Here is a 115,343-nt window from a genome sequence, read left to right as displayed (position 1 = left end):
AGGCGGCGGCGCAACAGGCCGTTCCGGCGGAGCCGCAGCCCGATCCGGATAACACCGTAGCCCGCCATAAACAACGCCTGTCTGAAACCGTGCGCCCGGCCAAGCTCATGATCGTGAGCATCTGCCCGTCGCCGGAAGACAATATCGCAGGGCGGCTTTTCAGCGGCAAAGTGGGCGAACTTTTGGACAATATGCTGGCCGCCATCGGCATGAACATGCAGCAAAGCCACCCGACCAGCTGGCTTGACGCTACCGAATTCAATCCCAATCCCGATGCTGCCAAGCTCGCCCGCGCATTGCCGCGCATCCGTGCAGAACTCGAGCTTGCCGAGCCGCACGCCGTGCTGTTTCTCGGCCAGTTTTTCGCTGCGCCCGAGCAGGCGGAAATTATGGACGAACTATGCGGCAACCTGCCTGTATTTACCGTTCCCCATCCCGCCCGCCTGCTGCGCCATCCGCAGCAAAAGGCCGAAGCGTGGGCGGAATTGAAGCGGCTGCGGGAAGCGTTGAAATAGGCGTAATTGACAATGCCTGTCTGAAAACATTTTCAGACAGGCATTTTGGTTTTTATGACGAATTCTGTTCGCTATAGCAAATAAACCTACAAAATAATACGTTCGTCATGTTCGGGCTTGACCCAAGCATCTTCTAAGGTTACAGGAATTCAAGACGCTTGGGACAAGCCCGAACATGACGAAAACATAATAAAAATAAGTTTATTCGCTATACAAGCATCCGTTCTGAATATCTTGGGTTTCAGTAACCTTTGTTACAACGGCTTGTCCGCTGGCGCCGCCGAACGGAGCGGGATTTTCGGGGGAGTAAGGCCGCTCCCGGAGCGTAGCGACTAGCGGCCGCCCCGAAAAGCACGCGTAGTGAGGGCAGTTTGCGTAGCAAACCGGCAACCGCGGTCGCTTTTCTTTGCTTACTTTCTTTGGCGAAGCAAAGAAAGTAAGTGGCCGCGCGGCCATGAAGCGCAATCTGCAATAATGGGGAACTGAAAGAGTAACCGGATTATTTAGTCATAATCGGCGCAAAGTTAGATATTCGAGTCAAATCCGAGTATGACAGGCGTTCGATTTTTAGGTTGATTCACTTTAGGTTAAATTAACAATGCCTGTCTGAAAACATTTTTCAGACAGGCATTTTGATTGTTAAGCTAACTTTTCCAGCCAATTCCTCGGCTTCAAAAATTCATTCAGCCGTGCTTCCGGCGAGTTTGCTTCCGGCTCGTAACAGTATTCAAAGCGCACCAGCGGCGGCATCGACATCAAAATGCTTTCCGTGCGCCCGCCGCTTTGCAGGCCGAAGAGAGTGCCGCGATCCCACACCAGATTAAATTCCACATAGCGGCCGCGGCGGTAGAGTTGAAACTGCCGCTCGCGTTCGCCATAGGGCGTGTTTTTGCGCTTGGCTACAATCGGCGCGTAGGCTTCGATATAACCTTCGCCCACCGCGCGGATAAAATTCAGACAAGCATCGAAATCCCAACGGTTTAAATCGTCGAAAAACAAGCCGCCCACGCCGCGGGTTTCGCCGCGGTGTTTCAGATAGAAATAATCGTCGCACCATTTTTTATATTCTTCGTACACACCTTCACCGAATGGCAGGCACACGTTGCGTGCCACCGTATGCCAATGCACGATGTCTTCTTCAAACGGATAAAACGGCGTTAAATCGAAGCCGCCGCCAAACCACCAAACCGGCGCTTTGCCTTCGGGATAGGCGATGAAAAAGCGCACGTTGGCATGGCTGGTGGGCACATACGGGTTTTTCGGGTGAATCACCAGCGAAACGCCCATTGCTTCAAAGGGCGCGCCGGCCAGCTCGGGGCGGTGCGCGGTGGCCGAAGCGGGCATGGCAGCGCCTTTTACGTGGGAGAAGTTTACGCCTGCCTGCTCGAACACGGCGCCGTTTTTCAATACGCGGCTTTCGCCTGTGCCCAGCTTGCTCTGCCAGAGGTCGGCAACAAAACGCGCCGCGCCGTCTTCCGCTTCCAGCGCCGCGCAGATACGGTTTTGCAATTGCTGCAAAGCGTTTAAAACAACTTGTGTCTGCATGATTGTCCTTTGGTGTTCGCTTCGCGGAAACCCGCGCTGCTTGTTTTCAGACAGGCATTATATCGCGGAGCGGTTAAAAATGCCTGTCTGAAATCCGATTCAGACAGGCATCAGATTGCCGCATCAGCCGAGCACCGATGCACCCGACAAGCCGATAAACAAACCCGCAATCACGGCGCTCATCAGATTGGACAGAGAGCCGGCAACCACTGCTTTAATGCCCAGCCTCGCCACATCTTTGCGGCGTTTGGGCGCCATAATGCTCAGGCCGCCGACCAATACCGCAATCGAACCCAAATTGGCAAAGCCGCACAAGGCAAAAGAAATAATCGCTTTGGTGGTGTCGCTCAGTTGCACGGCGGCTTCCGGTTTCAAATATTTCACAAATTCGGAATAAGCCACAAATTCGTTAATCACCACTTTCTGCCCGATGAGAGAGCCGGCAATTCCCGCCTCGCTCCACGGCACACCGATTACCCAAGCCAGCGGCGAGAACAGCCAGCCCAAAATCGCCTGCAACGTCAAACCGCCGTGGCCGAACCAGCCTCCAACGCCGCCTATAATACCGTTGATCATCGCAATTAATGCCACGAAAGCCAGCAGCGAAGCGCCTACCGCAATGGCAATCTGAGCGCCGGTAACCGCGCCGCTGGCTGCTGCGTCGATTACATTGGCGGGTTTTTCCTCTTCGTCTGCCACCAATATCTCCGCGTCATTTTGCGTTTGTTCTGTTTCCGGCACCAAAAGCTTGGCAAACAGCAAGCCGCCCGGTGCAGCCATAAACGAAGCGGCAATCAGGTAAGGCAGCGGTACGCCCATCTGCACATAGCCGGCCAGCACCGAACCCGCCACCGAAGCCAAACCGCCGCTCATCACGGCAAATAGCTCCGACTCGGTCATTCTGCGGATATACGGGCGCACCACCAGCGGCGCTTCGGTCTGACCCACAAAAATATTGGCCGCCGCCGACATCGATTCTGCTTTGGACGTGCCCAGCACTTTTTGCAGAAAGCCGCCGATTACCTTAATGAGCAGCTGCATCACACCGATGTAGTACAACACGGCCATCAATGATGAGAAAAACACAATCATCGGCAACACGCGCAAGGCAAACACAAAACCGCCGCCGCCGAACACCTCAAACATTTTTTCAGACACCAAGCCGCCAAACAGAAAATCCACGCCATTGTTGCCATAAGCGATTACATTGCTAATGGTTTTGGAAGCTTCGCCCAACATATCTCGCCCTTGCGGCACATAAAGCACCAGCGCGCCCAATGCCACCTGAATCAGAAACGCGCCCGCCACCGTGCGGATATTGATGGCTCTGCGGTTGGCGGATAATAAAACGGCGATGGCAATCAATACCGCCATGCCCAGCAAACTGTGTAATACAACCATTGTGCCGTCCTTATGCGAGTCAGATTAAGTGCATTATACAAGCCTGTCTGAAAGTTGGGTTTTTCATTTGCAACTTCACGCTTGTGATATATTTAGCGGGTATTCTTAAAAAATCACCACATCCAAGGATGAAACATGAAATACGAATTTACCTTGCCTTCCAGTTCCGGCAATGACTTTGTGTCGGCCGAGCATCTGCCGCTGATTGTGTATTTCTACCCGAAAGATAGCACGCCCGGCTGCACCACCGAAGGGCTGGATTTCAACGCCCGCCTCGATCAATTCAAAGCGCTCGGCTATACCGTGGTGGGCATTTCGCGCGACGGCGTGAAGTCGCACCAGAATTTCTGCGCCAAACAAGGTTTTCAGTTTGAGTTACTGAGCGACAAAGACGAAACCGTGTGCAAACTGTTTGACGTGATCAAATTGAAAAAGCTTTATGGCAAAGAATCGCTGGGCATAGAGCGCAGCACGTTTGTGTTGAACAAGCAAGGCGAAATCGCGCACGAATGGCGCAAAGTGAAAGTGGCAGGGCACGCGCAGGAAGTGTTGGAAGCGGTAAGCAAATAAACAAAAATGCCTGTCTGAAAAATGGTTTCAGACAGGCATCCGCATTAAGAAATAAACAATAAATGAACACACCCGAACCTATCACACTCAGCTTTAACCACATCCGCTTGGAGCCATTGGGCATGCAACACGCGCAAGGCTTGTGTCAAGCGACGGAAGATGGCGAATTGTGGCGGTTGGTGTTTGCCTCGGCGCCGGAGCCCGGGAAAGTTGCCGACTATATTCAAACCGCTTTGAATATGCCCAACCGTTTAGCCTTCGCAGTGATTGAGGAAACCAACCATCAAGTTATCGGCAGCACCAGCTACCACGACATCAATATTCCCGCAAGCCGGCTCGACATCGGCCATACATGGTATGCCCAAAGCTATTGGCGAAGCCGTGCCAACACCACCTGCAAATATCTGCTGCTGCGCCATGCTTTTGAAACATTGGGCTGCCGCACCGTAGGCTGGCGCACCGATATTCTCAATACCCGTTCGCAACAGGCTATCGAGCGGCTGGGCGCGAAAAAAGACGGCGTATTGCGCGGTTTTCAAACCCGTCGCGACGGCAGCGTTCGCGATACCGTAATGTACAGCATGACTCGCGAAGAGTGGCCTGAAGCCAAGGTGCGTTTGGAAGAACGGCTGGATAGCTGAAACAAAATATCTTGATTCAATTATAAAAATGCCTGTCTGAAAAGTTTCAGACAGGCATTTTGAATGTCGGTATCTAAACCGGGCGCTCAAAGCAATCATGCATTAAGCGCGTTTGCGGAATTCACCGGTGCGGGTGTCGATTTCCACTTTGTCGCCGTTTTCAACGTAAGACATCACTTGGATTTCAGTGCCGCCAACCAAACGCGCGGTTTTCATCACTTTGCCGGAGGTGTCGCCTTTAACAGCAGGCTCGGTGTATTCCACTTCGCGTACGATGATGGTAGGCAATTCTACGGAAATCGGGCTGCCTTCGTAGAAGGTTACTTCACACACGTCTTCCATGCCGTCAACGATGAATTTCAGGTTGTCGCCGATGTTTTCGGCTTCAACTTCGTATTGGTTGAATTCTTCGTCCATGAATACATACATAGGGTCGGCAAAGTAGCTGTATGTGCAGTTTTTGCGTGCCAAAACCACTACGTCGAATTTGTCGTCGGCTTTATAAATGGTTTCGGTAGCGGCGCCGGTAAGCAGGTTTTTCAGTTTCATGCTCACTTTGGCAGAGGAGCGGCCGCCTTTGATGTATTCGGTTTTTTGCACAACCATCGGGTCGTTGCCTACCATAAATACGTTGCCGGCGCGCAGTTCTTGAGCGGTTTTCATCGGATGATTCTCACTTAACAATTGAAATAAAATAACGTGCTATTTTAGCCTATTTTTTTAGGATTTGGCAATTTTATAGCCGGCCAATTTTATTGCCGGTGCGGTGTTGTTGTACCTTGCCGTAACATTTGTGCCGCCGGTGCTTTTGCGTGTATTTGAAATATGATTTGCCGGTTATGTGTTGTGTAAATTAATGAAAATATTCAACTTTTCTGTTGCGCTGTGTTGCGTGAACAGATAATCGCGCCACTTTTCTGCTTGCTTCTGCCAAGTCGGTAGGTTGCTTATGAGGGTTTGCCATGCTGCCTGCCGTACTTCTGCGCTGAGCACGTTTGCGCCGTTGAGTTCGTCGGAAAGGCTTTGGTGGGCCTGCTTTAAGGGCTCCGGCCAGTCTGCTGCGGCTTTGTGCCAAAAGGCGTGCAGTTTTTCGATATGGGCGTTTTCTTCTTGCGGGTAAATGAACCAGAAAAAAGGTTTGGCGGCGAATTGGGCGCGGATAAAACTGTCTTCACCGCGCACAATTGCGCCGTCGCACAGATGCAGTAATTTGTCGAAGTCGCTTTGCGGTATGAAGGGGATGCGCACGAGCTTAACCGTGCCTGTCTGAAAAATATCGCCATTGCGTTGTAGGGCTTCGGCGGGTAAGGCGCCCGAACGTTGCAAACTTTGAATCACTTGTTTGCCTGCCAGCAGCAGTGTTATAGGATATTTGCTTTGCTGCCAAGTGTGTAACCACTGCGACCAAACCGGGCTTTCGTAACCGAACAGCAGCCATTCAGGTGCTGTTTTTTCAGACAGGCATAAGGATTTGCGGAAATCTTCTGCTTGATATTGAACCAGCTCTGCATAGTTTTTTTCGCGCAATAATCCGCCGCTGCGTTCGGTAAAGCCCATCAGCCAAAAATACTTTTGTTGTCCGTCGGTCTGAGGCGAGGGTTTGCCATGCATTGCCTCGGCCCAGGATTCCGCGCTCAGGTATTCCCAGTTTAACCAAAGTGCTTGCCGTGTTCGTATGGCATTTAATACGTTTTCCGGCAAATCGCAGGCGAATGTTTCGATGACCAAATCAGGCGGAGGCGCCTTATCCAAATGCTCTGCATTTTTGCCGGGTTGCCACGGATATAGAGAGATCCCCTGATAATTGCATGGCAATGCATCGGGAAGGTTGGGGCACAGTGTGCGCAGGGCATGGATATCGTCCAGCCAAAGGTGCACGCTGATGCCGGATTCTCTACTTAAAATCTGCGCTAAACGCCAGCTTACGCCGATGTCGCCAAGGTTGTCGATGACTGTGCAAAACAGCCAGCATACAGGGGATTTTTTTTCAATTTGCATGATGATAATGGGTTAACCTTTGAGTGATAAGGTTTTACGCTGCTTTGGGTGTTTGTCAAGCGTTAAATGCAAAAAAAATTTTGCTTATCCACATTGACAAAATAGTTTTACCAAACGCTAAGAAAAAATTTAATTTAGAGTATTGACAAGCTGAAAATCATTTTAAGTTTTTGAAAAATATATATTTTATCAAATTGACTAATTTTTAATCAGGCTTGGTGCGATACCTGATTTATCGGGGAAAATGTAAAAATCCCACAAGTAGTCCACAAAATTATCCACAGCTTTTGTGGGTAAGCTTTGAAACCCCCGATATATCGATTTTTATCGTTTCGGAATAAAAAATCTGCCTGTTGGAAAGCCTGCCTGAAAGCATGAAGGCGAAGAAGATTTTATTCTCGGTTTATGCTAAAATTCGAATAATTTTTCTCGATTAATTGTCAGACTTACCATGACCGACGCAACCACACGCAACGACCATCATTTTGCCAAAGAAACCATCCCCGTCAGCCTAGAAGAAGAAATGCGCCGCAGTTACCTCGATTACGCCATGAGCGTGATTGTGGGGCGTGCGCTGCCAGATGTGCGCGACGGCCTGAAGCCTGTCCACCGCCGTGTGCTGTATGCCATGCACGAGCTGAAAAATAATTGGAACAGTGCATATAAAAAGTCTGCCCGTATCGTCGGCGACGTAATCGGTAAATATCACCCGCACGGCGACAGCGCTGTGTACGATACCATCGTGCGTATGGCGCAAGATTTTTCGATGCGTTATGTACTGGTCGATGGTCAGGGCAACTTCGGTTCGGTGGATGGAGACGGTGCAGCCGCGATGCGTTATACCGAAATCCGCATGGCGAAAATCTCGCATGAAATACTGGCCGATATTGAGGAAGAAACCGTTAACTTCGGTCCGAACTACGACGGCAGCGAGAGCGAACCTTTGGTTTTGCCTACCCGCCTGCCTGTTTTGCTGGTAAACGGTTCTTCCGGTATTGCCGTAGGGATGGCAACGAATATCCCGCCGCACAACCTGACCGACACCGTTGATGCCTGTCTGAAATTGTTGGCTGATTCCGAAACCGATATTGATGAATTAATCAGCATTATCAAAGCGCCCGATTTTCCAACGGGCGCCACAATTTACGGCCTAAGCGGCGTGCGCGAAGGTTACAAAACCGGCCGTGGCCGCGTGGTAATGCGCGGTAAAACCCATATTGAACCGATCGGTAAACACGGCGAGCGGGAAGCCATTATCATCGACGAAATTCCCTATCAGGTAAACAAAGCCAAGCTGGTGGAAAAAATCGGCGAACTGGTGCGCGATAAAGTGTTGGAAGGCATTTCCGACTTGCGCGACGAATCCGATAAATCGGGTATGCGCGTTGTGATCGAACTGAAACGCAACGAAAACGCCGAAGTGGTGTTGAACCAGCTCTACAAACTCACCCAGCTGCAAGACAGCTTCGGCATCAATATGGTGGCCTTAGTCGACGGCCAGCCGCGTCTGCTCAATTTGAAACAAATCTTAAGCGAGTTTCTGCGCCACCGCCGGGAAGTCGTTACCCGCAGAACCCTGTTCCGCTTGAAAAAAGCGCGCCATGAAGGCCATATTGCCGAAGGTAAAGCCGTAGCCTTATCGAATATTGATGAAATGATCCAACTCATCAAAGAATCGGCAGATGCGCCCGAGGCGAAAGAAAAACTGCTGTCACGTCCGTGGCAATCAGGTTTGGTGGGTGAAATGCTGTCGCGTACCGATTTGGATATGCAGATGGCCCGCCCGGAAGGTTTGCCTGCCGGATTGGGCTTGCAGAATGGCGGCTATTTCCTGAGCGACATACAAGCTGATGCCATTTTGCGTATGAGTCTGCGTAATCTGACCGGCCTTGATCAAGACACCATCGTCAATGATTACAAAACCATTATGGCGCAGATTATTGATTACTTAGATATTTTAGCGAAGCCTGAGCGCATTACCCAAATCATTCATGAAGAGTTGGAAGAAATCAAAACCAACTTCGGCGACGAACGCCGCAGCGAAATCAATCCGTTTGGCGGCGACATTGCCGATGAAGACCTGATTCCGCCGCGTGAAATGGTGGTAACACTTACTCACGGCGGCTACATCAAAACCCAGCCGACCACCGATTACCAAGCGCAGCGACGCGGCGGGCGCGGCAAACAGGCAGCGGCAACCAAAGACGAAGACTTTATCGAAACCTTATTCGTGGCCAATACGCACGATTATCTGATGTGTTTTACCAACTTTGGTAAATGCCACTGGATTAAAGTGTATAAATTACCAGAAGGCGGGCGCAACAGCCGCGGACGTCCGATTAACAATGTGATTCAATTGGACGAAGGTGAAAAAGTCAGCGCGATTTTGGCTGTGCGCGAATTCCCTGAGGACGAATATGTTTTTTTTGCCACTGCGCAAGGCATGGTGAAAAAAGTGCAATTATCCGCATTTAAAAACGTGCGGGCGCAAGGCATTAAAGCCATTGCTTTAAAAGAAGGCGATTCACTGGTGGGCGTGGCCAGAACTTCGGGCACCAGCGACATCATGTTGTTCTCGAACTTGGGCAAAGCGATCCGCTTCAATGAATATTATGAACGTAACGGTGATGCCGACGAGGTGGAAAATGAAGATTCAGACGGCATGATGGAACATGAGGGCGAAGAAAACAGTGATACTTCCGCGCTAAAAGGCAACGGTGTCCGTCCGTCCGGACGCGGCAGCGGCGGTTTGCGAGGCATGCGCTTGCCTTCAGAAGGCCGCATCGTCAGCCTGATTACATTTTCTCCCGAGTGTGAGCAGGATGAAACGCTCCAAGTGTTGACGGCAACTGAAAACGGCTACGGCAAACGCACGCCGATTGCGGACTACAGCCGCAAAGGCAAAGGCGGGCAAGGCAATATTGCCATCAATACCGGCGAACGCAACGGGGAATTGGTGGCTGCAACATTGGTTGCCCAAACAGATGATTTGATGCTGATTACCAGCGGCGGCGTGCTTATCCGCACCAAAGTCGACCAAATTCGCGAAACCGGCCGGGCAGCAGCGGGCGTAAGGCTGATTAACCTGGATGAAGGCGAAACACTGGTGAGCTTGGAGCGCGTGGCAGAAGAGCCGGAAGAAGAGGGTTTGGAGGACGAAGCGGCTGAATTGGAAGCACAAGCTGTGGAAAACGAAGCATCTCAAAGCAATGATGGTGATGGTGAAGCTGAGTAATGTTGATGCCTGTCTGAAAGGTTTGTTGGTAGCCAAGCCGTCAATATTCGTTTGCGGTTTGGCTATCTAACTTAACTGCTGCAATTACACGAGCAGATTGAAAGTTTAAATATCCTTGATTTTGGGCCTGAACCAATTTCACAACTATATCCAAACCCAAACACGGTCAAAAAACACAATGCCTGTCTGAAACCATATTTCAGACAGGCATTTACTTATCCAATGTGCTTAATGATTTATTTTTCCTGAAGCAAACGCTGGCGGATGTTGAAATCTTCCAAGCTTTCCAAATTTCTCAGGAATCGGGAAAGTTCGCTTAATGCGCCTTGGTAAACATCTCTTTTGAAATCAATTACTTCTTCTATCGGTGCCCAGTATTCGTGCCACCGCCAGCCGTCAAATTCAGGATGGCTGGTTGCGCGTAAATGCACATCGCTTTCGCGGCCGATCAGTTTCAACAAATACCAGATTTGCTTCTGCCCGCGGTAAGAGCCGCGCCATTCGCGGCGCACCCAATGGGTAGGCACATCATAGCGCAGCCAGTCGCGCGTGCGGCCCAGGATTCTGACATGGTGCGGCAAAAGGCCGACTTCTTCCAGCAGCTCGCGGTACATGGCGGTTTCCGGGCTTTCTCCGGGCTTGATGCCGCCTTGGGGGAATTGCCAGGAATGTTCTCGAACCCGTTTTCCCCAGAATACTTCGTTGCGGTCGTTGATTAAGATGATGCCGACATTGGGGCGATATCCTTCTCGGTCCAACATAGTGTCGCCCTTATCATAAATAAAAATTAACCCTGCGATTTTCCCATATATATGCCTGTCTGAAAAGGCTTGGGCTGAATCGGATTGCTTTGGGATCTCTAATGATGGTTGAATAAAATGTTTTCCTGCTTTTTATGCGACAAGCGTTAAAAAATGTTGATATTTGTGCTGTTCTTGCTTGCATTGATAAAGGTTTTGCCGTTTAATTGCCTCCAACCGCCGTGTAGTCGAATTCATGCTTGCGTATTGATCAAACTGACGGCCGGCCACTCTTGTTGTATGCGCCCTTAAACGCGAAGGCGATATAAGGCGATGCACTTTTGGGAATGTTTTTTTGTTTATTTCTATGTAAGGACAAACTAATGAAAAAAACTCTGTTGGTTTCTGCTCTTGCAGGCTTGTTTTTGGCGGCATGCGGTGGCTCCGGCAACACGCAAGACGGTCAAAAAGCAAGTGGCTCAGAAAACCGTGCAGCAAGTACCGAACAACAAGCGGCGGCACCTTCCGCTACGGGCAAGCTGAATATTTACAACTGGTCGGATTATGTTGATCCGGAAACTGTAACAGGATTTGAAAAAGCCAATGGCGTAAAAGTGCGCTATGACGTTTACGACAGCAATGAAACGCTGGAAGCCAAAGTGCTTACCGGTAAATCAGGTTATGATTTGGTGGCGCCTTCGATTGCCAATGTAGGCCGTCAAATTAAAGCCGGCGCTTATCAGCCGATTGATAAGAGCTTGATTTCCAATTACAACAATATCGATCCCGAATTGTTGACCATGATGGCGAAAGTTGACCCCGGCAATAAATATGCCGTACCTTATTTTTGGGGTATCAATACGCTGGCAATCAATAAAGATAAAGTTGCCAAAGTTTTGGGAACGGATAAGTTGCCTGAAAACGAGTGGGATTTGGTGTTTAATCCTGAATATACCTCTAAGCTGAAATCTTGCGGCATCAACTTTCTTGACAGCCCGACCGAGCAATATCCGCTCGCCTTGAATTACTTGGGTAAAGATCCGAATAGTGAGAAGGAAGAAGATTTGCAAGCTGCTACCGAGATGATGAAGAAAGTGCGCGGCGACATCAAACGCTTCAGTTCGTCCGGCTATATCAATGATATGGCGGGCGGCGATTTATGTGTGGCAATCGGTTATGGCGGCGATTTGAACATTGCTAAAAACCGTGCTAAAGAAGCGGGTAATGGCGTGAACCTGGAGGTGCTGACGCCTCAAACAGGTGTGGGTATCTGGATCGATTCGTTTATGATTCCGAAAGGTGCTGAAAACGTAGCCAATGCTCATAAATACATCAACTACACGCTTGATCCGAAAGTGGCGGCGAAAAACGGTAATTTTGTCACTTATGCTCCGGCCAGCAAACCTGCGCGTGAGTTGATGGAAAAAGAATTCTCCGGAGATAATTCGATTTTCCCAAGTGAGCAGGTTAAAGCTAAGAGCTTTGTGGTGTTGCCGAAATCTCCGCAAGGTGTGAAACTGCAAACCCGTTTGTGGCAGCAGTTTAAAGCGAATAAATAAATCGTATGCCTGCCTGAAAAAAGCCCCGCATTCTCAACACGGGGCTTTTTTCAGGCAGGCATTTTTTGATTGGTATAGTCAATCCACTTACATAATAACGATAACGTCATACTCGGGCTTGACCAGAGTATCTCCTAAAGTTACTGGGGCTCGGGATACTCGGGTCAAGCCCGAGTATGACGAGCGTACTATTGTTAAGTTGATTAACTCTAGTTTTCAGACAGGCATACGTTACACCGGCTTAGAAGCGCACCACGATACGCTTAATCAGCCGTTAATAGATTCAGGGCTTCCTGATATTTTTCCACGGTTTTCCGAATCACGTCTGCGGGCACTTTCGGTGCCGGGGCTTGTTTGTTCCAGCCGCTTTGTTCCAGCCAGTCGCGCACAAATTGTTTATCGAAAGAGGGCGGATTGGTACCGACTTGGTATTGCTCTGCCGGCCAGAAACGGCTGGAGTCAGGCGTGAGCACTTCGTCCATTAAGGTCAGAGTGCCGTTTTCATCAAGGCCGAATTCAAACTTGGTGTCGCAAATGATGATGCCGCGAGTTTTGGCATATTCGGCTGCTTCCGTGTATAGGCGGATGGCTTTGTCACGCACTTCTTGCGCCAGCTCTTTACCGATGATTTTTTCACATTCTTCAAAGCTGATGTTTTCATCATGATCGCCCACCGCCGCTTTGGTTGAGGGTGTGAAGATTACTTCGGGCAGCTGCTGGGCTTCCTGCATGCCTTCGGGCAGCTTGATGCCGCATACCGAGCCGGTTTTTTGATAATCTTTCCAGCCGCTGCCTGCCAAATAGCCGCGCACAATAGCTTCTACTTTAACCGGAGTCAGTTTTTTGGCAACCACGGCCCGCTTTTCCAGCTTGCGCGCTTCGGCTTCTGGCAGAACGTTGTAAACCGTGTCGCCTGTAAAGTGGTTGGACATAATGTGGGCAAGTTTGCCAAACCAGAAATTGGAGATTTGGGTGAGGATTTCGCCTTTGCCCGGGATAGGGTCGTCAAGAATCACATCAAATGCGGACAAACGGTCGGATGCGACCATGAGCATACGCTTATCGTCAATCTCGTAAAGATCGCGGACTTTTCCGGAATAAATCTTTTTTAAGCTTATATCGCTCATGATGCTGTGATCCTGTGTTGATTAATGAAACCGTTATTTTAGCAGGATTCTAAACCTATAACGAAAAACACCCGCAGTTTTGCTGCGGGTGTTTGGAGTGCATATGAAAAATTATAAGCCGGAGCCTGCAGTTTGGGCTTGCTGTTGGATATCGTCAAGCTGGCTGTTGGTCGATACGGTGGCGTACAGGGCTTGGGTGGCTTCTTGAATTTGCTCGTAGCTCCATGCATCGCCGCTGTTGAATAGGAATTCTTCAATTTGATAATCGGCATTATCAAACCATTGGCTGATGGTGAGCGTATCGTCTGAATCTTTCAAACCAATTACCAAATCACCACCTGAGCGTGAGAACTCCAAGTCTGATGCAGAAATGCCGCTGCCGAATGAGATACGGTCGTTGCTGTTTTCAGCTTGGTCATAATCAACAATAGTGTCGTTGCCGTAGCCGCGTCCGAATAGGTAGGTATCGAAACCGTTGCCGCCATTGAGCAAATCATTACCTGTGCCGCCATCCAGAATGTCGTTGCCGTCGTGAGCAAAAATCTGATCACAACCGTCACCGCCCAGCAGGATATTGTTGCCGTCGTTGCCGTGCAGCAGATTGTTCAACTCGTTGCCGGTCAGATTCAGATCATCGTCGCCCAACAAAGTGAGGTTTTCTACATGATCGCCGGCTGTGTAGCTGATGGAAGTTAATACGGTATCAATACCTTCATCTGCACACTCAACTACGGTATCGCCGGCTTGGTCGACATAATAAATGTCGTTGCCTTCGCCGCCTACCATAAAGTCGGCACCGGATTCGCCATCAAGAATGTCATCGCCTGCGTGACCGTACAGATTATCGTTGCCTGCGCCGCCGCTGAGGTCATTTTTACCGTCATTGCCATGCAGCACGTTGTCTAGCTCGTTGCCGACGGCGTTCAAATCGTCATCGGTCATCAAGTGTACATTCTCTACGTTTTCAGGCAGGGTGTAGCTGATGCTGCTGAATACGTGGTCGTTGCCTTGATTCACAAATTCGATGACTTTATCACCTTCCGAATCAACATAATAAACGTCGTCGCCATGGCAGCCGTACATAGAATCATTGCCTGCTTCTCCGTCCAATACGTCGTCGCCCGGGCCGGAATAAAGTTTATCGTCACCTGCACGGCCCGAAATATCTTCGTCGCGCGCTGTGCCGTGGATGATGTCGTTTTGGTCGGTGCCGGTGATGATAATTTTTTCGCCGGTACCGTTGTTATCTACCCATTTTTTATCGCAGGGGTGGTCGCCGCAGCTATTTTTGTCTGCTTCATCTTCCGCACCAACCGGATCTGTTTGATCGTCGGCCGGAGCTGAAATGTTGACGGTTGTGGTGTTATCCGGGCCGGTGTCTTTTTGCGGTTCCGGGTTGCTTGGTGGGTTTGCTGTTTGATCACCGGCCGGTAAATCGTTAGCAGGATCGTTGGTAACCGGTGTATCGATTTGATCTTGCGGATCTACTGGTTTGGGATTGGTTGCCTGATCTTCTGAGTCATTGTTTACCGGTTTGTCGCTTACGGGATCTTGGGCGCCGTTAGTGTCGATAGGATTTGGCGCTCCAGTAAGATTTTCAGTTTCCGTCTGAGCTTGTGGGGTATTGTCTTGAGTAGCGGCAGGAGCTTGCGCATCGGTAGAGGTCTGCTCGTTTGCAGGGTTTTCTACTTCTACTGTGTCGGTTTGGTTGCCAGTTGGTGTACCTTGCGTTGAGTTGTTGTTTGCAATAAGATTTTCTGGAACAACGGTGTTGTTTTCTATATTCAACTGATCTTCTGGAAGCATGTTTAAAACATTGTTATCCATGTATATACCTCACTTTTTTGGGGAGAATGGCAGAACTATGCCGAGTTAAATGTGTCTGAACTTCTTTTCAGATGCATATTCTATTTAATTATACAATTGTAATAAATAGTCAGTTGATATTCAATATGCTTGGTATTTTTTAGTGTGAATATTTGTAATGTGTATGATTTTGGTATATTGTTGTGAGATTCACATAGTTGCCCAAAGCGTGGAAATATGCCATTGCAAAGATGAATGCCTGTCTGAAAAAAGCTTGCGGGTGATATTTGTAGTGAAATCGGATATTGTTCCGGTGTGCGGGTGATAACGATGAAATATATCTATGCGGTGGGTTGTATGCTGTTTGTTGGGAGTTTCTCCATGCCGGCTGCTGCAAGGGAAGTGCCTGTTTTGCCAACGAATACCCGTGTTATCTATGAGGGCGGCCAAGTCGTAGGAAAAGGGTCGGTCAGGGAATATTACGAGCGATCCGGATCATATGGCAGTTTCCATTTAAACCCAGGTAATGGCAAAACTTATAATACCCGCATTGAAATAGGCACGATTTACCCGGATTCTTATTATTACGACTATGGTTACCGCTATCCTAGACGGCCGGATGCGGATGACTATTTCCGCTGGAAAAACCGTATGCGTTTGGAGGCGCGCCGCAGAGAGGCGCAACGCTTGTCGCCAAAAACCAATAACCGGCTTTATAACGAAGTGGTAACGCAGCAAAGGTTGAAAGAACGCCAAAGGAACCCGGACAATCAGTTTGGGCATCCGCCTTATGATTATTTGCAGGGCGATGGAATAAGGATAGAGTGGCGTAGATAAATTAACGGGCGTGATGAATAAACCAAATGCCTGTCTGAAACGTTTTCAGACAGGCATTTCGATTTTGGAAAGTAAATACAATCAAAACGCTTGTACGTTAAACACCACATCAATTTTCCGCCATTGCTCCGTTTCGTAAGTTAATGAATCGGCAATCAGCAGATTTTCATCCAGCCAGTTTTGATTGATACGCAGAGTGAAGTGGCGTTTGTCAGCGTCGAAGCGCAATTGCGTGTAGGGTGGCAGTGTGAACGAGAGGCGCGAGCGATGGAACAATACGGCCAAACGCAAAGCCGCAATAGCAAACCACATCATGCGGTTACCGTCTACCAAATCGACCATTTTGCGCAGGTCGCCGCGTTGGCCGAGTACGAGCATGGAAAGAATGTGCTGCTCTTTGCGCGAGAATCCTGGCATGTCGGCGTGTTCGAGAATGTAAGCGCTGTGTTTGTGGTAAGCGGTATGGGCGATTTCGATGCCGATTTCATGCACCTGCGCGGCCCAATTTACATATTGTTGCCAGTAAGTCAATTCTTGCACCGAAGCGGTTTGTGCAAGGCTTTCCATAAATATTCTAGCCGTGGCGGCCACACGGGCGGCTTGGCTTGGGGAAACGTGATAACGCTGCTGGAATTGGGTTATGGTTTGATCGCGCATATCGGCGTTGAGCTGGCGGCCGATTAAGTCGTAAAACACGCCGTCGCGAAGAGCGGCTTCGGTAACCATCATTTTTTGGATGCCCAACTCCTCAAATGCCGCCATCATTACTGCCAAGCCTCCGGCAAATACTTCAACCCGCTCCGGTTTCAGGCCTTCAAAACGCGCTTTTTTTACGCTGCCGGCTTGGCAGATGCGCTCGGCCAGCTTCTGCATGCCGGCATAGGTGATGTCGTCGCCCATTTCCAAATCGGTGGCTATCACGTCGCGGATGGATTTGGCAGAACCTGAAGTGCCTACGCTGAAATCCCAACCCGTGCGTTTGTAGGATTTACTGATGCGTTGGATTTCGGCGCGGGCGGCATTGATGGCAGTTTTGAAATCTTTTTCGGTGATTTTGTTTTGGAAAAAGCGCAGGCTGTATGTGACGCAGCCGAGCGGCAGGCTTTCGGTGTTGGTGGGTTCGAGTGAGGAACCAATCACAAATTCGGTGGAACCGCCGCCAATGTCAACCACCAACATGCGCTCGCCGTTGGGCGGCAGGGTGTGGACTACGCCGGTGTAAATCAGACGGGCTTCTTCTCGGCCTGCGATGATTTCGATAGGAAAGCCCAATGCGGCTTCGGCGCGCGGCAGGAAGTCGCTGATGTTTTTGGCAACGCGAAATGTGTTGGTTGCCACGGCACGCACTTGCTCCGGTGAGAAGCTGCGCAGGCGTTCGCCGAATTTGGTCAGGCAGTTGAGCGCCCGTTCTTGTGAGGCTTGATCAAGGTTTTTATGTTCGTCCAAGCCGCCGGCAAAGCGCACCATTTCTTTGATGGAATCAATGACTTTCAATTGGCCGTTGTGGTTTTCGCAGATTTGCAGGCGGAAGCTGTTGGAGCCCAGATCGACTGAGGCAAGCATTTGAGGTGTTGTCATGATACTTCGGGGGGAGTAGGTTTTTCGGTTGTTTTCAGACAGGCATCTGAACCCTATCGATGCCTGTCTGAAAGCTGTATTTCAATTTTGGATTATGATTCAACTCTTTATTAAATAAACGTTTTAACGGCTTGCTGCGGGGTGTTACTCTGGTGGTGCCAACTGAATTGGATAGCTCGTGAATGCAGTTTGCTTTATGGCAGGCAGCCGGTTTTTAAGCACCCGGTATGTTACTGTTTGCCGAATGGTTTGTCATCATTTTATTGACGTTTCCCGGTAAAAAAGTGGTATAAAAAATACCTGTCTGAAATAGTTTCAGACAGGTATTTTTTAGGCTGATTTGGTTGAGCTTAAAAACAGCTTATAGGCGGCATTGCCGGTTTCGTCATGGCAGTTATAGCCTACGTTTTCGAGGAAGTCGCTAAAAGAGGCTGTTTCGTGCTCCGGTACGTCGATGCCGACCAGAACGCGCCCGTAATCGGCGCCGTGGTTGCGGTAGTGGAACAGGGTAATGTTCCAGTTGGTCTGCATATGGTTGAGGAAGCGTGCGAGCGCGCCGGGGCGTTCGGGAAATTCGAATGTAATCAGGCGCTCGTTGCTGATTTTATCGGTGCGCCCGCCTACCATATAGCGGATGTGGATTTTGGATATTTCGTCGCCGGAGAGATCGATATTCGGTAAACCGGCTGCGGCCAGCTCTTTACTGATCCGGCTGATGTCGCGCGGGCTTGAAGTTTGGATGCCGACAAAAATATGCGCAATGTTGTCGTCGCCGTAACGGTAGTTAAATTCGGTAATGTTGCGGCTGCCCAAGGCATTGATAAATTTTCGGAAGCTGCCGGGCGTTTCAGGAATGGACACGGCAAAAATGCCTTCGTGACCTTCGCCCAGTTCGCTGCGCTCGGAAACATGGCGCAGGCGGTGGAAGTTCATGTTTGCGCCACTGTTGATGGCGATTAAAGTCTGGTTGTGGCAGTCTTCCCGTTCAATATAGGCTTTGAGGCCGGCTAATGCTAGAGCGCCTGAAGGTTCGGTGATGCTGCGGGTGTCGTCGTAGATATCTTTCACGGCACCGCAAATGTCGTCGGTATCCACCAGAATAATTTCGTCAAGCAGGTCGCGGCAGAGCGTGAAAGTTTCTTCACCCACCAATTTAACCGCCGTGCCGTCGGCAAATAAACCTACATCTTTCAACTCTACCCGTTCGCCTTGTTCGATAGATTGCTTCATTGCGCAGGCATCATAGGTTTCTACGCCGATCACTTTAATTTCCGGCCGCACGTTTTTGATGAATGCGGCCACACCTGCGGCCAAACCGCCGCCGCCTATGGGTACGAAAATGGCGTGGATGGGCTTGGGATGTTGGCGGATGATTTCAAGGCCGATGGTACCTTGCCCGGCAATCACATAAGGGTCGTCGAAGGGTGGGATGTAAGTCAGCCCGCTTTCTGTTACCAATTTCATGGCGTGGTCGTAAGCGTCGTTGTAAGACACGCCTTTGAGCACCACATTGCCGCCGCGTGCTTTAACTGCATCCACTTTGATTTGCGGCGTGGTTTCGGGCATGACGATTGTGGCTGCGCAATTTAAGTGCTGGGCCGATAAGGCCACGCCTTGTGCATGGTTGCCTGCGCTGGCGGTGATGACGCCTTTGGCCAGAGCTTCCGGCGAGAGTGAGGCCATTTTGTTATAGGCGCCGCGGATTTTGAATGAAAAAACCGGCTGCAAGTCTTCACGTTTGAGCAGGATTTGGTTTTCCATTCTGCGAGAAAGGCTGCGGGCCGGGTCTAAAGGGGTTTCTGTGGCAACATCGTATACCGAAGCGGTGAGGATTTTGGTAAGGTATTGGGAATGCAATTTCGGGTTCATGATAGGGATGGCGTTGATTACAGAGAGTGTCTTTTTTAAGATTTAGATAAAGCCAAAACCATACTCTGAGCGGCACGATAGTGCAAGTGGAAACTGAATTCATGTATAATCCGCTGAAATTTCAACTAAAGCTGCACTTTTGTTTGCGCAGTTTCCTGCTTGATTTCCCTTTAATTGAGTGTAATTTTAATATTGATGTTATGAAAAAAACCATTTCCTGCCTGCTTCTGGCGGCGGCTTGCTCCGCTTTCGCTGCGGATGCTGCGAAAAAGAGTGCCGTGCCGGCGTCGCAAACCGCATCTGCTCCGGCTGCTCCTGCCGCAAAAGTAGCTTCTTCCGTTGAAACAAAGGCTGCAACGCAACAAAAGGAACAAACTGCCGGAATGCCCAAACTGCCGGAATTGGCGGCTACGGCTTATGCGGTGATGGATGTGCAAAGCAAGCAGGTGTTGGGGGCGCATAATTATGATGCGCAGGTTGAGCCGGCCGCGCTGACCAAGCTGATGACGGCCTATCTGGTGTTTAAGGCTTTGGATGACGGCGTGCTGAAACCCGACCAAATGTTAACGGTATCCGAGCGTGCTTGGAAAACCAGCGGTTCACGCATGTTTTTGAGTCCGAACAAAACCGTGAGTGTGAGCGACTTGCTCAAGGGGATGCTGGTGCAGTCGGGAAATGATGCGACCGTTACGCTGGCCGAGGTGTTGGGCAACGGTTCCGAGGCCGAGTTTGTGAAAAAAATGAACGAACAGGCCACGCATTTAGGTATGCTGGATACGAGTTTTAAAAATGCCACCGGAGAATCGGCAGACGGCCATGTTTCTACCGTAAAAGATTTGATGAAGCTGGCGGTTGCCGTTGCGCAGGATTTCCGCCGTTATTATCCGATTTTTTCCATGAAATCGTTTACTTATAACGGCATTGAGCAGCCAAACCGAAATTTGCTGCTGTACCGTGATGCCAGCATCGACGGCATGATTACCGGCCACTCGCCTACTGCGGGTTACAATCTGATTTCTTCCAGCAACCGCAACGACAGGCAGGTGATTGCCGTGTTGGTGGGTGCGGAAAGCCCTGAATTGCGTGCGGCTGAGAGTGGCAAGCTGTTGAACTGGGCTTTGCATTCGTTTGACACGCCCAAGCTTTACAATGCCGGCCAAGTGATTTCTCAGGTGAAGGTTTATAAAGGGGAGAACAAGGCTGTGGATGCGGGCTTTATTGAGGCGATTTATCTTACTATTCCGCATGCGGAAGGGAAAAATATCAAACCTGTGTTGGAAACCGTGCAGCCTGTTGTGGCGCCTGTGCGCACCGGTCAAGTGTTGGGTAAGTTGAAGATTATGTATGAAGGGAAGCTGTTGGCCGAGCGCGATGTTGTGGCGCTGAACCAAGTGGAGGAAGCGGGCTGGTTTGTCCGTATTGTGGATAATATCAAGCTTTGGTTTAAGAATATTTTCGGCTGATTTCCTTATATGGGCAACCATGAGCAATGCCTGTCTGAAAAAGCTTTCAGACAGGCATTGTTCGTTTTATCAACCTGCTTTGCCGTCCACCCTCGGGCGCAGCAGCCACGGGGTATAGCGCCATGTATAAAGCAGTAGCGACACGGCAAATAAGGCGGCGGAAAGTCTGATGCTGTGGTCGTAGGCGGTGGTGTTAACCGTTGCCATAAATGCAGCCACGGTGCGGACGGCGGTAGCGGCAAGCATCAGCACAAAAGCGGTTCCCATCAGTTTGGGGGCGGGGTAGAGCGGCCGGCCGGTATGGCCCAGCGCAGTGCGCACCATCATGCCCACGGTTAGCATGCCGATGCCGCCCACCGCCACCAGATGTACGCCGGTGCTCATCATTTCAGGCTTCCAGAAAGCCGTGCCCATAACTATCAACCCCAGGGATGTAGCGGCATAGCCTGCGAACAGAATCCATAATAAAGGCTCTGTCAAGGCTTTGGGCTCGAACCAACGGCCTGTCTGAACCAAACCGATAATGCCTGCGGCCAGCGCAAACAAAGAGGCGGGAAGCAATGCGGTGTTCAAACTCATCAACAACGCGGTGGCCATCGGCAGCAGCAATGCGTTCAAGGCCAGCCACATCGGGCTTGCCACTTGCTCTGTGCCCAATCTGCGCGAAGTGAAGAATGAAATAATCCGTGTGCCCACCAGGCCGATAAAACCGGCCACCATTACCAAACCGGCCAGCAGCCCGTTGTGCAGCGCGGCGGCATTGAAAGAGGATAGCTGTATATGAAACAGCAATAAGGTTGTGCCGAATAAAAATAGAGCGGCCACGGCGATGTAATTGCGCGAATTGCGGCTGCGTACCACGGAAACGCCCATAAACCATGCAGCCAACCAGAAAAATGCCACACCGAATAAGCCGGAGGCGGCTGCAAGCGGTGTGAAGGCAAACAGACGCGAGAGCAGCCACAAGGCAACCAAGGTAATCAATGCGCCGCCGCGGGTAGGCGGTTGTCCTGTCCAAGTGGCGGAGGCGGTCAACAAGAATGCCACCACAATCGCACCTGAATAGCCCCATATCATTTCGTGGGCATGCCAGAAATAGGCGGGCAGAGCGGCAGTGCCTTGATAGCCGAAAGCCCAGAGCATCACAGACAAAGCGCCGTAAACAGCGGCAAGCGGGTAAAGCGGGCGGAAAGCCATGGCCCAAACAGGATGGCGGATGAAAGACATGGTGGTTCCTTAAGTAAAAAGTGATTAAACGCTATTTTTCAGACAGGCAATGCTCGGTAATCTGTTCAAACAGCACCCGTTCTTCAAAACGGGCGTGATCACGCAGGGTTTGGGCGAATTGCCTGTTCCATTGCGCATCATCAAAACGCGGCTGATCCAACATTTTGCGCAATAGTGTGTGGTCTTGGTCAAAACGCTCTTTCAAACTGCTGTCGGGCAATTGATGCCAATAGGTGGCGAATTGGGTTTCCTCTTTTGCAAAATGTTCAAGCAAATCGGCTTTGTGCCGTTCGATATCTTCTGCGTGATTGAGTTCGGGGTTGCGCAGGATACGGACGCACAAAGCCAACGCGTGATGGTGTTCTTGCGAAAGGCTGAGAAGTGCGGGGTGGCGTTTCATGCGGGTTCCTTTTTCAGACAGGCATTGTTATCAGCAATAGCATCAGTTTATTTGTTTTATGTATAATATGCACATATTATGAAACTTTAAATAACAAACCGCAACTATGTATCTGACACAACATACCGATTTCGGGCTGCGGGTGCTGATTTATGCCGCAGTAAACGATGACGACTTGGTCAATATCAGTGAGATTGCCGACACTTATCAGATTTCCAAAAGCCACCTGATGAAAGTGGTTACCGCTTTGGTAAAAGGCGGCTTTCTTACCGGCATACGCGGAAAGGGCGGCGGCTTGAAGTTGGCGCGGCCTGCGGAAGAAATCAATATCGGCCACGTTATCCGCTGTTTGGAGCCTATGGTGCTGGTGGAATGTATGGGCGACAAAAATAATTGCCTGCTCACGCCCAACTGCCGCTTGGCCGGCATGCTCAGCGGTGCGACTCAGGCTTTTTTGAATCATCTTGAAGGGTTTTCGCTGGCAGACTTATTAAACAAGCCGACTTTCCAATTGCTTTACCGCGCTGAATCCGGCAGCCGGGCTGCCTGGCCATAAGCCTCATCTCCAAAACACGAATGCCTGTCTGAAAAATGTTTCAGACAGGCATTCGGGCTAAACGAAGCCAATTCTGTTACACTTCTGCCTGTTTTCAGTTATCACGTTTTCTTATTTCCAAACACCATGAACATTCCGAAAAAACTCGTTATCGCCAGCCGCGAAAGCCGTTTGGCCATGTGGCAGGCAGAGCATATTCAAGCGCGTTTGCAGGCGCTTTATCCCGAATGTGAAGTCAGCATTTTGGGCATGACCACGCGCGGCGACCAGATTCTTGATAAAACTTTGTCTAAAATCGGCGGCAAGGGCCTGTTTATTAAAGAGCTTGAACAAGCTTTGTTGGACGGCCGTGCCGATTTGGCCGTGCATTCCCTGAAAGATGTGCCGATGGAATTGCCGCAAGGCTTTGCACTGGCGGCCATTACAGAGCGTGCCAGCCCGTTTGACGCTTTCGTGTCCAACCAATACGAGCGTTTGGAAGATTTGCCCAAAGGAGCAGTAGTCGGCACTGCCAGCCTGCGCCGCGAAGCACAATTGCGCGCGCGCTTTCCTCATTATTTGAACGTGCGCCCCTTGCGCGGCAACCTGCAAACCCGTTTGGAAAAGCTGGATAAAGGCGAATACGACGCCATTATTTTGGCGGAAGCCGGATTGCAGCGTTTGGGGTTGTCCGATCGCATACGCACCGTTTTATCTCCTGCCGACAGCCTGCCCGCAGCAGGACAAGGTGTGCTGGGCATCGAAATCGCAGCCAACCGCTACGATTTGTTTGAAATATTAAACCCCCTCAATCATCCGCTCAGCAACGCCTGCGTTACCGCCGAGCGCGCATTATCCCGCGCTTTGGGCGGCAGCTGCCAGATTCCATTGGCTGCTTATTGCACCGAAGAAAACGGCCTGCTTACTTTACGCGGCATGGTCGGCCATCCCGACGGATCGGTTATGCTGGAAGCAGACGCCCAAGCCCCGTTGGCTTACGCCGATGCCTTAGGCCGCGCCGTTGCTAAAAAACTGGCCGACGACGGCGCGGAAGATCTGATTGCCGCCGTGTTGGGCGAGCAAAACGCAAACAGTTGAAATACTTTTTCAGACAGGCATTTGAAAGCGAATGCCTGTCTGAAAACTTGGATTCAGATAAAACATTATGCCGACCATTCTGCTTGTCCGCCCCGCCGAACGCGCCGCCGCCGATGCACTGATCTGCGAAGCGGCGGGTTGGCGGGGCGTGCCGTTTAGCGTGCTTGAAATTGTGCCGGACGAAACGCAGTTGGCAGCATTGCCGGCGCGATACGAAGCTGCCGATGCGGTGTTTTGGGTCAGTCCCACCGCGGTTCAGGCAGGCATTGGTGTTATCGACTTTGCATGCCTGTCTGAAAAACCGAATATTGCCGTCGGGCGGGCTACTGCGGATGTTTTGAGGCAGGCAGGCTGCATGACAGTTTATTCTCCGGAAAAAGGCAACGACAGCGAAGCAGTTATCCGTTTGCCCGTTTGGCAAAGTCTGCCGTGTAATGCGCGGGTGTTGATTGTGCGCGGCAAAGGCGGGCGCACTTATTTGGCCCAAGCCTTGAGCGGGCGGGGTATGCAGGTTGAGTTTGCCGAAGTCTACCGGCGCGAGCCGCAAACGCCCGATTGGCAGGTTTTTGCTAAGGCAAAACCGGATGCCGTTTGGATTGCTTCGGCCAAAACGGTGAGGCAGTTTTTTTCTTCAATGCCGGATGAATTGGTGCAAGCAGCCAAATCCTTGTTATACTTTACACATCATCCGCGCATTGCAGAAGCTTTACAGCAACATGGAGCAGCGCGGATTGAGCTGATTCAACAATTCGACGTGTCGAATTTAAACCGCTATACGGAGCAAGCCGATGAGCGATGAAAACGAGAAGAAAGATCTGGTGCCGACACAATCCGCACCCGCACAACCAGAACCGCAACATGAAAATACAGGAAACACTATGAGCGAACCGAAACAAGAACATTTCCAGCGTAATACACAACAACCCGCTCCGGTGGTGATTAAACAATCGAGCGGCAGAGGTTTGGCTGCGGGTGCGCTCATTTTGGCGCTTTTAGGTTTGGGCGCAAGCGGCTTTTTGTTTGTGCAAGGTCAAAACGTGTTGAAAAATCAAGAGCTGAACATTGAGCAAAAACTTGATAAAGCCGCATTGGGCGAAAGCCAGAATGCAGGCATGCTGCAAGATACTTTGCGCAAACAAGACAGCATTGCCGCAGCATTGGCAAAGCTGGATAGTGAAAGCCGTCAAAATGCCGAAGGCGTAGCCAACGCCCAGCGGGCCTATCAGGAGCTGCTCAAAGGCCGGATCAACTGGTTGGTGGATGAAACTGAAGTTACCTTAAATGTGGCTGCGCAACAGCTTTTACTCACAGGCAATGTTCCCGTAGCAATAGAAGTGTTGGAAAGTGTGGAAAACCGGTTGAGCCGTTTCGACCAACCGGAATTATTGCCGATTAAGCAGGCGGTAAGCAGCGATTTGGCTGCTTTGAAAAACCGCACTTATTTAGATGTGTCCAGTGCATCATTGCGTCTTGACCGTTTGGAAAGCGCAGTTGCCGGGTTGCCGCTGGTGTTGGAAGGCACGCTCCGACCGGGAGAGGCTGCACCTGAAGCGGCAACCGATACAGCTTTGACTTGGTGGGAAAACGCTTGGAACAAAACATTGGATAACCTGAAAGGTTTGGTGGAGGTGCGCAAGCTCAACAGCAACGATGCCATGCTGATTTCTCCAGAGCAGAATTTCTTTATTAAAGAAAACTTGCGCCTGCGCCTGATGGATGCACGTTTTGCCTTGATTCAGCGCAACGGTGAAATTTACCAAACCGATTTGAATACAGCAGAGGCCGCAGTAAAACAATATTTCGACAGCCAATCCCCAGTAACACAAACCTGGCTGAAAGAGCTTGCGGAGTTAAAAGCGCTGGATGTGCGCTCCATTTCGGATGATTCGCTCAAAGCCAGCTTACAGGCCGTGCGGAATTATCAGGATAGTATACGCACGCATCAAGGCGCAGTTACTATGCCGGCTAATCCGAAAACGCAAGAGCAGCCTGCCGCTTCGGCATCTTCCGAAGCATCGGCAGCTGTAGCGCCGCAGTCCGCCGCTTCTGATGCGTCCGCCGCATCCGAACCGAAAGTCCCAACCGTTCCGGCCGCGACTGAAACCAAAGCTGCCCCGGAAAAGAAAACAGATAAGCCTGCCCAACCTTCTGCCGGCGGCGAAAAAGCTGCTAAAGGAGCATAAGCATGAAAAGCTTAATCTGGATCATCATCTTATTTGCCGTAGCAGTAGGCTTGGCGGTAGCGTCAGGCATTTACACGGGCAATGTGTATATTGTGGTGGAGCAAACGCTGATGCGGGTTAACCTGCATGCCTTTATTCTCGGTTTGTTGTTGGCCGTGGTGTTGCTTTATATTTTGGTGCGCATTGTTGCGGCATTTCTGAATATTCCCGGCAGTATGCAGCGTTTCGGAAACCGCCGCAAAGAGCTGAAAGCAGGTAGCGACCTGCAAGCGGCGGGTTTGGCTTATTTTGAAGGTAAATTTCAAAAAGCGGAGCAGGAGGCGGCCAAAGTGTTGGCCAATAAAGAAGCTGGCAGTAACCGATCATTGGCTTTGATGTTGGCGGCGCATGCGGCCGATTCCATGGACGATGTGGAGCTGCGCGACCGCTATCTGGCCGATATTGCCAAATTGCCTCATAAAGACCAGCTTTCCCGCTATTTGCTGTTGGCAGAAAGCGCGCTCAACCGCCGTGATTATCCGAAAGCGCTGGAAAATATTCAGGCTGCGGCGCAAATCAATCCCACTTTAACCCGTTTGGTTAAACTCAAATTGCGCTATGCATTTGATCACGGGGATGCGGCAGAAGTGTTGGATACTTCGGCCAAGCTGCAAAAAGCAGGTGCCATTAATGACCATGAAGCAACCCAATATCAAGATTGGTCATACCGCCGCCTGCTGGCAATGGCAACCGATTCGGGTAGCTTGAAAGCCTGTCTGAAACGTATTCCGGATTCATTGAAAGCTACTGATTTGTGTGTGCTGATTGCAGAGAAATATGAATCTCTGGGTTTATATAACCAGGCTGTGGCATGGGTAAGCAAATATTACCCGCAAACACGCAAAGCGGATTTGTTGCCGCCTTTCATCCAAAGTGTTCAATATTTAAGCGAACGCGAGCAGCGTAAAGCGATTGATATGACTACCCAGTGGCTGGAGCAGTATCCGGAAGATTCCCGTTTGTTGATGCATGTCGGCCAGTTGGCATATTCCCAACAATTATGGGGAAAAGCACAAGGCTACTTGGAAGCGAGTTTGACATTGTCGCCAAGTATCCAAGCCCGTTTGGCTTTGGCTAAGGTGTTTGATGCAACCGGAGAAACCCGTAAAGCTGAGGAACAGCGTATGCTGGCTTTGGCCGGTGTAGAGCACGACGAGCGTGAAATGCTGCTGCCGAAAGAGGTAGAAAAAGCGTAAACGGATTGCCGTTTGATACAATGCCTGTCTGAAAATTGTTTTCAGACAGGCATTTTGTTTTATACATCTGATGAAACTGGTGTTTACACTCCGCGTGCACGGTTTTCATGGAACTGGGCCTGCCAGTCTGCAAACTTGCCCTGCTCGATGGCTTCACGCATTTCCGCCATAATCACTTGGTAAAAATGCAGATTATGAATGGTGTTTAACTGCGCGCCAAGAATTTCGCCTGTTTTGTGCAGATGGTGCAAATAGGCGCGGCTGAAGTTTTGGCAGGCATAGCAGGAGCAGCTTTCATCTATCGGACGGGGGTCGTGTTTATGCACTGCGTTTTTGATTTTCAAATCGCCAAAACGGGTAAAAAGCCAGCCGTTTCGGGCATTTCGAGTCGGCATAACACAATCGAACATATCCACACCGTGGGCCACGCCGTAGACCAAATCTTCCGGTGTGCCCACCCCCATTAAATAATGCGGCTTGTGTGCCGGCAATATCGGGCCGACGGCGCGCAGCATGCGGTACATTTCCGGTTTGGGTTCGCCGACGGAAAGGCCGCCGATTGCCAAGCCCGGGAAATCAAAGGCTTCCAAACCTTTTAAGGATTCTTCGCGCAAATCTTCATACATCGCACCTTGCACGATACCGAACAGCGCATTCGGGTTGCGCAAATCTTCAAATGCTTTTTTCGAGCGCTCCGCCCAGCGTAAACTCATTTGCAGCGATTTTCTTGCTTGCTCGTGAGTGGCTTCGCCCGGAGTACATTCGTCCAGCTGCATCACGATATCGGAATTCAGTACGGTTTGGATTTTCATTGAAATTTCGGGCGACAAAAACAACTTGTCACCATTAATCGGGCTTTTGAATGTGCAGCCTTCTTCAGTCAGTTTACGCATATCGGATAGCGAAAATACCTGAAAACCACCCGAATCGGTAAGAATAGGTTTGTTCCAACCGATAAATTGATGCAGGCCGCCGAATTGTTCGATCACTTCTAAACCCGGGCGCAACCATAAATGATAAGTATTGCCCAGAATAATTTGCGCCTTGATATCATGCAGGTTTTGTGGCGTCATGGCTTTAACCGAGCCATAAGTACCTACAGGCATAAATACGGGCGTTTCGATTGTTCCGTGGTTGAGTTCCAGTGTGCCGCGCCGGGCGTGGCCGTCGGTTTTGTGTAGGGTAAATTTCAACATATTTATCGTCATATAATTAATTTGCCGCAGATTATAGCCGAAAACCTGAAATGCCTGTCTGAAAGCGCGTAAACATCTTGCCAGAAAAGCAAAAATAATCATATGTCCGCTTGCCAATCGATATGGCTATCGGCTAAAATTTCACGCTTGTTTGCACAGGCACATAGCTCAGTTGGTTAGAGCATCACCTTGACATGGTGGGGGTCGTTGGTTCGAATCCAATTGTGCCTACCAAATCAGTTAATTATTTTATAAACGGCCATATTTCGTTTGGCCGTTGTTTTGTAGGTTTTCGGAGTATTTTTTAATGTTGAACATCACTTTGCCCGACGGCTCAGTCCGCCAATACGAAGCCCCTGTAACAGTGGCGCAGATTGCTGCGTCTATCGGCTCGGGTTTGGCTAAAGCCACGGTTGCGGGCAAGGTAAACGGTGTGTTGGTGGATGCGTGCGACCCGATTAACGAAGATGCAAGCGTGCAAATTATCACACCGAAAGATCAGGAAGGTGTAGAAATCATCCGCCACTCCTGTGCCCATTTGGTAGGCCATGCGGTCAAGCAGCTTTATCCTGATGCAAAAATGGTTATCGGCCCGGTAATTGAAGAAGGTTTTTACTACGATATTGCCACTGAAAAACCGTTTACTCCGGAGGATGTCGCAGCGATCGAAGCGCGTATGAAGGAGCTGATTGCGCAAGATTATGACGTAATCAAAATTATGACTCCGCGCGCAGAAACCGTAAAAACCTTCGAAGAGCGTGGAGAAGAATACAAATTGCGTTTGATTGAAGATATGCCTGAAGTGGAAGCAATGGGCTTGTATCATCATCAAGAATATGTCGATATGTGCCGCGGCCCGCATGTGCCTAATACACGATTTTTAAAGCACTTTAAGCTAACCAAGCTCGCAGGTGCTTATTGGCGGGGTGACAGTAATAATGAAATGCTGCAACGTATTTACGGTACTGCCTGGGCCAGTAAAGATGACCTAAAAGCCTATATCACGCGCATGGAAGAGGCGGAAAAGCGCGACCACCGCAAATTGGGTAAGCAGCTTGATTTATTCCATTTGCAAGACGAAGCGCCGGGAATGGTATTCTGGCACCCGCGTGGCTGGACTTTATGGCAGGTTATTGAGCAGCATATGCGCAAAGAGCTTGATGCCGCAGGTTATCAAGAAATCAAAACCCCGTTGATGATGGACAAAACCTTCTGGGAAAAATCCGGCCACTGGGAAAATTATCAGGAAAATATGTTCGTTACCGAATCGGAGAAACGCACTTATGCCGTTAAACCGATGAACTGTCCGGGTCACGTTCAGATTTTCAACCATACTCTTCGCTCTTATCGCGATCTGCCCATGCGCTTGGCAGAGTTTGGCTCTTGCCATCGCAATGAGCCTTCCGGCGCCTTACATGGTTTGATGCGTGTGAGAGGTTTTGTGCAGGATGATGCGCACATTTTCTGTACCGAAGAGCAGATTACACAAGAAGCCAAGGCATTTAATGAATTGGTTATGAAAGTGTACAAGCAGTTCGGCTTTGATAATGTAAGCGTAAAACTGTCTCTGCGTCCTGAAAAACGTGCCGGTTCGGATGAAACTTGGGATAAAGCCGAACAAGGTTTGCGTGAAGCGTTGACTGCGTGCAATATCGAATGGGAAGAATTGCCCGGCGAGGGGGCTTTCTACGGTCCTAAAGTTGAATATCATATCAAAGATGCCATTGGCCGCTCATGGCAATGCGGTACGATCCAGCTGGATTTCGTTTTGCCGGAGCGTTTGGGTGCAGAATATGTGACCGAAGATAATGGTCGGGCTCGTCCTGTAATGCTGCATCGTGCGATTCTCGGTTCTATGGAACGTTTTATCGGGATTCTGATTGAAAACCACGCAGGTTCTTTCCCGTTATGGCTTGCGCCTGTGCAAATGGTGGTGATGAACATTACCGAGAAACAAGCAGAATATTGCCGCGAAGTAGTGGAAAAATTGCGCGCCGCGGGTTTCCGTGCAGAACTGGATTTACGCAATGAAAAAATTGGCTACAAAATCCGAGATAACAGTCAATACCGCTATCCTTACCAAATTGTTGTCGGCGATAAAGAAAAAGAAAACGGCCAAGTTGCCGTGCGCCGTAAAGCAGAAGATTTAGGCAGCCTTTCTGTAGACGAGTTTATTGCTTGTTTGCAAGAGGAATTGAAAGCAGAGTTTTAATATCGATTTAAATTTGTTGTATGCAAAATGCCTGTCTGAAAATCTGAGAACCGGTGTTTCGAAAATATTTTTCAGACAGGCATTGAAAATAGAGGCGGATATTCTATCGGCGGGTTGAAGGCAAGTCGATGATGGAAGCCAAAACAAAGTTTGGGGTTGTATCGAATAAAGCCCAAATAACCCATTAATTTTTATAAGGAGTATAGTCATCGCACAAGAACGCGAAGCACGAATCAACGGTGAAATCACCGCAAAAGAAGTGCGTTTAATCAGTGGTTCAGGCGAACAGCTTGGTATCGTTTCATTACGCGACGCTCTGGCCATGTCGGAAGAGCAGGATGTGGACTTGGTTGAAATTTCTCCAACCGCAAAGCCGCCTGTTTGCAAACTTATGGATTTTGGCAAATATAAATACGAGCAATCGAAAAAACGTGACGAAGCCAAGAAAAAGCAAAAACAGGTACAAATAAAAGAAATCAAATTCCGTCCGGGCACCGATGAGGGCGATTACCAAATCAAAATGCGCAATATCAACCGCTTTTTAGAGGATGGCGATAAAGTAAAAGTTACTTTGCGTTTCCGCGGTCGGGAGATGGCGCATCAGGAATTCGGTGCGCAATTGCTTGAACGGGTTAAAGAAGATTTGGCGGAAGTGGCGACTATCGAGCAGTTTCCGAAAATGGAAGGTCGCCAAATGGTCATGATGATTGCGCCGAAAAAGAAATAAGGCTATAATTTACAGCTTGCTTCAATTTGCCGCGTTAAAGCAAGTTCACTTAGCGGCGAAAACCGTGATATAGGGGTTTCAAGTATTTTGAACGAGATTCAAAATCCCCTTATATCTTATCTAATAAATGATATGGAGTATTCCCATGCCTAAAATGAAAACCAAGTCGAGCGCTAAAAAACGCTTTAAAGTACTGGGTAACGGTGGTGTGAAACGCGCCCATGCGTTTAAGCGCCACATTCTGACCAAGAAAACCACTAAGAACAAACGCCAATTGCGCGGTACCGCTATGGTAAATGACCGTGATTTGGCTTCTGTTGCTAAAATGTTACCCTACGCTTAAGGAGTTTAAAATATGCCACGCGTAAAACGCGGTGTAACCGCACGTGCCCGTCATAAAAAAGTATTAGCGTTAGCCAAAGGTTATCGCGGTCGTCGCAAAAACGTCTATCGCGTTGCCAAGCAAGCGGTAATGAAAGCCGGTCAATATGCTTACCGCGACCGCCGTCAACGCAAACGTCAGTTCCGTCAATTGTGGATTGTCCGTATCAATGCAGGTGCCCGTCAAAGCGGCTTGTCTTACAGCAAATTCATGAACGGTCTGAAACGCGCCGCTATCGAAATTGACCGTAAGGTATTGGCTGATTTGGCTGTATTCGATAAAGCAGCATTTGCGCAACTGGTAGAAAAAGCTAAAGCTGCTTTGGCTTAATATTGCATCCGGTTTAAATTAAAAAAAGGAAACTTAGGTTTCCTTTTTTTAATTTCGGATGAGTGCTAAAAAACAGCATCATGCTACTGTTTTTTAAAATATATTTGCGTTACAATACTTGATTTTTCGGATAGGCATTTATGCCTTTCCGTTATCAATTATCGATGGTGTGATTCCAACACTGTTAAAACAATATAGTTTAACTACCCATTTGAAAGCATTATGCAAAACGTAGACCAAATTGCAGCTGCCGGCATTGCTGCGGTGGAATCTGCTCAAGATTTCAATTCCTTAGAGCTTGTTAAAGCGCAATATATGGGGAAAGCCGGTGAACTAAACCTTTTGTTAAAACAGCTTGGTCGGATGTCGCCGGAAGAGCGCAAAACTGCCGGCGCTCATATCAATGAATGTAAAAACCGCTTTCAAGAAGCTTATAACACCAAACGTGATGCGTTAAATGCGGCCAAGCTGGAAGCCCAGCTGGCGGCAGAGGCCTTGGATGTTACTTTGCCGGGGCGTAGTCAAAGCGATGGTGGGCTGCATCCGGTGACTTTAATACTTCAGCGGGTAGTTGAGCTGTTTCACGGAATGGGCTTCGAGGTTGCCGACGGGCCTGAAATCGAAGACGACTTTCATAATTTCCAAGCCCTGAACATTCCTCAGAACCATCCCGCACGCGCGATGCAGGATACGTTTTATGTTGAAAACGGTGACGTTTTGCGCACACACACTTCGCCGATCCAGATTCGTTATATGCTGGATAAAAAAGAGCCGCCAATCCGAATTATCGCGCCCGGGCGCGTATACCGAGTAGATTCCGATGCTACACATTCGCCTATGTTTCATCAGGCTGAAGGCTTGTGGGTAGAAGAAGGCGTGACGATGGCGGATTTGAAAGCGGTATTCACTGATTTTATTCGTAGATTCTTTGAACGTGATGATTTGCAAGTGCGTTTTCGTCCTTCATTTTTCCCGTTTACCGAGCCGTCTGCCGAAATCGACATTATGGGTGATAACGGCAAGTGGTTGGAGGTGGGAGGCTGCGGCATGGTGCACCCGAATGTGTTGAGTAATGTGAACATTGATCCTGAAAAATATACCGGTTTTGCTTTTGGTATCGGTTTGGATCGCTTTGCTATGCTGCGCTACGGTATCAACGATTTACGTTTGTTTTTTGACAACGATCTGAATTTCTTGCAGCAGTTTAGATAACGTGCGGTTAGTGTGTTAGAGCCGTTTTCAGACAGGCTTTCTTTAAGTAAAAAATAAATGCCTGTCTGAAGCTGTGGTTTACCAATACTTTTGAATACCGTTAAATCAATCAATATCTGAAATAAACCGAGATTAAACATGCAGTTTTCCTACTCATGGCTGAAAACACAAGCCGATCCTAATCTTTCCGCTGATGAATTTGCACACTTGTTGACAATGTCCGGCCTTGAGGTGGAAGAAGCCGATACAGCGGCGCCCGCTTTTACCGGTGTGGTTGTGGCAGAAGTTAAATCGGTAGAAAAGCATCCCGATGCAGACCGTTTGAATATTACCCAAGTAGACGCGGGCACAGGCGAGCTGATTCAAATCGTTTGCGGTGCTCCGAATGTTCAGGCAGGCATTAAAGTGCCTTGTGCATTGCCAGGTGCTGTATTGCCGGGCAACTTTAAAATCAAACCCACAAAAATGCGCGGCCAAACTTCCAACGGCATGTTGTGTTCGGCAAAAGAATTAGGCCTGTCTGAAGAGGCAAGTGGCTTGTTGGTGTTGCCTGTTGAAGCACCGGTAGGAAAAAATATCCGTGATTATCTGGATTTGGACGATACGGTATTCACGCTGAAAATCACGCCTAACCGCGCGGATTGCCTGAGCATCAAGGGTTTGGCGCGGGAAGTTGCCGCTTTAACGCAATGCGAAAACCATGTGCCGAATATTGTGTCTGCCAAAATTACCAGTAAAAAAATTCAGCCCGTGCGCATTGAGGCGCCTGCGGATTGCGGCCGCTTCATCAGCCGAGTAATTGAAAATGTAAATGCTAAGGCAGCAACACCTGAATGGATGAAGCAGCGCTTGGCACGTAGCGGTATTCGCTCGATTTCCGCTTTGGTCGATATAGGCAACTATGTCATGTTGGAGTTGGGTCAGCCTATGCATATTTTTGATGCGGACAAATTAAGCGGCAGCATTATTGTCCGCAGAGCCAGAGAAGGCGAAGAGTTGGTTTGTTTGAATGAGAAAACTGTATGCCTGTCTGAAAATACTTTGGTTATTGCTGATGAGAAAAATGCATTGAGCATGGCCGGTTTGATGGGAGGGGAATCCAGCGCTGTTTCTGATAGTACGCAAAATATTGTATTGGAATCGGCTTGGTTTAAGCCAGAAATTATTGCCGGAAAATCCCGCCAATACGGCTTTGGTTCAGATTCTTCTTTCCGCTTCGAGAGAGGCGTAGATTGGACTTTACAAGCCGACGCCATAGAGCGGGCTACGGAATTGGTGGTACAAATCTGTGGCGGGCAGGTTGGCGACATGCAGGAAGCAGTGGGCGAACTGCCTGTACAAAATACTGTAGGCCTGCGTTTGGCGCGGGTGGAAAAAATATTGGGCGTGCATATACCTGCTGAAAAAATTGAAACTATTTTGAAGAATTTGGGGCTGAATCCGGTTGCCACATCTGATGGTTTTCGGGTTACCGCACCAAGTTTCCGCTTTGATATTGAAATTGAAGCAGATCTGATTGAAGAAATCGGCCGCGTATATGGTTATGAAAATATTCCTGATGACTACACGTCCGGCCGCTTGAAAATGTTGCGTTTACCCGAAACTCAAAAATCACGTTTCGGTATTTACAGTCACATGGCTGCACGCGGTTATCAGGAAGTGGTGAGTTATGCATTTGTGAACGAACAATGGGAAGCAGACTTTGCTGCCAATGAAACACCCGTACGTCTGCAAAACCCACTGGCTGCGCAATTTAGCGTGATGCGTTCCACTCTGATCGGCGGGTTGGTAGAGATTCTGCAAAATAACCTTAACCGTAAGCAAAACCGTGTGCGTATATTTGAAGTAGCACGGGTTTTCAGCAAAACCGCTAATGGCGTATTCATGCAAAATGAGAGAATCGGTGCGTTGGTATATGGCTCGGCCAAGCCGGAGCAATGGGCTGAAAAAACCAAACCGGTTGATTTTTATGATTTAAAAGCCGACGTGGAAAGTTTATTGGCAGGTAAAAACGTACGCTTTATTAAAGCAGAGCACCCCGCGTTGCATCCGGGACGGACGGCGGAGATTCAGGTTAACGGTAATACCGTCGGGTTTATGGGCGAGCTGCATCCGAAGTGGCTGCAAAAATATGATTTGCCGCAAGCCGCTTTGGTGTTTGAATTGGACATGGCTGCCGTAAGCAATACGGAAAAAGCAGTTTATCACCCGGTTTCTAAATTCCAGCCGGTGCGTCGAGATTTGGCCTTTGTGATGCCGGAAAGTGTTTGCCATGATGATTTAGTTGACGCTTTGAAAACTGTAACCAACCAGCTGATTCAAGAAATCAGCGTGTTTGACGTATATCGTGGTACAGGCCTGTCTGAAGGCATGAAGAGTATTGCGGTAAAAGTGACTCTGCAAGGCTTTGATGCCACGTTGACTGATGCGGAAGTGGAGCCTGTTGTGGCGGAATTAATTAAAGCGGCGGAAACAACAGGTGCTGTTTTGAGGGCTTAAATATTTAGTATTTTCTTGAATTTTAAGTGAAAATTAGTGATAATTCTCTATTGTTTTAAAAGAAGGTAATCAAATGACTTTAACGAAGGCCGAACTAGCCGATATCTTGGTAGAAAAAGTAAGCAACGTATCCAAAAACGATGCAAAAGAGATTGTTGAGCTTTTCTTTGAAGAAATCCGCACCACTTTGGAGCGCGGCGAAGAAATCAAAATCTCAGGTTTCGGCAATTTCCAATTACGCGACAAACCTCAGCGCCCGGGCCGCAATCCGAAAACCGGCGAAGAAGTGCCGATTTCCGCCCGTCGTGTGGTAACATTCCATGCAAGCCAAAAATTAAAAGGCATGGTAGAACATTATTATGACAAACAAAACTAACGCGCTGCCCCCATTGCCCGCCAAACGCTATTTCACTTTGCTGGAAGTGTGTGAATTGGTACAAATCAGCCCGGCTCAATTTGCCGAATGGCAGAATGCCAACGGCGTTGTAATCGGCTACGGCGGTGAATTTTATACCCGTCAAGATGTGGTTAAGTTGCGCCAGCTTCAAGGCACTTTTGCCCCATTTATTGATGAATTTAATCATAATGCGCTGGATGCTGAAGGTAAACCTGCTGCGGATGCGCAAGAAGTGCGTGAAGCGCTGGAGCTGATGTTGGGCAATGTTGAAAAAGCCCTTGCCAAGCAATAGCGTTTTCCATATAATCTCAGACTTTCTCGAGTCGGAGTGTGGCGCAGTCTGGTAGCGCACTTGCATGGGGTGCAAGGGGTCGAAGGTTCGAATCCTTTCACTCCGACCAATATAAAATTTAAAACCTAGCTTTGTTCAAAGCTAGGTTTTTTCATGTGCGGGGCTATAGCGGTGGAAATAAACTTTTTATACAAGGAGGCGAACTGCAGGTAGTTATAGTTAAACAAAATCGTTCCTTCTTAGGCAAAGGAAGCCAACGCCGCATGAGAATTTCATTTTCACTGCTGCATAAAGATAATAAAGTTGGAAACTTTTCTGTAAAGCCCCCAAAAGCGTTCTTGCAGTTATAATTTCATTTTTCAAATTCAAACCGCTTTTCATTTCTCATGCAACCCTCTGTCGCCGCTTTTGATCCGTTTACCATTCCCATTCAAGGTACAAACCTTATTGAAGCTTCTGCCGGTACAGGTAAAACATTCGGCATAGCTGCTTTGTTTACCCGTTTGGTTTTGCTGGAGAAAATGCCGGTTGAGAGCATTCTGGTGGTCACGTTTACCAAGGCGGCTACGGCGGAATTGAAAACCCGCTTACGTTCGCGTTTGGATGAGGCGCTTCGTTGGCTGGAAAAACCAGATGATCAGAAACCTTCAATTGATGATTTTCTTCAAAATCTATTGGATAAAGCATTAAACCAAGAGACGGAAGCCTTGCTGATTTTGCGCTTGAAAGCCGCTATTTCGCAGTTTGATAATGCGGCGATATATACCATACACGGGTTTTGCCAGCGCCTGCTGCGCGATTACGCATTTTTTTGTCAAGTGCCGTTTGATATGGAGCTGGAAACCGATGGCAATGAGCGTTTATTGATAGCGGCACAGGATTTCTGGCGCGAGAGGGTGGCGCACGATGCTGTGGCGGCGCGTTTGGTGTTTGGGCACAATCTCACGCCAGAGTCGGAGCTTGCCAAAATGCGCACTTACATCGGCAGGCCTTTGCTGCAGTATGCGAAAAACGAGGTGGATTTGGCCGAAAGAGAGGTCGAATTATCAAAAGCATGGGCGAAAGTGTATGCCGGATTAACCGAACTGGAGGTGATATTTGAGCAAGTTCATTCTGTAATCAATAAAAGAACATTTGCTCCAAAAAGCATGCAAGATCTGTTTGCCGCATTGAAGCAGGATGCGGCAAACCAATGCCTGTCTGAAAAAAACGAACTGTATCGAAAACATTTGCCAAAGTTTGATTTGGAAACTTTGAAAGGCAATGTCAACAAAGGCAAAACATTGGTGGCAAATGCCGATAAGTTAAACCTTTTGGCCAATTTGGGGCGGGTCATCGTAGCCAAGCAAGCTGCCGAACAAGCTGCCGTTGCCGCATTGCAACTGGATTTTCTGGATTACATCAAAGCTGCTGTGGCCCAGCTCAAGGAAACGCAGCGTGAACGCGGCTATGACGATTTGCTGCTGGATGTTTATGCTGCACTTAATGAAAACAGCCTGTATAGCAAGGCTTTGGCCGAGATGGTTGCCAATACTTGGCAAGTGGCGCTGATTGATGAATTTCAAGATACCGATCCGTTGCAATACGGCATTTTCCAAAAAACATTTATCCGACACGGTAATCCCTTATTTCTAGTAGGCGATCCGAAGCAGGCGATTTACAGTTTCAGAGGCGCGGATATCCATGCTTATCTGCAAGCTGCGGATGATGCCGACCATCATTACACACTGACGCAAAACTACCGCAGCCACAATCAACTGATTAAAAGCATCAGCTTGTTTTTCCAGCAGAAAAAGCAACCTTTTGTATTGAAAGGCATAGGCTATACCGATGTATCGGCAGCACGCGCCGATGCCTGTCTGAAACCTTTGGATCATGCCTTGCGTGTACGCTGGTTGAATGGAGATGATGAAGCTGCACTGAATAAAGAAGTGTTGCGCAGCCGCGCAGCCGAATATTGCGCAGATGAAATTGCCGCTATGTTAAACCGCGCGGCGGAGGGCGGGTTGAACTTAAAAGCGCGCCCTTTGCAAACCGGCGACATTGCCGTGTTGGTACGCACGCGCAACGAAGGCAGCATGGTGGGTGCAGCCTTGAAAGCTCGCGGCATACAGAGCGTGCTGCTGCAACGTCATTCCGTGTTTGCCGAGAAAGAGGCGCGTGCTGTGGCGGCTTTGCTGGCTTTTTGGCTGCGACCGCAGGAAACCGAGGCTTTGCGCTTTGTGTTGGGCAGCGTTTTGTTCGGCCAAACAGCCGAGCAATTATATGCTCTGAACCAAAACGAACATCAATTGCTCGATTATATAGATGCCGCGCAAACCGCTCTGGCTACTTGGCAAAAACACGGTATTTATGCGGCGATGCAGCAGTTTGCCGCCCGTTATGATTTGGAAGGCGGGCTGTTATCGGCGCGCAATGAGCGCAGCCTGACCAACTATCATCAGATTATCGAATTGCTGGCGGAAGAAGACGAACGAAGCCGCTCGCCCGAATCGCTGCACCAATGGTTGAAAGTGCAGATCAGCGAAGCGCAAAACGGCAAAGAAGCGGGTGAAAATAAAATCTTGCGGCTGGAAAGCGATGAAGCTTTGGTAAAAATCGTAACCATGCATGCCTCGAAAGGCTTGCAATATCCGGTAGTGTTTTGCCCGTTTGTGTGGGATGCGGCAGATTATAAAACCGAAGATTGGCAGGTTATCAATCGTGAAACAGGCAGTGAATTGGTGTCGGCACTTGAGCTGACAGACGAAGACAAAAACGCTTTGGCCGATGAAGAATTGGGCGAGCGGCTGCGCCTGCTTTATGTGGCGATGACGCGCGCTGAGGAGCAGCTTACCATTTATGCCGCTTACTTTAACGGCAGCGCCAGAAACACATTTGCTTATCTTTTGGAAGGCAGCGAAGAAGCAACGAGGGCAGAAATAGAAGCCGGGTATGCCGCAGAGAAAAAGGCCAACAAAGCGGAAGGTGAAAAAAACATGCTGCTGAAAAATTGGCTGCGTTTGATAGAAAATGCGCCCGAGAATACCGATATCGTTTGGCTGCAAGGCGCACCCGAAACCGCCGCCAGCCAAAGCCAAACGTATTCTGAAAACGGGTTTCAAGCTTGGGCACCGACGGTGAGGGCGTTTGAACACATCCGCCATACCAGCTTTACCGGCTTGCTGCGCGATTTGTCCGCCGCTGCCGCGCCGGAGCGCGAAGAGCTGCAACCTGCGGTAGATGCAGCAGAAGCAGGTTTGGCGCAGAGCGGTTTAGCAGAAAGCCTGTCTGAAAATATGGCGGTAAGCGATGATGTTTACGATATCTACCATTTCCCGCGCGGAACACATGCAGGTGTATGTTTGCACGAGCTTTTGGAGCACTTCGAATTCAGCCGCCCTGCATCAGAGCAGCAGGCGCAAATTGCAGAAACACTGGCGCGCTACGGTTTTGGGGAAGAATGGCTGAGCGCCGTGTGTATCATGCTGGATAACGCAGCGCGCGCCGAATTGTTTAATCATTTGGCATTAGCAGACTTGCCTGAGCAAAACCGTTTGCCCGAAATGGATTTTATGCTCAAAGTGGAAGATTTCAGCCCGGCCAGGCTGCAAGCATGGTTTGCGCGCCCGAATCTTGCTTTGCCGCCAAGCTGCCTTGCCGCCGCACGGCATTTGGATTTCGACACGGTAAAAGGTTTTCTCAGCGGTTTTATCGATATGACTTGTATCGACGGAGAAGGCAACGTTTGTGTGATTGACTATAAATCCAATTATCTCGGTGCGGAGCAGCAAGCCTATACGCAAGAAGCGATGGATGAAGCGATGGCGGCGCATCATTATTATCTGCAAGCCATGATTTATGCTGTGGCGGTTGCCCGCTATTTGCAGCAGCAAAATGCCGGGTTCAACAGCATTTGCGTACGCTATTTGTTTTTGCGGGGCTTAGACGGCGAGGATGGCGGCGTGTGGCGTTGGCAGTTGGAGAGAGCGGATTTGCAGGAATGGTTATAACGCAGAATGCCTGTCTGAAAAAGAGTGCGGCAGGTTTACAGTTGAGTTAATCGGCACAGCATTCCGCTTTTCAGACAGGCATATCCAAACCCTGCGATTTCAGGTATATTTCAAAGAAACAAACCGCAAAACAAATAACCGACAAAGGATTTCCCAAATGTTCAAACGTCCGGAAGAGCTCATTATGGCCGTGCTTGCCGCCCTTTGGGTGGTGCTTACCTTTTTTCTTGCTTCCTATTTTGGCGCACCCACGCAAACCGCTTTGCTGATTTCTGCCTTAACCTTGATTTGGGCCGGCGTGTTTTTTATGCTGTGGCAGCGTAATTTAACAAACTGGATTTGGCCGGTGTTTTTAGGCTTGTTGGCGGCTTGCTGGTGGCCTTATCTGGATTGGTATGCCGTGCGAGATTTGATTGCAGCCGGTGTGGCGGGAGAAACCATTGTGGTGGGCAAACCGTGGTATGCCACTTGGACATTCAAAGTGATTTTGGCCGTTATTCCGGTGGTGTTGGGCTATGGCCTGAAATGGAAATTTGCCCATAAGGAAATCAATACCATACCTTGATATTATCGGATTGAAAAAATGCCTGTCTGAAAACTTTTTCAGACAGGCATTTTTTTATCAAAACGTTTATCTCACATGCGGTAACACGGCCAAAACGGCCGATAAGCTTGCTTCACCCAAGCGTAAGGAGCGTTGGCCGTTCCAGCCGAAATCGTCGTCGGGCATATTGTTGTTGTCTTTAAACGGCATTTCCAAAGTGTAGGAGAGGCAGTTGAACGTGTTGCCGACATAATTGGCGGCGAGCGTTAAATTGGCTTGGCCGGGTTCGTCTTTCGGGTAGCCGAATTCATCTTGAAAATCGGGGCTGGCGGCTTTGAGCGCGGTTTTGAAGCGGGTTTCCAAATCGGCGATGCGCCCGTTATAGTTGGGCACGCCTTCGGTGCCTGCGGCGAAAATATAGGGAATGGCTTCATCGCCGTGAATATCAAGGAACAAATCCACACCGGTTTCGTGCATTTTCCGGCGCACATAAAACACTTCCGGGCTTTTTTCCGGGGTGGGCTCCAGCCATTCGCGGTTGAGGTTGGCGCCGGCGGCGTTGGTGCGCAGATTGCCCAAGGCCGAGCCGTCGGGGTTCATATTCGGCACGATGTAGAACGTGGCTTGGTCGAGCAGGGCGCGGGCGGTCGGGTCTTGCGGGTCGAGCAGGCGGGCGAGCAAGCCTTCGATAAACCATTCGGCCATGGTTTCGCCCGGATGCTGGCGCGCGATAATCCATACTTTTAAATCGCTTTCAACCTGGTTGCCGACGGTAAGCAGGTTGATGTCGCGGCCTTCGACGGTGCTGCCCAAATCTTCGATTTGGCAGAGCCCGCTGCCTTGTGCATCGCCGAGCAGATTGAGGTGTTGTTCGCTGGAATAGGGCTCGAAGTAGGCGTAATAAATGCTGTTGGCCAGCGGTGTGTGTTCGATGGTGAGCACGCCGTTTTCATAACGGGTGGGTACGCGGAACCAGTTTTGCCGGTCGTAGGAGGCGCAGGTTTGGTAATCGATCCAGCCGTCGGGGTAAGCGCATTGTGCTGCATTTTCAAAATGCATGGTGCAGGGCGTGTAAGCTGCGCCTTGCAGCCGGAAATAAAACCATTGGGCGAAGTCGGATGCGTTGTCGGGGCGGATTTCGAGGCGGATGTTTGAAGCGTCGGCCAAATCTTTCACAACCACGGCGCCTGCATCAAAACGGGTGCTGATTTTCAACATGCTGCTTTCCTGTATCGGCATTAATAAATTTGGATATTATAAAGCCGCGTGGGTGGATTGTGAAAGGATATAGCTGTGAAACTGAATCGTCCGCATGTCATTTTCACAGTCGGAGGCGCAATCAGGTAGAATAAGCGGAATTTTCAGACAGGCATTTTATCTATGAGCGACATCCAATCTTTTTCCAACCGTTTGGGTAAAAATATCAAGCATTATTTGAAATGGGCGCGGCGTAACGATATTGAAGCATGGCGTATGTACGACCGCGACATTCCGCAATTCCCGTTTGCGGTTGATGTGTATGGCGAACGAATCCATCTGCAGGAATACGATACCGGTTGGAAAATGCGGCCTGAAGAATATGAGGCCTGGCTGGCCGAAGTGGTGGAGGCGGTGGCTTTTGTGACCGGATTTCCCGAAACGCATATCCACTTGAAGCGGCGCGAGCGGCAGAAAGGCGCGCAGCAATACGAGAAAACCGGTAAGGCGGGCGAGGATTTTATCGTGCATGAAAACGGGCGCACATTCTGGGTGAATCTGGAAAAATATCTGGATACCGGTCTGTTTCTCGACCACCGCAACACGCGCAAAAAAGTGGGCGACATTGCGCAGGGCAAGCGTTTTTTAAATTTGTTTTCTTATACCGGGAGTTTCACCGTTTATGCGGCGACGGGCGGCGCGGTGAGCAGTGAAACCGTTGATTTGTCGAACACTTATCTGGATTGGGCGCGCCGCAATTTCGAGCTGAACGGCATAGACGAAACACAACACAAAATCGTGCGCGCCGATGTATTCCAATATCTTCAGACAGGCATTCGCGAAGGCAAACGTTTCGATCTGATTGTGATGGATCCGCCGAGCTTTTCCAACAGCAAAAAAATGCTGGATATCCTCGACATCCAGCGCGACCATGTGCGGTTGGTTGATGATGTGATGAAGCTGCTGGCGCCTGAGGGCATTTTGTATTTTTCCAATAATCTGCGCAGCTTTAAGCTGGATGACGCGTTGACTGAGCGTTATCAGGTAAAAGATATCTCCGCCCAGTCGGTGCCGGAAGATTTCCGCAACAAAAAAATTCATCAGTGCTGGGAAATCAGGCACCGTCAAATGCCTGTCTGAAAAGGATGAAAACGATGAATATCAAAATCTTACTTACCGGCTGCCTGCTATTGGGCGGCTGCTATTATTCGGAAACGCCTTACGGCCGCCGCGCCGTGCTGGATTTGCCCGTACAGAGTGAAACCACAGTCAACAAAACCGTTACCGTCAACGCGCCGCCGGGCACCACGGTGATTTATCACGACACGCAGCCGGTGATTATCGAGCGACCGCGCCGCCGCCCGCATTACTATTAATCTGTTTCAGACAGGCATTGAAAGAGAAATATGCAATGAAGATTCTCATCGCGCCGGATTCGTTTAAAGAAAGCCTGACCGCGCAGGAAGTGGCGGACGCGGTGGAATGCGGTTTGAGAAAAGCGTTGCCGGATGCCGAATATGTGAAAGTGCCGATGGCCGACGGCGGCGAAGGTACGGTTCAGTCGCTGCTGGATGCCACGGGCGGGCGGCGGAAAACGGTGGAAGTGCGCGCTCCGTCGGGGGATAAAGTGAAGGCTTCGTTCGGTTTGTCGGGCGACGGAAAAACGGCGTTTGTTGAAATGGCCGCCGCTTCCGGCCTGCATTTGGTGCCACAAACCAAGCGCAACCCGTTAATCACCACGAGCTACGGCACGGGCGAGTTGATTCGCGCTGCGCTTGAAGCCGGTGTAGGCAAAATCATTTTGGGCATAGGCGGCAGCGCCACTAATGACGGCGGCGCGGGCATGTTGCAGGCTTTGGGTGCGCGCCTGTTGGATGCTGAAGGCACAGAATTGCCACCGGGCGGCGCGGCTTTAGCAAATTTGGCGCATATTGATCTGAGCGGGTTGGATGCCTGTCTGAAAAATGTTGTGATTGAAGTGGCATGTGATGTGGACAACCCTTTATGCGGCGAGCTAGGTGCATCGGCCGTGTTCGGCCCGCAGAAAGGCGCAACGCCGCAAATGGTAGTAGAGTTGGATGCAGCGCTGAACCGGTTTGCGTGTATTATCGAGCGGGATTTGGGCATTTCGATTGCGCATTATCCGGGCGCAGGTGCGGCGGGCGGTATGGGCGGCGGCTTGCTTTTGCTGCCCGATGCCTGTCTGAAAAGCGGTGTCGAGATTGTGATGGAAGCTGTGGGATTGGCGGAAAAAATTCGGGATGCCGATTGGGTAATTACCGGAGAAGGGCGGATGGACGGCCAAAGTGTGCGCGGTAAAACGCCTGCCGGTGTGGCGAAGCTGGCCAAGCGCTTCGGCAAACCGGTGATTGCCATTGTCGGCAGCTTGGGTAAGGATTATGAAGCAGTTTATGATGCAGGCATTGATGCGGTGTTCCCCATTATCCGGAGTGTCGGCAGCTTGGAGGAAACTTTGCAGAAAGGGCGTGCCAATCTGGTTGCGGCGGCAGAGAATATCGGCAGGTTTTATCTGGCGGTGTCGAGAAGATGAAATGGTGGAATGTGATGCCTGTCTGAAAACTGTTTTTCAGACAGGCATTGATTATGCCAAGCTTTTGTTACGCCGAGAAACAGAGTATCCTTACGCGCTTTGTTTAACCAATACGGATATTTGAGATGGAAATGCTCAACCGCATAGGCCGCTTTGTCGGCCAAACGTTTGCTTTGTGGGCGGCTTTATTTGCAGCCATCGGCTTTTTCGCGCCCGATACGTTTAAATGGGTGCTGCCTATTGTGCCGTGGCTTTTGGGTATTGTGATGTTCGGCATGGGGCTGACGCTGGCGCCTGCCGATTTCAAGATTTTGTGTCAGCATCCGAAAGCCGTGTTGGCCGGTGTGGCGGCTCAGTTTGTGATTATGCCGCTGGTGGCTTATGCGCTGGCGGTAACTTTAAATTTGCCGCCGGAAATCGCCGTGGGCGTGATTTTGGTGGGCTCCTGCCCGGGCGGTACGGCATCGAATGTGATTACTTATCTGGCCAAAGGCAATGTGGCGCTTTCGGTGGCGGTAACGTCGGTTTCCACGCTGCTGGCGCCGCTGCTCACACCGGCTGTGTTTTACCTTTTGGCGCATAAATGGCTGGATATTTCCGCCGCTTCGATGTTTGTGTCGATTCTGAAAATAGTGTTGCTGCCCGTGGTGTTGGGCATTGCGGCGCATGTGCTGTTTAAAAAGCAAACCGAAGCTGCGGCGGGTATTTTGCCTGTGGTATCGGTGGTGGCGATTGTGTTGATTATCGGCGCGGTGATTGGTGCGAGTAAGCCGAAAATGGCAGAAAGCGGCTTGCTGATTCTGGGTGTGGTGATGCTGCACAACGGCATCGGCTACCTGCTGGGATTTCTGGCCGCCAAATTGTGCAGGCTGCCTTATGATGCGCAAAAAACGCTGGCGATTGAAGTGGGCATGCAGAATTCAGGCTTGGGCGCAGCACTGGCGGCTGCTTATTTCACTCCGCTCGCCGCTGTGCCCAGCGCCATCTTCAGCGTGTGGCACAATATTTCCGGCTCGCTATTGGCTTCTTACTGGGCGGCTAAGGCTGAGAAGGAAGAGAAAGATTTGTAGTGCTTAACGCGTTATGAACAATGCCTGTCTGAAACAGTTTTTAGACAGGCATTGTTTTATGTGATTCAAACAGGCTTTGATGATGTTTTATCAGCCGTTTCCGCGGGATTGCAGCATCAGCATCATCAAGCCCAATACGACCAGTGTTTCCTGCTCGGGCGTGGCATCGCCTGTTTTCTGCAAACTGAATTTGCGCTCCATAAACGAAGCGGTTTTTTGCAAAACAAACACTTTTTTACCTTGTGTGTCGGTTACGTTATAGGTAGGGTTCAGCAGCAGGCCGCTGAGCATGCCGATGATGGGGATTTCGCTGAGCACACCGTCGGCCACGGCTATCCACGGGTTTTCTTCTTTTACGGTAAACACGGTGTTTCCGTCAGCATCTAAAAACAGATAGCTTGTGCGCCAGAGCGAGCGCACACCTTCGCGTTTGAGCTTGCCCACCAATGTACCGGTTTGCTCGTCGCGCAGGGAGTAAACCGCGTTGAAGTCGATGATGCGGTCGGCTTTCAGGGTGTAGCGCACTTTTTCGCGGCGGCTGTTTTCATAAACTTCAACGGCTTCTTTAATGCGGAAAATTTTCTGCCGTGTGTAGGCCACCTCCTGCCCGTTGTTGTCGGTAACGGTAAAGTCGTTGGAAGGTGTGAAGATTTTGAACAGGAAATTCAAAGGGTAGTTTAAGTTTTGCATATTGATTCCGATGGTTTTGGCTTTTCAGAAACTCATGTTGCCCGTTTTCAGACAGGCATTGATGCGCCGGCACGCTCGTCGGCTGCGTCGTAGGCTTCGACGATTTTTTGTACGAGCGGATGGCGCACCACGTCTTCACTGGTGAAGGTGTGGAAATATAAGCCTTCAATGTCGCGCAGTTTTTCTTTGGCATCTTTCAAGCCGGATTTGATGTTTTTAGGCAGGTCTATTTGGCTTAAATCACCGGTAATCACGGCTTTGGCGCCGAAGCCTATGCGGGTGAGGAACATTTTCATCTGCTCGGGCGTGGTGTTTTGCGCTTCGTCGAGAATCACATAAGCGCCGTTGAGCGTGCGGCCGCGCATGTAGGCAAGCGGGGCGATTTCGATTAAGCCTTTTTCCAAAAGTTTGGTTACGCGGTCGAACCCCATCAAATCATAGAGTGCGTCGTAAAGCGGGCGCAGGTAGGGATCGACTTTTTGTGCCAAATCACCGGGCAGGAAGCCCAGTTTTTCGCCGGCTTCCACTGCAGGGCGCACCAAAACGATGCGTTCGATTTGGCGCTTTTCCATTGCATCAACGGCGGCGGCAACGGCAAGATAGGTTTTACCTGTGCCGGCAGGGCCTAGGCCGAATACGATGTCATGATTAAGCAGGGCGCGGATGTAGCCGTTTTGACGCGGCGTGCGCCCGCCTATACTGCCGCGTTTGGTTTGCAGATAGTATTGTTTGTCTTGCCGCTGCTCGATGTGTTCGGCATCGGCGGTTTTGGCTTCAATTGCGGCCAGCTGGATATCGTTGTCTTCCAAATCGCGGCTTTCGGCGGTTTCGACCAGCGCCAGAAGCGCACGGCGGCCGGCGTGCGCGAGTTCTCCTATAAAGGTGAAATCGCTGAAGCGGCGGCTGATTTCAATGTCGAGCGCTTTGGCCAGGGTGTTGAGGTTGGCATCGAGCGCGCCGGTGAGGCGCTGGAGCACGATATTGTCTATATCGTCGAATTTCAGATGTACGGTATGACTCATACTGTATTTTGGAATCTTTCTTTAAATAGTGAATGGATAAAACGGTTTATAGGGCTTGCAGGTATAAAAATCAAGAAGGGCTGTGAAATTATCAGGAAGCTTAGGCTGCTGATGTGCCGTTTTGCCGTGTGGTTTGTGTTACATTACGGTGTTTTCAATAATGCCGCCGCTTTTGTGTACAAACGGACGGTTAATCGGAAGGAATATAACAAATGATGTACAGATGGTTGCTGGCGTTTAAAAAGCCGAGTAACAAATTGTGGATTAATCCGACATTGGGCGCGGTGGCGGCTGTGTTTTTTGCGTTTATGGCGCGCTTGTTCAATATTTATCTGCCGGAAGACATTCTGCCGAAAATCGAATTGAGCACGTTGGAAGGGCTGCTTGATGTGATTGCGTCAAGTATGCTGGCTGTGAGTACGTTCTCGCTTTCGATTATGGTGTCGGCATTTTCTTCTGCGGCCAGCGGGGCTACTCCGCGTGCGACCGAGCTGGTAATGGGCGACAACAACACACGCTTGGCGATTGCCAGCTTTATCTCGGCCTTTATTTACGCGATTGTGGCGAGAACGGCTCTCGGTATGGGCTTTTACGGGCAAAACGGTCGTTTTATCCTGTTTGTCAGCACGATTTTGGTGTTGGTTTATTTGATTGTCACGCTGATACGCTGGGTGCATACTTTGTCGCAGCTGGGGCGTATGGGTAATACTTTAAACAAAATCCATGCGGCTGCCGAAAATTCTTTGTTGAACTACCGGACACAGCCGAATATGGGCGCAACATGGCATGGCAATATCGGGCAGAAGAGTGTGATGGTTGAAGCCCAATCCAGCGGCTATCTCACGCACATCGACATGGCAACCTTGCAGAATAAAGCCGAAGCGCAAGATTGGCATATCTATATCGCCGTGCGCCCGGGCGAACTGATTATGCCCGGCACGGTGCTGGCAATGGTGGATAAAGGCGGTGAAGAGGCGGCGGATTTGCACAACTGTTTCTTGCTTGAAGTAGAACGCAACTATGCACAAGATCCGAGCTGGGGATTTATCGTGATGAGCGAGGCCGCACAGCGGGCACTTTCGCCTGCTGTGAACGATCCGGGCACGGCGATTAATGTGATGACACGCATGATGCGTCTGCTGGTGGATACCAAGCCGGATACTGAAAAAGATAAGAAAAATTATGACCGGCTGGCCATCAAACCTTTGGATTGCGGCGACTGGGTACGTGACGGCTTTGCACCGCTCGCACGCGACGGCGCAGGCATTTTGGAAGTGGGGTTGGTGATGCAGAAAGTTTTGGCCGCGATTTGGAAATCGGTTCCCGAAGCAGAAGTGTCGCAGGCTGCGGAAGGAATGTCGGTTTTGGCGTTCAAACGTGCGCAACAAGAATTGGGTTTTGAACCGGACGTGACGGTTTTGCGCGGTAAGCGTGAGGCTTTGTTCGGAGCGGCAGCGGAATCGTAAAAAGCGGGAGCCGAGCCCACGCTTTATAGCAAATCAGGCTCCTGTATGAAGGATATACGGTTTTTTTAGTAGGTTTGTTATTTATATTGATGAATGCCTGTCTGAAAACTTTTTCAGACAGGCATTGTTTATTCGGTTTCGGTTTTACTGCCTTTATTTTCCTGCAAGCAGGAACAGGCGCTTAGTGTGGGAACGAGCATTTGCTCTGTGAGCACCCAAAAAAGCTGCTGCTCCGGCGGCGCTTCGTCTGCCGAACCGAACACCAAATCCACTTCGGTGTATTCGCGCTGGCCGGTGCTCATTTTGGAACCGTTATAGGCGGCATAGGCTGCTTTTTTGGCTTTTTCGGCAGATTCTTCTTTGTCGGCGTTTAGCCATGCTTCGGCGGCGGCGAGGCTGGTTTTAGGAAAGAATGGCAGCGGTTGGATTTGGCCGAGTGTGTAGTAATCCAGCCAAAGTGTAAGTAGTGTTTGGGCTTGTTGCTGCGGGATTTCGGGCAGGGTGGTCGAGTTGCCGGGTAAAAGCCAGTGGCTCTGGAAGCTTTCAGGACCGTCGGGGCGCACGGCGTTGAAAATCAAGTGTTCCAGTATCAGCTCGATTTTGCGCGGGGCGTTGGGTTTTTCGCTTTGGAAATCAATCAGCCCGTGGCGGTAAAGTTTGCCGAGGCTGCCTTCCAATGTGTGTTTGCCGAGCGTGAGCGTGTAGGGCGCGGCGGGCAGTTTGGAGCTTTGAACCAGTTCGGTGTCAAGCGATTTGGCTTTGGTTTCAAATTCGTTGCGCCAAAGTTGGCCCAGTTCGCCAGCGGGCAGCATGCTTTCGGCGGCCAGCCGCTCGGCGGTGCGGTTGAAATCCTGATTGTGGCGGCGGGCGGCGGTGTATTCGGCGGTGATACGGCCTGCGTGTTCGGGGGTGAAAGGTTCGGCGGAATCCCAAGCTTCGTCAATGTAAGGCTCGCGCCAGTTGAGGCTTTGTTGCAGCCACGCGCGCACGGGATTGCGCCAAAACTGTATCAGTCGGCCTTGGCTGACGGTGCCGGCGGTTTCAGGTTCGGTCAAAGGTCGGCTGAAAAACGGCTGCACGGGCTTTTGCGGGCGGTTGAGCGCGTCGGCATAATCGCTGCGGCTGCTGGTGTAATGCCTGTCTGAAACAAAGTATTGCGGTGAAAAGGCTTGCAGCGGGTGGTTTTCAATCATTTGTGCCGCCAATTTATCGGGCGGCAGGCCGGTCATGGCGGAGAGTGTGTCGATAAGTTCGGGTAACAGGGCGGAAGGGGCGAGCAGGTCGTTATTTTGTATGCTGCGGCCTTGATAGGAAAGATAGAGGATTTCGCGCGCGCTCATCAGGGCTTCGAGGAAGAGATAGCGGTCGTCGTCGCGGCGGGCGCGGTCGCCTTTGCGGGGATGGCGGGCAATCAGGTCGAAGCCGGAAGCGCGGGTGTTGCGTGGGAAATCGGTGTCGTTCAAGCCGATGAGGCAGAGCATTTTAAAGGGTAGGCTGCGCATCGGCACCATGCTGCAAAAGGTAATGCCGCTGCGCAGGAAGCCGGCTTCGCTGCGGCTTTCGAGAAAGCGGGTGATGTGGCGGATGGCGGTATGCTGGGGCAATGCCTGTCTGAAACCGGCCAATGCGGCTTCTTCCTGCCATAGGGCGAGGGCTTGTTCGATTTGTTGCACGGCATGTTGGTCGCCGCTTTCGGGTTGGAACAAATGCTCCATCAGGTGGCGCACGCGTTGTGCCCACTCCGGCACATCGGCCTTTTGCTGCCAATTGCGCCGGATAGTCGCCAGAGTTCGGATAAAGGCGGCGAAGCGGCTTAAGGGTTCGAGCAGGTTTAAGTTGCCGGGCAGGGCGCTGATGTTTTGCCACAGTGTGCCGGTGTTGTCGGGCATCATCCAGCCGAGCACCAATCTATCCAGCCCTTGCTGCCAAGTGAAAAGTGTGTCTTTGCCGCCGCGCATATCGTCGCTCATACCCCAATGGATGTTGAGTTGTGCCACGGTTTCGTGCAGCAGCGGCAGGTCTTGTCGGCTGAGGCCGAAACGGCACAGCACGGTTTCGTTTTCCAGAAGCGGCAGCACTTTATTCGTTTCAAAGCGGCTTTCCAGCAATTCCAGCGTTTGTTCCAGCGCATGTAAAAGCGGCTGGCGGCGGCTGAGTTTGACGTCGGAGATGGAATAGGGTAAGGCTTGGCCGCTGCCGGTTTGGCGGCCAAACACGGCTTCGATGTAGGGGCTGTACGGCTCGATATTGGGCGTGAGTACGGCGATGTCGTGCGGCTGCCAGCTTGGGTGTTCCTGCAAAACGCGCAGGATGTGGTCTTTGAGAATCTGCAATTCGCGCAAGGGGCTGTGGGCGGATACGATGCGTATGCTGCCGTCGGGCTCGGACGGTGTTTCGGCGGAGGCGGGCAGGTTGAGGGTTTGGATGTCGTGTTGCAGGCGGTGCAGCAGACTGTCGGACGCGGTGGTATCGGAATAAACGGCTAACTCGGTTTGCGCACCGGCTTCTATCAGTGCATCAAAAAAATCGCGCCCCTGTTTGCCGAGCGAGGCCAGTAGCGGATGGCCGCTTTGGCTTAAATCGACGTCGGCACCGCTTTTGAGGATTTGCGCGGGTTCGATGATGTTGCCCCAATATTCGCTGCTCGGATTGAGAGCGAAAACGTGTATGTCGCAATGTTGGGAGAGGGCTCGCAGCAGCTCCAGATAAAGCGGCGCGAGCGTGGCGATGCCGAACACGAAAAAGCGTTCGGGCAGCTTGGCTTTATCCAGTGCGCCGAGAAACTGTTGCCACAAAGCGGCGCGGTGCGGCGCGGTTTGCGAGCCGTCGTCGAGAAAGCGCCAAAGCTCTGCCTGCCAGGCTTCGTCGTCGCCCAACCCGAGTGTTTTGCCTGCCTGCCAGGTATCCAGCCAGTCGGCGCGGTAAACCAGGTATTGGTCGAAAATGTCGGCCATCTGGCCGGCCAGTTGGTAAGCGGCATTGCCGCCGCGTTGCAGGTAGGCGCCGAGTGCGGCGCGGCTGAGTGCAAACTCGGGCGCACTATGGAAATGCCTGTCTGAAAACAAACCGAGCAACCGCCAGCGCATCACTTCGGGAGAAAACGGGTTGAGCGCGGGAATATCGGGCAGGGTGTCGCGCATCAGCCGCCAGGCCAAGCCGGCGGGCAGGCTGAATTTGAGGTTGGCGGCAATGCCGGTTTCGCGTGCCAGATGTCTGCTGAGAAAACGCCGCATGCCCTGGCTCTGCACGATGATTTCTTCCGAGGCAAGCAGGTGGCGCAAAGGCCGGCGCGTTTTGACTGCCTGCAAAAGTTCGGCGAGGTCTTCAAGGCGGTTGGACTGGTAAAGATAAAGCATGGGCGTATCGGGCTTGGGTTGTAGGGTGTTTTCAGACAGGCATTATAGCGGATAAGCGGGGGGGTTCTGTGGCTTAATGGTTGTTTGGTTATATCGTAAATATACTTAAAAAATCAGCACGCCTCATCATACTCGGGCTTGAGCCGAGTATCTTGAGTTGCGGTAAGTTTAGGAGATACTCGGGTCAAGCCCGAGTATGACGAACATGCTATTTTTAAGCTATTTGCTATAGCCATGCCTGTCTGAAAGTTTTTCAGACAGGCATGGTTTACTCAAGTGTGATTTTGGTTTCGACTTTGTTGAAGTTCATCACAAACTGGCTGGTAAAGCTACGCACGTTGTTTTCCGAATTGAGTGCTCGGCGGGTGAATTGGTGGTATTCCTCCATGTTTTTGGCATGAACGAGCAGCATGTAATCATAGGCGCCGGACACCTCGTAGCAGCCGGCCACGTCGGGCTCTTCGTTAATGCGGCGTACAAAAGCATCTTGCTGCGCCGTGTTTTGGCTTTCCATTTCCACCGACACAAACACGCTGAGGCTGCGGCCGACGGCGGCGGGGTTCACCAAAACAACTTGTTTCAGGATGATGCCCTGCTGCTTCATATTGAGAATGCGCCGTTGGCAGGTGGCAACGGAGGCGTTGACTTGTGCGGAAAGTTCGTTGAGCGAGAGCGTGGCGTCGCTTTGCAAGATGTTGAGAATCTGGCGGTCTAGCTTGTCTGGGTTATACATTTTGAATATTTGATAAAATTTTTCATGGTGGATTAAATTTAGATAAATTATTTCATAAAATAAATAAAACGGAAAAATTTTTTCTGACTTTCGGCATTAAAATGACGATTCCAAACATTATCTTAATTTCAGAATAAGAATATTAAAATGAACATAATAAAAAAAGGCCTGATTGCAGGCATTGTGTCGAATATTTTGTTTGCCGTGCTTTATCTTTACGGCGGTTGGATGCAGCCGATGAACGGCACAAATGTGTTTGCGTGGCGCATGGTGGCTATGCTGGGCGTGTTGTGCCTGGTTTTGTGGTTGGGCAACGGCAGGCACGAGGTGTTTCGTTTTGCGCGTGAAACGGGTAAAAACTGGCGCAGATGGCTGCTGCTGATTCTGCCCACGCCGGTTTTGGCCAGCCAGCTTTGGCTGTTTATGTGGGGGCCGCTGAATGGCTACGGCATGGATGTGGCAGTGGGCTATTTTCTTTTTCCGTTGATGATGGTGTTGTGCGGGCGGGTGTTTCTGAATGAAGAAGTCAGCCGTTTGCAGTGGCTGGCGGTAGCGGCTGCGGGTTGCGGCGTGCTTTATGAAATCTGGCATACCCATGCGTTTTCTTGGGTAACGCTGTGGGTGTTCGGCTCGTATCCTGTTTATTATCTGCTGCGCCGTCATTTGAACGTGCCGGAGTTGGCGGGTTTGCTGGTGGATTTGTCGGTGATTGCACCGGTGGCTGCGTTTTACTTGTTTTATTCCGGCGGGATGGATGTGTGGCTGGAGCCTTCCAAGCAATGGCTGCTGATTCCTATGCTGGGCGTGGTAAGTGCGGCGGCTATGTTGTTGAACCTGCAATCCAACCGCTTGCTGCCGGTAACGCTGTTTGGCATGCTGAGCTATCTTGAGCCTATTTTGCTGTTTGTGCTGGCGGCTACGCTGCTCGGGGAACAGGTGTCGGCCGATTCAGTGGTTACTTACGGCTTTATCTGGCTGGGTTTGGGTTTAAGTATATATGACGGTTATGTGAAGATGCGCGGCAGCCATCGTGAGCGTTTGAGTATTCCGGTGGTTTAAAGCAAAGTTATAGTCGATCCTCTTACATAATAACGATACCGTCATACTCGGGCTTGACCCGAGTATCTCAAGTTCCAGTAACTTTAGGGGATACTCGGGGCAAGCCCGAGTATGACGAGCGTACTATTTTTAAGTTGATTAACTGTATACAGATTTTCATTGAGCAAATGCCTGTCTGAAAAAGTTTTCAGACAGGCATGATTGTTTTTACAGTGAACTTGGCCGGTAAGAAGATGCAATTTCGTGAAACAAGCGGTAGGAACGGTATTGCTTTTGCTGGTCATAAATATAGCTGACGACCATGATTTCATCGGCACGCAATCGGATTTGCAGGGCTTCGAATTGGGCGGCCACGCTTGCTTTGCTGCCAATCAGAGAACAGGCCAGCATTTCGTTTACGGCTGCCTGCTCTTGTTCGCTGCCCCATTGGATGCGCGTTTCGGCCACGGGCGGCTGGAGCGGCTGGCGGGTGTTTTTGATAATGTTGGCTATAAACTGCTGCTGTGAGCCGGCGAGAAAACGGGCTTCTTCGTCGGTGTCTGCGGCAATGACGTTGAGACACACAATCACATAAGGTTTTTCCAGCACATCGGAAGGTTTGAACTCACGCCGGTAGATTTCAAGAGCGGCATCCATCAGGCGCGGCGCAAAATGGGCGGCAAAGGCAAACGGCAGGCCGAGTTCAGCAGCCAAGTGGGCGCTTTCGGTGCTGGAGCCGAGCATATAAATGGGAACATTCAGCCCTACGCCGGGAAATGCGCGTACATAGCCTTGCTCATCGCTTGAACGGAAATAGCGTTGCAGCATCTGCACATCGTTCGGATAATTCAGCGAGAGGTTGCGTTCGTTGCGGCGCAGTGCGGTGGCGGTGGGGCGGTCGGTACCCGGTGCGCGGCCTATGCCCAGGTCAACGCGGTCGGGATAGATGGTGGCGAGAGTGCCGTATTGTTCGGCAACCAAAAGCGGGCTGTGGTTGGGCAGCATCACGCCGCCGCTGCCTACGCGGATTTTACCGGTGTGGGCCAGCGTGTGGCCGATCAAGACCTGCGTGGCCGAGCTGACAAGGCTGGGCATATTGTGATGTTCGGCAATCCAATAGCGCGTGTAGCCTATTCTTTCTGTTTCTTGAGCCAGCTCAATCATCGATTCAATGGCCTGGGCGCGGCTTTGACCTTCGCGCATGGGCACGAGGTTTAATACGGATACGGGAATCATGGTGTGTCCTCGGGTTGAGTTTATATCTGATTTGAAAAGTTTACAGTGCTGTTTTTATTAAGTTTGTATGCACGTTTTATAATCGTCGTACTGCCTATTTTTCAGACAGGCATCTGAAGAATACCCAAGCCTATCAGTAACGCGGATGACTGTCATCACAAAATCAAAACAAGTAGGATTTTCTGCCTTTTTAGAGTATATTTGCACCTTATCGAAATGATGTAAATTAACCCCCTAATATAAAAGGAAATGCGTTATGGCAAATATTTTGATTGTACCCGTATGCGTTCACGTAGATATGGCATCTGTTGCGAAAACCGTGGCCTCAGGCTTGCCTGATGCGCTGGTGTTTAACCCGTTGGCCGATACTTCGGAAGCCGAGCGGTTGATTGGCGCAGGTAAGGCTGATGATTGGTTTGACCTGTTAATCGGTCGTGCAGCAGAGCTGGATAAGCCGAACGTGGTGATTCAAGGCATTCAAAATGACGCCGAGCGAGCATTTTTATCCGTGCAAAACGTAGAACTGGCCACTTCCTTCAATGCGCGCGTGGTGTTTGTTTCCAGCAACGAATGCGGCACGGCAACCCGATTGAAACTGGCTAAGCAATCGTTCGCCGGAAAAAATGTAGAGATTATGGGTGTTATCGGCGGCAGTGCAGAAGCTGCTAAAGATGCCGGCTTGCCTTATTTGGGTAAACCTGATGCGTTGGAAGGCGTGTCTAAGCTGGTTGCGCCGCAAGAGCCGCGCATGTCGCCCGCACAATTCCGCTTCAATATGATGGAATCGGCGCGTAAGGCCAATAAGCGCATCGTATTGCCGGAAGGCGCTGAGCCGCGTACCGTGCATGCTGCTGCGATTTGTCATGAAAAAGGCATTGCGCGCTGCGTGTTGCTTGCTCCGCGTCCTGCCGTGTTGGCCGTGGCTCAGGAAATCGGCATTGAATTGCCTGATTCTGTGGAAATCATCGATCCCGATACCTTAATCGAACAATATGTCGAACCAATGTGCGAGCTGCGTAAGAGCAAAGGTTTAACGCCCGAGCAAGCACGCGAGCAATTAAAAGATACCGTTGTGCTCGGCACCATGATGATGGCGCGAAACGATGTAGACGGCCTGGTTTCCGGCGCGGTTCACACCACTGCCAACACCATCCGCCCTGCATTTCAGCTGATTAAAACCGCGCCCGGCGCCAGCATTGTATCCAGCGTGTTTTTCATGCTGCTGCCCGGTCAAGTGCTGGTGTATGGCGACTGTGCGGTTAACCCGAACCCAACGCCTGAACAACTGGCCGAAATCGCCATCCAATCTGCCGATTCAGCCAAAGCATTCGGCATTGAACCGCGCGTGGCCATGATTTCCTATTCAACCGGCACATCAGGCGCAGGCCCCGACGTGGAAGCCGTAGCCGCTGCCGTCGAACTGGTGAAACAGCAACGCCCTGACATCGCTGTGGACGGCCCGCTGCAATACGATGCAGCGAGCGTAGCCAGCGTTGCCAAATCCAAAGCGCCCAACAGCCCGGTTGCAGGCAAAGCGACAGTGTTTATTTTCCCGGATTTGAACACGGGTAACTGTACTTATAAAGCGGTGCAACGCAATGCCAACGTATTGAGCGTAGGCCCCATGCTGCAAGGCTTGCGTAAGCCTGTAAACGATTTGTCACGCGGCGCTTTGGTGGAAGATATTGTGTACACCATCGCGCTGACTGCGATTCAGTCGGAGCAAATGGCGAAATAATGTGAATGCATAGAAAATGCCTGTCTGAAAGTTTTCAGACAGGCATTTTTGTTTGGGCGGTTGAGCTGTATGTTCTTTATAAATCTTATCTTTCATTCACATTGTTGTTATTAGAACTCAAGATACTCGGGTCAAGCCCGAGTATGACGTGTTATACGGTAGATGTCTGCTTGAAAGTTTTCAGACAGGCAAAAACCGTATGCTTTATTTCACAATATCGGTTAGCGGCCAGCGCGGTTTGACACCAAACGCGCCTGCTTGGGCAGACTTTTGCAAATGCATGGCGCCGGCAAAGGCAATCATGGCGCCGTTGTCGGTACAGAGCGGCAGGGGCGGGAAGAACACTTTCACGGCTTCAGGTTTGGCCTTGGGCGCAGGTTTGATGCTGAGTGCGGCCAGTGATTCGCGCAGTTTCCAGTTGGCACCCACGCCGCCCGCTACCACCAATGTGCGGAAGCCCGTGTCAATAAGTGCCTGCTTGGCTTTGGCAAACAATACGTCAACCACGGCATCTTGGAAAGCGCGGCAGATATCATTGCGGGTTTGTTCGGAAAGGCTGCCGTTTTCAGAAGCGGTTTCTGCTTTTTGCACAGCAGTGAGCACGGCAGTTTTCAGGCCGGAGAAGCTCATTTGCAAATCGTGCGAATGCAGCATAGGGCGTGGAAACGTGTAAACATCGGGGCGGCCAAGCTTGGCAAGTTCGGAAAGTTTGGCGCCGCCGGGATAGGGTAAGCCGAGCAGTTTGGCGGTTTTATCAAAGGCTTCTCCGGCTGCGTCATCCACACTTTCGCCCAGCAAGGTGTAATCGCCGATGCCGCGCACGGCCATTAGTTGCGTGTGTCCACCTGAAACGAGCAAGGCAACGAAAGGAAAATCGGGTTTTTCTTCCGCAAGAAGCGGGGAAAGCAAATGGCCTTCCAGATGATGCACCGGAATTACGGGTTTGCCGAGTGCAAACGCTAAGGCGTTGGCATAGCCGGAACCTGCCAGCAGCGCGCCGCCCAAACCCGGGCCTTGGGTGAAAGCAACGGCATCAATATCTTCGAATGTTTTGTCGGCTTCTTTCAGACAGGCATGGGTAAGCGGCACCAAGCGGCGGATGTGGTCGCGGCTGGCCAGCTCGGGCACAACGCCGCCGTATTCGGCGTGCATCACCATTTGGGTATGCAGCTGGTTGCCTATCAGGCCGTGTTTTGTGTCGTAAAGCGCAACGCCGGTTTCGTCGCAGGAGGATTCGATGCCGAGAACTAACATTTTATTTGGGAAATCGTTTGTGAAAATTGGAAGAGGCGTATTTTAGCTTTAAACATAATGCCTGTCTGAAAAGATTTTTTCAGACAGGCATTGATTAAGGTACAAAGATTAACGCAATTCGTTTTGCAGGCTGCCAAGCCAGCTTGAAACTTCTTTGCCTCGGTAGGCGCTACCGTCTTTGTTGAGGATTTGAATGCGCGAACCGCCTTGAACAGGCTCTACAAACACAATCAGCTCAGGCATGGTCTGTTTGGCGGAATCGTCTTTTTTGCCTTTGCCGAAAATGCGGGTGAACATGCCGGGCTTTTTACCTTTGGCTGCTGATTCATCAGGCACCGGTTGCACCAGGAATGCGTGTTTTTCGACATTCTGACCCAATACGGTCAAGCCGATACGGTCAAGCGCCAAGCCTGTACGGCGCCAGTTGCGTTGGTAATCGCCGCTGACCAAAAGGCTGTTGCCGTCGACTTTAGCCAATTCGCTGGCTGTGGCTTTGCCGGCATTTTGCTGCAACTCGCGTTCGACTTGCTGCTGGTCGGCGCCCAGATACTGCATAAAGCGGCCTAAGAAAGCTGCTTCCAAAGTAGGTTCGTTCGGGCGCGGCTCCCACATGGTAGTGTCTTTGTTTTTATTGGTGTACACCTCTTTCATACCTTTGTGAACAAAGAATACATCGGTTGTGCCGTTGGCGCCGCGTTCGATGCGGATGGTGAATTTATCACGCTCGCTGGTGGAATAAATGCCGCCGAGGCCGACTTTTTCAAACAGGTTGCGCAGGCCGTCTTGTGGGATTTTGGCTCGGTTTTCTGCCCATTCGGTTTCCATTTGGCCGATGGCAGGCTCTTCGGATTTGATAACGAAGCCATTTTCTTGCCAGAAAGCTTTCAGAAGCGGCCAGATTTCAGCGGGTTGCTTACCGCTGATTTGCAGCCAGCGCTGGTTGCCTTCGCGCTTCAATTCTACGCCTTGCACGCCTTGCAATACGGCTTGGTTGGCCGGTTGTTGGGCGTTGGCACGCTGTATGTCACTGGCGCGTACCGCACCGCCTGCAGGCAGGTTGTAACGGTTGCCTTGATTGGGATTGGTTAAGTCAGGGGGAACTTCCAGATTTACCACTTTGCGGTTTTGGGTTTGGTAATCAAGTTTGGGTTGCGCTTTGTTGCTGGAACAGGCGGCCAGGCCGATTAAGGCGATGGCCAATACGGCCGGTTTCATGCGGTTCATATAATCATTCCTGTTGGGGGTTAAATCAGTTTGAGTGTTTCTAAAGCATTTTGAACTTTGGCTTGTGCTTCTTCGGATAGTTCAATAATCGGCAAACGCACGCTTGCACTGCACTTGCCCAGTTTGCTCAAAGCCCATTTTTGTGCGGCTGGGCTGGGCTCGCAGAACATCACGTTATAAAGCGGAATCAGCTCTTGGTTTAAACGGCGTGATTCGGGAATATTGCCTGCCAATGCTTCGCGGCACATGTCGGCAAACAGTTTGGGTGCGATATTGGCTGCAACGGTAATGACGCCGTGTCCGCCGCAAAGCATAAAGGGCAAGCCGGTGGGGTCGTCGCCGGAATAAACGGCAAAGCCTTCCGGTACCGCGTTAATCAGCTCGATATCGCGGGCTACGTCGCCGCTGGCTTCTTTCACACCGACAATATTAGGGAGTTTTGCCAAACGCAGAATGGTTTCGTTTGACATGTTCACAACCGTTCTGCCCGGAACATTGTAGATAATCATCGGAATATCCACTGCTTCGGCAATGGCTTGGTAATGTTGGTAAATACCTTCTTGAGAGGGTTTGTTGTAATAGGGAACGACAGACAAAGTGTAATCAGCGCCTGCAGCTTTAGCGGCTTTGGAAAGCTCGATGGCTTCATGAGTATTGTTGGCGCCGGTGCCGGCGATGATGGGAATACGCTTGGCGGCGTGTTTTACGGTGGCTTCGATTACCTGCTTGTGTTCTTCAACGGATAAAGTGGCGCTTTCGCCGGTAGTGCCTACGGCTACGATAGCGTCGGTGCCGTTTTCGATGTGCCAGTCGATCAGATTGTGCAGCGCGTTGTAATCAATGCTGCCGTCTGCCTGCATCGGGGTAATCAATGCGACCAAACTGCCTTTTAACATAGTGGAAACCTTTGTCAGACGTCAATAATAATGGTGGATTGTAGCTTACTTTATCTGCGTTGTGAAATAGCGGTTGGGTGAAGCCGCCGTTTCAGACAGGCATGATAGCAGAAGAAATGTTAATCGGTATTTTCAAGGATAAACGGCGGTTGTGGGTGTGTGGAACGCTGTTTTTCTTGGTTGTGCGGTGAGGAAAGCCGATAAAAGGTAAAAAAATGGAAGTGCTTTGGCGCTTCGGATAAAATGCACGCGGTTACAAAACTTGACATTTTATGCATAGCTTCCGCTTTGATACTTAAGCTTTTGCTGTTTCAAATGGCTTTAAGCGTGTTGTGCTGAATGGCGCGTAGCCTTGTGAATTTTATTTTAATTTGATTAAGGGAATAATGTGATGGGAGCCCCGTTGAGAAAGGGTGCGGACACGCCGGATTTGGTTTACCGCCTGGAAGACAAACCGCCGTTTGCCAATGCTTTATTAAGTGCGATTACACATCTGCTGGCGATATTCGTGCCGATGATTACGCCGGCGCTGATTGTGGGCGGTGCGTTGAAGCTGCCGCCGGAAATGACGGCTTATCTGGTGTCGATGGCGATGGTGGCTTCGGGTATCGGCACTTATTTGCAGGTAAACCGTTTCGGGTCGGTAGGTTCGGGGCTGTTGTCGATTCAGTCGGTGAACTTCTCGTTTGTCGGCGTAATGATTTCGCTCGGTTTGGGTATGAAAGAGCAGGGCTTGGACGAGCATGCGATGATCTCGGCGCTGTTGGGCGTGGCGTTTATCGGCGCGTTTTTAGTGGCCGGTTCGGCCTGGTTGCTGCCTTATCTGAAAAAAGTCATCACGCCTACTGTGAGCGGCGTGGTGGTGATGATGATCGGCCTGAGCTTGATCAGCGTAGCGATTACTGAATTTGGCGGTGGTTATGCGGCTTTGAACGACGGCAGCTTCGGTGCTTGGCAAAATATTGCGTTGGCGGCGTTTGTGTTGGCGGTGGTATTGTTTTTCAACAGTCTGAAAAATCCGCTGCTGCGTATGAGCGGCATCGCCGTGGGTATGATTGCAGGCTATGTTGTGGCGCTGTTTTTGGGTATGGTGGATTTTTTGGTGTTGAAAGATTTGCCTTTGGTTACAATTCCCGTGCCGTTTAAATATGGTTTCGATTTCCAATGGGTGCCGTTTTTGGTAGCGGGGTTGGTGTATTTGCTGAGTATTTTCGAGGCGGTGGGCGATTTAACCGCTACGGCAATGGTGTCGGGTGAAGATTATGAAGGCGATGAGTTTCAGAAGCGTTTGCGCGGAGGTGTGTTTGCCGACGGCTTGGTCTCTGTGATTGCTACTGCACTCGGTTCGCTACCGTTGACCACGTTTGCTCAAAACAACGGTGTGATTCAGATGACCGGAGTGGCTTCGCGCCATGTGGGCAAGTATATTGCGGCGATTTTGGTGGTATTGGGTCTGTTTCCGATTGTGGGACGCGCATTTACCACGATCCCCAGCCCGGTGCTCGGCGGTGCGATGGTGTTGATGTTTGGGTTGATTGCCATTGCAGGTGTGCGCATCATTATGACCAACGGCATCAACCGCAGGGAAGCTGTGATTGCGGCAACTTCCATCGGCTTGGGTTTGGGCGTGAGTTTCAAGCCGGAAGTGTTTGCTTTGCTGCCGCTGAAAGAATTGTTTCAAAACCCGATTTGTATGGGAGGCGTGGCGGCTTTGTTGATGAACCTGATTATGCCGCATGATACGGGTGAGAAGGTGTATTTGACTGACGAGCTGGATGCTTAATTGATGATATTAAGCGAATGCCTGTCTGAAACATATTTTCAGACAGGCTTTGTTTATGAATTGCCGTATTTCTGCCAGACTGTTTTCTTTTTTGGTTTCGAATGAAGTAAAATACGCGTTTAAATTTTTTCCATGTTTCTCCACTATGAGCGACACGCCAAATTACATTACCCCGTCGGGCTGGCAGGCTCTGAAAGATGAGCTTTACCAGCTGGTTAATAAAGAGCGCCCGGAAATCGTACAGATCGTTAACTGGGCAGCGAGCAACGGAGACCGCAGTGAAAACGGCGATTATCTCTACGGCAAACGCCGTATGCGGGAAATCGACCGCCGTATCCGCTTTCTGACCAAGCGTTTGGAGGCCGCGCAAGTAGTCGATCCGGAAACGCGCGAGGCTACGGATCAAGTGTTTTTCGGTGCAACGGTTTTACTGTTGCGCGGCGATGGTAGCGAACAAACAGTAAAAATTGTCGGTGTGGATGAGATTGATACCGCACGCAACAAAATTTCCTGGATTTCACCGCTGGCGCGCTGCTTAATCAAAGCGCGGGAGGGTGACGAAGTGGTGTTGCGCACGCCTGAAGGCAGCGAGGAAATTGAAATTTTGTCGGTTGAATATATTAAGATTGATTAACGGGGCGGCTTATGCAGCAAACATTAAACTGGCAGGAAAAACTGCCTGAAAGCCTGTCTGAAAAACTGCAATGGCTGATGCAGCAGCCGTCTTTAACCGCCGCACTCAGGTCTTTGGATGCGGCATTTTCCGTGCGCCTTTTGCATTTGGGTCTGTCTGAAAGCCGAGGGTGGTTTTCAGACAGGCATTTTCCTGCGCAAGTGTTTTCACGGGAAGTGTTATTGTGTTTGAGTGGCAAGCCGATTGTGTGGGCGCGCAGCGTGTGCGAAGCAGATGACGCAGTGTGGCATGAAGTGTTGGATTGCGGCACACAGCCTTTGGGAGAGCGTTTGTTTAACGGCGAGCTGCCTTTGGTGCGCACACCTTTTGAATATTGCAGTTGCGGGCATGTGGTTCTACCGTATGAAAACGCTTCGCCGATAGCGGCGCGGCGTTCCGTGTTCTCATTAAACGGTAACCGTTTGGGCTTGGTGGAATGTTTTCTGGATGGTTTTGAATAGTTCTACTTCTGCTTCATCGGGGCGTGGAAATGTTTCTTTATTAAGAGGAAAATAATCTCCTTGCATAAATTGATGTTCTTTTGCTTTTCAAACAGCATATAGGCATGAATTTATTATATAATTCATGCCGCTTAGATAGGCTCGGCGCATAATAAAAATAAGCAATCAATGCGCAAACTCACGATAAATCATGGCTGAATTGATAAAAATAATGAAAGCAGCCATACAACGGAAAACAAATACAGAAAATGGAAATGAAACGCTTACTATTACAAATGCTTCCGCGTTATGCGGTTGGCCGTATGTTTGTATACAGCCGTCTGATGCGGGTTGAAAAGCCGATAGGTACTTTGCTTTTACTTTGGCCCACGCTCTGGGCATTGTGGATTGCATCGGAAGGTGTGCCGGATTTGATGATTTTGGCTGCTTTTTCGATGGGTACTTTTCTGATGCGCAGCGCAGGTTGTGTGGTTAACGATTTTGCCGACCGCGATATTGACGGCGCGGTTGAACGCACCAAATCACGCCCGTTTGCGAGAGGTTTGGTAACCAAAAGCGAAGCCTTGCTGCTTCTGCTGATTCTGTGTATGTTGGCGGCACTCTGCCTGCTGCCGCTCAACAGCCTTACTTGGCTGATGAGTCTTCCCGCCCTTTTTCTGGCGATTACTTATCCGTTTACCAAGCGGTTTTTTCCGCTGCCCCAGTTTTATCTCGGTTTGGCTTTTTCGTTCGGTATTCCGATGGCGTTTGCTGCGGTGCAGGAAACCGTGCCGCCGGTGGCTTGGTTGCTGTTTACTGCCAATGTGCTGTGGACGCTGGCTTACGACACGATTTATGCTATGGCCGATAAAGAAGATGATTTGAAAATCGGCATCAAAACTTCCGCCATCACGTTTGGCCAGCACGACATTGCCGCGGTGATGCTCTGCCATTTCTGGTTTACCGTGTTGATGGTGATTCTGGGCATTCAGATTAAGGCGACTTGGCCTTATTGGCTGGCGGTGCCGCTGGTGGTGTATTGGCAATGGCAGCAATATCAGGCGATTAAAACGCGCGACCGGCAGGCTTGTTTCCGCACGTTTCTGGAAAACAACCGTATCGGCTTGGCATGGTTTATCGCCATCGGCCTGCATTATTGCTGGTGGTTCTTGTGCGGCTTGTTCAGACAGCTCGGTTGGACTTTCTGAAGTGAATTTGTTTACATGCCTGTCTGAAAAAGTTTTCAGACAGGCATTGTGTTTCTATATTTTAAAATTGTGAATTAAAGTTTCATGCATATTTCTGATTTTGACTTCCAACTGCCGGAGCAATTAATTGCCCAGCATCCACCCGAAATACGCGGCAGCAGCCGCTTGCTGGTTGCGCTGCCGGATAAGCCTTTCCAAGATAAGGTGTTTGCCGATTTGCCGATGTGGCTTGAAGCAGGTGATGTGTTAGTGTTTAACAATACCAAAGTGATTAAAGCCCGTTTGTTCGGGCAGAAAGCCAGCGGCGGGAAAATTGAAGCTTTGGTTGAGCGGGTGTTGGATACGCATCGCGCGCTTGCACATATACGCTCTTCAAAATCACCGAAACCCGGTACAGAGCTGTGGTTTGAAGGCGGGATTAAGGCCGTGATGGAAGAGCGACATGGCGAATTATTCTGCCTGCGTTTCGAAGGTGGATTAAACGTTTACGAGCTTTTGGAGCAACACGGCCATCTTCCGTTACCACCTTATATCGAGCGCGCAGCCGGAGAAAATGATGACAGCCGCTACCAAACGGTTTATGCAAAAGAGCAGGGCGCGGTTGCTGCGCCTACGGCAGGTTTGCATTTTACCGAGGAAATGCTGAAAGCATTGGCAGCCAAAGGTGTGGAAATGGCAGAAGTAACACTGCATGTGGGGGCAGGCACATTTCAGCCGGTGCGGGTGGATAATATTGTCGAGCATAAAATGCATAGTGAATGGTATGAGGTGTCTGAAGAAACGGTGAATAAAATCCATAAGGCCAAGCAGGCAGGGCAGCGGGTATGGTCGGTGGGCACCACCTCTATGCGTGCGCTCGAATCTGCGGCGCGCTCCGGTGTGTTGAGCGCGGGTCAGGGCGACACGGATATTTTTATTACACCGGGCTATCGGTTTAAAGTGATTGACCGCTTAATTACCAATTTCCATCTGCCGAAATCGACTTTATTGATGTTGGTCAGCGCATTTTCGGGTACTCAACATATACGCGACACTTATGCTCATGCCATTCGAGAGCAATACCGGTTTTTCAGCTATGGTGATGCAATGATATTGGGACGGGCGGAAGATTGATTGCCTGTCTGAAAAAATGATCTTCAGACAGGCATTATATTTTATAGATTTCAGGCATTTCGTACTATTTCATAAGAAACGCAGGCTGCTTTGTACCAGTTTATTTGGCTTCGGGCAGCGTTTTCTTTTCTCCGAAGCTTAGCCTCAGGAAAACAGAGAGCAGAAGTAAGCCTAAAACGGAAGTTGCCATATAAATCAGGCTGGAAAGCCCGTGCCAAAAGGCAAATTCAGTCATTCCACCTGCTTCGCTAGACGGAGAAAGAAAAAGATTGGAAACTGCAAGCAACGGATGCTGCTGCCCTTGCTTAATCGCTTCGATAACCGGCGTTACCGCAAGCTGGTTGATGCCCAAGAGGACAATTTGCAGCGCAATCCAGCGTTGCGGCTTTTTGCTGTGAGATTGTATTCTGGCAACCACATATACCAAAAACCAAGCAGCCAAGCCGTAATAGCCGACCACTGTAAACAATTTGCCAGCAATCTCTCCGGCAACAACCCTATCCAAGCTTTTGAATAAAACAGGCGCGGCAACATAACCTGCCATGATCTGCATACCCAACCAGCAGCTTGCAATAAGCGCGGTAAAACGATTCATATACAATCTCTTTGTTAAAATTTATTAAATTCTGTGAATTAGACTATATAGAAGATATGCTGTCAACTCTGCCTGAATAAGCGTATGTTGGTTATGACAAAAGAGTAATAAAATAAATGCCTGTCTGAACGTTTGTTTCAGACAGGCATTTTTGTTGGTGTGTTTGGATGTGGTTTAAATATATTCTACAGCTACGATGTCATATTCACGGATGCCGCCGGGCGCCTGCACTTCGGCAACATCGCCTTCTTCTTTGCCAATCAAAGCACGCGCGATAGGAGAGCTGACAGAAATTTTATTCTCTTTAAGATCTGCCTCGTCTTCGCCCACGATTTGATAGCGAACTTCTTCACCGCTTTCCAGATCTTCCAAAGTTACGGTTGAACCGAACACGATTTTGCCTTCGGCATGGATTTCGGCAGGATTAATAATATGGGCATGAGACAGCTTGTATTCCACTTCGGCAATACGACCCTCAATGAAACCTTGGCGCTCTTTGGCCGCTTCATATTCTGCGTTTTCCGATAAGTCACCGTGTGAGCGGGCTTCTGCGATGGCTTCTATCACGGCAGGGCGTGCAACACTTTTCAAGTGTTGCAATTCCTTTTTCAATAATTCTGCGCCGCGTATGGTTAAAGGGGTTTTTTTCATAACAGTTTTTTCTCCGTCAGTTGTCGCAACTTCATATAGTAAAACCCATTGCAATTCACATGCTGTGCACACCGCCGGAGCCGGCAAAAAGATTGGCTATAAGTTCGGAAAGTGTACGCTATATGCGGTTGCAAAGGGCAGTTTGCGACAATGTGTATTTAATCAATAAAAAGGCAAGCCGCGCGTTAATCGGCGGCTTGCTAAATATTCGTTTCAGGCAGGTATTGTATCAAATCGGGAGGAAATAGCAATCTCTCAGTCAGAATTTAACACATGCCTGTCTGAAATAGGCAAAAGTTATGGAAACATAACACAAGGTATTTATGGATACTTGAATAAGGCTCAAGTGTAACGGGACGTGATTGGTGTTATGGAAATGCCTGTCTGAAAGTTTATTATGAGTTATCAGCAGCTTGGCACTTTTTAAAATATAGAATAAAAAATAACCGCTTAAAGCGGTTTGTGGTGCCCAGGGTCGGACTCGAACCGACACACCTTTCGGCGGGGGATTTTGAGTCCCCTGCGTCTACCAATTTCGCCACCTGGGCAGTAGCATTTTCTGAATTTCAGATAATCAAATTGTTATCTTATGGTGCCCGGGGTCGGACTCGAACCGACACACCTTTCGGCGGGGGATTTTGAGTCCCCTGCGTCTACCAATTTCGCCACCCGGGCCAGCGAAGACGGTATTATAGCAGTTAAATGTAACTTGTAAACTGTTTATCAGGAGTTGGTGTGAAGTTGGATAGTAATGCTTTGATTTATTAGTGTTATTAATTAAATTAAAGAATATTGTGGAAGTGCGATAATGGTAAGTTTACGCTGTTATAATTCTGTTAAAACCGGTTGTAAAGAGGGGTTATTTAAAATGCGAATATTAGGTTTGGTGTTGTTAACAGCATTTATTTTGTCTGCATGTACTCAGCAAGATGCTCAAACGCAAGTTGCGGAAAGCATTCAACAGAATGTGCCTGCGTTTTATGGAAGTGATATTTCAAAAGAAGGCTTGGGGGGCGACTTTACATTAATAAGGGGGAACAATCAGCCTTTTGGTTTGCAGGATTTACGTGGCAAAGTGGTTATTCTGGCTTTTGGTTTTACACATTGCCCGGATGTGTGCCCGACCGGTTTGGCTACTTATGCTGATGTGTTAAAGCAGCTGGGGCAGCAAGCGCGGGAGGTGGCGGTGGTGTTTGTGAGCGTTGATCCGCAAAGAGACACACCGGAACTCACGGATAAGTATGTGCGGCTTTTTCATGAAGATTTTATCGGGCTGTCCGCTAAATCCGAACAAGATATCGAAGCTGTGAAACAGCTTTATCGTATTCAAGCTGTTAAAGTACCGTTAAAGGAAGGCGACTATACAGTTGATCATACAGCCGGCACTTATCTTTTAAACCGTAATGGTCAGGCGATAGTGTTTGAACCTTATGGGAAAACAGCTACGGAAATCGCCGATGATGTGAAAATCTTGCTAAAATGAATATATTATTTATGTTTGTTTTTTCAGACAGGCATTTGCTATTCTTATGAAAGACATTATGCAAGATAACAGTTTAACAATAGCCTTATCTAAAGGCCGTATTTTTGAAGAGACGCTTCCGCTTTTGGCCGCAGCAGGCATCATCCCGGCGGAAGCACCGGAAAAATCTAGAAAACTCATTATTGAAACCAATCATCCCGAGATCCGTTTAGTGATCGTAAGAGCGAGTGATGTGCCTACTTACGTGCAATATGGCGCGGCGGATTTCGGCATTGCCGGTAAAGATGTGCTGATAGAGCATGGTGGTGAAGGGCTTTATCAGCCTTTGGATTTGCAAATTGCCAAATGCCGCATGATGGTTGCGGTGCCTAAAGGTTTCGACTACGCAGCAGCATCAAAGCCAGGCTGCCGTTTGCGTGTGGCAACCAAATATCCTGATATTGCCGCCGAGCATTTCGCAGCAAAAGGTGTGCATGTAGACATTATCAAATTGTATGGTTCAATGGAGCTCGCACCGTTGGTAGGTTTGAGCGATGCGATTGTTGACTTGGTTTCTACCGGCGGCACGTTGAAAGCAAATAATTTGGAAGCAGTAGAGCATATTGTAGATATTTCCAGCCGCTTGGTTGTGAATAAAGCTGCTTTAAAAACAAAATATGCGCTAATCGAACCAATAATTGAAGCTTTTGCAGGTGTAGTGGCGAATGGAAAATAGGCCGGGTTTGAAAGAATAAAAAAATCATTAACTTATAAATAAGGAGATTGGGATGAGCTATCTTGTGGTTGATTTAAGCAGACTGTCGCTGAAACAGTGTAAAGCTCAGATAAAAGAGCAAGATGGAAAGACTTTTCTGTTTGCCAAGAGCAAGAAGAAGCTGAAAAAAGCCAAGAAGTTTGCTGAAAAGCATAAAGGCATTGAGGTGGTGCGCTTGCCGGAGGAAAAAGTTTCGCGAGTCATTGCGAAGCATATTCAAAACTTATTGTGGAATAATCCTCGAGCTAAAATTATCGTGTTATCTCCTCGGAAGAAGCTGAAAAAACGCTGCAAAGAATTGCGAGAAGCTTATCCTAAAGCATATGTTTGTGTGTTTAAAGAGTGCGGTGAATTTGAATTGAAAGACAAAAAGCAGAAGAATAAAAAAGACAGAGAAAATAAGAGAGATAAAAAAGACAGAAAATATAAAGAATATAAGAAAGACAAAGAGGATAAGAAAGATAAAGAGGATAAGAAAGATAAAGAGGATAAGAAAGATAAAGAGGATAAGAAAGATAAAGAGGATAAGAAAGATAAAAAAGATAAATATAAAAAGTTACTGCGATTCAATGAAGATGCGGTAAAAGAACCAGTCAAAATACCGCGGGTTTCGGTAGAGACTGAAGCAGAAAAGGTTTTACAAGCAGTAAAACATGTTTTGGATGATGATATATCGCTTGCAGTTGAGGAGTATGCAACATCACCGCAGCTGAACGATGTTGAGTTAGCCATTAAGAAAAACCAGCCGAAAAAGAAAAATGATCTGCTTCATTATTTAGTGCAAAGTGTCAGTGTGAGCGAAGCAGAAGCAGCTGATTTGATTGAGCAGCTCAAAAATGCCGGTAGGATAACCATTGATGTTACAGAAAGTGTTAAGTATTTGTAACGGCTTATTGTTTTCAGACAGGCTTAGGCCTGTCTGAAAACAATAAATTCATTATTAATTAAATCATTTAAATAGATTATGAAGTTTCTCGACACACAATCTCCTGATTTTCAAACCGAGTTGAAAACGCTACTCGCTTTTGAAACCGCTCAAGACCCGAAAATCGACCAAATTGTGGCCGATATCTGCGCCGACGTGCAGAAGCGCGGCGATGCGGCGGTGGTGGAATACACCAATAAATTCGATGGAATGTCTGCACAAAGCATGGCGGATTTAACGTTAAGCCAAGATGCTTTAAAAGCCGCTTTCGAACGCCTGCCTGAAAACGTTCAGACAGCCTTGAAAACCGCTGCCGCCCGCGTAGAAAGCTATCACCAACGGCAGAAAATGGAGTCTTGGAGCTACACCGATGAAAACGGCACGCTGCTCGGCCAGCAGATTACCCCGCTCGACCGCGTGGGTATTTATGTGCCCGGCGGCAAAGCGGCTTATCCCAGCTCGGTGATTATGAACGCCATGCCTGCGCATGTGGCCGGTGTGCCGGAAATAATCATGGTGGTGCCCACGCCTAAAGGCGAGCGCAATGATATCGTGTTGGCGGCGGCATTTGTGGCCGGTGTAACCAAAGTATTTACCATCGGCGGCGCGCAGGCGGTAGCGGCATTGGCTTACGGCACCGAAACCGTGCCGCAGGTTGATAAAATCACCGGCCCGGGCAACGCGTTTGTGGCTGCCGCCAAACGCCGCGTGTTCGGCGTGGTGGGCATCGATATGGTGGCGGGGCCGTCTGAAATTCTGGTGATTGCCGACGGCACTACGCCTGCCGATTGGGTGGCAATGGATTTGTTCAGCCAAGCCGAGCACGACGAAATCGCCCAAGCAATTCTGATCGCCACGTCGCAGCAATATCTGGACGAGGTTCAGACGGCCATGGACAAACTAATCGAAGACATGCCGCGCCGCGCGATTATCGAAGCCTCGCTAGGCAACCGCGGCGCGATGATTTTGGCGAAAGATTTGGACGAAGCCTGCGAAGTTGCCAATTATATTGCGCCGGAACACTTGGAATTGTCGGTGGAAAACCCGCAGGAATGGGCGAAGAAAATCCGCCATGCCGGTGCGATTTTCATGGGCAAATACACCAGCGAGAGTTTGGGCGATTATTGCGCCGGCCCCAACCATGTGCTGCCTACCAGCCGTACGGCACGCTTCTCTTCGCCGCTGGGTACTTATGATTTCCAAAAACGCAGCAGCCTGATTCAGGTTTCCGAGCAAGGTGCTCAGAAGCTTGGCAAAATCGCAAGTGTGTTGGCGCATGGTGAAATGCTCACAGCACATGCGAGAGCTGCGGAATTGCGTTTAAAAGACTAAATTAACATTTAATATAGAGTGTGTTTTTGTTTTAAACGGAGCTTTGTAAAGTTTTCAGACAGGCATTGTAGAAATGCCTGTCTGAAAACTTATTGGGACGGGGTTGTTTCAATATTTTTCTCTGATAACCTTTTTCTCCGGATCGGCATCGTCGATTTTTTCTTGTGCTTCTTTTCGGTCTTCCGCATCGGCTTTGGGCTCTTCATGAATGGTTTCTGCTGCAGGGTGGTATTGGAAGCTGCCATAAATCGGAAAGTGGTCGGAGCCCACATCGGGCAATACTTTAATTTTCCGCATCATGAAATCGCTACTGTGAAAGATATGGTCCAGCGGCCAGCGCATCAGCGGCCATTGGGCGTGAAAGGTGCTGTAAAGGCCGCGGCCGACGCGCGGGTCTAGCAGCCCGCTGGTTTTTTGAAAGAGCCGTGAAGTAGAAGACCAGGCAACATCGTTCAGATCGCCAAACACGAGCACAGGTTTGTCGTTTTGTGTGATTTCCTGGCCGACCAGCAGCAATTCGGCATCGCGGTTGGTGGATGTGGCGCTTTCCGTAGGGGTGGGCGGCATCGGATGCAGACAATAAAGGTGAATCCATTCGCCGGAATGCAGTTGAGCCTCGGTAAAAATAGAAGGTATATCCTCCTGCACCCAATGGCGTATCTCTGTATTTCTCAATGGCAGGCGGCTGTATAAGTGCATGCCGTAAAGGTTATCAAGCGGGATTTTAACTGTGTAAGGATAAGTTTCTTCTAACCCGGCCAATTGTTGCTCCCACCATAAATCGGTTTCTAGTGTTAAAACCACATCGGGCTGCCATTTTTTGATCAAAGCCAGTAATTTGTCGGAACGGCGGTTGGGGGTGAGCACATTGCTGGTAAGGAGGGATATGCTGCGTTCATTGGCCTCTCCGCGATAGCGTTTGACCTGTTTGCGGCTTAAAGGTGTATAAGCGGAAATCTCCCAGATTTGGTAAACCATGCAAAGCAGGTTGAGCACTTCCATAATCCGTAATAACCAATGGTTGGAATCTTGGAGTATCCAATCCAAGATAATACACAGCAAGCTGATAAAGGCAATTTGCAGGCGCGGAAAATCAAACACGCGCACCGACCAGTGATTGAAAGGCAAAAGCGGCAGCAGCGTGGCAATAATCGGGAAACACAGTAGGGTGAACAGCAACCAGTCGATTAAACTCATAAACTTAATGCATAGCGGATTGAAATTAAAGCGTCATCTTAATGGTTTTTTGTGCCAGGTTAAACTTTTTTCCGGGAAAAATAGAAGCGGAACCTTCGCAACAGTAGCTATTTCAGTTCGGCAGATTGGCAAAGGTTTTAGAAATGCCTGTCTGAAAAATTTAGACAGGCATTGTTATTTTTCAGCTTCTTTATCAAGCGATTTGAGCCATTCGAGCTTTTCCCCGATTTTGATTTCTAAGCCGCGCGGTACGGGTTGGTAAAAGTCCGGCTCCGTTATTCCATCCGGCATATAAGTTTCGCCGGCGGCATAGGCGTGAGGCTCGTTGTGTGCGTAGCGGTATTCACGGCCATAGCCCATTTCTTTCATCAACTTTGTGGGCGCGTTGCGCAGGTGAACGGGCACTTCATGGCTGGCGTTTTGCTTCACAAATTGACGCATTTGGTTATAAGCATTATAGCCTGCGTTGGACTTGGCCGCCGCTGCGAGATACAGCACGGCTTGAGCCAGCGCCAGCTCGCCTTCAGGCGAACCCAACCGCTCGTAGGTAAGTGCAGCTTCATTGGCAATCTGCATGGCACGCGGGTCGGCCAAACCGATGTCTTCCCATGCCATGCGGATGATTCGGCGTGACAGATAACGCGGGTCGGCGCCGCCGTCGAGCATACGGCAAAACCAATACAGAGCAGCATTGGGGTGCGAACCCCGTACGGATTTATGCAATGCGGAAATCTGATTGTAAAAACTTTCTCCACCTTTATCGAAACGGCGGATTTGCGCGCCCAAGCTGTTGGCTAAAAAATCAGGCGTCAAGGTGGTGATGTTTTGGGTTTGCGCTGCGCGCAAGAGTTGCTCAAGCAGGTTAAGCAGGCGGCGGGCATCACCGTCGGCCGTGTGGATAAGCAGCTTGGCCGCTTCTTCCTCAAGGCTCATGCTGCGGTATTCAGGCAGCGCCATCACTTTGTTAATCAGCTTTTGCAAATCTGCTTCGCTCAAAGATTCAAGCACATAAACCTGCGCACGGCTTAAAAGAGCAGGGTTGACTTCAAACGAAGGGTTTTCGGTGGTAGCACCGATAAAGGTTAACAGGCCGCTTTCCACGTGCGGCAGAAAAGCGTCTTGTTGGGCTTTGTTGAAACGGTGAACTTCATCAACAAACAGAATTGTTGCCTGCTCTTGCTGCAAAGCAATTTCTGCTTTTTCAATGGCTTCGCGGATATCTTTTACGCCGGAAAACACTGCTGATACGGGCAGAAACAGGGCATTGAAACTTTGCGCCAAGATGCGTGCCAATGTGGTTTTCCCCACACCGGGCGGGCCCCAAAGCAGCATGGAATGCGGTTTGCCGCCCTCTACCGCCACTCTAAGCGGCTTGCCTTCGCCGATTAAATGCTGCTGGCCGATAACATCTTCCAGGCAGTTCGGCCGGAGGCGTTCAGCCAGGGGGGCTTCGGGTTGGCGGGCAAACAAATCAGACATAGCAGCTTCTTTCTTTTTTCAGACAGGCATTGTCTTATTATATAACCTCAATATGCAACTTGCGGTACAATATGCGCCAACATTCCTTAACCATTTTCCCATTGCCGAGGAGAAACCATGAAAAAGATATTAGCAATCGCGTCAACGGCATTTTTTTTGAGCGCCTGTGCTGCCGACGGCAGCTTATTGGGTAGCAATACGGACACAGACAGCACAATCGGTGTGAGCAATGCGCTGCTTAACACTTGGCTGGACAATCAATGCCGCGTGGAGTTGAACAATCGTAACGAATGGCGCGTGGTAGCCTTGGCGATGACCGCGGAAAAACAGCGCGAATGGGAAGATAAAATCTGCGGCTGCGTTACCAGAGAAGCGCCGAACCAACTTACTGCAACAGAGTTGCTGCAATTGGGCACGCAATCAGGCCGCACTCAGGTAATCGCCAGCGTAACGGCCAAAACCGTTACAGCCTGCACCAAGCGTTTGTTTACCAAATAAATCCAAAACACAATACCCGCAACGGAATCCGGAAACAGAATCATGAAATACATCAGCACACGCGGCAATACCGCAAACAAACAGTTCAGCGAAGTTTTACTGATGGGGCTTGCGCCCGACGGCGGCCTGATGCTGCCTGAAAGCTATCCGCAAATCAGTGCCGAAACTTTGCAGCAATGGCGCAGCTTGAGCTATCCGGAGCTGGCTTTTCAAATCATGAGCCTGTTTGTTACCGATATTCCGGCTGAAGATTTAAAAGACATCATCAACCGCACCTACACTGTCGAAACTTTCGGCAATCCCGAAATCACCCCGGTGCGCACCCTTAAAGACGGTATTAAAATCCAAGCCTTGTCCAACGGCCCGACACTGGCATTTAAAGATATGGCCATGCAATTTTTAGGTAACGCGTTTGAATACGTGCTGGCAAAAGAAGGTAAAAAACTGAATATCGTCGGCGCCACCAGCGGCGATACCGGCTCGGCTGCCGAATATGCCTTGCGCGGTAAGCAGGGTGTGAATGTGTTTATGATGTCGCCTGAGGGCAAAATGAGCGAATTCCAGCGCGCGCAGATGTTTAGCCTGCAAGACGAAAATATCCACAATATCGCTGTGAAAGGTATGTTTGACGATTGCCAGGATATTGTGAAAGCGCTGCAAAACGATGCTAAGTTTAAAGAGGCCTACAATATCGGCACGGTCAACTCTATCAACTGGGGCCGTGTGCTGGCGCAAATCGTTTATTATTTTGCCGGTTATTTTAAAGCTACCCAGTCGAACGACGAAAAAGTGAGCTTTTGCGTGCCTTCAGGTAACTTCGGCAACGTATGCGCCGGTCATATCGCTCGCCAAATGGGATTGCCGATTCACCGTTTGATTGTTGCCACCAATGAAAACAATGTGCTCGACCAGTTTTTCAAAACCGGCGAATACCTGCCGCGCAGTGCCGATCACACTTATGTAACCAGCAGCCCTTCAATGGATATTTCCAAAGCCTCCAATTTTGAGCGCTTTGTGTTTGACTTGATGGATAGGGATGCTTCAGAAATTGAAACCTTGTGGGCGGAAGTGGGCAAAGGCAAAGGCTTCGATCTGCATTTTATGCTCGATAAAATCCGCAACCAATACGGTTTCGTATCCGGCAGAAGCCTGCACGCAGACCGGTTGGCGGTGATTAAAAGCGTGTATGAAACCGATGGCGAGCTGCTCGACCCGCACACGGCAGACGGCGTAAAAGTAGCTCGCGAACTGCGCGAAGCGGGCGAAACCATCGTGTGTTTGGAAACCGCGTTGGCAGCCAAGTTTGCCGACACCATTAAAGAAGCGGTCGGAAATGTGGTTATCCCGCGCCCGGCCGGTTTGAACGGCTTGGAAGACTTGCCGCAGCGCGTACAAGTGGTGCCGAATAATCCTGATGTGGTGAAAATGATTATTCGGGAAACTTTGGAAAAAGCGTAAATGCCCGATTTGGGATGAACGAAGAATGCCTGTCTGAAAACTTTGACCCCGCAGAAATTAGCGTGGCAGGTTTTCAGACAGGCATTGTTTTATTAAGCCGTATTATTTACCTAAAGCGCTTAATACTTCGGCTTTTACGGTTTCAACGGGCTGTGTGCCGTCAACTTTGATGTATTTGGGCGCGTGTTCTCCGGTAAGCTGGCTGTAGAAACCTACCAACACTTCGGTTTGCTCGTGGTAAACATCCAAGCGTTTTTTAACAACTTCTTCTTTGTCGTCATCGCGCTGTATCAGGTCTTCTCCGGTTACATCATCTTTACCCTCGGCTTTGGGCGGATTGTGTTTGATGTGGTATGTGCGGCCTGATGGCAGGTGCACACGGCGGCCGCTCATGCGCTCTACAATCACGCTGTCGGGCACATCGATTTCAACCACGGCGTCTAAATCCACGCCGGCTTCCACCATGGCTTCTGCTTGTGCAAGTGTGCGTGGGAAACCGTCGAACAGGAAACCGTTTTTGCAATCGTCTTGAGTGATGCGCTCTTTCACCATGCCGATGATAATGTCGTCGCGTACAAGCCCGCCTTCATCAATGATTTTTTTTGCTTCCAAGCCAAGCGGCGTACCGGCTTTGATGGCAGCGCGCAACATATCTCCGGTGGAGATTTGCGGGATGCCGAATGCGGCGGTGATGAATTGGGCTTGAGTGCCTTTGCCTGCGCCGGGAGCGCCGAGTAGTAATACTTTCATGAGGGTTCCTTTGTGGATTAAATGATGCGACACTTGTTAGTATGTCCATAAACTTAATAATCGGGCTTGAGGGCTTGTATCATCAGGTTTACGGTTATAAGGGATTAGTTTGCTGCGAACGCGGCGCGCACACGGTCTAAATCTTCTTGCGTATCAACACCTGCTGCGGGCGCTTCTTTTGCAATACCTACGGCAATCTGGTGCCCGTGCCACAATACGCGGAGCTGCTCCAGCGATTCGATATGCTCAATCGGAGAATCGGCCATTTGTGCGTAGCTTTGCAAGAAGCCTGCGCGGTAGGCGTAAATGCCGATATGGCGAAGCGGCGCGGCTTGCGGCAGGGCGGTTGAGCCTTCGCGCATGCTGTCGCGCGGATAAGGAATTGGGGCGCGGCTGAAATAGAGCGCGTTGTGGTTCTTATCAAGCACGACTTTCACGACATTCGGGTTCATGAATTCTTCAAAGTTGTGGATTTCGTGCGCGGCGGTGGCCATTTGTGCATTGTTTTCCACCAAGATTTCTGCTGTTCGGTTGATCAGTTCGGGCGCAATCAACGGCTCGTCGCCTTGCACGTTTACGACAATGGTGTCTTGGGGCAAGCCGAGTTTTTCGGCAGCCTCTGCCAAGCGGTTGGTGCCGCTTTCGTGGCTGGCGGCGGTCATCACGGTTTCTATGCCATGAGCTTGGCAGGCGGCCTGAATGTCGGTGTGGTCGGTGGCGACAATGATGCGGCCCGCTGCGCTTTTGCGTGCTTGCTCGGCTACGCGCACAACCATCGGTTTGCCGTGGATATCGGCTAACGCTTTATTGGGGAGGCGGGAAGAAGCTAAACGGGCGGGGATGATAACGACAAACTGAGTCATGCGTGCAGCTCTTCTTCGGTTAGGGGGCGGGCTTCGTTTTCCAGCATATAGGGGATGCCGTCTTTAATCGGATAGGCCAACTTGCTTTGGCGGCACCACAATTCCTGCAAGTCGGCTTTGTATTCCAAAGGCGCTTTGCTGACGGGGCAGACCAAGATATCGAGGAATTTTTTTTCCATTTATATTGCTCTCTTAATTACAAACGTTTTTGCCGCAGACGATTTGATTGATATCGCGTTTCAATTTCGGGCCGTATTTTTGATCGAATTTTTCAAAATCACGCTCGAAAACGGCGGGGATGGTGGTCATCACGACTTCCATATATCGGGGTGTTTTGGCGTTGATGGATTGGCCGATAGGTGTGCTGTAAAAGGCAATCAGGGTGTCGACTTCTTCTTGGGTGTAGATGGTGCGGACGCTTTGGATGGTGAGGCGGCGGATTTCGGCACGGGTTTTTTTGTTATCCAGATTTTTGGTCATTTTTTGGATATATTGGTCGACTTTGGCTTTTACGGCATCTTGTTTTTCTGCAGGCACCTGATCAAGAGCTTGTTTCAATACGAGGGTGTTGGAGGCGACTGCGGGTATGCTTTTGAACGAATCATCCAAGATTTTATCGAATTGCTGCACTTCCAATAAGCGCTCCAGCGAGGCATCGCTAGGGGTGGCGGCATAAGTGAATGTGGCGGCGAACAAAAAAGTGGTTAAGGCTAATGCTTTTTTCATGGTTATGACTCTCTCTATTCGGATGGTCGTAATTTTAAATGTTGGATCACAAATGATGCCAGGTCGGGTTCGATTATCGCACAAACAGGTAAAACCCACACATTTTCCAAATGCCTGTCTGAAAGTTTTACGGCATCTTTTTCGGTAATCACAATTATATCTGCTTTTGGAAATTCAAACTGCGAAATATCGGCATGATCGGGCAAGGCAAGGGTTTGGCTGAGTTTCAAGCCCATGCCGGTAAGGGTATTGAAAAAACGCTCGGGTTTGGCGATGCCGGCAGCGGCAATGATATTGGCGTTTTTCGTGTCGCCGGGGTTCAGCTTTTGCTGTGGATTGCTCAAGCGGTAAATCGGCTGTGTTTCCAAGCGGCTGAAAAACAAAGGGTGGTTTTCAGACAGGCATGGTAAACGGGTGTGCGTGTTGCCGCCGCTGATTAATAAGGCATCTGCCGAAGCAAGGCGGGATAAAGGTTCGCGCAGGTTGCCGTTGGGCAGAAGGTCTAAATCCCGGCGGCCGGTATCGGCGGCGGGGAACACGATGATTTCCATGTCGCGTGCTAGGGCATAATGCTGCAAGCCGTCGTCGGCCACAATTAAATCAAGATTCGGATAGGCGGCCAATAAGGCTTTCCCGGCCTCGGCCCGCTTGGCGGCCACGGCGGTGGGCACACCGGTTTGGCGGTAGAGCAGCAGCGGTTCATCCCCCGCATCTTGGGCGGTGCTGTTGGGCGTTAGCACGTGCACTTCATTGTTTTTTCTGCCGTAGCCGCGGCTGATAATGCCTGTCTGAAAACCGCGTTGCTGCAATGAGGCAACCAAAGCAGCCACCACGGGCGTTTTGCCGGAGCCGCCTGCGTGGATGTTGCCTACAATTACCAGAGGTACGGCCAGTTTTTCGCAAGCGGTTTTTCCGGAAAGATAATGCTGCCGCCTGCGAGCGGCTATCAGACCGAACAGACGCGACAGAGGGCTCAGCAAGAAGCTGAGCCACGGTTTGGGGCGTTGCCAGTGTTGTTCGATAATCTGATGCAGTTTCGGCATGAAGGTTTGTGTTTGACAAGGTGGTGGCAAATTTTAAACGCGGGGTGGAGCAATGGCAATGTTATATGCGGATTGTTTCTTAAAGAATGCCTGTCTGAAAGATGTTCAGACAGGGCGCACGCTGCTGGAACGATAGGGCTGATTCGCTATATAATTATCGGTTTTCTAAGTTATTCATTTAAGGAAATCTGTGTCATGTGGTTCAAACAAATCAGTTTTTATCCTCTTAATAAAGACAAGCTGCCCGAATTGGAAACGCTTGCGGCCAAGCTTGAAGAAGCAGAATTTGCACCCTGCACGGGATTGGACTGGTTTAGCGAAGGCTTTACGGCACCGGTTTCGTTTTCACCGGAAGCCGTGTTCCCGGCCGATTATACTTGGCGCGTGGCTTTAAAAAAAGAAGAGAAAGTGTTGCCCGCTGGTGTAATTCGCGATATTTTGGACGAAAAAGTAGCCGAAATTCAAAACAATGAAGCGCGCAATGTCGGTCGCAAAGAAAAGCAGGAATTAAAGGAGCAAATTACCGATGATTTGCTGCCTCGCGCATTTACCCGCTCAAGCCGCACCCAAGCAATTTTTGATACCAAACATGGTTATCTGCTGGTCAATAACGCTTCCGCCACCAAAGCCGAAGGCATGTTAACCAAACTGCGCGAGGCGCTCGGCGGCTTGGAAGCCAGCCTGCCGAACACCAAACAATCGCCTGCCAGCCTGATGACGGAATGGCTTTTGCGCGGGGCTTGTGAAGGCGGCTTTCAGCTGGACAGCGATTGCGAACTAAAAGGCACGGGCGATGTGGCGCCTACGGTGAAGGTGTCGAAGCAGGATTTAACCGCAGATGAAGTAGTGCAGCATGTGAAAAACGGCAAAACCGTTACCCAGTTGGGCTTAGTGTGGCGCGAACAAATTGCCTTTATTCTCACGCAGGATTTTACGCTCAAGCGGATTCAATATCTGGATGTGATGCAGGAAGAAGCGGAAAGCCACGGTGATGATGCAGCCAGCCTTACCTTTGCCTCACAGATCTTGATGACGGAAGCCATCAGCACTATGCTGGAGGAATTGGTAGGCTATTTAGGCGGTTGGCAGGAATAATGTTTGCGAATGAGCCAAGCTGCTAAACAAGCGGCTGGTTGCAGCAACAAATTGCGATAGAGTAAGCTATGCTTGATATCCGACCTATTGAAAAACGGATTGCACGGATCGCCGTTTTAACACCTTTTATCCTGCTGCCGGCTTTGTACTTTTTTGTTCTTTCCTCTGCCGAATACCGCATAAGCGATATTGTTTGGTATTCTGTTATCAGCATTATTTGGGTGGTTTCCGCCTATATTGCCTACTGTTTTGCCAAATCTTCGGTGCGCCCGGCGGCAATTGCCTCGGCAGCTGTGGTTGCAACATGCTGGCAGGTTTTGATGCTGCTTTGGTATCGGTCGTTGATCCCGCAAGATTGTTGTGGAGATATGGGGCAAGGCATTGCTATACTGGTGAATTATACGACCAGTCTGATTGCTTGCATTGCCACTTTGATTGCGGTTTGGCGGAAACCGAAATTTCTCAAAAGGTCACCGCTTTCCGCCGCGCTCGGTGCGACGATACTTAGCGTATCCAGCTTTCCGTTAATGCTTTTGGCGGGTGGGTTATGGGCTTTCTTCGGAAGCGTGTTTTAGATGCGGACAGGTTGCGATTTGAATAACCGAAAAGAGGCTGTGATTAAGTTTAAAGTTATACAGGCCTTGAAAACAAGGAAACATTATGAGTATTAAATCCGATAAGTGGATACGCCGCATGAGCGAGCAACACGGTATGATTGAGCCGTTTGAGCCGAATCAGGTTAAAGAAGTAAACGGCCAGAAAATTATTTCTTACGGCACATCCAGCTACGGCTACGATATCCGTTGCGCCAATGAATTCAAAATTTTTACCAATATCAACAGCACGATTGTCGACCCGAAAAATTTCGATCCGAAAAACTTCGTAACCGTGGAAGACGATTGCTGCATCATCCCGCCGAATTCTTTTGCATTGGCGCGTACAGTGGAATATTTCCGCATACCGCGTAATGTGTTAACCGTTTGCCTGGGCAAATCCACTTACGCGCGTTGCGGCATTATTGTGAACGTTACGCCGTTTGAACCGGAATGGGAAGGTTATGTAACGCTGGAGTTTTCCAACACTACGCCGCTACCTGCTAAAATTTATGCGGGCGAAGGTGTGGCGCAGGTATTGTTTTTCGAGAGCGACGAAGTGTGCGAAACATCTTATAAAGACCGTAAAGGCAAATACATGGGCCAAACGGGTGTAACTTTGCCGAAAACCTGATTGATATGGTTGACTGACTATAATCAACTCACTTATATGATAACAACTCCATCATATTCGGACTTGCCCCGAGTATCTTGAGTTCCTGTAATGTTAGGAGATATTCGGATCAAGCCCGAGTATGAAGAGTGTACTATTTTTAGTTGATTCACCATATTTATTTTCCCGCCAAACAAATGCCTGTCTGAAACAACAGTTTTCAGACAGGCATTTTTGCATACTTACTTCTCACTAATAAGCTAAAGCGGTAGTTGCGTTTTGCAGCCCTTCGTTAAGCGATTGGAGCATGGCAGGGTAGCCGTCGCCTTGTTGCGGCGTTTCTATATTGAAGTTGCGGCCTTTGCCGTTGGGCCATACGGTGTAGCCTTTCACTACAGTGTGGCCTTTGTATGAGCCGTTAAATGCTTCGATGTAGATTTTCAAGGTTTGGCTGCTGTTGGTACGGTGCGCGGGTATGTAGCGGTTTTGAGGATTTTGCCGGTTTAGTTTATTGGCAAAACTGGCTGCAAGCGCTTGGTCGAGTGGGGCGGCCCATAGATTGTTGCGGGCAAAATTGAGGCTTAGCGCGTCAGTTTGGTAAACGAGGCCGCCGTTGTTCAGCGGCTCAGCCAGGATAACTTGCACGGCGATTTCGTTGCCGCTGCCCAGCGGCAGTTCAAACTGGCTGTCGGGCAGGGTGTAATATTGGGTGGCCACAGGCGTGCTGCATGCGCCCAGCATGAATGTGGTGAGTGCGGCGGCGAGCAGTTTGTTCATTTAGCGGCTTCCTTTCGGGATGGGGTCTTTTGCATTTTGATTGAAAATCAATGAATTTGGTTTTTCTTTCAAGGTGTTGAGCACAGGCTGGGCTTCACGCATGGTTTTATCCAAGCTGCGCAGCGTGTTTTGTACATCTTGGTAAACAGGCGATTGCGGCGATACGCCTTGTAAGGTCTGGCGCAATTCATTTAGTGTTTTGTTCAATTCCGCCGGAATCTGCTGGGTTTGCGGCTTGCTGATAAGCTTGTTGGCGGAATTGAGGGTGGCCTTCAATTCTTTCAGACTGGCATTGAGTTCGCCTACGGTATTTTCCAGCGGCAGTTTGTTGAATTTATCAAGCAACTTGCCGATTTGGGCTTGCAAGTCGTCCAAACCGCCTCCGCCTTGTGTAGCGATAACGATATTGCCGTTGTAGTCGGCAAACGGTTTGAGCTTGGTATCTGCAGGCGCGTCGGTCAGCTCAATCATTTTGCTGCCCAAAATCAGATTGTTGCTGGAAAGTGTGGCATTAAGGCCTTTATTAAGCGCTTGCTGGAGCTGGTTTTGCCAATGGGCTTTGCTTTGCGGCTCTGCATTGGTTTCGATGCGCGAGGGATCAATGCGCAGGCGCACGGGAATCCAGCCGTTTTGAAACAGGCGGGTGCTGTCGTTATGTGCAAAATAGGGTACGTCGGTTACGCTGCCGATATTGATGCCTTTGTATTCGACCGGTGAACCTGCGCTCAGGCCGCGTACGGAATTTTTGAAAAAGGCTACGTAATATATCGCGCGTTCGTCGGGCAGGTTTTCGATTTGGGCCAGATTGTTGTAAAGCTCAAATGTGTCTTCATTGGATGCGGGTTTGTTTTGGCCTTTCGGGGTTCGGAAGGCGATGGCGCCGGACAGAAGGGTGTAGATGGGGGCACTGTCGATTTTGATGCCGCTGCCGGTGGTTTGAATGTTGACACCGCTTTCCAACCAAAATTGGCTGCCTGCGTTAATCAACTTGTCGTTGGGGCTATACACGAAAATAGTGTAGTTAACGGTTTGGGTGTCCGGGTCGAATTTGGCGGTTTCAATCTGGCCGACGTTGAATCCTTCATACAGAATAGGGCTGCCTACACTCAACATTTTGCTGTTGTCTCCAATCAGGTGCAGGCGCAGGCCGTTTTGGCCGATGGCGGTAATCGGTGGGATATCGGAGACTTTGAATACGCTCTCGCTTTTTTCAGACGAGCCCGGTGTGAACGCGATATAAGAGCCGGATACCAAAGTGTTCAAGCCTGAAATGCCGCTTTGGTCGATACGCGGTTTTACCACCCAAAATTGTGTGTCTTCTCGCATCATGTCTTTGGCGTCGAGATTGAGGCGCGCAGTGATTTCAACACCTTTTCGGTCGTCGCGCAGGCGAATGCGGGTAACACGGCCTACATCTACGCTGAGCACTTTAATCACGGTGGTATTGACTTCGATACCGTCGGCGCTGTCCATCAAAAGAGTGATTTCAGGGCCGGTTTTGCGGATGTTTTGAATTAACAGCCATGAGCCGGTAAGCAACGCAAGCAGCGGTACGATCCACACGAAAGAGGAAAATGTGGTGTTTTTTTTCACTCGGGCCGGAATGGGCTTGGGAGATTGTTCATTCATGGGCATGTTTTAATTTTGATAAATCGGTTTGACTTTGATGATGTTTGTCCCACAGTAGGCGGGAGTCGAAAAAGTGCGCGGAAAGCATGGTCAAAAGTACGACCAGGCAGAAATAAATTGCGGCCGGGCCGGGCAGAACGCGTGCCATCGGTGTATGGAACGCGCTCATCAGAATAATAATCACAAAAATATCAATCATCGACCAACGGCCGATAGATTCCGTAATGCGGTAAGTTAACGACATTTTATTGATGGAAGCCGGCAAACCGAAGTGTGCCGACAGTATCAATACAGACATGCTGAGAATTTTCAATATCGGTACGGCAATGCTGGCGCTGAAAATAATCACGGCAATCAGCCGGTCGCCGTCATCCCACATATAAATGATTCCGCTCATGATGGTGCTGATTTCCAAAGCGGTGGGGTTGGAAGAAATCATGATCGGAAATGTATTGGCAGGAATATATAAAATCATGGCCGCCAGCAGGAAAGCGCTTGAGATTTTTAGGCTTTTGGGGCGGCGGGAAAAAAGTGTGGTGCCGCACACGCCGCATTCATGCTCACTTTCGGGGCGGAAATAAAGGCAGCGGCTGCAACAAATTTGATGGCGGCTGTTTTGTTCGATGGGTGAGCGGCCAATCAGAAGGTGAATCTGGTAATACACCCAGTGCTGAGGCACCGACACGGATGTGCGTATCAGTAAAACAGCGAATATCAGCATCAGCCAAAAGGAAGGGCCGAATGTAACGAGAGCCACGCTTTGAAGTTTGATATAAGCGACCAGGGTGGAAATAAAAAACACATCTACCATAATCCACTCGCGCAAGCGAACCATTGTGCGTGTGGCGTACAGCAGGGCGGGTACGTGGGTTTGCAAATGCAGCGCGGTAAAAACGTAAGTGCAGAGCACCAAAAACAATAAGGGTGTACCGAAAGTTAAAATAAACATCACCTCGGCCAGCACGCCGAAATCCTGCAAAATCAGAGTTTTTACCATCGAGGGGAAGGAGAGTTCCGAATACACGCCTACACCGGGCATTTCCACGGTAATAAACATCTGTGTATATACAATGGCCATGATAATCAGCGAGCCGATTGCAAAACAGAGTGGGGCGAGAAAAGGATTGGCCTCCACGCGTGCCAGCCGATAGCCGCAACGCGGACAACAGCATTCCTGCCCCTGTGACAGGCGCGGCATGTCAACCCGCTGCCCGCATTCGGGGCAGTCTAGTGTGTGCTCGGGCAGCGTGGCATATTGCTTGAAGCCTTTAAGCCGCCATAAACGCTGGTAAGTTTCGATTTTTCGGTATCGGAACATGTGGGCTGGACCGGAAAAAATGAATGTGTATTATAACTTAAATTAGTATGGTGTGTTTTTGCAAACGGCATCTTTAAATTTGGCAAATGCCTGTCTGAAAATTTTTTCAGACAGGCATTTATTATTTTTTGCGTTTGGCTCTCGGATGGGCTTCGTCATAAATTTTAGCCAAATGGTCGAAATCCAGTTTCGTGTAGATTTGAGTGGTGGAAAGATTGCTGTGCCCCAGCAGCTCTTGCACGGCGCGGATGTTTTGGGAGGATTGCAGAATATGGCTGGCATAGCTGTGGCGCAGCATGTGGGGGAACAAATGTTGCGTGCTGCCTTGTGCTGCCGCCCAATCCCGCAGGCGGTTTCGGATTTGCCGTTGGCCCAGCCGGCGCCCGTTGCGGTTGGTAAACAGGGCGGTTTCGCCGGCAATGGCTTGCCGGTATGCAAGGTAGGCTTGCAGGGCTATGATGCTTTTGCTGCCTAAAGGTACGCTGCGCTCTTTGCTGCCTTTGCCCAGTACGCGCACCCAGCCGGCTTCGAGCATGATGTCGCCCAGATTCAGGCCGCTTACTTCGCTCAACCGCAGGCCGCTGCCATACATTAATTCAAATATGGCTTTGTCGCGCAGTTGGAGCGTTTCACGGTCTGTATCGCTGTCGAGCATAAGGTTTAGCGCTTCCTGCTCTACCGCTTTAGGCAGCCGTTCCGGCGCTTTGGGAGCTTTGAGGTTCTGGGTGGGGTCGCTTTGCAATAAACCTTGCCGCACCAGCCAGCCGCAATATTGCCGCCAAGTGGAAAGTTTGCGCGCCATGCTGCGGGGATGGCTGTTTTGCAGGGAAAGTTTTTTAAGGGCGGCAACAAAATGGCGGCGGCTTGGCGGCTGGGTGGCGGCATCTTCGGGCAGCAATGCGGCAAGCTGCGCCAAGTCGCGACGGTAGGCATCGAGCGTGTGCACCGATTTGCCTGCTTGTTGCAGGGTTTTCAGATAGGCATCCTGATAATCGAGCAGAGGCTGGGACATAAACAATGCCTGTCTGAAAATGTTTAGGCAAGGCTGACTTCGATTTCGAGGTCGGTCAGGTCAAGCTGCCAATGCTGCATGATGTGGCGGAACAGCGCCAGCTCGGCATTGTTGAGGGCATTGTCGCTTTTGCAAATGCGCAGGGCGGTGGCTAAAGTGTTGATACGCTCGCTGCGGCCGTTTACTTCTTGGAGCAGTGTGTTGACGCGTTCGGGTTGCAGCAGATTGATGCGCTGGCCTTGAGTGTCGGAAACGATGTCTTCCAGATAATGGGCGAGCACGGTCATGAATTCCTGTTGGTTCAGGCCGATGGCCTCGTAAAGCGCGGGTTGCAGCTCGGCAAACTCGCTGGCATCAATATCACTGTCGGCCATGATGCACATGCACACGATGCGGGCCATGGCTTCGGGGCTGTCGACGGTGTAGGTTCTCATAAAAGTATTCCTTATATTATGTGTGTTGTGTATGTTTTGTATTTTCAGACAGGCATCAGAATCATGCGGAGCGTCTCGGGCAGCCTGCTGACTTTTTGTGCGGCATAGTCGAATGAAACCATGCCGGTTTGAATTTTAGCAATGGTTTTACCGTCTTTGGGGCGGCTGATGCGGTAAAACAGGGTAAAACCGCTTCGGCTGATATTGCCCGCGGCAAGTTCGATAAGCAATTCGTCCCCATGGCGGGCTTGGGCGGTGTATTGCAAGGCGGCTTCGTTCATAATCAGCCCGGCGCCGCCTGCATCCAGCTCGGTCAAGCCGTGGGTTGCCAGCCAGCGGATGCGGGCTTCATGGCACAGGCGCAATACGGCATCGTTGGCCAGATGGTTGCCGTAGTTGATATCGCCGATTTGTACGGTAACGGATGTTTGAAACAGGGGAACGTCGGGAAAACCGATGTTTATGGCGGGCATTTGCGGCTCCGTAATGATTTTGATAAAAATATTAGCATTTATTTGAGTTAAGTGGGTGGTATGAGGGTAGTTTTGTGTTAAGCCGAAATAAATAAAAATTATTTTTTCATGTGTTTATAGCGAAAAGGAGATTTGCTATGTATCGTAAAATCTGTGCTTTGATAGATGGTAGCGCTGCTTCTATGCGTGCTTTGGATGAGGCGGTTAAGATGGCGAAAATGAGCGGTGCTTCGATTTTGGCACTGCATGTGGTGGATCTGCTCAGAATCGAACGTGAAAATGTGATGGTGTGGGAGGGGGAAGCGCTGAATGTAAAAGTGCAGGAAGCGGCTCAAAAGATAATGGACGATGCGAAACGTGCGGTAGCAGGTTCGGGCGTGACTTTTGAAAGCAAGGTTCTGGCGAATCCGGGCGAGAAAATCGAGGATGTGTTGCTGGATGAGGTGGAGGATTCCGAGTGCGACGTAATCGCAATGGGAACGCACGGTTACACCGGTATGATGAATTTGCTGCTGGGTTCGGTGGCTACGGGCATTTTGCGTAAAACCAATGTGCCGGTGTTGTTGGTGCGTGTGCCTGATTAAAATGTAATCCGTTTAAACAGTAAATAAAATGCCTGTCTGAACATTCGAATTTTTTGAACTTTCAGACAGGCATTGTTTATTGCCGGTTATTTTCGGAGCAGTAAGGTGCTTTCTTTAAGGTTGCCGAGGCTGATGTTGATGATGACCGGGGCAATCTCGTTGATTTTGAAGCTGCCGGGAGAAAACAGCCATTGGTTGATCAGGCCACTGATAAGGGATTGAAGGTAAATCACGGCCAGCTCCACATTTAAATTTTCGGGTAGTGATTTTTGTTTCAGACAGGCATTGAGTGTGTCGGAAAGTTGGGTCCGCCACATATTCTGATAGCTTTTCATCAGATTTACGATGGCTTGGTTCTGCTCGGTATGTTCGCATTTTAAGTGGAGGATATTGCAGAATTTTCTATGCATTTCATTGTGTTCGATGCGTTCGCATACGTTGAGTAAGGCTGTGTGCAAAGCAGCCCAGATATCAACGGAATCGTTTTGGATGTCTTGCTCCAGCTCGCGGTTGATGTCGGAAAAGATATGCTGGAATAGGGCATCGAATAAATCTTCTTTGTTTTTGAAATGCCAATACAGCGCACCGCGGGTTACCCCTGCGTTGTGTGCGATTTCGTTAAGTGAAGAGCGTGATACGCCTTTTTGATAAAAGGTATCCAGTGCCGAAAGCATCAGATACTCGCGGGTTTTTAAGGCTTCTGCTTTGATTTTTCTCATGAATATATCTTTATTTAGACAACAGTAGGGAGTGGCTTGCAAGAATGGGATTATAAAAAATAACTTTATTACATGCAAGCATGTATGTATAATGCTTCAAACAAATTTTAACTATATTGCATGAATTAACCTGAAAAGTTTCAGACAGGCATGTAGAGTGAGGTTTGGATTTTTCATTAGATTCGGTTGGGAGCTGCATTTTCAGGCGAGTCTCAAAAAGTTTCATTTCCTCAATGGATTCATTTTATAAAGCAGGGTATATACATGGCTTTAATCAAGACTCAAACAAAAGTTTGGCGAATGGTGGGATTGGTTGCGGCAGTTATGTTGGCTGTTTCGGCTTGTAGCGGTCAGAAAGAAGAGGATGCACCGCCTAAAGGTGCGGCGCAGGATGAAGGGAAGCCTGCACAACAGGGCAAAGGCGGACAACCTCCCGCTCCGGTAGTGGGCGTGGTAACTGTGAAACCGTCAACCGAAACCATCAGCACTGATTTGCCCGCCCGTTTGGAGTCGCGCCGTTCGGCCGAAGTGCGTGCGCAGGTTGGCGGTATTATTAAAAAGCGCTTGTTCAAAGAAGGCAGTTATGTGCGTGCAGGTCAGGCACTTTATCAGGTGGATGATGCCACTTATCAGGTCGGCTTGGAAAGCGCGCGTGCACAACTGGCTTCGGCTCAGGCTTCGCTGGCTAAAGCCAACTCGGATGTAGCGCGTTACCGTCCGTTGGTGCAGGCCGATGCAGTGAGTAAACAGGAATTTGACGCGGCTGTTGCCGCCCAGCGTGCGGCGCAGGCCAGTGTGAAATCTGCTAAAGCCGCCATTAAATCGGCACAAATCAACGTGAACTATTCACGTATTACAGCACCGATTTCAGGCTATATAGGCCAGGCGCTGGTATCAGAAGGTACTTTGGTAAATGCAGGCGATCCCACAATTTTGGCGCGCATTCAACAAACAGACCCTATGTATGTCAACATTACCCAATCGGCTGATGCCATTATGAAAATGAAGCAGCAAATGGCAGAGGGCAGGATTCAGATGGTAGAGGGCAGCGTGCCGGTAACGGTGTTGTTGGATAACGGTACGGAATATCCGCATAAAGGCCGTTTGATTTTTGCTGACCCGACCGTGAATGAAACGACCGGACAAGTGACTATCCGCGCCGAAGTACCTAATCCCGACGATATATTAATGCCGGGTTTGTACGTGCGTGTCAAACTGCCGCAGGCCAATATTGCTAATTCATTTGCGGTGCCGCAGCAGGCTGTAACGCGAGGGCAGAAAGATACGGTTATGATTGTGAATGCTCAGGGCGGTATGGAGCCGCGCGAGGTAACCGTGTCCGGCCGAGACGGCAGTAATTGGATTATTACAGCCGGTTTGAAAGCCGGAGATAAAGTGATTGTGGATGGTTTATCGATTGCCGGCATGATGCAGGCGAAGAAGGTTACGCCGAAAGAATGGCAGCCCGGCAAGCAAGAAAAGATGCAGCAGGCGGCATCTGCTCCGGCTGCGGCTCCAAAGGCTTCTGAGCCGAAAGCTGCATCTGCTGCAAAACAATAAGGATTGCTTTTTATGGCTAAGTTTTTTATTGACCGCCCCATTTTTGCTTGGGTAATCGCAATCTTTGTAATTCTTGCGGGTGTATTTGCCATCGGCAAACTGCCGGTTTCGCAATATCCTTCAGTTGGTGCACCAACCATCACGTTAACCGCCACTTATCCGGGTGCGTCGGCACAAGTGATGGAAGACAGTGTGTTGGCGATTATCGAGCGCAGCATGAACGGTGTGGAGGGGCTGGATTATATGACCACCAATGCAACCTCCAGCGGGCGCGGCACGGTAAGCCTCACTTTTACACCGGAGACCAATGAAGATCTGGCACAAGTCAATGTGCAGAACAAGCTTTCGGAAGTGACTGCGCTACTGCCCGCAACCGTACAGCAAAATGGTGTAACCATATCCAAATCGCGCTCCAACTTCCTGATGGTATTGATGATGTCTTCGGAAACTATGGCTACGGAAGACATAGCCGACTATGTGGAGCGCAATATCAAACCTGAAATCCAACGTGTCGAAGGTGTGGGTGAAGCCCGTTTGTTCGGTTCGCAACGTGCGATGCGGGTGTGGGTAGATCCTAAGAAGCTGCAAAACTACAACTTGTCTTTTGCTGAAGTATCTTCTGCTATCAGCGCGCAGAATGCGCAACTTTCGGTGGGTACTATGGGTGATTTGCCTTCCTTAAAAGGGCAAACCATTACCGCCACCATTACCGCCCAAGGCCAATTGAGCACGCCTGAAGAGTTTGGCAATATTATTTTGCGCTCCACAACCGGTGGCGCCAATGTTTACTTAAAAGATGTGGCCAAAATCGAATTGGGCAGTCAGGATTACGCCACCTCAACCCGTTTGAACGGAAAACCGGCTGTGGGTATGGCGGTGATGCTGTCAACCAGCGGCAATGCTATGGCTACGGCATCCGCCGTGCGGGAAAAAATGGAGCAGCTGCAACGTTATTTCCCGGGCGATATGAAATGGTCTGCGCCTTATGATACATCTGAATTTGTAAGTATTTCGATTGAGAAAGTGGTGCATACGCTTTTAGAAGCGATTGTGCTGGTGTTTATCGTGATGTATCTCTTCCTGCAAAATATCCGCTATACCCTGATTCCTACTATTGTGGTGCCGATTTCTTTGCTGGGCGCATTTGCTTCGATTTGGTATTTGGGCATGTCGATAAATGTTCTGACCATGTTTGCGATGGTGTTGGTTATCGGAATTGTGGTGGATGATGCGATTGTGGTGGTCGAGAACGTTGAGAGGATTATGGCCGAGGAAGGTTTGCCGCCGCGCGAAGCCACCAAAAAAGCCATGGGGCAGATTTCCGGCGCGGTAATCGGTATTACGGCTGTGTTGATTTCCGTGTTTGTGCCGCTGGCTATGTTCAGCGGAGCAACCGGTAATATCTACAAACAATTTGCGTTAACCATGGCGATCGCCATTGCATTTTCAGCCTTTTTTGCCCTTTCGCTTACGCCGGCTTTATGTGCAGCGATGCTTAAGCCGATTCCGAAAGGCCATCATGTAGAGAAAAAAGGCTTTTTCGGCTGGTTTAATCGCAAATTCAAAAGTAGTACACACCGTTATGAAGGCTGGGTTGGCAGGTTCTTGAATAGAACCGGCCGCATGATGGTTGTATATGTGGCTTTGGCAGCTGTAGCGGGGCTTGTGTTTGTACGCATTCCTACATCATTCTTACCGCAAGAAGATCAAGGCAGTTTGATGATGATGGTGCAGTTGCCTTCAGGAGCAACGAAAGAGCGTACCGATGCCACTTTGGCTGTTGCGAATAATGTGATTATGTCTATGCCGGAAGTGGATAACTTTATCGGTGTTTCCGGTTTTAGTTTTGCCGGTTCCGGGCAGAACATGGGCTTCGGTTTCATCACCTTGAAAGACTGGAGTGAACGTAAAGCCAGAGGCAGCGGTGCGGCTGCCGTGGCAGGCAAGATTACTGGGGCCTTGATGGGCAGCGTAAGGGATGGCTTCGCCATAGTGTTGAACCCCCCTGCAATTATGGAATTGGGCACCAGCTCAGGGTTTGAGATGTATCTGCAAGACCGCAATAACAGCGGGCATGAGGCTTTGCTGGCTAAACGCAACGAGCTGATTGCTAAAATGCGGCAAAACCCGATGTTTGATGCGCAAAACGTGCGTTCTTCCGGCTTGGAAGATGCGCCGCAGCTCAAAATCAATATCGACCGTGAAGCTGCTGCAGCGCAAGGCATTGATTTCTCAAATATCCGGTCGGTGCTGTCTGCTGCCATTGGTTCATCGTATGTTAATGATTTCCCGAATCAGGGTCGTTTGCAGCGTGTGATCGTGCAAGCCGATGCGTCGGCGCGTATGCAGCCTGATGATATTTTGGCTTTAACCGTAACCAATAATCAGGGAGTAGCTGTGCCGCTTTCCACTATTGCTACGGCTTCATGGCAAAGCGGTATGGAACAAAGTGTGCGATTTAACGGCTACCCGGCCATGAAAATCAGCGGTGCCGCATCATCCGGCTATTCTTCAGGCGAGGTAATGGCTGAAGTGCAGCGTATGGTTGATGAGATGGACGGATACAGCTTGGAATGGGATGGTCAATCCCGCGAAGAAGCCAAAGGCAGTGCGCAGACTATTATGCTGTATACATTTGCCATTTTGGCTGTGTTCTTGGCACTGGCCGCGCTTTATGAAAGCTGGTCGATTCCTTTGGCGGTGATTCTGGTGGTGCCGTTGGGATTTTTGGGCGTAGTATTAGGTGTGTCTGGCCGTAACTTGTTGGGTATGGCTTTCGGGGCGCCGCCTGCTTATCTGAATGACATTTACTTCCAAGTCGGCCTGATCACAGTAATCGGTTTGAGTGCAAAAAATGCGATTTTGATTATTGAGTTTGCCAAAGACTTGCAGCAAGAAGGCAAGAGCGCGATTGCCGCTGCTTTGGAAGCCGCGCACTTGCGTTTCCGCCCGATTATTATGACTTCATTTGCCTTTATTTTAGGTGTGGTGCCGCTTTACATCGCATCGGGCGCCAGCTCGGCAAGCCAGCGTGCGATTGGTACGACCGTGTTGTGGGGCATGCTGGTTGGTACGATATTGGCGGTTTTCCTAGTGCCGGTTTTCTATGTGGTGGTGCGCAAGCTGTTCAAAGGCGTTGGTCGGAAACCTGAATTGGCCGTTTCTTCCGGAGCATCTGCCACGCTGAGCAATGACTATACGACGGATAAGGATTAAGCATGAACAAGGCTATTAGATTCAAACCTGTTTTCAGTATCATTGCTATGGGTGTGGCATTATCGGCTTGCACGATGATTCCTAAATACGAACAGCCTCAGGTAAATGTGCCTGAGACCTTTAAATATGACAGGCAGCCGGAAACCGGTGTTCAAGCCGCTTACTTGGGTTGGCAGGATTATTTTGCCGACCCGCGCCTGCACCGCTTGATTGAGATTGCGTTGGAACGCAACACCGATTTGCGTACTGCCGCTTTAAACGCCGAAGCCGTGCGTAAGCAGTATATGATTAAGCGGGCCGATTTGCTGCCGGATATCAATGCCAGCGGCACGGGTCAGCGCGCGCGGGTGGCGGAAGATTTAAGCACAAGCGGCAAATCAACGGTTACTTCCGCTTACACGGTTGGCTTGGGCATTACTGCTTATGAAATTGATTTGTTCGGCAAAGTGCGCAGCCATGCGGAAGCGGCCAAACAGGGCTATTTCAACAGTTTGGCTGCGCGTGATTCGGCGCATTTAAGTTTGATTGCTTCCGTGGCAAAGGCTTATTTCAATGAGCGATACGCTGAAGAAACCATGAAGCTGGCGCAAAATGTATTGCAGTCGCGGGAGCAGACTTATAAGCTGACCCGTTTGAAGCATCAAGCCGGTGTGATTTCTGCGGTGGATTTGCGCCAGCAGGAAGCTTTGATTGAGTCGGCCAAAGCCGATTATGAAGCGGCCGTGCAAGCGAAAGAGCAAGCGCGGAATGCTTTGGCTGTGTTGCTCAACCAGCCTATCCCACAAAATCTGCCTGCGGGTTTGCCGCTGGATAAACAGTATAAAATCAGCAAGCTGCCAGCCGGTTTGAGCTCGGATATATTGTTGAACCGGCCGGATATCCGGGCTGCTGAATTTGCTTTAAAGCAGGCCAACGCGGATATCGGCGCGGCGCGGGCGGCATTTTTCCCTAGCATCAGTTTAACCAGTACCATTGGTACGGGTTCGACCGAGTTGAGCGGATTGTTTCAGGGCGGTAATAGAACCTGGGTGTTTGCGCCTACTATTAATCTGCCGATTTTTAACTGGGGCAGTAATAAAGCGAATTTAGACGCAGCAAAAATCCGCCAGCAAATTCAAGTGGTGGCTTATGAAGCGGCGGTGCAGAATGCGTTTAGAGATGTGTCGGATGCTTTGGTGGCGCGGGAGCAGCTGGATAAGCGTTATGCTTCGGCGCAAAAACAAAGTAAAGCCCAAGCCGACACCTTGCGGCTGGTGCGTTTGCGCTATAAGCATGGTGTATCGAGCGCTTTGGATTTATTGGATGCGGAGCGCAGCAGCTACAGCGCCGATACAGGATTGCTGGGCATGCAGCTGACCCGTTTGGAAAATCTGGCCGATGTTTATAAAGCGCTGGGTGGCGGTTTGAAACGTCATACGCAGGATACCGTCGGGCAGTAAGTGTTGTAACCGCAAATGCCTGTCTGAAACATTTTCAGACAGGCATTCTTAAAGTGAAGCTGAGAATATGTCCGATATTTCCGAATACCGTTTGCCGAACTCGGCCTCTGAAGAGTGCGGCCATTGGTGTGTGTATCTGATTTTGTGTGAAGGCGGTTCGCTTTATTGCGGTATCAGCAACCATCCCGAAGCCCGTTTTGCCGCGCATCAGGCGGGTAAGGGTGCGAAATATACGCGCATCAGGAAGCCGCTTGAAATGCGGTTGGTGAGTCAGGCGCTTTCCAAATCGGCGGCTGCCAAGCTGGAAATCAAGGTTAAGCAGTTGAAAGCAGCGGAGAAGCGGGATTTGTGGTTGGCTTTGGCTTGATGTGATTTAACTATATAACCGAAGAACATATGCCTGTCTGAAAACTTTCAAATTTGTTTTCAGACAGGCATGGCTTATTGTTCGCGGTTATCGGAAATGTGGTTGGGCTGCCAATTTTGTTTGATGGTAAACAAAGAACAGAATTTATCGAAGCGGTTGCCGGTTATCCGGTTGTTTTCGGCAAAATCGCGGTCATCTGCGCTGCTGCCCAGAGCGTAACCTGCATCGTCGCTGCAATAAGACTTGCCGCCGTTGCGCGAGGCAATCCAGATAATCGGGCGGTAGACACGCGTTTGTTTGTTGGCGAAATAATTATCGCTGATGGTATTGGAAGAGGGCGTTTGGTGGCGGATCACGCCGCGCTCGCCGCAGTTGCGGTATAGGAAAATGCCGCCGTTATGCGGGGATAAGAAGCGGTTGTGGCGCACTGTGTTATGTGCAGAGCCGTCAAGCGCGAACTGCTCGCGTTTGTTGCGGACTTCTATGGTGTTGTGTTCAAAAACATTGTGGGCGCTTTCCATATCGAAATACACCGCAGTTCCGTCGGATTGGCCTTGGATATAGCTGTTTTTTACGGTGATGTATGTGGCGCCGGGACGCAGATAGAGCGGAATGCGGCCGTTACCGGTGATGTTGACTTTATCTAATGTGATGTGTGTCGGCGCGGCTGCTTGAATGTTTTGCGTGGCGTCGGGGCGGCGTGAAACGGCGCGCAAGGTATCGTCGTCCATGCCGCTGATGCGCAGTGCGCCTTGGATATTGCAGTTTCGCAGAGTAAGGTTTTGCGGGCGTTGCCATTGCCCGTTTTGTTGGACTGAGCGGATTTTGACATTGTCGCCGTTGCCGCTTTGGCGGACAATGTGCGCGCCGTTGCAATCGAATGTGAGATTGGAGGCTGCTTCACCTTGAAAAACCAATTCTTTGCTGATGCTGCTGCCCGAAGGTAAAGTGGCGGAGCAGTTAATTTCAACTTGCGGGCTGCCGCTGTGTGCCGGAGCCACGATTTCAGCGATTTTTTCGGCGGAGCAGGTATTTTCGGCGGTTTGCGCAGAGGCAAACGGCGCGAGGCCGGCTAAAACGGGAATCAACCAATAGCGCATGATGCTTCCTGTGAGAGTTATGAATAAAGCATCATAACATGTAATGCCTGTCTGAAACCCAGTTCCGTATGACGGCAAGTTTTCAGACAGGCATTAAGTGCTTTGCAAAGCTGTGTTAAACTTTCTTTCCCGAACACAATCCTCTAGCCAAATATCATGAATCCTTTATTAAACAGTTTGAAACCTTACCCGTTTGCCCGTTTGCGCGAAGCTTTGCAAGGCGTTTGTCCGCCGGAAGGTGTGGATTTGGTGTCGCTGCATATCGGCGAGCCGAAACATGCCACGCCGAAAGTGATTACCGATGCGCTAACCGAAGCCCTGTCTGAATTGTCGCTTTATCCGCTTTCCGCCGGTTTGCCGCAACTGCGTGAAGCGTGCGCCCGTTGGGCGGCGCGCCGTTATGACGGCTTGGTTTTAAACCCTGAAACGGAGATTTTGCCGGTGTTGGGCAGCCGTGAGGCTTTGTTTTCGTTTGCACAAGTGGTGCTGAATCCGGCTGCCGACAGTAAAGACGTGGTGGTTAGCCCGAATCCTTTTTATCAGATTTATGAAGGTGCGGCTTTGCTTGGCGGCGGGGAAATTTATTTTGCCAACTGCTACGCTCCGGATTTCATTCCCGCTTGGGAAGAAATTGCCGAGGATATCTGGCCGCGTGTGAAATTGGTGTTTGTGTGTTCGCCGAACAATCCGAGCGGCAGCGTGATGCAGCAGGAAGATTGGAACAAACTTTTTGCTTTGCAGGATGAATATGGTTTTGTGATTGCTTCGGACGAATGCTATTCCGAGATTTATTTTGACGGTGCAAAACCTATCGGCTGCTTGCAGGCGGCAAACGCGGCGGGGCGTGGCAATAAGAATATTGTGATGTTTACCAGCTTATCGAAACGCTCCAATGTGCCGGGTTTGCGCTCGGGTTTTGTGGCGGGCGATGCGGATTTGCTCAAAGCGTTTTTGCTGTACCGCACTTATCACGGCAGCGCCATGAGCGTGCCGGTGCAGAAAGCAAGCATTGCTGCTTGGGACGACGAAGCTCATGTGGCTGAAAACCGCCGCTTGTATCAGGAAAAGTTTGATAAGGTGGTGCCGATTTTGCGTGAGGCATTTGAAGTGGATATGCCCGAGGCTTCATTTTATTTGTGGCTGAAAGTGCCCGATGGCGATGATTTGGCCTTTGCGAAAAAGTTGTTGAGTGAGGCTGGCATCCAGGTGCTGCCGGGCCGCTTTTTGGCGCGCGACACGGCGCACGGCAATCCGGGTTTGGGTTATGTGCGTATTGCTTTGGTGGCCGGGGTGGAAGAATGTGTGGCTGCGGCGCGTAAGATGGTGGATTTGTATCGCGGGTAGCGGGCTCGTGGGCAATGAATAAATAATGCCTGTCTGAAATATTCAGACAGGCATTTTGTTTGATTACCGGTTATTGGCTCGGGCAGATTGTTTATGCTGCGTTGAAACCAAGCTCGTTAATGGCCGTTTTGAACGTTGCTGTGTCGAAGCCTTCGAAGTGTGTTACCACAACCACACCGGTTTCGTAATTGGCATTAACCATGCGGACGTTTTCTACGGTTTCGCCTTTGGCAATGATTTTTTTCGCGTCATCGCGGCTAGACATTCCGTTTACCTGTAATTTTGTTTGGGGCATATCAGTTACCTCATTTTTATAGTGATTGATATAAAACTTGTCAGAAAGACGTGGTAATTCTGCCTATAATTCATGAGTTTGTCCAATGCAAGATGACAGAATGCTAAGCTTCTTGCTTGGATTGTTTCATTTGCGCATCATCACTTTTGAAACATTAATAATGGTTTCTATTCAGGCTGCTCCAAGATTTTGAACTGTGGTCAAACCGTTCAATCATGTAGCAAGAAAATTTATAGGAAACATTGAAGTAAATCATTCAAAAACCGTTTGCCGTGTTCGGTGGGTACGAAGCGAGACGGGTCGGATTCCAATAGGCCGAGTGTTTGTGCCTGAGTGATTTGGGATGCAACTTGGGCAATGCTGACACCTGTGCGCTCTTCCAGATAAGCAGAGGGCACGCCTGCGCTTAGTCTTAAGGCATTCATCATAAATTCAAATGCCAAATCTTCGGCGGCAACCGGTTTGCGTTCGATAGCGGCAAACGGATTGCTTTGCATCGCGGCAAGATAATCTTGCGGATGACGGCGGCGGGTGGTGCGCTCGATATGGGTCGGGTAGGAAATTTTGCCGTGCGCGCCAGCGCCGATGCCGATATAGTCGCCAAATTGCCAGTAATTCAGATTGTGGCGGCATTGTTGGCCGGGCTGGGCGAAGGCGGAGGTTTCATAATGTTCGAAACCGGCTTCTGCTAAAGATTGATGCACAATTTCTTCAATGTCGAGCGCGGTTTCATCGTGTGGCAGGCCGGGCGGCGGAGTGTGGCCGAAAGGGGTGTTGGGCTCCATTGTCAGATGGTAGGCGCTGATGTGGTCTACGCCGGTGGCTATGCCTGTCTGAATATCATTGCGCGCCATTTCGAGGGTTTGGTTTGGCAGGGCATACATTAAATCAATGTTGACCTTCTCGAAAATGTTTTGCGCGGATTCGATGGCTTTGCGTGCTTCGGTGCTGTTGTGAATGCGGCCCAAAGCTTTCAGACAGGCATCATCAAAGCTTTGCACACCAATTGAAAGGCGGGTAATGCCTGCATCTTTAAAGCCTCGGAATTTTTCCCGTTCGAATGTGCCCGGATTGGCTTCAAGCGTAATCTCGGCTTGCGGTTGCAGTTTCAAGAGCGAGCGCACTCCGGAGAGCAGGGCGTTGATGGCTTCGGGGGAAAATACGCTGGGTGTGCCGCCGCCGATAAAGACGGTTTCCACCGTGCGGCCCCAGATATTCGGCAGCTCGGTTTGCAAATCGGTGAGTAGGGCTTGGATATAGCGGTTTTCATCAAGCGCGGATTTGATGGTGTGTGAATTGAAATCGCAATAGGGGCATTTTTGAATGCACCACGGAATATGGATGTATAACGATAGCGGCGGCAGGGCGGCAAGCCGGCCGGGTTGGGATAAAGAAATGGGAAGCATGGTGTTAGGTTTAGGATTGTGCGGCGCTGATTTTGCCCATTAATTCGTTGAGCGCTTGTGCGCGGTGGCTGATGGCGTTTTTAACTTCCGGCGCGAGTTCGGCTGCGGTTTTGCCGTGTTCGGCTACATAAAAATGCGGGTCATAGCCGAAACCGTTTGTTCCGGCAGCTTCGGGCTGCCATGTGCCTCGCCAGATGCCTTCTGCAATAATGGGCTGAGGGTCGTTTTCGTGACGTACCAAAACCAAAACGCAAACGTAATAGCAGCTTTGGTCGGCTTGGTTGGCGAGTTCTGCGGACAATTTTGCATTGTTGGCCGCATCGGATTTCGGATTGTCGCCGGCAAAGCGGGCGGAGAATATGCCTGGTGCGCCGCCGAGTGCGTTGGCACAAATGCCGGAATCGTCTGCCAAAGCAGGTAAGCCCGAATGTTTGCTGGCATGGCGGGCTTTGGCTAAAGCATTTTCAACGAAAGTCAGATAGGGCTCGGGGCACTCAGACACGTTGAAATTCGATTGTGGCAGGATTTGGATATTTTTTTCGGCAAACAGGCGCGAAAATTCGCGCAGTTTGCCTGCGTTACCGCTGGCGAGTACGATTTTTTCAAACATGATTTAGTCCTATTTTGCTTGCTTGGCAGCGGCTTGCATCATTTTATGGCGGGCGTGTTCGCGTAGAAATAGGGCGAGGCAGGCAACTTGGCCGAACACGGCGCCGAAAGCGAACAAAAAGGCCGCAATGCCGAACTGCTTGCTCTGAATCGACAGAAGATAGCTGCCTAATGTTACCAAGGCAATGAATAATAAGGTGAAAAGTGCGGTTAGCAGCAGATAGGTTTTGCGTTTGGACATAGAGCGCTGATTTAGAGGAAATGTTGATTATAACGAATTGAGCGGCTTTTGCCTGTTTTGTATTGAGCTTTATGTTAGATCTTAATATAGCAGATGCCTGTCTGAAAGTTTTCAGACAGGCATAATTCATTGGACAAGTCAGGCGTTTTTCTCAGGAAGAATAAGGTTCAAAATAATTGCCAGAATTGCGCATAAGCCCACACCTGCAAAGCTGATGCTGCCAAACTTAACCAGCATACCGCCGACGCCGGTTGTAAGCACGGTGCTGACAATCACCAGATTCTTGGGGCGCATCAGGTCGACTTGTGCGTCAATCAGGGTTTTTAAACCCAATGAAGCGATGGTGCCAAACAGCAGAATCATTACGCCTCCCATCACAGGCAGCGGAATAGAGGCTAGGAAAGCATTAAACTTGCCAAAAAAAGCCATAAAAATCGCGAAAATTGCTGCCCAGGTCATGATGACGGGATTGGCATTTTTGGTTAGCATCACTGCACCGGTTACTTCGCCGTAAGTTGTTACAGGCGGGCCGCCGATCAAGCCGGCCACACATACGCCTACGCCGTCGCCGGCAAGAGTGCGGTGCAAACCGGGGTCTTTGGCATAATTTTCGCCGGTTACCTTGCCTACCGCCATCACCCCGCCGATGTGTTCGATAGCCGGAGCAATAGCAACCGGCAGCATAAAGAGCGCGGCCTGCCAGTTGATTTCCGGCGTGTGGAATTCAGGAACGGCAAACCACGGCGCTTGGGAGATGCCGGTAGTATCCACCAAGCCCATTGCCAGCGCGGCCAGATAGCCGCTGCCTACACCGATTAAAATCGGTATCAGCTTCATCATACGGCTGCCGAACACGGCGATGATTACTGTCACGGCAAAGGTGAAACCGGAGAGCAATAATGACTGCACATAATCGAATTTTTGCTCACCGCCGGCTTGCCCCATTGCCATCTGGCTGGCAACGACTGCCACTGATAAGCCGATTACCATAATTACCGGGCCGATTACCACCGGCGGCAACAAGCGGTTTACTGATTCCAAACCGCGCCATTTGATGAGTGTGGCGAACAAGAAATACATAAAACCTGCGGCAAACAGGCCGAACATGGTGCCGCCCATACCCCATTCTTGTATCGAATAAATAATCGGTGCAATGAAAGCAAAAGATGAGCCTAAGAAAATCGGCACTTTTCGCTTGGTAAAGGCTTGAAATAGTAAGGTGCCGATACCCGCCCCTAAGAGCGCCATAGCAGGATTGAGTCCTGTAAGAATAGGCACTAAAACCATAGCGCCGAAAGCGACAAAAAGGATTTGTGCGCCGGAAATAGCCAATTTAAGTTGTTGCATAAAATTGCGCTTTCTTTACGTAAACGCGCAAATTATAACTTTTTGCAGTTTTTTATGCATGGTTATTTTCAGACAGGCATAAGCAAAGAGCCAGGTTATATAGTTAATCAATACATTTTTAATACAAGGCAGCAAGCCGCAGACAGTACAGATAGTACGGCAAGAAGTGGCAACGCCGTAGTGAAGATTAAGCTGATTGACTATATTTGTTATCAGTTAGCAAACTGAAAGTTTCATGCAGGGTTGATTCGCTTTACCGTATTAATCGTAATATGTGGCGCAATGTTTTGGATGAAAAGATGTGTTTTATTGCGATGGTGGTATAACAAAAAAACAGTGATTACATAGTAGATGATTATGAGATTAAAAAATATTCGGGTTGGCTCCGAATATATTAAGAATGCCTGTCTGAAAAGCAGTTTTCAGACAGGCATGATGCTATATCAGTTTGTTTGGAAATTTTATTTGCATTTGCCTATTTCTGCGGTTTTTGCAAGGCAATCACAATGGCTGCTTCGTGTAATTTCCATTTAATCGGAATGACGAAAGAGCGGTCTCTCCTGGGTAGCATAATTTCGTCAGGCGCGCCGCGAATAACGATAGGTACTGAAATTTGCAAGGTTTCACCGAATATTCTACGGGCATTTCCTGCGATGGTGTTGGCTACTTCGCCGATAATGTCCATAACATTTTCTTCCGAAGTGTCATATTCATCCATAAGAACCAGTAAACGTTGTGCCAGTTCTTCAGGGGATGTGAAATAGACGATACCGTTAGCGTAGCCGGAAATGGCGATAACACCTGAATATTGTTGAGCGGCCGGTATGGTGTTTTCAACCAGATAAGGGGTTCCGATTGAAATTTCTTCGTTTGCTACATGTTGGAAGTATTGTTGAACACCTTCCAAGAATACTTGTAATTGAGATTCTTTCATCTTACATCTTTCGGCTTACAAATCTTCGGTCATTTCTTTCAATGCATCGAAAAGTTCTTCATCTGAAAAAGGTTTATAAAGGAAGCCGCGGGCACCATATTCCAAGGCTTTAATGCCGGTGGCTTTGTCGGCAAGCGCAGAAATTACCAGGATATTTGCATTATCATTTAATTCAATAATGCGTTGTATGCAGGTCAGACCGTCCGTTTTCGGCATGGTCAGATCCATGGTAACCAAATCCGGACGTAGTATCTCGTAAAGCCCGATAGCATCAGTGCCGTTGCTAGCGGTGGCTACTACCTCGAATCCGGTGTTTTCTGAATTTCGGGTGATACGGTTGCGGATGACATTGGAATCATCAACAATCATAATTGTTGGCATACCGGCCCTTTCTTTATATTTGAATTAAATATCATTAGAGTTTTTTCGGAATGGTTAACACGATTCTGGTATAGGCGCCCACTTTGGTTGCAAGAGAGATCTTGCCGCCGAGCTGCCGTACTTTTTCTTTGACAATGTCCATACCAACGCCCCGTCCAGCATCTTCATTGCTGTTTTCCATAGTGGAGAAGCCGTGAATGAAAATTTGCTGAACCAGCCCGGTTACATTCAATTTTGCTGCTTCCTCGTGAGTATATGTGCCATTCTGAATTAATTTGCTGCGGATTTTTTCATGGTCAATTCCCGCGCCGTCATCTTGAACGGTTAACTTAATTGCGTCACCCGTTTCTTCCATATCCAAACGCAGATGGCCGGATGGTAGTTTGTGTGCATGTAAGCGGTTTTCAGGTGTTTCGATACCGTGTACGACAGCATTTCTGAGCATTTGTACGGCCAATTCGTTTAGATGGCTTTTCAGGTGTACATTCAGAGGAATGTTGTCCATTCCTATGCAGCTGAAATCAACTACCTTATTGTTGCGTTCAGCAAGCTCTTTTACGAATTTGGATAATTGTTCTTTTACCGGCTCTGCATTGAATACAGCTTGGGCTGCCGAATTGTTGCCGGCAATCCGGTTGCTTAAATCTTCAATAACATCAGTTAGGCTGAATAATTCTTCCAAAGATACAGTAAGTGGAAGAAAGTCTTCGCCTACCAATGCGGTTTTGCGTTGCAGCTCTTTTAAAGAATTTTCCAATACTTCGGCAAGTGACACGAAACCATGAAGGCTGAGAGAGCTGGCATCTCCCTTCAAACTATGTACTTCACGGAAAATGGTGCGGATTTTTTCTTCAAAATCTGTTTGGCGCTGGCCTGGTTTTTTAAGTGTTTCGTTAATGTTTTTATTGCGTTTTTTAGTGTGTTGGATAAAGTCGGAAAGAAGTTGCGGGTCTGCTTTTAAAATGGTATTGAGCATTTCCATGCGCAAATCATTTTGCTCGCGTTCCGCCTCGATTTTATTTTCAAGCAATACAGCGTCTGTTACATCGTTGACATTGACAAGCACCCTAACAATTTCATCCGCATGGTATACGCGGTTGAATTTGAAATCGAGATAACGGGTTTCTTTTTCACCCGATTCTTTTGCTACTTTCATCGGGCAGCGGATTAAGGGGTTCAATCCTGCAATCAGGCGCTCTTTGGTGCGGGGATTATAGAGCTGTTGCACAAAGCTGCCGGCAGTATCCAAATCTCTCGGATTGGATGCCATGTCTGATAAAATTTCCAGCAGGTTTTTGCCGCTGAGATCTGTTTTACCTAGCAAGCGCTCCAGTTCTTTTGAGTATTGTGAACCGATTTCCATTTCTCTATCCAGCAAAAACAAGCCACTGCCGACTGTTTGCAGGATTTCTTTGGTTTCATTCCGTGCAGCAGCAGCAGCTTGGTCGGATTTACCTAAACGGCGCATGAAGAAGCCGACGAATAACAGGAAATAGATTAGAGAAGCAGTGATACCTGCAATTTGAATATTTTGCAGTAACTCAGCTTTTTCATTCATATCATCGTTTAGAGCGACAATGATGTTATCAATATATTCGTATAATTCTTCATGGTGATCGCGGGCAAATTCGGAAACTTCATGTGCGAATTCGGGATTACCTTGTTGATTGGTAACATCATGTTTTAACACTGCTTGAATCAGTGGGGAATATTCTTTCCAAATATCCTGAATTTTTTGCAACTCTTTGCGTGTATCTGCAGCTTTTAATGGTTTAAGCGATTGGTGATCTGCAACAAAGTCATAGTTTCCGCCTTTATCAAGTAGATCGATGATTTGTTGAAAGGTGAGAGAGGATTCTTTGAGATTTTCTTGCTCTTTGATGCTGTTTTCATCATTTGTTTTGAGGTTTGCATGATGATCGGCATGAGACTTTTCATGCCGGTGTTTTTTTGCGTCGTGTTTTTCCAGCGCTAAGATTTGTAGAACTTGGGTGGAAGAGAGGATATTGTAAGCGTTGTCGCTAAGTGTGCCTGCGGCATCGATTTGAGCTTGATTGATTTGGATTTGTTCTGAAATACGGCTGCTGGTAAACATCACACCCGATACAAGCGCCAACAATACGGCAACGGATATGGTTACTTTTCGGTAGCGTTTAACCGGTGATTGGTTGAGCTTTTCAAGACCAGACACATTTCGTGCGTGAAACATATTCTTTTATCCCCTAATAAAAAGCTAAAATAGCAAAAATGAAGGCCGCCGGAGTAGCCGGCTTATGCCAACAAAAGGTCTCGTTAAAGACTACACACTAAAAAACTAAAAAATTTAATTGCGAGACTGGTTACATGCTTTATATGGCTTAAGCATCTTTAATCTGAACTGAGAAAGCAAAGCGGTTTGATTAATATGTTTTCCCCGCGCGCCTTGCATCCGTTTAGGATTGAAATATATCAAAATAATTTTGATTGTTACAATGCTTGGGTTGAAATTATTCTGGCGAAATTTAAATGAAAAAATGTCATTTGTAAGAAAATCAAAGATATAAAAAAATCGATTGTCTACGATATTGTTGTATTAAAACATACCGCTTGTTGAAAATAACTACCGATTGTTTTGAAATGCCTGTCTGAAAACCACCTGGGCGGTTTCAGACAGGCATTAGTTAAGCTGATTATTCCGCTGTGCGCTCTATTTCTACACCTGTCTCCCTTACCCCTTGCAAAATGCCGGGTTTGACCACGCGAACACGCACCCACAATGCGCCGAAATCTTGTAAAACCAGTTCGGCCACATGCTCGGCTAAGGCTTCAAGCAACATGAAATTCTGGCTGTCTAAACTGTGGCGGATAGCTTGGCAGACGTCTGCATAATGTATGGTATCGGCAATGTTATCGGAGATTGCGGATTGTTTCGGGACACCTATATCCAAATCGAAAAGCAAAGTTTGTTTTTGTTCGCGCTCCCAGGCATATACACCGATCAGGGTATCGGCTTTCATGCCGTGCAAGAAGATTTTATCCATTTTGTTTTTCAACCGTTTCAGTTAGAATGACGTGGTCTTATTCTAAAGCAAACCATCATTATGTTGGCAAATTTACTGGCCGTAATTGCGGCTTATCTGATCGGATCACTTTCTTTTGCGGTAATTGTGTCGAAACTTTACGGTATGGATGATCCGCGTACTTATGGTTCGGGTAATCCGGGGGCGACCAATGTATTACGCAGCGGCAAAAAAAAGGCAGCAGCCTTAACACTTTTGGGTGATGCGCTTAAAGGCTTGGTTGCAGTGTGGTTGGCTCTTGCGTTGCAAGATAGTTTGGGCTTAAGTAACGCCACTATCGCCGGAGTAGCGGTGGCGGCGCTGGTAGGGCACATGTGGCCGGTGTTTTTCGGGTTTAAAGGCGGAAAAGGTGTGGCGACGGCACTGGGGGTTTTGCTGGCACTTTCTTGGCCGACAGCATTGGTGTGTGCGGCTGTATGGATGGTGATGGCTTTGGGCTTTAAAGTGTCTTCTCTGGCCGCATTAACTGCAACGCTTGTTAGCCCGATTGCTGCGTATTTTCTGATGCCTTATGGTTCATGGAAGTGGGCGGCACTGATTATTGCCTTGTTGGTTTTGTTCAGGCACAAAAGCAATATCGAAAAGCTGATAAAGGGCGAAGAGAGCAAAATCGGTGACAAAGCGGAATGATATTGATTGATCTGTAGTGTGATCAATAATGCCAGTCTGAAAAACTTTTCAGACTGGCATTATTTTATTTCCAGATGTCTGCCTTGCGGTTTAAATAACGGGTATCGTCGAATGTTGCCAGCATTGAGGGAGCAAGCGCTACGAAAATGGCTGCCAGAATACCGCTTAGAAATGCTTCTCCCCAGGCAATCAGAAAAAAGACTTTGAACGAAGCATCCCAGAGTGAAACGCCCGGGAAAGCAAGCGAATGCTCCAAAGCCGTTACAATCAGTGCACCGGTAAACAGCATGCCGATAGCTGCGGCAATAAACCCGTTTACAAAAATATAGATAAAGAGATTAGGAGGCAGATAGCGCTGTACCAAAGTCAGCAGTAGGCGGCATATCAAAACAGGTGGTAGTAAAAGCAAAAGGGCATTGATGGCAAATACGACAGAGCTTGATACACCGCCTGTGATAATCAAATAGGGCAAAAAAAGCAGGGTTGCGAGCCAAAATGCAGCAGGAGCGCCCAACATTAGTGTTACCAGGCTCATGCCGATCAAATGATAGTTCATGCCGCTCAGCTGCCCGCTGTCTATACCGGCACGAAGAATCCAAAGCAAAGCCAGCCATATGAGTGCCGCAGCCGCTACGCGCGGCCGGTATTGCAACACTGCCCATGCTTTTTTTGCGGTTACAGCCAGCACTAAAAAAAGCACACAACCGGCAGCATAAAGCCATGTAAGTTCAAACCATTCGGCAGAAAAATTCATAACCTAACCTTATTTTCGATATGGGCGCATTATACAAAGATTGAGACTTTTGCAAACACCATTTGCGGCGGATTTTGGTGTGGATGCATCACTCGCGCATTCGGTTTTGTATGATGGATGATATGCCCGCACTTATCGGGCGGTCCATATGGGCTAGATACTTCGAGCCGCTTTTATACCTGATAGTTTGGCAAAGATGTCAGAGTGCCTGTCTGAAAGAATGTTTCTTTGCATATTGTTTTACCTACGCAATCAATAGAAGAAAACCTAAAAACACGTTAAAATAGCCGCTTTGCAAGAAAACCGAGCGAAGGCTGCTTTTGTATGTTATGGACTGTTTTACTCATTATTCTCATCGCGGCGATAGGCGGCCTGTTATGGTTCCGCCAGCGCCAGGAGCGCGAGTGGCAGATGGAAATGACCTATCTGCGCCGCCACGAAAACGAGCGCCCCGATTTGCCGGATAATGTCAGAGAAGCCAAAGAAATCAGAGGCGCCGGCCCCAATCTGCAAAACAGCCGTGATACCCGTAAAGCAGCAGAAGCAAGTCAGGCTGTATATGAGCGGACAGTTGAAAAATTAAGGGAAATTGCACCTAAACGGGTGCGTAAGCTGGATGCGTTGATGGGTAAGCTCAATCCGGAAGAGCAAGGTAAGTTGGATGAGCTACCTATTTTTGCAGATACGCAAAATCGTGAAACTGGTTTTGCCGAAGTCCCCGATATGGAAAGCAGCAGCACGCAAGCCGCCGACCGTTTGCGGCAGATGCTCGGTCGCAATCCCGTGCACACTTCCAGCAACACGCTTTCGATTGCTTCTTATTTGGCCGAACATGAAGAAGAGCAGGCAGAAAAACAGCATGCCGCTTTTGACGAATTTATATCCGGCCGTGCAATGCCGCGTGCCGTGCCGAAGATTATAGATTTCGACATGGATCCGCAAATGTTGCGCAAGCCGCATAAACCTGCGGCGGATTTACCTGTGATTACATTGGAAGAGGCTACCCGCAGCCCGTGGATAGACGAGCCTGAGCATTTGCAAGTTTCCCAAGCTGCCAATGATGAGCGTTTGAAATCGTCAGAACCAAGAAAAACCATTACGCTGGACGATCCCGCCGTTATGCGCACCCGAGCTAGAACTTTGGCGGAAGTCAATAAACTGTATATTGAAAATTATCGTCCGGAGGCGCATGAGGTTCGTCATTTGCCGCCTAAACATACGGTAATCGATGCAACAGATATTCAAACTAATCTGCAATGGCAGCGTATTTCCCATTATAACCGCCGCCATGCACAAATCCTTGGTGAGAGTCAGAACCAGCCCAATCCCGATGTTATTCCTTTGGAAGAAATCTTTTTCAATAGCGTACGCAACGGCCTGCCTGCGGGGCGTCGCTTCCGCAGAGCCAGCAGTGCCGTGCATGAGAGCGTAATACCGGAAACCACGCGCATCGAGCAGGCTCAGCTGACACAAGTTCAACGGCCCCGTCCTATGGTCGCTGCCGGTTTAAACAAACCGGCTTCCGTGCCGCTTTATCAAGCCCGTAATATTGAGAAGCCTGTGCAACCGGTGATCAACACACCGCCCGCACCGAATGCTACGGTGGTGGAGCCTCCGCCTGTGCCTGAAACGCCTAAGCCGGTTGTGGATATTCCTGAACCACCGGTATTTAACCGCGATACCCAGCCTTTGCAGATGGCTGCTCCTGCACCTGTGGTGAATGCACACATTACTGATTCTCCCGATTCATTGATTCGTGAGCGTTTAATCAGTGAGTCGGCACCGGAAATAGCGCAGCCGGTTTATGATGCAGAGGTTGGTCAGACAGCAGAAAATAATACAATCAATGTGGAACGCCAGACAGGCCTGTCTGAAAATACCATGCCTGAGCAGATTTGCAACAGCGTGCCGCAGCCGCAATTACAACATCATGAAACAGTTTTTCAGACAGGCATGGTTCTGCCGGATGTGTCTTTGTTGTTGCCACCGCAGTTTGATGCGGCAGCAACGCAGAGCGAAGAAGCATTGCTGGAAAACAGCATAACCATCGAAGAAAAGCTGGCTGAATTTAAAGTTAAAGTTAAAGTGCTGGATGCTTATGCCGGCCCAGTGATTACGCGCTATGAAATCGAGCCGGACGTAGGTGTTCGCGGTAATGCCGTATTGAACTTGGAAAAAGATCTTGCCCGCTCGCTTGGTGTGGCTTCTATACGGGTGGTGGAAACCATTCCGGGTAAAACCTGTATGGGTTTGGAATTGCCTAATCCGCGCCGCCAAGTTATTCGGTTGAGCGAAATTTTCAATTCCCCCGCTTTCCGCGACAGCGCCTCCAAACTGACGCTAGCCTTAGGGCAGGATATCACCGGGCAGCCGGTGGTAACCGATTTGGCTAAAGCGCCGCATCTGCTGGTGGCGGGTACAACCGGCTCGGGTAAATCGGTGGGTGTGAACGCCATGATTCTTTCCATGTTGTTCAAAGCATCGCCCGAAGATGTGCGCATGATTATGATAGACCCGAAAATGCTGGAATTGAGCATTTATGAAGGGATACCGCATTTGCTGGCGCCGGTGGTAACCGATATGAAACTGGCTGCTAATGCGTTGAACTGGTGTGTAAACGAAATGGAAAAACGTTACCGCCTGATGAGCCATTTCGGTGTGCGCAATCTGGCCGGATTTAACCAAAAAATTGCCGAAGCGGCAGCGCGCGGCGAAAAAATTACCAATCCGTTCACACTCACGCCGGACGATCCGGAACCGTTGGAAAAACTGCCGTTTATTGTGGTGGTGGTCGATGAGTTTGCCGATTTGATGATGACGGCGGGTAAGAAAATCGAAGAGTTGATTGCCCGCCTCGCACAAAAAGCACGCGCAGCCGGTATCCATCTGATTTTGGCAACTCAACGTCCGAGCGTGGATGTGATTACGGGGCTGATTAAAGCCAATATTCCCACGCGCATCGCATTCCAAGTGTCAAGTAAAGTGGATAGCCGCACCATTCTCGACCAAATGGGTGCAGAAAACCTGCTTGGGCAAGGCGATATGTTATTCCTGCCGCCGGGTACAGGCTATCCGAAGCGTGTTCACGGCGCTTTTGTGCAGGACAGTGAAGTGCATGCCGTGGCCGAATACCTGAAGCAATTCGGTGAACCGGATTATATTGATGATATTTTGAGCGCAGGAGCGGCCGGTGATGACATATTTAGCAATGCGCCGGGCGGCAATAACGACCGTGACGAACTTTATGATGAAGCGGTCGCAACCATTCTTAAAACTCAGAAGCCGAGCATCTCTAATCTCCAACGCCATTTGCGTATAGGTTATAACCGCGCGGCTACGTTGTTTGACATGATGGAAGCCAATGGTGTGATTTCACCGGCCGAACCAAACGGCAAGCGAACCATTCTGGTGCAGAGTTCGGCGCATTTGGATTGATTTGGATTGAATTTTTGGTAAGAAAATTTTGATAAACTCAGCAGCTGAAAAATTCAATCTTCAGTCAAACCAAAGCAACGCTGTAATGAATTGTTGAGTTTTCTTGCCATATTAGGTTAGAAAAGTAAGTTTAGTAATCGATCAAAGCCGCCTGAAAAGGCGGTTTGCTTTTGATTCACCGCATAATTTTTATATAAAGAGACATAAATGCAAGGGAAACGCGTTTTAACCGATAAACAAATGGCTTTCTTACTGGCCACTATGACGGCACTGATGCCGCTTTCTGTTGATGGCTATCTGCCTGCGCTGGTTCAAATTTCGGAAGAGCTGAATGCAGATATCCATATGATTGAAAAAAGCCTCAGCACATTCTTGCTGGGCGTGGCTGTCGGGCAGTTTGTAGGCGGCTCTGTTTCGGATATTAAAGGGCGCAGAGTTGTGGCATTGAGCGGTTTGGCTGTTTATATTTCTGCGAGTTTGGGGTTGGCTTTGCTGCAAACGGCGGAGCAGTTATTGGTTTTGCGGGCTGTGCAGGCTTTGGGCGCGGGCATGGCGGCGGTTATGGCGGGGGCTGTGGTGCGCGACCATTATGAAGGGCGGCAGGCCGGACAGATGTTTGCATTAATCGGCATCATTATGATGGGCGCGCCGCTGGTTGCGCCTATGTTGGGTTCGGTTTTGCAGATTTTAGGCGGCTGGCGGTTGATTTTTGCTTTTTTGACGGTTTATGCAGTATTGGTTTGGGCGCTGATTTATTATTTTCTGCCACATTCGGCGCACTGTGGAAAATTCGATGGATCGTTTGTTGCGGATATGTGGGCGCGTTATCGGAAAGTTTTACGCACCAAACCTGCTTTAGGTTTTCTGTTTTTCCAAGCGTTCAGCTTTTCTTCTATGTTTGCATTTATCACGGAATCGCCATTTGTATATATGAAGTTATACGGTGTCAGCCCGCATGCTTATGCTTGGCTGTTTGGCTGCAACATTATCATGATGGCGGCGTTTAACCGTTTAACAGCTTATCAGCTGAAAACGGGTAAAAATGCGGAAGACATTCTGAAATGGGGTGTTTTGGTTCAAATGTTTGCCAATATCTGTTTGGCGTTGTCCGTGTTCGGTTTCGGTTTGCCGCCTATGGCATTATTGGTTGGCTTTGCGATGATTTCGGTTGGAACCCAAGGCTTGATCACAGCCAATACGCAAACGTGTTTTATGAGCTATTTTAAGGCTGAGGGTGGAACGGCCAATGCTTTGCTGATGGCTTCCAGTTCTTTGATCGGTGCGTTTATGGGCTGGCTGACCACGGTGCTGCATGACGGCTCAGCGCATGTGATGGTAGGCATGATGCTGACTTCGAGTATATGCGGTATCAGTTTGCTTTGGTTTTATTCGCGAGAAGTTTGGTTGGCGAAGCGTGTTCATTGATAAAATGCCTGTCTGAACGCTTTCAGACAGGCATTAATCATGTAAAATGCTTGACGATAAAATCCTATAAAAGAAAGTTTTTATGTCTTCCGATGAAAAATTGTTGCCGCACCGGCAGGCGATTGATGAAATAGATGCAGAAATATTAAGCTTGTTAAACCGGCGGGCGTCTCATGCACGCGCAATCGGCGAATTGAAAGGCACCGGCGTGGTTTATCGCCCCGAGCGGGAAGCGCAGGTTTTGTTGCGTATTAAGGAGCTGAACCAAGGGCCTCTTTCCGGTGAATCTGTTGCACGCCTTTTCCGTGAAATCATGAGCGAATGCTTGGCCGTGGAGCGGCCGTTAACGATCGCTTATCTTGGCCCGGAAGGTACGTTTACCCAGCAGGCGGCTATCAAGCATTTTGGTCATGCCGCCCATACGCGGGCGTGTGCTACGGTGGATGAGTGTATGCGCTTGGTGGAGGCCAAGCAGGCGGATTATGCTGTGGTGCCAGTGGAAAACTCAACCGAAGGTTCGGTTGGCCGAACTTTGGATTTGCTGGTGGCCAGCCCGTTGAAAGCTTGCGGCGAAGTGATTTTGCGTATTCACCATAATCTTTTGCGTAAGCGGGAAGGCATGGAGGGCTTGAAAAAAGTGTATGCCCATGCACAAGCTTTGGCGCAATGTCAGGCTTGGCTGAGCAAACATTTGCCTGATTCGGTGGAGCGCATTCCGGTATCCAGCAATGGTGAAGCGGCAAGATTGGCATCTTTGGATGATTCGGCTGCGGCGATTGCGGGGCAAACCGCTGCTGAAATCTACGGCTTGCTCAAACTCAGTTCGAATATCGAAGACGAACCCAACAACACAACTCGCTTTTTGGTGTTGGGTTATCAAGAAACGGTGCCAAGCGGGCAGGACAAAACTTCGCTGGTGTTTTCTACGCCGAATAAGGCCGGCGCGGTCAGCTCTTTGCTGGAACCGTTCACGGCAGGCGGTATTTCGATGACTAAATTTGAAAGCCGGCCGAGCAAAACGGGTTTGTGGGAATATGTGTTTTTTATCGACATCGAAGGGCATGTTGATGAAGAACGTGTGCAGGCGGTGTTGCAAAAATTCAGTGAGCGCAATGTGTTTGTGAAAGTGGTGGGTGCTTACCCGCTGGCCGTTATTTGATTGCCGGAAAGCTGCGCTATGCAAGATGCTGCTATTTTAGGTTTGGGTTATTTAGGCAGGCCGTTGGCAGAGAAACTTTATTTGAGCGGCTGTCAGGTAGCAGCGGTAAAAAGAAATTTATCTTCCGATGATGTCAATTTACCCATCAGCTTGAAATGCGCTGATTTTAACGACATTGCGCAGCACCGCTCGATATTCGATCAAACTTGGGCGGATAAACCAGTTTGGATTTGTTTATTACCACCTACCCCTTTTGCTGCTTATGATGCCTGTCTGAAAAACTGGTGTGGTTTGGCAAAAGAGTATGGTATCAAGCATTTGGTATTTTCCAGCAGCATCAGCGTTTATGGCAGCAGAGAGCGTGAATGTAATGAAGAAAGCCTGCTTGAGCCTGAAACAGAAAGTGCGCGCAAAATTGTGGCGGCAGAAACCGTATTTCTGCAAAGCGGAATTGAACATGTGGATATTATGCGTTTGGGCGGGCTTTATTCTGCAAGTCGCCATCCCTTAAACCGCATATTGCAACGGGGTGACGCCATACCGAATGCTGGCCAGCGGGTAAATATGGTACATCAAGACGCAGCGGTATCCGCTTTGTTTAATGTGGCAATGAATCCGAACGGCATACGCATCCGCAATATTGTGGCGCAAGATCATCCTACCAAACGAGAATTTTATACCGCGCAAGCCCGGAGCTTGGGCTTGCCGGTTCCCGAATTTGAAACGGGTAATGGCGGCGGCAAGATAGTGCGTACGCTGTTTGACGATATTTAATGATTAAGCTTTGCAAAACAGAAGTTTTATCACGATAGAATAACCGGTGTGTTTGATATGCTAGAAATGCTGTCGGATATGCCTGTCTGAAAGATTTGAAAATATATGTTTGTTTTACCGATTATTAATCATCTGATTCAACAAAACCCTGAAACACAGGCGCAATTGGCGGGCTATAACGGCATCGTACTGGATTTGAACTTAGCCGGTTTGCGCGTGCACGGCCAATTTGATTCGCGCGGCTTTCTGGTGGAATCAGATAAACCCGCCGATACCGTGTTAACTTTTCATGAAAGTGCGATGCAAAAGATCTTGCGTAGGGAAATGCCGGGAGTGGGCGATTTCAGCATAGAAGGTGACCAAGAATTGGGCTTCAACCTGCTGCCGCTTTTGGGCAGCCTGCGCTATTATGCCAGCGACGATTTGAGCCGGATATTCGGCGATGCGGCGGCCGGCAGCATCATGATGCGAACCCAGAAATTGGGTGCGACATTAAAACAAATCGGTCAAAGCCTGATGGGGCAGGCGTCGGATTATGCAAAAGAGCAGAGTGCCCCCGTTATTACGCGGGAAGAATTTGACGAATGGGCGGATGAAGTGGACCGCTTGCGTGACGATGTGGCGCGTTTGCATGCCCGTTTGGATAAGCTGGAGCGCAATTGGTAAAGGAAATCTATAACTCAATCTTTTTTGCCTTAACCTGATTAAGCGGATTCGGATTTGAAGTGCAACTTTCCGCAACAGAAAAAGGCCAGTATGCGGTAGCATACGGCCTTTCCTGACAAGAAAGATTGCCATGAGCTACACACAACTGACCCAAAGCGAACGATACCA

At 49.5% G+C, this 115,343-nt stretch carries 103 protein-coding genes and 4 tRNA genes (1 of these 107 running past the window's edge); 57 read left to right on the top strand and 50 right to left on the bottom strand.

Annotation, left to right across the window (positions count from 1 at the left end; translation table 11 throughout):
* Positions 1–515, top strand: partial view of a uracil-DNA glycosylase family protein gene (locus tag AKG09_RS12195; RefSeq protein ID WP_054618838.1) — the 3' portion only. It extends 334 nt beyond the left edge of the window; only the last 515 of its 849 coding nucleotides appear in the window; its start codon lies off the left edge, out of view; it ends in the stop codon at positions 513–515.
* 639 nt (positions 516–1,154) lie between these two features.
* Here the strand turns inward: AKG09_RS12195 and hemF are convergent.
* The gene (hemF, locus tag AKG09_RS07555; protein WP_054618837.1) at positions 1,155–2,060 is read right to left on the bottom strand and encodes an oxygen-dependent coproporphyrinogen oxidase; all 906 of its coding nucleotides are present in this window, start codon (positions 2,058–2,060) and stop codon (positions 1,155–1,157) included.
* Positions 2,061–2,183: 123 nt separating this feature from the next.
* Positions 2,184–3,461 carry a NupC/NupG family nucleoside CNT transporter gene (locus AKG09_RS07550; RefSeq protein ID WP_054618836.1) on the bottom strand — a complete coding sequence of 426 codons (1,278 nt, stop codon included), beginning with the start codon at positions 3,459–3,461 and terminating at the stop codon, positions 2,184–2,186.
* A 135-nt stretch (positions 3,462–3,596) separates the two neighbouring features.
* Between AKG09_RS07550 and AKG09_RS07545 the strand changes: the two genes are divergently transcribed.
* Both AKG09_RS07545 and AKG09_RS07540 read left to right on the top strand, forming a co-directional pair.
* The gene (locus AKG09_RS07545; protein ID WP_054618835.1) at positions 3,597–4,031 is read left to right on the top strand and encodes a peroxiredoxin; all 435 of its coding nucleotides are present in this window, start codon (positions 3,597–3,599) and stop codon (positions 4,029–4,031) included.
* A 62-nt stretch (positions 4,032–4,093) separates the two neighbouring features.
* Positions 4,094–4,672: a GNAT family N-acetyltransferase gene (locus AKG09_RS07540; protein ID WP_054618834.1), complete on the top strand. Its 579-nt coding sequence runs from the start codon at positions 4,094–4,096 to the stop codon at positions 4,670–4,672.
* 102 nt (positions 4,673–4,774) lie between these two features.
* Here AKG09_RS07540 and efp read toward each other — a convergent pair whose 3' ends face one another.
* Positions 4,775–5,335, bottom strand: a complete 561-nt coding sequence (efp, locus tag AKG09_RS07535) for an elongation factor P (protein ID WP_009116903.1) — start codon at positions 5,333–5,335, stop codon at positions 4,775–4,777.
* Positions 5,336–5,509: 174 nt separating this feature from the next.
* Positions 5,510–6,670: an elongation factor P maturation arginine rhamnosyltransferase EarP gene (gene earP, locus AKG09_RS07530; RefSeq protein WP_054618833.1), complete on the bottom strand. Its 1,161-nt coding sequence runs from the start codon at positions 6,668–6,670 to the stop codon at positions 5,510–5,512.
* Between the two features lie 451 nt (positions 6,671–7,121).
* On the opposite strand from earP, the gene gyrA reads away from it, so the two are divergent.
* Positions 7,122–9,905 carry a DNA gyrase subunit A gene (gyrA, locus tag AKG09_RS07525; RefSeq protein ID WP_054618832.1) on the top strand — a complete coding sequence of 928 codons (2,784 nt, stop codon included), beginning with the start codon at positions 7,122–7,124 and terminating at the stop codon, positions 9,903–9,905.
* Between the two features lie 236 nt (positions 9,906–10,141).
* Here gyrA and AKG09_RS07520 read toward each other — a convergent pair whose 3' ends face one another.
* The gene (locus AKG09_RS07520; RefSeq protein ID WP_040667562.1) at positions 10,142–10,666 is read right to left on the bottom strand and encodes an RNA pyrophosphohydrolase; all 525 of its coding nucleotides are present in this window, start codon (positions 10,664–10,666) and stop codon (positions 10,142–10,144) included.
* A gap of 362 nt (positions 10,667–11,028) precedes the next feature.
* On the opposite strand from AKG09_RS07520, the gene AKG09_RS07515 reads away from it, so the two are divergent.
* Positions 11,029–12,204, top strand: coding sequence for a polyamine ABC transporter substrate-binding protein (locus tag AKG09_RS07515; RefSeq protein WP_054618831.1), 1,176 nt, complete (start codon positions 11,029–11,031; stop codon positions 12,202–12,204).
* A 263-nt stretch (positions 12,205–12,467) separates the two neighbouring features.
* Here AKG09_RS07515 and AKG09_RS07510 read toward each other — a convergent pair whose 3' ends face one another.
* Together AKG09_RS07510 and AKG09_RS07505 are read right to left on the bottom strand one after the other, a co-directional pair.
* Positions 12,468–13,331 (bottom strand): phosphoribosylaminoimidazolesuccinocarboxamide synthase, encoded by an 864-nt coding sequence (locus AKG09_RS07510; RefSeq protein ID WP_054618830.1) that lies wholly within the window; start codon positions 13,329–13,331, stop codon positions 12,468–12,470.
* 111 nt (positions 13,332–13,442) lie between these two features.
* A complete protein-coding gene (locus tag AKG09_RS07505; RefSeq protein WP_054618829.1) occupies positions 13,443–15,158 on the bottom strand; it encodes a calcium-binding protein in 1,716 nt (571 codons plus the stop codon).
* A gap of 309 nt (positions 15,159–15,467) precedes the next feature.
* Between AKG09_RS07505 and AKG09_RS07500 the strand changes: the two genes are divergently transcribed.
* Positions 15,468–15,974 (top strand): hypothetical protein, encoded by a 507-nt coding sequence (locus tag AKG09_RS07500; RefSeq protein WP_156320818.1) that lies wholly within the window; start codon positions 15,468–15,470, stop codon positions 15,972–15,974.
* Positions 15,975–16,055: 81 nt separating this feature from the next.
* Here the strand turns inward: AKG09_RS07500 and ppx are convergent, their stop codons facing one another.
* Together ppx and ilvA are read right to left on the bottom strand one after the other, a co-directional pair.
* Entirely contained in the window at positions 16,056–17,555 is a 1,500-nt protein-coding gene (gene ppx / locus AKG09_RS07495; protein ID WP_082391881.1) for an exopolyphosphatase, read from the bottom strand.
* A gap of 327 nt (positions 17,556–17,882) precedes the next feature.
* Positions 17,883–19,421 carry a threonine ammonia-lyase, biosynthetic gene (ilvA, locus tag AKG09_RS07490; RefSeq protein ID WP_054618826.1) on the bottom strand — a complete coding sequence of 513 codons (1,539 nt, stop codon included), beginning with the start codon at positions 19,419–19,421 and terminating at the stop codon, positions 17,883–17,885.
* Between the two features lie 200 nt (positions 19,422–19,621).
* On the opposite strand from ilvA, the gene AKG09_RS07485 reads away from it, so the two are divergent.
* Positions 19,622–20,884 (top strand): D-alanyl-D-alanine carboxypeptidase family protein, encoded by a 1,263-nt coding sequence (locus AKG09_RS07485; RefSeq protein ID WP_054618915.1) that lies wholly within the window; start codon positions 19,622–19,624, stop codon positions 20,882–20,884.
* A 69-nt stretch (positions 20,885–20,953) separates the two neighbouring features.
* Here the strand turns inward: AKG09_RS07485 and AKG09_RS07480 are convergent, their stop codons facing one another.
* Together AKG09_RS07480 and AKG09_RS07475 are read right to left on the bottom strand one after the other, a co-directional pair.
* Positions 20,954–22,111, bottom strand: coding sequence for an NnrS family protein (locus tag AKG09_RS07480; RefSeq protein ID WP_054618825.1), 1,158 nt, complete (start codon positions 22,109–22,111; stop codon positions 20,954–20,956).
* Positions 22,112–22,142: 31 nt separating this feature from the next.
* Entirely contained in the window at positions 22,143–22,511 is a 369-nt protein-coding gene (locus AKG09_RS07475) for a hypothetical protein (RefSeq protein WP_054618824.1), read from the bottom strand.
* A gap of 106 nt (positions 22,512–22,617) precedes the next feature.
* Between AKG09_RS07475 and AKG09_RS07470 the strand changes: the two genes are divergently transcribed.
* The 5 genes from AKG09_RS07470 (at position 22,618) to AKG09_RS07455 (ending at position 27,562) form a co-directional block, all read left to right on the top strand.
* Complete coding sequence (locus AKG09_RS07470) at positions 22,618–23,067, top strand: Rrf2 family transcriptional regulator (protein WP_054618823.1); 450 nt, start codon at positions 22,618–22,620, stop codon at positions 23,065–23,067.
* Between the two features lie 126 nt (positions 23,068–23,193).
* On the top strand, positions 23,194–24,144 hold the full coding sequence (gene hemC, locus AKG09_RS07465; RefSeq protein WP_054618822.1) for a hydroxymethylbilane synthase: 951 nt from the start codon (positions 23,194–23,196) through the stop codon (positions 24,142–24,144).
* Between the two features lie 67 nt (positions 24,145–24,211).
* Complete coding sequence (locus tag AKG09_RS11910) at positions 24,212–24,943, top strand: uroporphyrinogen-III synthase (protein WP_156320817.1); 732 nt, start codon at positions 24,212–24,214, stop codon at positions 24,941–24,943.
* Positions 24,933–26,327 (top strand): uroporphyrinogen-III C-methyltransferase, encoded by a 1,395-nt coding sequence (locus AKG09_RS07460; RefSeq protein WP_156320816.1) that lies wholly within the window; start codon positions 24,933–24,935, stop codon positions 26,325–26,327. Before AKG09_RS11910 ends, AKG09_RS07460 begins: the two co-directional genes overlap by 11 nt.
* A 2-nt stretch (positions 26,328–26,329) precedes the next feature.
* The gene (locus AKG09_RS07455) at positions 26,330–27,562 is read left to right on the top strand and encodes a heme biosynthesis HemY N-terminal domain-containing protein (RefSeq protein WP_054618821.1); all 1,233 of its coding nucleotides are present in this window, start codon (positions 26,330–26,332) and stop codon (positions 27,560–27,562) included.
* An 83-nt stretch (positions 27,563–27,645) separates the two neighbouring features.
* Here the strand turns inward: AKG09_RS07455 and tgt are convergent, their stop codons facing one another.
* On the bottom strand, positions 27,646–28,758 hold the full coding sequence (gene tgt, locus AKG09_RS07450) for a tRNA guanosine(34) transglycosylase Tgt (RefSeq protein WP_054618914.1): 1,113 nt from the start codon (positions 28,756–28,758) through the stop codon (positions 27,646–27,648).
* Between the two features lie 157 nt (positions 28,759–28,915).
* On the opposite strand from tgt, the gene AKG09_RS07445 reads away from it, so the two are divergent.
* The 12 genes from AKG09_RS07445 to AKG09_RS07390 all read left to right on the top strand — a co-directional run bounded on the left by AKG09_RS07445 (position 28,916) and on the right by AKG09_RS07390 (position 41,366).
* A tRNA-Val gene (locus AKG09_RS07445) sits at positions 28,916–28,992 on the top strand.
* Positions 28,993–29,065: 73 nt separating this feature from the next.
* Positions 29,066–30,970: a threonine--tRNA ligase gene (gene thrS / locus AKG09_RS07440; RefSeq protein WP_054618820.1), complete on the top strand. Its 1,905-nt coding sequence runs from the start codon at positions 29,066–29,068 to the stop codon at positions 30,968–30,970.
* A 202-nt stretch (positions 30,971–31,172) separates the two neighbouring features.
* Positions 31,173–31,697 carry a translation initiation factor IF-3 gene (infC, locus tag AKG09_RS07435; RefSeq protein WP_082391878.1) on the top strand — a complete coding sequence of 175 codons (525 nt, stop codon included), beginning with the start codon at positions 31,173–31,175 and terminating at the stop codon, positions 31,695–31,697.
* Between the two features lie 145 nt (positions 31,698–31,842).
* Positions 31,843–32,040 carry a 50S ribosomal protein L35 gene (rpmI, locus tag AKG09_RS07430; protein ID WP_040666974.1) on the top strand — a complete coding sequence of 66 codons (198 nt, stop codon included), beginning with the start codon at positions 31,843–31,845 and terminating at the stop codon, positions 32,038–32,040.
* Positions 32,041–32,052: 12 nt separating this feature from the next.
* The gene (gene rplT, locus AKG09_RS07425) at positions 32,053–32,409 is read left to right on the top strand and encodes a 50S ribosomal protein L20 (RefSeq protein ID WP_054618819.1); all 357 of its coding nucleotides are present in this window, start codon (positions 32,053–32,055) and stop codon (positions 32,407–32,409) included.
* Between the two features lie 222 nt (positions 32,410–32,631).
* Positions 32,632–33,621 carry a phenylalanine--tRNA ligase subunit alpha gene (gene pheS, locus AKG09_RS07420; protein WP_054618818.1) on the top strand — a complete coding sequence of 330 codons (990 nt, stop codon included), beginning with the start codon at positions 32,632–32,634 and terminating at the stop codon, positions 33,619–33,621.
* A gap of 138 nt (positions 33,622–33,759) precedes the next feature.
* A complete protein-coding gene (gene pheT, locus AKG09_RS07415) occupies positions 33,760–36,120 on the top strand; it encodes a phenylalanine--tRNA ligase subunit beta (protein ID WP_054618817.1) in 2,361 nt (786 codons plus the stop codon).
* Positions 36,121–36,193: 73 nt separating this feature from the next.
* Positions 36,194–36,496, top strand: coding sequence for an integration host factor subunit alpha (locus AKG09_RS07410; protein WP_040666975.1), 303 nt, complete (start codon positions 36,194–36,196; stop codon positions 36,494–36,496).
* Positions 36,480–36,809: a hypothetical protein gene (locus tag AKG09_RS07405; protein ID WP_054618816.1), complete on the top strand. Its 330-nt coding sequence runs from the start codon at positions 36,480–36,482 to the stop codon at positions 36,807–36,809. Before AKG09_RS07410 ends, AKG09_RS07405 begins: the two co-directional genes overlap by 17 nt.
* A gap of 32 nt (positions 36,810–36,841) precedes the next feature.
* Positions 36,842–36,918: transfer RNA gene (locus AKG09_RS07400), tRNA-Pro, on the top strand.
* Between the two features lie 277 nt (positions 36,919–37,195).
* On the top strand, positions 37,196–40,801 hold the full coding sequence (gene recB / locus AKG09_RS07395) for an exodeoxyribonuclease V subunit beta (RefSeq protein WP_054618815.1): 3,606 nt from the start codon (positions 37,196–37,198) through the stop codon (positions 40,799–40,801).
* 157 nt (positions 40,802–40,958) lie between these two features.
* Entirely contained in the window at positions 40,959–41,366 is a 408-nt protein-coding gene (locus AKG09_RS07390; protein ID WP_054618814.1) for a hypothetical protein, read from the top strand.
* Between the two features lie 66 nt (positions 41,367–41,432).
* Here the strand turns inward: AKG09_RS07390 and AKG09_RS07385 are convergent, their stop codons facing one another.
* Complete coding sequence (locus tag AKG09_RS07385) at positions 41,433–42,563, bottom strand: M14-type cytosolic carboxypeptidase (RefSeq protein ID WP_054618813.1); 1,131 nt, start codon at positions 42,561–42,563, stop codon at positions 41,433–41,435.
* A 162-nt stretch (positions 42,564–42,725) separates the two neighbouring features.
* Between AKG09_RS07385 and AKG09_RS07380 the strand changes: the two genes are divergently transcribed.
* The 4 genes from AKG09_RS07380 to AKG09_RS07365 all read left to right on the top strand — a co-directional run bounded on the left by AKG09_RS07380 (position 42,726) and on the right by AKG09_RS07365 (position 46,163).
* On the top strand, positions 42,726–43,682 hold the full coding sequence (locus tag AKG09_RS07380; protein ID WP_054618812.1) for a class I SAM-dependent methyltransferase: 957 nt from the start codon (positions 42,726–42,728) through the stop codon (positions 43,680–43,682).
* A 14-nt stretch (positions 43,683–43,696) separates the two neighbouring features.
* Positions 43,697–43,918: a hypothetical protein gene (locus AKG09_RS07375; protein WP_054618811.1), complete on the top strand. Its 222-nt coding sequence runs from the start codon at positions 43,697–43,699 to the stop codon at positions 43,916–43,918.
* A gap of 35 nt (positions 43,919–43,953) precedes the next feature.
* Complete coding sequence (locus tag AKG09_RS07370; protein WP_054618810.1) at positions 43,954–45,093, top strand: glycerate kinase; 1,140 nt, start codon at positions 43,954–43,956, stop codon at positions 45,091–45,093.
* 125 nt (positions 45,094–45,218) lie between these two features.
* Positions 45,219–46,163 (top strand): bile acid:sodium symporter family protein, encoded by a 945-nt coding sequence (locus AKG09_RS07365; protein WP_054618809.1) that lies wholly within the window; start codon positions 45,219–45,221, stop codon positions 46,161–46,163.
* A 90-nt stretch (positions 46,164–46,253) separates the two neighbouring features.
* Here the strand turns inward: AKG09_RS07365 and AKG09_RS07360 are convergent, their stop codons facing one another.
* Together AKG09_RS07360 and AKG09_RS07355 are read right to left on the bottom strand one after the other, a co-directional pair.
* Entirely contained in the window at positions 46,254–46,853 is a 600-nt protein-coding gene (locus AKG09_RS07360; protein WP_054618808.1) for a hypothetical protein, read from the bottom strand.
* A gap of 47 nt (positions 46,854–46,900) precedes the next feature.
* Positions 46,901–47,875, bottom strand: coding sequence for a PhoH family protein (locus tag AKG09_RS07355; protein WP_054618807.1), 975 nt, complete (start codon positions 47,873–47,875; stop codon positions 46,901–46,903).
* A 212-nt stretch (positions 47,876–48,087) separates the two neighbouring features.
* On the opposite strand from AKG09_RS07355, the gene AKG09_RS07345 reads away from it, so the two are divergent.
* A complete protein-coding gene (locus AKG09_RS07345; protein WP_054618805.1) occupies positions 48,088–49,341 on the top strand; it encodes a DUF2254 domain-containing protein in 1,254 nt (417 codons plus the stop codon).
* Between the two features lie 128 nt (positions 49,342–49,469).
* On the opposite strand, the gene recC is transcribed toward AKG09_RS07345, so the two are convergent.
* Entirely contained in the window at positions 49,470–52,697 is a 3,228-nt protein-coding gene (gene recC / locus AKG09_RS07340; protein ID WP_054618804.1) for an exodeoxyribonuclease V subunit gamma, read from the bottom strand.
* A 268-nt stretch (positions 52,698–52,965) separates the two neighbouring features.
* Positions 52,966–53,430 carry an Lrp/AsnC family transcriptional regulator gene (locus AKG09_RS07335; protein ID WP_054618803.1) on the bottom strand — a complete coding sequence of 155 codons (465 nt, stop codon included), beginning with the start codon at positions 53,428–53,430 and terminating at the stop codon, positions 52,966–52,968.
* A 147-nt stretch (positions 53,431–53,577) separates the two neighbouring features.
* Between AKG09_RS07335 and rarD the strand changes: the two genes are divergently transcribed.
* Complete coding sequence (gene rarD, locus AKG09_RS07330) at positions 53,578–54,489, top strand: EamA family transporter RarD (protein ID WP_054618802.1); 912 nt, start codon at positions 53,578–53,580, stop codon at positions 54,487–54,489.
* A gap of 207 nt (positions 54,490–54,696) precedes the next feature.
* Here the strand turns inward: rarD and AKG09_RS07325 are convergent, their stop codons facing one another.
* Positions 54,697–55,704: an LLM class flavin-dependent oxidoreductase gene (locus tag AKG09_RS07325; protein ID WP_054618801.1), complete on the bottom strand. Its 1,008-nt coding sequence runs from the start codon at positions 55,702–55,704 to the stop codon at positions 54,697–54,699.
* A 256-nt stretch (positions 55,705–55,960) separates the two neighbouring features.
* Here AKG09_RS07325 and pta point away from each other — a divergent pair, with 256 nt between their 5' ends.
* Positions 55,961–57,442: a phosphate acetyltransferase gene (pta, locus tag AKG09_RS07320; RefSeq protein WP_054618800.1), complete on the top strand. Its 1,482-nt coding sequence runs from the start codon at positions 55,961–55,963 to the stop codon at positions 57,440–57,442.
* Positions 57,443–57,646: 204 nt separating this feature from the next.
* Here pta and tsaD read toward each other — a convergent pair whose 3' ends face one another.
* The 3 genes from tsaD to dapA all read right to left on the bottom strand — a co-directional run bounded on the left by tsaD (position 57,647) and on the right by dapA (position 60,816).
* Positions 57,647–58,696: a tRNA (adenosine(37)-N6)-threonylcarbamoyltransferase complex transferase subunit TsaD gene (tsaD, locus tag AKG09_RS07315; RefSeq protein ID WP_054618799.1), complete on the bottom strand. Its 1,050-nt coding sequence runs from the start codon at positions 58,694–58,696 to the stop codon at positions 57,647–57,649.
* Between the two features lie 108 nt (positions 58,697–58,804).
* Complete coding sequence (gene bamC, locus AKG09_RS07310; protein WP_054618798.1) at positions 58,805–59,920, bottom strand: outer membrane protein assembly factor BamC; 1,116 nt, start codon at positions 59,918–59,920, stop codon at positions 58,805–58,807.
* Between the two features lie 20 nt (positions 59,921–59,940).
* Positions 59,941–60,816, bottom strand: coding sequence for a 4-hydroxy-tetrahydrodipicolinate synthase (gene dapA / locus AKG09_RS07305; protein WP_054618797.1), 876 nt, complete (start codon positions 60,814–60,816; stop codon positions 59,941–59,943).
* 391 nt (positions 60,817–61,207) lie between these two features.
* Here dapA and AKG09_RS07300 point away from each other — a divergent pair, with 391 nt between their 5' ends.
* The 5 genes from AKG09_RS07300 to queA all read left to right on the top strand — a co-directional run bounded on the left by AKG09_RS07300 (position 61,208) and on the right by queA (position 66,033).
* Positions 61,208–62,599, top strand: a complete 1,392-nt coding sequence (locus AKG09_RS07300) for a uracil-xanthine permease family protein (RefSeq protein ID WP_054618796.1) — start codon at positions 61,208–61,210, stop codon at positions 62,597–62,599.
* Between the two features lie 145 nt (positions 62,600–62,744).
* Positions 62,745–63,233 carry a transcription elongation factor GreB gene (gene greB, locus AKG09_RS07295; protein ID WP_054618913.1) on the top strand — a complete coding sequence of 163 codons (489 nt, stop codon included), beginning with the start codon at positions 62,745–62,747 and terminating at the stop codon, positions 63,231–63,233.
* A gap of 11 nt (positions 63,234–63,244) precedes the next feature.
* Complete coding sequence (locus AKG09_RS07290) at positions 63,245–63,733, top strand: chorismate lyase (RefSeq protein WP_054618795.1); 489 nt, start codon at positions 63,245–63,247, stop codon at positions 63,731–63,733.
* 248 nt (positions 63,734–63,981) lie between these two features.
* Positions 63,982–64,920 (top strand): 4-hydroxybenzoate octaprenyltransferase, encoded by a 939-nt coding sequence (gene ubiA, locus AKG09_RS07285; protein ID WP_054618794.1) that lies wholly within the window; start codon positions 63,982–63,984, stop codon positions 64,918–64,920.
* Between the two features lie 84 nt (positions 64,921–65,004).
* A complete protein-coding gene (gene queA / locus AKG09_RS07280) occupies positions 65,005–66,033 on the top strand; it encodes a tRNA preQ1(34) S-adenosylmethionine ribosyltransferase-isomerase QueA (RefSeq protein ID WP_054618793.1) in 1,029 nt (342 codons plus the stop codon).
* Positions 66,034–66,133: 100 nt separating this feature from the next.
* Here queA and AKG09_RS07275 read toward each other — a convergent pair whose 3' ends face one another.
* The 4 genes from AKG09_RS07275 to AKG09_RS07260 form a co-directional block, all read right to left on the bottom strand.
* Positions 66,134–66,628, bottom strand: coding sequence for a DUF4149 domain-containing protein (locus tag AKG09_RS07275; protein ID WP_054618792.1), 495 nt, complete (start codon positions 66,626–66,628; stop codon positions 66,134–66,136).
* Positions 66,629–66,802: 174 nt separating this feature from the next.
* Positions 66,803–67,279 carry a transcription elongation factor GreA gene (gene greA / locus AKG09_RS07270; protein WP_054618791.1) on the bottom strand — a complete coding sequence of 159 codons (477 nt, stop codon included), beginning with the start codon at positions 67,277–67,279 and terminating at the stop codon, positions 66,803–66,805.
* Between the two features lie 463 nt (positions 67,280–67,742).
* Positions 67,743–67,827, bottom strand: a tRNA-Leu gene (locus AKG09_RS07265).
* Positions 67,828–67,869: 42 nt separating this feature from the next.
* Positions 67,870–67,954, bottom strand: a tRNA-Leu gene (locus AKG09_RS07260).
* Between the two features lie 193 nt (positions 67,955–68,147).
* On the opposite strand from AKG09_RS07260, the gene AKG09_RS07255 reads away from it, so the two are divergent.
* From AKG09_RS07255 to hisD, 4 genes are all read left to right on the top strand, one after another.
* Entirely contained in the window at positions 68,148–68,762 is a 615-nt protein-coding gene (locus AKG09_RS07255; protein WP_054618912.1) for an SCO family protein, read from the top strand.
* A 58-nt stretch (positions 68,763–68,820) separates the two neighbouring features.
* Positions 68,821–69,477: an ATP phosphoribosyltransferase gene (gene hisG / locus AKG09_RS07250; RefSeq protein ID WP_054618911.1), complete on the top strand. Its 657-nt coding sequence runs from the start codon at positions 68,821–68,823 to the stop codon at positions 69,475–69,477.
* Positions 69,478–69,529: 52 nt separating this feature from the next.
* Entirely contained in the window at positions 69,530–70,402 is an 873-nt protein-coding gene (locus AKG09_RS07245; protein WP_054618790.1) for a hypothetical protein, read from the top strand.
* A 78-nt stretch (positions 70,403–70,480) separates the two neighbouring features.
* Positions 70,481–71,773: a histidinol dehydrogenase gene (gene hisD, locus AKG09_RS07240; protein ID WP_054618789.1), complete on the top strand. Its 1,293-nt coding sequence runs from the start codon at positions 70,481–70,483 to the stop codon at positions 71,771–71,773.
* Between the two features lie 108 nt (positions 71,774–71,881).
* On the opposite strand, the gene AKG09_RS07235 is transcribed toward hisD, so the two are convergent.
* Positions 71,882–72,970: an endonuclease/exonuclease/phosphatase family protein gene (locus AKG09_RS07235; RefSeq protein WP_054618788.1), complete on the bottom strand. Its 1,089-nt coding sequence runs from the start codon at positions 72,968–72,970 to the stop codon at positions 71,882–71,884.
* Between the two features lie 174 nt (positions 72,971–73,144).
* Positions 73,145–74,449, bottom strand: a complete 1,305-nt coding sequence (locus tag AKG09_RS07230; protein WP_054618787.1) for a replication-associated recombination protein A — start codon at positions 74,447–74,449, stop codon at positions 73,145–73,147.
* A gap of 117 nt (positions 74,450–74,566) precedes the next feature.
* Here AKG09_RS07230 and AKG09_RS07225 point away from each other — a divergent pair, with 117 nt between their 5' ends.
* Positions 74,567–74,947 (top strand): hypothetical protein, encoded by a 381-nt coding sequence (locus AKG09_RS07225; protein ID WP_054618786.1) that lies wholly within the window; start codon positions 74,567–74,569, stop codon positions 74,945–74,947.
* A 42-nt stretch (positions 74,948–74,989) separates the two neighbouring features.
* Positions 74,990–76,405: a threonine synthase gene (thrC, locus tag AKG09_RS07220; RefSeq protein ID WP_054618785.1), complete on the top strand. Its 1,416-nt coding sequence runs from the start codon at positions 74,990–74,992 to the stop codon at positions 76,403–76,405.
* Between the two features lie 102 nt (positions 76,406–76,507).
* On the opposite strand, the gene adk is transcribed toward thrC, so the two are convergent.
* The 5 genes from adk to lpxK all read right to left on the bottom strand — a co-directional run bounded on the left by adk (position 76,508) and on the right by lpxK (position 79,787).
* On the bottom strand, positions 76,508–77,155 hold the full coding sequence (gene adk / locus AKG09_RS07215) for an adenylate kinase (protein ID WP_054618784.1): 648 nt from the start codon (positions 77,153–77,155) through the stop codon (positions 76,508–76,510).
* 104 nt (positions 77,156–77,259) lie between these two features.
* Positions 77,260–78,018 (bottom strand): 3-deoxy-manno-octulosonate cytidylyltransferase, encoded by a 759-nt coding sequence (gene kdsB, locus AKG09_RS07210; protein WP_054618783.1) that lies wholly within the window; start codon positions 78,016–78,018, stop codon positions 77,260–77,262.
* On the bottom strand, positions 78,015–78,197 hold the full coding sequence (locus AKG09_RS07205) for a Trm112 family protein (protein WP_009116524.1): 183 nt from the start codon (positions 78,195–78,197) through the stop codon (positions 78,015–78,017). Before AKG09_RS07205 ends, kdsB begins: the two co-directional genes overlap by 4 nt.
* 13 nt (positions 78,198–78,210) lie before the next feature.
* Positions 78,211–78,744: a DUF2059 domain-containing protein gene (locus tag AKG09_RS07200; RefSeq protein ID WP_054618782.1), complete on the bottom strand. Its 534-nt coding sequence runs from the start codon at positions 78,742–78,744 to the stop codon at positions 78,211–78,213.
* Positions 78,745–78,758: 14 nt separating this feature from the next.
* Positions 78,759–79,787: a tetraacyldisaccharide 4'-kinase gene (gene lpxK, locus AKG09_RS07195; protein WP_054618781.1), complete on the bottom strand. Its 1,029-nt coding sequence runs from the start codon at positions 79,785–79,787 to the stop codon at positions 78,759–78,761.
* A gap of 195 nt (positions 79,788–79,982) precedes the next feature.
* Between lpxK and AKG09_RS07190 the strand changes: the two genes are divergently transcribed.
* The 3 genes from AKG09_RS07190 (at position 79,983) to dcd (ending at position 82,109) form a co-directional block, all read left to right on the top strand.
* The gene (locus AKG09_RS07190; RefSeq protein WP_054618780.1) at positions 79,983–80,882 is read left to right on the top strand and encodes a recombination-associated protein RdgC; all 900 of its coding nucleotides are present in this window, start codon (positions 79,983–79,985) and stop codon (positions 80,880–80,882) included.
* 68 nt (positions 80,883–80,950) lie between these two features.
* Positions 80,951–81,457, top strand: coding sequence for a hypothetical protein (locus AKG09_RS07185; RefSeq protein ID WP_054618779.1), 507 nt, complete (start codon positions 80,951–80,953; stop codon positions 81,455–81,457).
* Between the two features lie 85 nt (positions 81,458–81,542).
* The gene (gene dcd / locus AKG09_RS07180) at positions 81,543–82,109 is read left to right on the top strand and encodes a dCTP deaminase (RefSeq protein WP_054618778.1); all 567 of its coding nucleotides are present in this window, start codon (positions 81,543–81,545) and stop codon (positions 82,107–82,109) included.
* Positions 82,110–82,340: 231 nt separating this feature from the next.
* Here dcd and AKG09_RS07175 read toward each other — a convergent pair whose 3' ends face one another.
* From AKG09_RS07175 to AKG09_RS07150, 6 genes are all read right to left on the bottom strand, one after another.
* Positions 82,341–82,865 carry a membrane integrity-associated transporter subunit PqiC gene (locus AKG09_RS07175; protein WP_054618777.1) on the bottom strand — a complete coding sequence of 175 codons (525 nt, stop codon included), beginning with the start codon at positions 82,863–82,865 and terminating at the stop codon, positions 82,341–82,343.
* Complete coding sequence (gene pqiB / locus AKG09_RS07170) at positions 82,866–84,494, bottom strand: intermembrane transport protein PqiB (protein ID WP_054618776.1); 1,629 nt, start codon at positions 84,492–84,494, stop codon at positions 82,866–82,868.
* Entirely contained in the window at positions 84,487–85,812 is a 1,326-nt protein-coding gene (locus AKG09_RS07165) for a paraquat-inducible protein A (RefSeq protein WP_197272128.1), read from the bottom strand. Before AKG09_RS07165 ends, pqiB begins: the two co-directional genes overlap by 8 nt.
* Positions 85,813–85,933: 121 nt before the next feature.
* On the bottom strand, positions 85,934–86,824 hold the full coding sequence (locus AKG09_RS07160; RefSeq protein WP_054618775.1) for a tyrosine-type recombinase/integrase: 891 nt from the start codon (positions 86,822–86,824) through the stop codon (positions 85,934–85,936).
* Positions 86,825–86,847: 23 nt separating this feature from the next.
* Positions 86,848–87,258, bottom strand: coding sequence for a hypothetical protein (locus AKG09_RS07155; RefSeq protein ID WP_054618774.1), 411 nt, complete (start codon positions 87,256–87,258; stop codon positions 86,848–86,850).
* A gap of 44 nt (positions 87,259–87,302) precedes the next feature.
* Positions 87,303–87,731: a thioesterase family protein gene (locus AKG09_RS07150; RefSeq protein WP_054618773.1), complete on the bottom strand. Its 429-nt coding sequence runs from the start codon at positions 87,729–87,731 to the stop codon at positions 87,303–87,305.
* Positions 87,732–87,868: 137 nt separating this feature from the next.
* Here AKG09_RS07150 and AKG09_RS07145 point away from each other — a divergent pair, with 137 nt between their 5' ends.
* Positions 87,869–88,315 (top strand): universal stress protein, encoded by a 447-nt coding sequence (locus AKG09_RS07145; protein WP_054618772.1) that lies wholly within the window; start codon positions 87,869–87,871, stop codon positions 88,313–88,315.
* A gap of 86 nt (positions 88,316–88,401) precedes the next feature.
* Here the strand turns inward: AKG09_RS07145 and AKG09_RS07140 are convergent, their stop codons facing one another.
* On the bottom strand, positions 88,402–89,034 hold the full coding sequence (locus tag AKG09_RS07140; protein ID WP_054618771.1) for a TetR family transcriptional regulator: 633 nt from the start codon (positions 89,032–89,034) through the stop codon (positions 88,402–88,404).
* Positions 89,035–89,298: 264 nt separating this feature from the next.
* Here AKG09_RS07140 and AKG09_RS07135 point away from each other — a divergent pair, with 264 nt between their 5' ends.
* From AKG09_RS07135 to AKG09_RS07120, 4 genes are all read left to right on the top strand, one after another.
* Positions 89,299–90,594 carry an efflux RND transporter periplasmic adaptor subunit gene (locus tag AKG09_RS07135; RefSeq protein ID WP_054618770.1) on the top strand — a complete coding sequence of 432 codons (1,296 nt, stop codon included), beginning with the start codon at positions 89,299–89,301 and terminating at the stop codon, positions 90,592–90,594.
* 12 nt (positions 90,595–90,606) lie between these two features.
* Positions 90,607–93,810: an efflux RND transporter permease subunit gene (locus AKG09_RS07130; protein ID WP_054618769.1), complete on the top strand. Its 3,204-nt coding sequence runs from the start codon at positions 90,607–90,609 to the stop codon at positions 93,808–93,810.
* A 2-nt stretch (positions 93,811–93,812) separates the two neighbouring features.
* Positions 93,813–95,249, top strand: coding sequence for an efflux transporter outer membrane subunit (locus tag AKG09_RS07125; RefSeq protein WP_054618768.1), 1,437 nt, complete (start codon positions 93,813–93,815; stop codon positions 95,247–95,249).
* Positions 95,250–95,316: 67 nt separating this feature from the next.
* On the top strand, positions 95,317–95,616 hold the full coding sequence (locus AKG09_RS07120) for a GIY-YIG nuclease family protein (RefSeq protein WP_054618767.1): 300 nt from the start codon (positions 95,317–95,319) through the stop codon (positions 95,614–95,616).
* Positions 95,617–95,690: 74 nt separating this feature from the next.
* Here the strand turns inward: AKG09_RS07120 and AKG09_RS07115 are convergent, their stop codons facing one another.
* A complete protein-coding gene (locus tag AKG09_RS07115; protein WP_054618766.1) occupies positions 95,691–96,716 on the bottom strand; it encodes a right-handed parallel beta-helix repeat-containing protein in 1,026 nt (341 codons plus the stop codon).
* 156 nt (positions 96,717–96,872) lie between these two features.
* Here AKG09_RS07115 and dapC point away from each other — a divergent pair, with 156 nt between their 5' ends.
* The gene (gene dapC / locus AKG09_RS07110; RefSeq protein WP_054618765.1) at positions 96,873–98,060 is read left to right on the top strand and encodes a succinyldiaminopimelate transaminase; all 1,188 of its coding nucleotides are present in this window, start codon (positions 96,873–96,875) and stop codon (positions 98,058–98,060) included.
* A gap of 91 nt (positions 98,061–98,151) precedes the next feature.
* Here the strand turns inward: dapC and AKG09_RS07105 are convergent, their stop codons facing one another.
* The 9 genes from AKG09_RS07105 to folB all read right to left on the bottom strand — a co-directional run bounded on the left by AKG09_RS07105 (position 98,152) and on the right by folB (position 106,293).
* Complete coding sequence (locus AKG09_RS07105) at positions 98,152–98,325, bottom strand: hypothetical protein (protein WP_231623914.1); 174 nt, start codon at positions 98,323–98,325, stop codon at positions 98,152–98,154.
* Between the two features lie 260 nt (positions 98,326–98,585).
* Complete coding sequence (gene hemW, locus AKG09_RS07100) at positions 98,586–99,761, bottom strand: radical SAM family heme chaperone HemW (protein ID WP_054618763.1); 1,176 nt, start codon at positions 99,759–99,761, stop codon at positions 98,586–98,588.
* Between the two features lie 10 nt (positions 99,762–99,771).
* On the bottom strand, positions 99,772–100,371 hold the full coding sequence (gene rdgB, locus AKG09_RS07095) for an RdgB/HAM1 family non-canonical purine NTP pyrophosphatase (RefSeq protein WP_054618762.1): 600 nt from the start codon (positions 100,369–100,371) through the stop codon (positions 99,772–99,774).
* 9 nt (positions 100,372–100,380) lie between these two features.
* Positions 100,381–100,611, bottom strand: a complete 231-nt coding sequence (locus tag AKG09_RS07090) for an NGO_0222 family membrane protein (protein WP_054618761.1) — start codon at positions 100,609–100,611, stop codon at positions 100,381–100,383.
* 138 nt (positions 100,612–100,749) lie between these two features.
* Positions 100,750–101,958, bottom strand: a complete 1,209-nt coding sequence (locus AKG09_RS07085) for a uracil-xanthine permease family protein (protein ID WP_054618760.1) — start codon at positions 101,956–101,958, stop codon at positions 100,750–100,752.
* A 475-nt stretch (positions 101,959–102,433) separates the two neighbouring features.
* Positions 102,434–102,892, bottom strand: a complete 459-nt coding sequence (locus AKG09_RS07075) for a chemotaxis protein CheX (protein WP_054618758.1) — start codon at positions 102,890–102,892, stop codon at positions 102,434–102,436.
* Between the two features lie 15 nt (positions 102,893–102,907).
* Positions 102,908–103,273 (bottom strand): response regulator, encoded by a 366-nt coding sequence (locus AKG09_RS07070; RefSeq protein WP_054618757.1) that lies wholly within the window; start codon positions 103,271–103,273, stop codon positions 102,908–102,910.
* A 34-nt stretch (positions 103,274–103,307) separates the two neighbouring features.
* Positions 103,308–105,482 carry an ATP-binding protein gene (locus tag AKG09_RS07065; protein ID WP_054618756.1) on the bottom strand — a complete coding sequence of 725 codons (2,175 nt, stop codon included), beginning with the start codon at positions 105,480–105,482 and terminating at the stop codon, positions 103,308–103,310.
* Between the two features lie 460 nt (positions 105,483–105,942).
* The gene (folB, locus tag AKG09_RS07060; RefSeq protein ID WP_054618755.1) at positions 105,943–106,293 is read right to left on the bottom strand and encodes a dihydroneopterin aldolase; all 351 of its coding nucleotides are present in this window, start codon (positions 106,291–106,293) and stop codon (positions 105,943–105,945) included.
* A gap of 63 nt (positions 106,294–106,356) precedes the next feature.
* Between folB and plsY the strand changes: the two genes are divergently transcribed.
* Positions 106,357–106,962, top strand: a complete 606-nt coding sequence (plsY, locus tag AKG09_RS07055) for a glycerol-3-phosphate 1-O-acyltransferase PlsY (protein WP_054618909.1) — start codon at positions 106,357–106,359, stop codon at positions 106,960–106,962.
* A 64-nt stretch (positions 106,963–107,026) separates the two neighbouring features.
* Here plsY and AKG09_RS07050 read toward each other — a convergent pair whose 3' ends face one another.
* The gene (locus AKG09_RS07050; protein WP_054618754.1) at positions 107,027–107,716 is read right to left on the bottom strand and encodes an energy-coupling factor ABC transporter permease; all 690 of its coding nucleotides are present in this window, start codon (positions 107,714–107,716) and stop codon (positions 107,027–107,029) included.
* Positions 107,717–108,040: 324 nt separating this feature from the next.
* Between AKG09_RS07050 and AKG09_RS07045 the strand changes: the two genes are divergently transcribed.
* The 5 genes from AKG09_RS07045 to AKG09_RS07025 all read left to right on the top strand — a co-directional run bounded on the left by AKG09_RS07045 (position 108,041) and on the right by AKG09_RS07025 (position 115,175).
* Positions 108,041–111,151, top strand: coding sequence for a DNA translocase FtsK (locus tag AKG09_RS07045; protein WP_054618753.1), 3,111 nt, complete (start codon positions 108,041–108,043; stop codon positions 111,149–111,151).
* A gap of 207 nt (positions 111,152–111,358) precedes the next feature.
* Positions 111,359–112,576, top strand: coding sequence for a multidrug effflux MFS transporter (locus AKG09_RS07040; protein WP_054618752.1), 1,218 nt, complete (start codon positions 111,359–111,361; stop codon positions 112,574–112,576).
* An 82-nt stretch (positions 112,577–112,658) separates the two neighbouring features.
* Entirely contained in the window at positions 112,659–113,735 is a 1,077-nt protein-coding gene (gene pheA / locus AKG09_RS07035; protein ID WP_054618751.1) for a prephenate dehydratase, read from the top strand.
* A gap of 18 nt (positions 113,736–113,753) precedes the next feature.
* A complete protein-coding gene (locus tag AKG09_RS07030; RefSeq protein WP_082391876.1) occupies positions 113,754–114,509 on the top strand; it encodes an NAD(P)-dependent oxidoreductase in 756 nt (251 codons plus the stop codon).
* Positions 114,510–114,614: 105 nt separating this feature from the next.
* Positions 114,615–115,175 (top strand): SCP2 domain-containing protein, encoded by a 561-nt coding sequence (locus tag AKG09_RS07025; protein ID WP_054618750.1) that lies wholly within the window; start codon positions 114,615–114,617, stop codon positions 115,173–115,175.
* Positions 115,176–115,343 lie beyond the last annotated feature (168 nt).

Origin of the sequence: Neisseria sp. 83E34, assembly GCF_001308015.1 — a bacterium.
GTDB lineage: Bacteria > Pseudomonadota > Gammaproteobacteria > Burkholderiales > Neisseriaceae > Neisseria.
This window is presented reverse-complemented; position numbering and strand designations above follow the sequence as displayed.

Coding starts and splice junctions, on each gene's coding strand:
- earP (WP_054618833.1), bottom strand. CDS start 6,670: ATGCAAATTGAAAAAAAATCCCCTGTATGCTGGCTGTTTTGCACAGTC.
- thrC (WP_054618785.1), top strand. CDS start 74,990: ATGAAATACATCAGCACACGCGGCAATACCGCAAACAAACAGTTCAGC.
- hemC (WP_054618822.1), top strand. CDS start 23,194: ATGAACATTCCGAAAAAACTCGTTATCGCCAGCCGCGAAAGCCGTTTG.
- AKG09_RS07225 (WP_054618786.1), top strand. CDS start 74,567: ATGAAAAAGATATTAGCAATCGCGTCAACGGCATTTTTTTTGAGCGCC.
- rplT (WP_054618819.1), top strand. CDS start 32,053: ATGCCACGCGTAAAACGCGGTGTAACCGCACGTGCCCGTCATAAAAAA.
- AKG09_RS11910 (WP_156320817.1), top strand. CDS start 24,212: ATGCCGACCATTCTGCTTGTCCGCCCCGCCGAACGCGCCGCCGCCGAT.
- AKG09_RS07520 (WP_040667562.1), bottom strand. CDS start 10,666: ATGTTGGACCGAGAAGGATATCGCCCCAATGTCGGCATCATCTTAATC.
- AKG09_RS07230 (WP_054618787.1), bottom strand. CDS start 74,449: ATGTCTGATTTGTTTGCCCGCCAACCCGAAGCCCCCCTGGCTGAACGC.
- dapA (WP_054618797.1), bottom strand. CDS start 60,816: ATGTTAAAAGGCAGTTTGGTCGCATTGATTACCCCGATGCAGGCAGAC.
- AKG09_RS07130 (WP_054618769.1), top strand. CDS start 90,607: ATGGCTAAGTTTTTTATTGACCGCCCCATTTTTGCTTGGGTAATCGCA.
- AKG09_RS07150 (WP_054618773.1), bottom strand. CDS start 87,731: ATGCCCGCCATAAACATCGGTTTTCCCGACGTTCCCCTGTTTCAAACA.
- AKG09_RS07335 (WP_054618803.1), bottom strand. CDS start 53,430: ATGTATAACCCAGACAAGCTAGACCGCCAGATTCTCAACATCTTGCAA.
- AKG09_RS07300 (WP_054618796.1), top strand. CDS start 61,208: ATGGGAGCCCCGTTGAGAAAGGGTGCGGACACGCCGGATTTGGTTTAC.
- greB (WP_054618913.1), top strand. CDS start 62,745: ATGAGCGACACGCCAAATTACATTACCCCGTCGGGCTGGCAGGCTCTG.
- ubiA (WP_054618794.1), top strand. CDS start 63,982: ATGGAAATGAAACGCTTACTATTACAAATGCTTCCGCGTTATGCGGTT.
- gyrA (WP_054618832.1), top strand. CDS start 7,122: ATGACCGACGCAACCACACGCAACGACCATCATTTTGCCAAAGAAACC.
- pheA (WP_054618751.1), top strand. CDS start 112,659: ATGTCTTCCGATGAAAAATTGTTGCCGCACCGGCAGGCGATTGATGAA.
- bamC (WP_054618798.1), bottom strand. CDS start 59,920: ATGAACCGCATGAAACCGGCCGTATTGGCCATCGCCTTAATCGGCCTG.
- AKG09_RS07410 (WP_040666975.1), top strand. CDS start 36,194: ATGACTTTAACGAAGGCCGAACTAGCCGATATCTTGGTAGAAAAAGTA.
- AKG09_RS07065 (WP_054618756.1), bottom strand. CDS start 105,482: ATGTTTCACGCACGAAATGTGTCTGGTCTTGAAAAGCTCAACCAATCA.
- AKG09_RS07500 (WP_156320818.1), top strand. CDS start 15,468: ATGAAATATATCTATGCGGTGGGTTGTATGCTGTTTGTTGGGAGTTTC.
- adk (WP_054618784.1), bottom strand. CDS start 77,155: ATGAAAGTATTACTACTCGGCGCTCCCGGCGCAGGCAAAGGCACTCAA.
- AKG09_RS07040 (WP_054618752.1), top strand. CDS start 111,359: ATGCAAGGGAAACGCGTTTTAACCGATAAACAAATGGCTTTCTTACTG.
- AKG09_RS07205 (WP_009116524.1), bottom strand. CDS start 78,197: ATGGAAAAAAAATTCCTCGATATCTTGGTCTGCCCCGTCAGCAAAGCG.
- folB (WP_054618755.1), bottom strand. CDS start 106,293: ATGGATAAAATCTTCTTGCACGGCATGAAAGCCGATACCCTGATCGGT.
- pta (WP_054618800.1), top strand. CDS start 55,961: ATGGCAAATATTTTGATTGTACCCGTATGCGTTCACGTAGATATGGCA.
- AKG09_RS07355 (WP_054618807.1), bottom strand. CDS start 47,875: ATGAGTCATACCGTACATCTGAAATTCGACGATATAGACAATATCGTG.
- AKG09_RS07030 (WP_082391876.1), top strand. CDS start 113,754: ATGCAAGATGCTGCTATTTTAGGTTTGGGTTATTTAGGCAGGCCGTTG.
- queA (WP_054618793.1), top strand. CDS start 65,005: ATGCATATTTCTGATTTTGACTTCCAACTGCCGGAGCAATTAATTGCC.
- kdsB (WP_054618783.1), bottom strand. CDS start 78,018: ATGACTCAGTTTGTCGTTATCATCCCCGCCCGTTTAGCTTCTTCCCGC.
- rdgB (WP_054618762.1), bottom strand. CDS start 100,371: ATGTTTGAAAAAATCGTACTCGCCAGCGGTAACGCAGGCAAACTGCGC.
- AKG09_RS07025 (WP_054618750.1), top strand. CDS start 114,615: ATGTTTGTTTTACCGATTATTAATCATCTGATTCAACAAAACCCTGAA.
- lpxK (WP_054618781.1), bottom strand. CDS start 79,787: ATGCCGAAACTGCATCAGATTATCGAACAACACTGGCAACGCCCCAAA.
- AKG09_RS07475 (WP_054618824.1), bottom strand. CDS start 22,511: ATGAAACGCCACCCCGCACTTCTCAGCCTTTCGCAAGAACACCATCAC.
- hisD (WP_054618789.1), top strand. CDS start 70,481: ATGAAGTTTCTCGACACACAATCTCCTGATTTTCAAACCGAGTTGAAA.
- AKG09_RS07510 (WP_054618830.1), bottom strand. CDS start 13,331: ATGAGCGATATAAGCTTAAAAAAGATTTATTCCGGAAAAGTCCGCGAT.
- AKG09_RS07485 (WP_054618915.1), top strand. CDS start 19,622: ATGAAAAAAACCATTTCCTGCCTGCTTCTGGCGGCGGCTTGCTCCGCT.
- AKG09_RS07120 (WP_054618767.1), top strand. CDS start 95,317: ATGTCCGATATTTCCGAATACCGTTTGCCGAACTCGGCCTCTGAAGAG.
- AKG09_RS07045 (WP_054618753.1), top strand. CDS start 108,041: ATGTTATGGACTGTTTTACTCATTATTCTCATCGCGGCGATAGGCGGC.
- AKG09_RS07200 (WP_054618782.1), bottom strand. CDS start 78,744: ATGAAAAAAGCATTAGCCTTAACCACTTTTTTGTTCGCCGCCACATTC.
- AKG09_RS07455 (WP_054618821.1), top strand. CDS start 26,330: ATGAAAAGCTTAATCTGGATCATCATCTTATTTGCCGTAGCAGTAGGC.
- AKG09_RS07105 (WP_231623914.1), bottom strand. CDS start 98,325: ATGTCTAGCCGCGATGACGCGAAAAAAATCATTGCCAAAGGCGAAACC.
- AKG09_RS07145 (WP_054618772.1), top strand. CDS start 87,869: ATGTATCGTAAAATCTGTGCTTTGATAGATGGTAGCGCTGCTTCTATG.
- greA (WP_054618791.1), bottom strand. CDS start 67,279: ATGAAAAAAACCCCTTTAACCATACGCGGCGCAGAATTATTGAAAAAG.
- AKG09_RS07385 (WP_054618813.1), bottom strand. CDS start 42,563: ATGTTGAAAATCAGCACCCGTTTTGATGCAGGCGCCGTGGTTGTGAAA.
- AKG09_RS07075 (WP_054618758.1), bottom strand. CDS start 102,892: ATGAAAGAATCTCAATTACAAGTATTCTTGGAAGGTGTTCAACAATAC.
- AKG09_RS07480 (WP_054618825.1), bottom strand. CDS start 22,111: ATGTCTTTCATCCGCCATCCTGTTTGGGCCATGGCTTTCCGCCCGCTT.
- AKG09_RS07360 (WP_054618808.1), bottom strand. CDS start 46,853: ATGCAAAACTTAAACTACCCTTTGAATTTCCTGTTCAAAATCTTCACA.
- AKG09_RS07165 (WP_197272128.1), bottom strand. CDS start 85,812: ATGTTCCGATACCGAAAAATCGAAACTTACCAGCGTTTATGGCGGCTT.
- hemW (WP_054618763.1), bottom strand. CDS start 99,761: ATGCTTCCCATTTCTTTATCCCAACCCGGCCGGCTTGCCGCCCTGCCG.
- AKG09_RS07515 (WP_054618831.1), top strand. CDS start 11,029: ATGAAAAAAACTCTGTTGGTTTCTGCTCTTGCAGGCTTGTTTTTGGCG.
- tsaD (WP_054618799.1), bottom strand. CDS start 58,696: ATGTTAGTTCTCGGCATCGAATCCTCCTGCGACGAAACCGGCGTTGCG.
- AKG09_RS07255 (WP_054618912.1), top strand. CDS start 68,148: ATGCGAATATTAGGTTTGGTGTTGTTAACAGCATTTATTTTGTCTGCA.
- AKG09_RS07365 (WP_054618809.1), top strand. CDS start 45,219: ATGGAAATGCTCAACCGCATAGGCCGCTTTGTCGGCCAAACGTTTGCT.
- AKG09_RS07140 (WP_054618771.1), bottom strand. CDS start 89,034: ATGAGAAAAATCAAAGCAGAAGCCTTAAAAACCCGCGAGTATCTGATG.
- AKG09_RS07505 (WP_054618829.1), bottom strand. CDS start 15,158: ATGGATAACAATGTTTTAAACATGCTTCCAGAAGATCAGTTGAATATA.
- AKG09_RS07245 (WP_054618790.1), top strand. CDS start 69,530: ATGAGCTATCTTGTGGTTGATTTAAGCAGACTGTCGCTGAAACAGTGT.
- AKG09_RS07135 (WP_054618770.1), top strand. CDS start 89,299: ATGGCTTTAATCAAGACTCAAACAAAAGTTTGGCGAATGGTGGGATTG.
- hemF (WP_054618837.1), bottom strand. CDS start 2,060: ATGCAGACACAAGTTGTTTTAAACGCTTTGCAGCAATTGCAAAACCGT.
- AKG09_RS07375 (WP_054618811.1), top strand. CDS start 43,697: ATGAATATCAAAATCTTACTTACCGGCTGCCTGCTATTGGGCGGCTGC.
- AKG09_RS07155 (WP_054618774.1), bottom strand. CDS start 87,258: ATGAGAACCTACACCGTCGACAGCCCCGAAGCCATGGCCCGCATCGTG.
- AKG09_RS07380 (WP_054618812.1), top strand. CDS start 42,726: ATGAGCGACATCCAATCTTTTTCCAACCGTTTGGGTAAAAATATCAAG.
- AKG09_RS07190 (WP_054618780.1), top strand. CDS start 79,983: ATGTGGTTCAAACAAATCAGTTTTTATCCTCTTAATAAAGACAAGCTG.
- AKG09_RS07070 (WP_054618757.1), bottom strand. CDS start 103,273: ATGCCAACAATTATGATTGTTGATGATTCCAATGTCATCCGCAACCGT.
- pqiB (WP_054618776.1), bottom strand. CDS start 84,494: ATGAATGAACAATCTCCCAAGCCCATTCCGGCCCGAGTGAAAAAAAAC.
- AKG09_RS07275 (WP_054618792.1), bottom strand. CDS start 66,628: ATGAATCGTTTTACCGCGCTTATTGCAAGCTGCTGGTTGGGTATGCAG.
- AKG09_RS07390 (WP_054618814.1), top strand. CDS start 40,959: ATGTTCAAACGTCCGGAAGAGCTCATTATGGCCGTGCTTGCCGCCCTT.
- thrS (WP_054618820.1), top strand. CDS start 29,066: ATGTTGAACATCACTTTGCCCGACGGCTCAGTCCGCCAATACGAAGCC.
- AKG09_RS07460 (WP_156320816.1), top strand. CDS start 24,933: ATGAGCGATGAAAACGAGAAGAAAGATCTGGTGCCGACACAATCCGCA.
- AKG09_RS07185 (WP_054618779.1), top strand. CDS start 80,951: ATGCTTGATATCCGACCTATTGAAAAACGGATTGCACGGATCGCCGTT.
- pheT (WP_054618817.1), top strand. CDS start 33,760: ATGCAGTTTTCCTACTCATGGCTGAAAACACAAGCCGATCCTAATCTT.
- hisG (WP_054618911.1), top strand. CDS start 68,821: ATGCAAGATAACAGTTTAACAATAGCCTTATCTAAAGGCCGTATTTTT.
- AKG09_RS07090 (WP_054618761.1), bottom strand. CDS start 100,611: ATGTCCAAACGCAAAACCTATCTGCTGCTAACCGCACTTTTCACCTTA.
- AKG09_RS07540 (WP_054618834.1), top strand. CDS start 4,094: ATGAACACACCCGAACCTATCACACTCAGCTTTAACCACATCCGCTTG.
- AKG09_RS07050 (WP_054618754.1), bottom strand. CDS start 107,716: ATGAATTTTTCTGCCGAATGGTTTGAACTTACATGGCTTTATGCTGCC.
- pheS (WP_054618818.1), top strand. CDS start 32,632: ATGCAAAACGTAGACCAAATTGCAGCTGCCGGCATTGCTGCGGTGGAA.
- AKG09_RS07085 (WP_054618760.1), bottom strand. CDS start 101,958: ATGCAACAACTTAAATTGGCTATTTCCGGCGCACAAATCCTTTTTGTC.
- AKG09_RS07370 (WP_054618810.1), top strand. CDS start 43,954: ATGAAGATTCTCATCGCGCCGGATTCGTTTAAAGAAAGCCTGACCGCG.
- AKG09_RS07325 (WP_054618801.1), bottom strand. CDS start 55,704: ATGATTCCCGTATCCGTATTAAACCTCGTGCCCATGCGCGAAGGTCAA.
- AKG09_RS07550 (WP_054618836.1), bottom strand. CDS start 3,461: ATGGTTGTATTACACAGTTTGCTGGGCATGGCGGTATTGATTGCCATC.
- tgt (WP_054618914.1), bottom strand. CDS start 28,758: ATGTTGAAATTTACCCTACACAAAACCGACGGCCACGCCCGGCGCGGC.
- AKG09_RS07125 (WP_054618768.1), top strand. CDS start 93,813: ATGAACAAGGCTATTAGATTCAAACCTGTTTTCAGTATCATTGCTATG.
- recC (WP_054618804.1), bottom strand. CDS start 52,697: ATGCTTTATCTTTACCAGTCCAACCGCCTTGAAGACCTCGCCGAACTT.
- AKG09_RS07470 (WP_054618823.1), top strand. CDS start 22,618: ATGTATCTGACACAACATACCGATTTCGGGCTGCGGGTGCTGATTTAT.
- rpmI (WP_040666974.1), top strand. CDS start 31,843: ATGCCTAAAATGAAAACCAAGTCGAGCGCTAAAAAACGCTTTAAAGTA.
- AKG09_RS07405 (WP_054618816.1), top strand. CDS start 36,480: ATGACAAACAAAACTAACGCGCTGCCCCCATTGCCCGCCAAACGCTAT.
- AKG09_RS07235 (WP_054618788.1), bottom strand. CDS start 72,970: ATGAGTTTAATCGACTGGTTGCTGTTCACCCTACTGTGTTTCCCGATT.
- ilvA (WP_054618826.1), bottom strand. CDS start 19,421: ATGAACCCGAAATTGCATTCCCAATACCTTACCAAAATCCTCACCGCT.
- AKG09_RS07290 (WP_054618795.1), top strand. CDS start 63,245: ATGCAGCAAACATTAAACTGGCAGGAAAAACTGCCTGAAAGCCTGTCT.
- AKG09_RS07115 (WP_054618766.1), bottom strand. CDS start 96,716: ATGCGCTATTGGTTGATTCCCGTTTTAGCCGGCCTCGCGCCGTTTGCC.
- dapC (WP_054618765.1), top strand. CDS start 96,873: ATGAATCCTTTATTAAACAGTTTGAAACCTTACCCGTTTGCCCGTTTG.
- AKG09_RS07345 (WP_054618805.1), top strand. CDS start 48,088: ATGATGTACAGATGGTTGCTGGCGTTTAAAAAGCCGAGTAACAAATTG.
- AKG09_RS07545 (WP_054618835.1), top strand. CDS start 3,597: ATGAAATACGAATTTACCTTGCCTTCCAGTTCCGGCAATGACTTTGTG.
- efp (WP_009116903.1), bottom strand. CDS start 5,335: ATGAAAACCGCTCAAGAACTGCGCGCCGGCAACGTATTTATGGTAGGC.
- AKG09_RS07175 (WP_054618777.1), bottom strand. CDS start 82,865: ATGAACAAACTGCTCGCCGCCGCACTCACCACATTCATGCTGGGCGCA.
- recB (WP_054618815.1), top strand. CDS start 37,196: ATGCAACCCTCTGTCGCCGCTTTTGATCCGTTTACCATTCCCATTCAA.
- AKG09_RS07160 (WP_054618775.1), bottom strand. CDS start 86,824: ATGTCCCAGCCTCTGCTCGATTATCAGGATGCCTATCTGAAAACCCTG.
- rarD (WP_054618802.1), top strand. CDS start 53,578: ATGAACATAATAAAAAAAGGCCTGATTGCAGGCATTGTGTCGAATATT.
- dcd (WP_054618778.1), top strand. CDS start 81,543: ATGAGTATTAAATCCGATAAGTGGATACGCCGCATGAGCGAGCAACAC.